The 115,046-nt window shown below is 63.4% G+C and carries 96 protein-coding genes and 9 tRNA genes (2 of these 105 only partly in view); 70 read left to right on the forward strand and 35 right to left on the reverse strand.

What is annotated here, in order from left to right; translation table 11 throughout:
• A protein-coding gene (locus R1T44_RS03060; protein ID WP_317292550.1) for a fatty acid cis/trans isomerase crosses the window boundary here: on the forward strand, positions 1–143 show its 3' end. 2,356 nt of this gene lie to the left of the window's left edge; only the last 143 of its 2,499 coding nucleotides appear in the window; its start codon lies off the left edge, out of view; its stop codon occupies positions 141–143.
• A 174-nt stretch (positions 144–317) separates the two neighbouring features.
• Here the strand turns inward: R1T44_RS03060 and fnr are convergent, their stop codons facing one another.
• The 4 genes from fnr to R1T44_RS03080 form a co-directional block, all read right to left on the reverse strand.
• Positions 318–1,067 carry a fumarate/nitrate reduction transcriptional regulator Fnr gene (gene fnr / locus R1T44_RS03065; RefSeq protein ID WP_043333190.1) on the reverse strand — a complete coding sequence of 250 codons (750 nt, stop codon included), beginning with the start codon at positions 1,065–1,067 and terminating at the stop codon, positions 318–320.
• A 287-nt stretch (positions 1,068–1,354) separates the two neighbouring features.
• On the reverse strand, positions 1,355–1,633 hold the full coding sequence (locus tag R1T44_RS03070; RefSeq protein ID WP_317292551.1) for a hypothetical protein: 279 nt from the start codon (positions 1,631–1,633) through the stop codon (positions 1,355–1,357).
• Between the two features lie 25 nt (positions 1,634–1,658).
• Entirely contained in the window at positions 1,659–2,276 is a 618-nt protein-coding gene (locus R1T44_RS03075; protein WP_317292552.1) for a cbb3-type cytochrome c oxidase subunit II, read from the reverse strand.
• Positions 2,273–3,763 (reverse strand): cbb3-type cytochrome c oxidase subunit I, encoded by a 1,491-nt coding sequence (locus R1T44_RS03080; RefSeq protein ID WP_317292553.1) that lies wholly within the window; start codon positions 3,761–3,763, stop codon positions 2,273–2,275. Before R1T44_RS03080 ends, R1T44_RS03075 begins: the two co-directional genes overlap by 4 nt.
• A gap of 321 nt (positions 3,764–4,084) precedes the next feature.
• Here R1T44_RS03080 and R1T44_RS03085 point away from each other — a divergent pair, with 321 nt between their 5' ends.
• From R1T44_RS03085 to R1T44_RS03140, 12 genes are all read left to right on the forward strand, one after another.
• Positions 4,085–4,951 carry an alpha/beta family hydrolase gene (locus tag R1T44_RS03085; RefSeq protein ID WP_317292554.1) on the forward strand — a complete coding sequence of 289 codons (867 nt, stop codon included), beginning with the start codon at positions 4,085–4,087 and terminating at the stop codon, positions 4,949–4,951.
• Positions 4,952–5,167: 216 nt separating this feature from the next.
• Positions 5,168–5,243, forward strand: a tRNA-Val gene (locus R1T44_RS03090).
• Between the two features lie 78 nt (positions 5,244–5,321).
• Positions 5,322–5,398 (forward strand) — tRNA-Asp (locus tag R1T44_RS03095).
• A gap of 41 nt (positions 5,399–5,439) precedes the next feature.
• A tRNA-Asp gene (locus R1T44_RS03100) sits at positions 5,440–5,516 on the forward strand.
• Positions 5,517–5,565: 49 nt separating this feature from the next.
• Positions 5,566–5,642 (forward strand) — tRNA-Val (locus R1T44_RS03105).
• A 4-nt stretch (positions 5,643–5,646) separates the two neighbouring features.
• Positions 5,647–5,723, forward strand: a tRNA-Asp gene (locus R1T44_RS03110).
• 477 nt (positions 5,724–6,200) lie between these two features.
• Complete coding sequence (locus R1T44_RS03115; RefSeq protein WP_317292555.1) at positions 6,201–8,228, forward strand: NADPH-dependent 2,4-dienoyl-CoA reductase; 2,028 nt, start codon at positions 6,201–6,203, stop codon at positions 8,226–8,228.
• Positions 8,229–8,431: 203 nt separating this feature from the next.
• Complete coding sequence (locus R1T44_RS03120; RefSeq protein ID WP_317292556.1) at positions 8,432–9,505, forward strand: 1-aminocyclopropane-1-carboxylate deaminase/D-cysteine desulfhydrase; 1,074 nt, start codon at positions 8,432–8,434, stop codon at positions 9,503–9,505.
• Positions 9,506–9,704: 199 nt separating this feature from the next.
• Positions 9,705–10,790, forward strand: coding sequence for a threonine aldolase family protein (locus R1T44_RS03125; protein ID WP_317292557.1), 1,086 nt, complete (start codon positions 9,705–9,707; stop codon positions 10,788–10,790).
• 703 nt (positions 10,791–11,493) lie between these two features.
• The gene (locus R1T44_RS03130) at positions 11,494–13,416 is read left to right on the forward strand and encodes a PrkA family serine protein kinase (RefSeq protein WP_043334761.1); all 1,923 of its coding nucleotides are present in this window, start codon (positions 11,494–11,496) and stop codon (positions 13,414–13,416) included.
• Between the two features lie 97 nt (positions 13,417–13,513).
• Positions 13,514–14,797, forward strand: a complete 1,284-nt coding sequence (locus R1T44_RS03135) for a YeaH/YhbH family protein (RefSeq protein WP_043334759.1) — start codon at positions 13,514–13,516, stop codon at positions 14,795–14,797.
• An 83-nt stretch (positions 14,798–14,880) separates the two neighbouring features.
• On the forward strand, positions 14,881–16,446 hold the full coding sequence (locus R1T44_RS03140; RefSeq protein WP_317292914.1) for a SpoVR family protein: 1,566 nt from the start codon (positions 14,881–14,883) through the stop codon (positions 16,444–16,446).
• A gap of 189 nt (positions 16,447–16,635) precedes the next feature.
• Here the strand turns inward: R1T44_RS03140 and R1T44_RS03145 are convergent, their stop codons facing one another.
• Complete coding sequence (locus tag R1T44_RS03145; protein WP_043334757.1) at positions 16,636–16,953, reverse strand: high-potential iron-sulfur protein; 318 nt, start codon at positions 16,951–16,953, stop codon at positions 16,636–16,638.
• Positions 16,954–17,401: 448 nt separating this feature from the next.
• On the opposite strand from R1T44_RS03145, the gene R1T44_RS03150 reads away from it, so the two are divergent.
• The gene (locus R1T44_RS03150) at positions 17,402–18,268 is read left to right on the forward strand and encodes a DNA/RNA non-specific endonuclease (RefSeq protein ID WP_225347493.1); all 867 of its coding nucleotides are present in this window, start codon (positions 17,402–17,404) and stop codon (positions 18,266–18,268) included.
• Positions 18,269–18,555: 287 nt separating this feature from the next.
• On the opposite strand, the gene R1T44_RS03155 is transcribed toward R1T44_RS03150, so the two are convergent.
• From R1T44_RS03155 to R1T44_RS03170, 4 genes are all read right to left on the reverse strand, one after another.
• Positions 18,556–18,642 (reverse strand) — tRNA-Leu (locus R1T44_RS03155).
• A 100-nt stretch (positions 18,643–18,742) separates the two neighbouring features.
• A tRNA-Leu gene (locus R1T44_RS03160) sits at positions 18,743–18,829 on the reverse strand.
• Positions 18,830–18,871: 42 nt separating this feature from the next.
• Positions 18,872–18,958 (reverse strand) — tRNA-Leu (locus R1T44_RS03165).
• Positions 18,959–19,081: 123 nt separating this feature from the next.
• Positions 19,082–19,168, reverse strand: a tRNA-Leu gene (locus tag R1T44_RS03170).
• A 340-nt stretch (positions 19,169–19,508) separates the two neighbouring features.
• Between R1T44_RS03170 and rnr the strand changes: the two genes are divergently transcribed.
• The 10 genes from rnr to R1T44_RS03220 all read left to right on the forward strand — a co-directional run bounded on the left by rnr (position 19,509) and on the right by R1T44_RS03220 (position 30,263).
• Positions 19,509–22,214 (forward strand): ribonuclease R, encoded by a 2,706-nt coding sequence (gene rnr / locus R1T44_RS03175; RefSeq protein ID WP_249330418.1) that lies wholly within the window; start codon positions 19,509–19,511, stop codon positions 22,212–22,214.
• 164 nt (positions 22,215–22,378) lie between these two features.
• Positions 22,379–23,290 (forward strand): 23S rRNA (guanosine(2251)-2'-O)-methyltransferase RlmB, encoded by a 912-nt coding sequence (gene rlmB, locus R1T44_RS03180; RefSeq protein ID WP_213113707.1) that lies wholly within the window; start codon positions 22,379–22,381, stop codon positions 23,288–23,290.
• 303 nt (positions 23,291–23,593) lie between these two features.
• Positions 23,594–23,974 (forward strand): 30S ribosomal protein S6, encoded by a 381-nt coding sequence (gene rpsF, locus R1T44_RS03185; protein ID WP_043334756.1) that lies wholly within the window; start codon positions 23,594–23,596, stop codon positions 23,972–23,974.
• 26 nt (positions 23,975–24,000) lie between these two features.
• Positions 24,001–24,228 carry a 30S ribosomal protein S18 gene (rpsR, locus tag R1T44_RS03190; protein ID WP_024952281.1) on the forward strand — a complete coding sequence of 76 codons (228 nt, stop codon included), beginning with the start codon at positions 24,001–24,003 and terminating at the stop codon, positions 24,226–24,228.
• Positions 24,229–24,240: 12 nt separating this feature from the next.
• Positions 24,241–25,095 carry a hypothetical protein gene (locus R1T44_RS03195; protein ID WP_043334783.1) on the forward strand — a complete coding sequence of 285 codons (855 nt, stop codon included), beginning with the start codon at positions 24,241–24,243 and terminating at the stop codon, positions 25,093–25,095.
• A 12-nt stretch (positions 25,096–25,107) separates the two neighbouring features.
• A complete protein-coding gene (gene rplI, locus R1T44_RS03200; RefSeq protein ID WP_043334754.1) occupies positions 25,108–25,554 on the forward strand; it encodes a 50S ribosomal protein L9 in 447 nt (148 codons plus the stop codon).
• Positions 25,555–25,840: 286 nt separating this feature from the next.
• Positions 25,841–27,229, forward strand: a complete 1,389-nt coding sequence (gene dnaB / locus R1T44_RS03205; protein WP_165873876.1) for a replicative DNA helicase — start codon at positions 25,841–25,843, stop codon at positions 27,227–27,229.
• 86 nt (positions 27,230–27,315) lie between these two features.
• Positions 27,316–27,603, forward strand: coding sequence for a hypothetical protein (locus tag R1T44_RS03210; protein WP_043334752.1), 288 nt, complete (start codon positions 27,316–27,318; stop codon positions 27,601–27,603).
• Between the two features lie 213 nt (positions 27,604–27,816).
• Positions 27,817–29,691 (forward strand): bifunctional diguanylate cyclase/phosphodiesterase, encoded by a 1,875-nt coding sequence (locus R1T44_RS03215; protein WP_317292558.1) that lies wholly within the window; start codon positions 27,817–27,819, stop codon positions 29,689–29,691.
• A gap of 215 nt (positions 29,692–29,906) precedes the next feature.
• Positions 29,907–30,263, forward strand: coding sequence for a DUF6482 family protein (locus R1T44_RS03220; RefSeq protein ID WP_249330419.1), 357 nt, complete (start codon positions 29,907–29,909; stop codon positions 30,261–30,263).
• A 16-nt stretch (positions 30,264–30,279) separates the two neighbouring features.
• Here the strand turns inward: R1T44_RS03220 and R1T44_RS03225 are convergent, their stop codons facing one another.
• Together R1T44_RS03225 and R1T44_RS03230 are read right to left on the reverse strand one after the other, a co-directional pair.
• On the reverse strand, positions 30,280–30,666 hold the full coding sequence (locus R1T44_RS03225) for a thiol-disulfide oxidoreductase DCC family protein (RefSeq protein WP_213113709.1): 387 nt from the start codon (positions 30,664–30,666) through the stop codon (positions 30,280–30,282).
• On the reverse strand, positions 30,663–32,339 hold the full coding sequence (locus R1T44_RS03230) for a cryptochrome/photolyase family protein (RefSeq protein ID WP_317292559.1): 1,677 nt from the start codon (positions 32,337–32,339) through the stop codon (positions 30,663–30,665). Before R1T44_RS03230 ends, R1T44_RS03225 begins: the two co-directional genes overlap by 4 nt.
• Positions 32,340–32,534: 195 nt before the next feature.
• On the opposite strand from R1T44_RS03230, the gene hemH reads away from it, so the two are divergent.
• Positions 32,535–33,524 (forward strand): ferrochelatase, encoded by a 990-nt coding sequence (gene hemH, locus R1T44_RS03235; RefSeq protein ID WP_054555275.1) that lies wholly within the window; start codon positions 32,535–32,537, stop codon positions 33,522–33,524.
• Between the two features lie 187 nt (positions 33,525–33,711).
• Here hemH and R1T44_RS03240 read toward each other — a convergent pair whose 3' ends face one another.
• From R1T44_RS03240 to R1T44_RS03265, 6 genes are read right to left on the reverse strand one after another with little or no spacing between them, the layout of a single operon-like run.
• On the reverse strand, positions 33,712–34,113 hold the full coding sequence (locus R1T44_RS03240) for a Na+/H+ antiporter subunit G (RefSeq protein ID WP_213113710.1): 402 nt from the start codon (positions 34,111–34,113) through the stop codon (positions 33,712–33,714).
• An 18-nt stretch (positions 34,114–34,131) separates the two neighbouring features.
• Positions 34,132–34,401 (reverse strand): K+/H+ antiporter subunit F, encoded by a 270-nt coding sequence (locus R1T44_RS03245; protein ID WP_043334744.1) that lies wholly within the window; start codon positions 34,399–34,401, stop codon positions 34,132–34,134.
• Complete coding sequence (locus R1T44_RS03250; protein ID WP_043334742.1) at positions 34,395–34,895, reverse strand: Na+/H+ antiporter subunit E; 501 nt, start codon at positions 34,893–34,895, stop codon at positions 34,395–34,397. Before R1T44_RS03250 ends, R1T44_RS03245 begins: the two co-directional genes overlap by 7 nt.
• Positions 34,892–36,433, reverse strand: coding sequence for a monovalent cation/H+ antiporter subunit D (locus tag R1T44_RS03255; RefSeq protein WP_317292560.1), 1,542 nt, complete (start codon positions 36,431–36,433; stop codon positions 34,892–34,894). The genes R1T44_RS03250 and R1T44_RS03255 overlap by 4 nt, the downstream gene beginning before the upstream one ends.
• Positions 36,433–36,789, reverse strand: coding sequence for a Na+/H+ antiporter subunit C (locus R1T44_RS03260; RefSeq protein WP_043334740.1), 357 nt, complete (start codon positions 36,787–36,789; stop codon positions 36,433–36,435). Before R1T44_RS03260 ends, R1T44_RS03255 begins: the two co-directional genes overlap by 1 nt.
• Positions 36,789–39,581 (reverse strand): monovalent cation/H+ antiporter subunit A, encoded by a 2,793-nt coding sequence (locus R1T44_RS03265; RefSeq protein ID WP_054555277.1) that lies wholly within the window; start codon positions 39,579–39,581, stop codon positions 36,789–36,791. Before R1T44_RS03265 ends, R1T44_RS03260 begins: the two co-directional genes overlap by 1 nt.
• A 714-nt stretch (positions 39,582–40,295) precedes the next feature.
• Here R1T44_RS03265 and R1T44_RS03270 point away from each other — a divergent pair.
• A complete protein-coding gene (locus tag R1T44_RS03270) occupies positions 40,296–41,984 on the forward strand; it encodes a deoxyribodipyrimidine photo-lyase (RefSeq protein ID WP_317292561.1) in 1,689 nt (562 codons plus the stop codon).
• 109 nt (positions 41,985–42,093) lie between these two features.
• Here R1T44_RS03270 and R1T44_RS03275 read toward each other — a convergent pair whose 3' ends face one another.
• Positions 42,094–42,819, reverse strand: coding sequence for a 16S rRNA (uracil(1498)-N(3))-methyltransferase (locus R1T44_RS03275; protein ID WP_317292562.1), 726 nt, complete (start codon positions 42,817–42,819; stop codon positions 42,094–42,096).
• Positions 42,820–43,016: 197 nt separating this feature from the next.
• Between R1T44_RS03275 and phaR the strand changes: the two genes are divergently transcribed.
• From phaR to R1T44_RS03295, 4 genes are all read left to right on the forward strand, one after another.
• A complete protein-coding gene (gene phaR / locus R1T44_RS03280) occupies positions 43,017–43,535 on the forward strand; it encodes a polyhydroxyalkanoate synthesis repressor PhaR (protein WP_279835260.1) in 519 nt (172 codons plus the stop codon).
• A gap of 165 nt (positions 43,536–43,700) precedes the next feature.
• A complete protein-coding gene (gene purD, locus R1T44_RS03285) occupies positions 43,701–44,993 on the forward strand; it encodes a phosphoribosylamine--glycine ligase (protein ID WP_043334731.1) in 1,293 nt (430 codons plus the stop codon).
• A gap of 259 nt (positions 44,994–45,252) precedes the next feature.
• A complete protein-coding gene (locus tag R1T44_RS03290) occupies positions 45,253–45,708 on the forward strand; it encodes an acyl-CoA thioesterase (RefSeq protein WP_052384717.1) in 456 nt (151 codons plus the stop codon).
• Positions 45,708–46,580: a phosphoribulokinase gene (locus R1T44_RS03295; RefSeq protein ID WP_317292563.1), complete on the forward strand. Its 873-nt coding sequence runs from the start codon at positions 45,708–45,710 to the stop codon at positions 46,578–46,580. The genes R1T44_RS03290 and R1T44_RS03295 overlap by 1 nt, the downstream gene beginning before the upstream one ends.
• Positions 46,581–46,614: 34 nt before the next feature.
• Here R1T44_RS03295 and R1T44_RS03300 read toward each other — a convergent pair whose 3' ends face one another.
• Complete coding sequence (locus R1T44_RS03300) at positions 46,615–47,445, reverse strand: RIO1 family regulatory kinase/ATPase domain-containing protein (RefSeq protein WP_317292564.1); 831 nt, start codon at positions 47,443–47,445, stop codon at positions 46,615–46,617.
• 221 nt (positions 47,446–47,666) lie between these two features.
• On the opposite strand from R1T44_RS03300, the gene R1T44_RS03305 reads away from it, so the two are divergent.
• Both R1T44_RS03305 and coq7 read left to right on the forward strand, forming a co-directional pair.
• Positions 47,667–48,008, forward strand: a complete 342-nt coding sequence (locus tag R1T44_RS03305; RefSeq protein WP_043334727.1) for a histidine triad nucleotide-binding protein — start codon at positions 47,667–47,669, stop codon at positions 48,006–48,008.
• Between the two features lie 242 nt (positions 48,009–48,250).
• The gene (gene coq7, locus R1T44_RS03310; RefSeq protein WP_205700843.1) at positions 48,251–48,916 is read left to right on the forward strand and encodes a 2-polyprenyl-3-methyl-6-methoxy-1,4-benzoquinone monooxygenase; all 666 of its coding nucleotides are present in this window, start codon (positions 48,251–48,253) and stop codon (positions 48,914–48,916) included.
• A gap of 180 nt (positions 48,917–49,096) precedes the next feature.
• On the opposite strand, the gene R1T44_RS03315 is transcribed toward coq7, so the two are convergent.
• On the reverse strand, positions 49,097–49,450 hold the full coding sequence (locus R1T44_RS03315) for a hypothetical protein (RefSeq protein WP_052384715.1): 354 nt from the start codon (positions 49,448–49,450) through the stop codon (positions 49,097–49,099).
• Positions 49,451–49,786: 336 nt separating this feature from the next.
• The gene (locus R1T44_RS03320; protein ID WP_317292565.1) at positions 49,787–50,623 is read right to left on the reverse strand and encodes a hypothetical protein; all 837 of its coding nucleotides are present in this window, start codon (positions 50,621–50,623) and stop codon (positions 49,787–49,789) included.
• 258 nt (positions 50,624–50,881) lie between these two features.
• Between R1T44_RS03320 and R1T44_RS03325 the strand changes: the two genes are divergently transcribed.
• From R1T44_RS03325 to R1T44_RS03350, 6 genes are all read left to right on the forward strand, one after another.
• The gene (locus tag R1T44_RS03325) at positions 50,882–51,379 is read left to right on the forward strand and encodes a PepSY domain-containing protein (protein WP_317292566.1); all 498 of its coding nucleotides are present in this window, start codon (positions 50,882–50,884) and stop codon (positions 51,377–51,379) included.
• A 152-nt stretch (positions 51,380–51,531) separates the two neighbouring features.
• Positions 51,532–52,230, forward strand: coding sequence for a response regulator transcription factor (locus R1T44_RS03330; protein WP_043334723.1), 699 nt, complete (start codon positions 51,532–51,534; stop codon positions 52,228–52,230).
• The gene (locus R1T44_RS03335; RefSeq protein ID WP_317292567.1) at positions 52,227–53,591 is read left to right on the forward strand and encodes a sensor histidine kinase; all 1,365 of its coding nucleotides are present in this window, start codon (positions 52,227–52,229) and stop codon (positions 53,589–53,591) included. Before R1T44_RS03330 ends, R1T44_RS03335 begins: the two co-directional genes overlap by 4 nt.
• Before the next feature lie 342 nt (positions 53,592–53,933).
• Positions 53,934–54,599, forward strand: coding sequence for an ankyrin repeat domain-containing protein (locus R1T44_RS03340; RefSeq protein ID WP_052384714.1), 666 nt, complete (start codon positions 53,934–53,936; stop codon positions 54,597–54,599).
• A gap of 26 nt (positions 54,600–54,625) precedes the next feature.
• The gene (locus tag R1T44_RS03345) at positions 54,626–55,123 is read left to right on the forward strand and encodes a DUF3592 domain-containing protein (protein WP_317292568.1); all 498 of its coding nucleotides are present in this window, start codon (positions 54,626–54,628) and stop codon (positions 55,121–55,123) included.
• A complete protein-coding gene (locus R1T44_RS03350) occupies positions 55,120–55,671 on the forward strand; it encodes a retropepsin-like aspartic protease family protein (protein ID WP_317292569.1) in 552 nt (183 codons plus the stop codon). The genes R1T44_RS03345 and R1T44_RS03350 overlap by 4 nt, the downstream gene beginning before the upstream one ends.
• Before the next feature lie 149 nt (positions 55,672–55,820).
• On the opposite strand, the gene gnd is transcribed toward R1T44_RS03350, so the two are convergent.
• From gnd to R1T44_RS03365, 3 genes are all read right to left on the reverse strand, one after another.
• Positions 55,821–56,804: a phosphogluconate dehydrogenase (NAD(+)-dependent, decarboxylating) gene (gnd, locus tag R1T44_RS03355; protein ID WP_043334711.1), complete on the reverse strand. Its 984-nt coding sequence runs from the start codon at positions 56,802–56,804 to the stop codon at positions 55,821–55,823.
• Between the two features lie 168 nt (positions 56,805–56,972).
• The gene (locus R1T44_RS03360; RefSeq protein WP_043334709.1) at positions 56,973–58,226 is read right to left on the reverse strand and encodes a ribonucleotide-diphosphate reductase subunit beta; all 1,254 of its coding nucleotides are present in this window, start codon (positions 58,224–58,226) and stop codon (positions 56,973–56,975) included.
• A 277-nt stretch (positions 58,227–58,503) separates the two neighbouring features.
• The gene (locus tag R1T44_RS03365) at positions 58,504–61,404 is read right to left on the reverse strand and encodes a ribonucleoside-diphosphate reductase subunit alpha (RefSeq protein ID WP_317292570.1); all 2,901 of its coding nucleotides are present in this window, start codon (positions 61,402–61,404) and stop codon (positions 58,504–58,506) included.
• Between the two features lie 605 nt (positions 61,405–62,009).
• On the opposite strand from R1T44_RS03365, the gene R1T44_RS03370 reads away from it, so the two are divergent.
• The 4 genes from R1T44_RS03370 (at position 62,010) to R1T44_RS03385 (ending at position 65,274) form a co-directional block, all read left to right on the forward strand.
• On the forward strand, positions 62,010–62,714 hold the full coding sequence (locus R1T44_RS03370) for a response regulator (protein ID WP_394805763.1): 705 nt from the start codon (positions 62,010–62,012) through the stop codon (positions 62,712–62,714).
• Positions 62,715–62,717: 3 nt separating this feature from the next.
• The gene (locus R1T44_RS03375) at positions 62,718–64,379 is read left to right on the forward strand and encodes an ATP-binding protein (protein WP_317292571.1); all 1,662 of its coding nucleotides are present in this window, start codon (positions 62,718–62,720) and stop codon (positions 64,377–64,379) included.
• Positions 64,380–64,403: 24 nt separating this feature from the next.
• Positions 64,404–64,853, forward strand: a complete 450-nt coding sequence (locus R1T44_RS03380) for a lipocalin-like domain-containing protein (protein WP_043333697.1) — start codon at positions 64,404–64,406, stop codon at positions 64,851–64,853.
• 214 nt (positions 64,854–65,067) lie between these two features.
• Entirely contained in the window at positions 65,068–65,274 is a 207-nt protein-coding gene (locus tag R1T44_RS03385) for a cold-shock protein (protein ID WP_043333698.1), read from the forward strand.
• A gap of 238 nt (positions 65,275–65,512) precedes the next feature.
• Here R1T44_RS03385 and R1T44_RS03390 read toward each other — a convergent pair whose 3' ends face one another.
• On the reverse strand, positions 65,513–66,424 hold the full coding sequence (locus R1T44_RS03390; protein ID WP_054555293.1) for a LysR family transcriptional regulator: 912 nt from the start codon (positions 66,422–66,424) through the stop codon (positions 65,513–65,515).
• 607 nt (positions 66,425–67,031) lie between these two features.
• Here R1T44_RS03390 and R1T44_RS03395 point away from each other — a divergent pair.
• Both R1T44_RS03395 and R1T44_RS03400 read left to right on the forward strand, forming a co-directional pair.
• Positions 67,032–68,012 carry an MliC family protein gene (locus tag R1T44_RS03395; protein WP_317292572.1) on the forward strand — a complete coding sequence of 327 codons (981 nt, stop codon included), beginning with the start codon at positions 67,032–67,034 and terminating at the stop codon, positions 68,010–68,012.
• Between the two features lie 154 nt (positions 68,013–68,166).
• Positions 68,167–68,796: an FMN-dependent NADH-azoreductase gene (locus R1T44_RS03400; RefSeq protein WP_286987956.1), complete on the forward strand. Its 630-nt coding sequence runs from the start codon at positions 68,167–68,169 to the stop codon at positions 68,794–68,796.
• Between the two features lie 109 nt (positions 68,797–68,905).
• On the opposite strand, the gene R1T44_RS03405 is transcribed toward R1T44_RS03400, so the two are convergent.
• Positions 68,906–69,532: an IMPACT family protein gene (locus R1T44_RS03405; protein WP_317292573.1), complete on the reverse strand. Its 627-nt coding sequence runs from the start codon at positions 69,530–69,532 to the stop codon at positions 68,906–68,908.
• Positions 69,533–69,558: 26 nt separating this feature from the next.
• The gene (locus R1T44_RS03410) at positions 69,559–70,035 is read right to left on the reverse strand and encodes a LexA family protein (RefSeq protein WP_043333703.1); all 477 of its coding nucleotides are present in this window, start codon (positions 70,033–70,035) and stop codon (positions 69,559–69,561) included.
• Between the two features lie 475 nt (positions 70,036–70,510).
• Here R1T44_RS03410 and ccmA point away from each other — a divergent pair, with 475 nt between their 5' ends.
• From ccmA to R1T44_RS03475, 13 genes are all read left to right on the forward strand, one after another.
• Entirely contained in the window at positions 70,511–71,290 is a 780-nt protein-coding gene (gene ccmA, locus R1T44_RS03415) for a cytochrome c biogenesis heme-transporting ATPase CcmA (RefSeq protein ID WP_317292574.1), read from the forward strand.
• Positions 71,287–72,009: a heme exporter protein CcmB gene (ccmB, locus tag R1T44_RS03420; RefSeq protein ID WP_317292575.1), complete on the forward strand. Its 723-nt coding sequence runs from the start codon at positions 71,287–71,289 to the stop codon at positions 72,007–72,009. Before ccmA ends, ccmB begins: the two co-directional genes overlap by 4 nt.
• Before the next feature lie 165 nt (positions 72,010–72,174).
• Positions 72,175–72,936 (forward strand): heme ABC transporter permease, encoded by a 762-nt coding sequence (locus R1T44_RS03425; RefSeq protein ID WP_317292915.1) that lies wholly within the window; start codon positions 72,175–72,177, stop codon positions 72,934–72,936.
• A complete protein-coding gene (gene ccmD / locus R1T44_RS03430; protein ID WP_317292576.1) occupies positions 72,933–73,211 on the forward strand; it encodes a heme exporter protein CcmD in 279 nt (92 codons plus the stop codon). The genes R1T44_RS03425 and ccmD overlap by 4 nt, the downstream gene beginning before the upstream one ends.
• An 81-nt stretch (positions 73,212–73,292) precedes the next feature.
• A complete protein-coding gene (gene ccmE / locus R1T44_RS03435) occupies positions 73,293–73,835 on the forward strand; it encodes a cytochrome c maturation protein CcmE (protein WP_317292577.1) in 543 nt (180 codons plus the stop codon).
• Positions 73,835–75,835 (forward strand): heme lyase CcmF/NrfE family subunit, encoded by a 2,001-nt coding sequence (locus R1T44_RS03440; RefSeq protein ID WP_317292916.1) that lies wholly within the window; start codon positions 73,835–73,837, stop codon positions 75,833–75,835. Before ccmE ends, R1T44_RS03440 begins: the two co-directional genes overlap by 1 nt.
• The gene (locus R1T44_RS03445; protein WP_317292578.1) at positions 75,832–76,410 is read left to right on the forward strand and encodes a DsbE family thiol:disulfide interchange protein; all 579 of its coding nucleotides are present in this window, start codon (positions 75,832–75,834) and stop codon (positions 76,408–76,410) included. Before R1T44_RS03440 ends, R1T44_RS03445 begins: the two co-directional genes overlap by 4 nt.
• On the forward strand, positions 76,407–76,955 hold the full coding sequence (locus R1T44_RS03450; protein WP_054555300.1) for a cytochrome c-type biogenesis protein: 549 nt from the start codon (positions 76,407–76,409) through the stop codon (positions 76,953–76,955). The genes R1T44_RS03445 and R1T44_RS03450 overlap by 4 nt, the downstream gene beginning before the upstream one ends.
• Positions 76,952–78,319, forward strand: coding sequence for a c-type cytochrome biogenesis protein CcmI (ccmI, locus tag R1T44_RS03455; RefSeq protein WP_317292579.1), 1,368 nt, complete (start codon positions 76,952–76,954; stop codon positions 78,317–78,319). The genes R1T44_RS03450 and ccmI overlap by 4 nt, the downstream gene beginning before the upstream one ends.
• A 295-nt stretch (positions 78,320–78,614) precedes the next feature.
• Positions 78,615–82,136 (forward strand): chromosome segregation protein SMC, encoded by a 3,522-nt coding sequence (smc, locus tag R1T44_RS03460; protein ID WP_317292580.1) that lies wholly within the window; start codon positions 78,615–78,617, stop codon positions 82,134–82,136.
• Between the two features lie 260 nt (positions 82,137–82,396).
• Positions 82,397–83,662, forward strand: a complete 1,266-nt coding sequence (locus tag R1T44_RS03465; protein ID WP_317292581.1) for a cell division protein ZipA — start codon at positions 82,397–82,399, stop codon at positions 83,660–83,662.
• A gap of 432 nt (positions 83,663–84,094) precedes the next feature.
• Positions 84,095–86,197, forward strand: coding sequence for an NAD-dependent DNA ligase LigA (gene ligA, locus R1T44_RS03470; protein ID WP_317292917.1), 2,103 nt, complete (start codon positions 84,095–84,097; stop codon positions 86,195–86,197).
• A gap of 92 nt (positions 86,198–86,289) precedes the next feature.
• Complete coding sequence (locus R1T44_RS03475; RefSeq protein ID WP_043333752.1) at positions 86,290–86,568, forward strand: YheU family protein; 279 nt, start codon at positions 86,290–86,292, stop codon at positions 86,566–86,568.
• A 163-nt stretch (positions 86,569–86,731) separates the two neighbouring features.
• Here R1T44_RS03475 and R1T44_RS03480 read toward each other — a convergent pair whose 3' ends face one another.
• Positions 86,732–88,042 carry a 2-hydroxycarboxylate transporter family protein gene (locus R1T44_RS03480; RefSeq protein WP_054555304.1) on the reverse strand — a complete coding sequence of 437 codons (1,311 nt, stop codon included), beginning with the start codon at positions 88,040–88,042 and terminating at the stop codon, positions 86,732–86,734.
• A 192-nt stretch (positions 88,043–88,234) separates the two neighbouring features.
• Between R1T44_RS03480 and R1T44_RS03485 the strand changes: the two genes are divergently transcribed.
• Both R1T44_RS03485 and R1T44_RS03490 read left to right on the forward strand, forming a co-directional pair.
• A complete protein-coding gene (locus tag R1T44_RS03485; protein WP_317292918.1) occupies positions 88,235–90,052 on the forward strand; it encodes a sensor histidine kinase in 1,818 nt (605 codons plus the stop codon).
• Positions 90,053–90,117: 65 nt separating this feature from the next.
• Positions 90,118–90,855: a response regulator gene (locus R1T44_RS03490; RefSeq protein WP_043333708.1), complete on the forward strand. Its 738-nt coding sequence runs from the start codon at positions 90,118–90,120 to the stop codon at positions 90,853–90,855.
• Between the two features lie 14 nt (positions 90,856–90,869).
• Here the strand turns inward: R1T44_RS03490 and mnmC are convergent, their stop codons facing one another.
• The 3 genes from mnmC to R1T44_RS03505 form a co-directional block, all read right to left on the reverse strand.
• Positions 90,870–93,197: a bifunctional tRNA (5-methylaminomethyl-2-thiouridine)(34)-methyltransferase MnmD/FAD-dependent 5-carboxymethylaminomethyl-2-thiouridine(34) oxidoreductase MnmC gene (mnmC, locus tag R1T44_RS03495; RefSeq protein WP_394805764.1), complete on the reverse strand. Its 2,328-nt coding sequence runs from the start codon at positions 93,195–93,197 to the stop codon at positions 90,870–90,872.
• 141 nt (positions 93,198–93,338) lie between these two features.
• On the reverse strand, positions 93,339–93,638 hold the full coding sequence (locus R1T44_RS03500; protein ID WP_043333710.1) for a YciI family protein: 300 nt from the start codon (positions 93,636–93,638) through the stop codon (positions 93,339–93,341).
• On the reverse strand, positions 93,638–94,219 hold the full coding sequence (locus tag R1T44_RS03505; RefSeq protein ID WP_043333711.1) for a septation protein A: 582 nt from the start codon (positions 94,217–94,219) through the stop codon (positions 93,638–93,640). Before R1T44_RS03505 ends, R1T44_RS03500 begins: the two co-directional genes overlap by 1 nt.
• A gap of 368 nt (positions 94,220–94,587) precedes the next feature.
• Between R1T44_RS03505 and R1T44_RS03510 the strand changes: the two genes are divergently transcribed.
• Positions 94,588–95,448 carry a PHP domain-containing protein gene (locus tag R1T44_RS03510; protein ID WP_131432877.1) on the forward strand — a complete coding sequence of 287 codons (861 nt, stop codon included), beginning with the start codon at positions 94,588–94,590 and terminating at the stop codon, positions 95,446–95,448.
• A gap of 65 nt (positions 95,449–95,513) precedes the next feature.
• Positions 95,514–96,137, forward strand: a complete 624-nt coding sequence (locus tag R1T44_RS03515) for an L-threonylcarbamoyladenylate synthase (protein ID WP_054555307.1) — start codon at positions 95,514–95,516, stop codon at positions 96,135–96,137.
• A gap of 144 nt (positions 96,138–96,281) precedes the next feature.
• Here R1T44_RS03515 and R1T44_RS03520 read toward each other — a convergent pair whose 3' ends face one another.
• Both R1T44_RS03520 and R1T44_RS03525 read right to left on the reverse strand, forming a co-directional pair.
• On the reverse strand, positions 96,282–97,340 hold the full coding sequence (locus R1T44_RS03520) for an ion transporter (RefSeq protein WP_213113733.1): 1,059 nt from the start codon (positions 97,338–97,340) through the stop codon (positions 96,282–96,284).
• Positions 97,341–97,489: 149 nt separating this feature from the next.
• A complete protein-coding gene (locus tag R1T44_RS03525) occupies positions 97,490–98,500 on the reverse strand; it encodes a CYTH domain-containing protein (protein WP_213113734.1) in 1,011 nt (336 codons plus the stop codon).
• A gap of 475 nt (positions 98,501–98,975) precedes the next feature.
• Here R1T44_RS03525 and R1T44_RS03530 point away from each other — a divergent pair, with 475 nt between their 5' ends.
• From R1T44_RS03530 to glrR, 6 genes are all read left to right on the forward strand, one after another.
• Positions 98,976–99,656, forward strand: coding sequence for a TIGR00153 family protein (locus R1T44_RS03530; protein ID WP_043333713.1), 681 nt, complete (start codon positions 98,976–98,978; stop codon positions 99,654–99,656).
• 40 nt (positions 99,657–99,696) lie between these two features.
• The gene (locus R1T44_RS03535) at positions 99,697–100,980 is read left to right on the forward strand and encodes an inorganic phosphate transporter (RefSeq protein WP_043333714.1); all 1,284 of its coding nucleotides are present in this window, start codon (positions 99,697–99,699) and stop codon (positions 100,978–100,980) included.
• A 181-nt stretch (positions 100,981–101,161) separates the two neighbouring features.
• Positions 101,162–102,472: an amino-acid N-acetyltransferase gene (gene argA, locus R1T44_RS03540; RefSeq protein WP_317292582.1), complete on the forward strand. Its 1,311-nt coding sequence runs from the start codon at positions 101,162–101,164 to the stop codon at positions 102,470–102,472.
• A 1,089-nt stretch (positions 102,473–103,561) separates the two neighbouring features.
• Entirely contained in the window at positions 103,562–105,118 is a 1,557-nt protein-coding gene (locus R1T44_RS03545; protein WP_054555310.1) for a sensor histidine kinase, read from the forward strand.
• Positions 105,119–105,122: 4 nt separating this feature from the next.
• On the forward strand, positions 105,123–105,689 hold the full coding sequence (locus R1T44_RS03550) for a hypothetical protein (RefSeq protein ID WP_317292583.1): 567 nt from the start codon (positions 105,123–105,125) through the stop codon (positions 105,687–105,689).
• A 120-nt stretch (positions 105,690–105,809) separates the two neighbouring features.
• Entirely contained in the window at positions 105,810–107,177 is a 1,368-nt protein-coding gene (gene glrR, locus R1T44_RS03555) for a two-component system response regulator GlrR (RefSeq protein WP_054555312.1), read from the forward strand.
• A 308-nt stretch (positions 107,178–107,485) separates the two neighbouring features.
• Here glrR and xseA read toward each other — a convergent pair whose 3' ends face one another.
• Positions 107,486–108,856: an exodeoxyribonuclease VII large subunit gene (gene xseA / locus R1T44_RS03560; protein WP_317292584.1), complete on the reverse strand. Its 1,371-nt coding sequence runs from the start codon at positions 108,854–108,856 to the stop codon at positions 107,486–107,488.
• A 409-nt stretch (positions 108,857–109,265) separates the two neighbouring features.
• On the opposite strand from xseA, the gene guaB reads away from it, so the two are divergent.
• Positions 109,266–110,735, forward strand: coding sequence for an IMP dehydrogenase (guaB, locus tag R1T44_RS03565; protein WP_131431234.1), 1,470 nt, complete (start codon positions 109,266–109,268; stop codon positions 110,733–110,735).
• A 165-nt stretch (positions 110,736–110,900) separates the two neighbouring features.
• Positions 110,901–112,475, forward strand: coding sequence for a glutamine-hydrolyzing GMP synthase (gene guaA, locus R1T44_RS03570; RefSeq protein WP_175089919.1), 1,575 nt, complete (start codon positions 110,901–110,903; stop codon positions 112,473–112,475).
• A 174-nt stretch (positions 112,476–112,649) separates the two neighbouring features.
• Here the strand turns inward: guaA and R1T44_RS03575 are convergent, their stop codons facing one another.
• On the reverse strand, positions 112,650–112,823 hold the full coding sequence (locus R1T44_RS03575) for a hypothetical protein (RefSeq protein WP_175089917.1): 174 nt from the start codon (positions 112,821–112,823) through the stop codon (positions 112,650–112,652).
• Between the two features lie 346 nt (positions 112,824–113,169).
• Here R1T44_RS03575 and R1T44_RS03580 point away from each other — a divergent pair, with 346 nt between their 5' ends.
• Positions 113,170–115,046, forward strand: the 5' portion of a protein-coding gene (locus tag R1T44_RS03580) for an SEC-C metal-binding domain-containing protein (protein WP_317292585.1). 331 nt of this gene lie beyond the right edge of the window; only the first 1,877 of its 2,208 coding nucleotides appear in the window; the start codon lies at positions 113,170–113,172; the stop codon falls past the right edge of the window.

The following is a 115,046-nucleotide window of genomic DNA, read 5'->3' on the forward strand; positions in this document are numbered from 1 at the left end:
ATCGCGCCCTGCAGGCCGATATCGGGGTGCGCCGGACTGATCCGCGCTTCTGGGAGTTCTCCGACAGCGTGCTGCGCACCAACTATGCTGATCGCCCTGTCGAAGCGGGCCTGCTGGACTATAACCGCCTCGAGAACCGCTGATCGCCAGCGAAGGCCGAGACAAGCCCTATTGTCATGACTGTCTGGCCTGACAGAAAGAAGAAGCCCGCCACGCAAATTGCGTGGCGGGCTTCTGTCTTGTGTGGTGCCGACATGGCGCCCTGGCGGCGGATCAGCGCAGTGTCGCTCAGCGTGATGTGCTGTCAGCAGGCGTCATCAGCGACCGCCCTGACACTCGCCTTCGGCCAGTTCGATCAGGCCATCCAGATGCAGGATATGCACCTCGCGGGCACGAATGTCGACCAGCCCCTGGGTCTGGAAGCGGGTCAGGATACGACTGATGGTTTCGACGGCCAGCCCCAGATAGTTGCCGATATCGGCGCGTGCCATCGAGAGGCGGAAGCTGTACGGCGAATAGCCACGGCGACGGAAGCGCTGTGACAGGTTGACCAGGAAGCTCGCCAGCCGCTCATCGGCTGTCTTGCGCGACAGCAGCATCATCATGCGGCGATCTTCGTGCAACTCCTTGCTCAGGCTCTTGAACAGCTGGGTTCTCAGCTCCGGCATCTGCTCCGAGAGCGCATTGAGGCGGTCGAAGGGAATCTCGCAGACGGTGGTGGTCTCCAGCGCCACTGCGGTGCCGGGATAGCAATTGCTGTCGATGGCATCCAGCCCGGCCAGCTCGCTGGGCAGGTAGAAGCCGGTCAGCTGCTCCATGCCGCTGTTTTCATTGGTGATCTGCTTGAGACTTCCGGAGCGCACCGTGAAGACGCAATCGAAGGCATCGCCCTGGGTGAAGAGCACTTCCCCTTTTCTGAGTGGCGCGCGACGGCGGATGATGGCGTCAAACTGGTCGATATCTTCCATGTTCAGTGCCAGTGGCAGGCACAGTGAACTCAGCGAACAGGTCTGGCAGCGGGCTTCATGGGCGCGCAAGCGGTGTGATGCCTGTGCATTGGCCGTCATGGTGACTCTCCTGAGGAATGTCACCGCTACCCCTGGGGCAGGGCAGCGGAGGGGTCTTTCGGGCGCAACAACGGTGGGGCGGGGCCTTGTCGCCCGCCGCTACCCTGCTCAGCCGATGTGATTCGAGCGGCCAGAGTCTGAGCGCTTATCGGCTAATGCAGTGCAATTTCGTAGCGCCATAATATTAGATTTTATTAATTCATTATCCTGCCCAACCCATGGGCGTTGCAAGGTGTGTGAACTTTAGGCCTGGTTGGCCCCGCATGACCATACCGCGACGACCTGCCTCAGCCAGCTGCGCCGAGCAGCAGGATCAGTGCGGCGGTCAGCGTCGCCAGTGCCAGTATGCCCCAGGCACGTGGCGCTGGTGTGTCAGGCTGACGTACGCCGTTGATGCGATGTTCCTGCATGGGGCCATCGCCTTCGCGCTCGTCGCTGTCAGCGCTGGCGGCGCGCGAAAGGCTGCCCAGGGCCAGCATGGCGAACAGCACCAGGCTGCCCAGCGTGAGGGCCAGCACCCAGAGATTCCAGAACAGGGGGAGTCCAGTTGTCTCCAGCAGATTCATGTCGTGTCTCCTGAGCGGTGTCCTGTCATGGGTCGCGGCTGGCGATGTCGCTCGCGGGGGCGGCCTGCTGCAGGTAGGCGAGCAGCGCCGTGATTTCGGCAGTGCCACGCACGTCATTGGGGGCGGCGAGAATCTCGTCTTCCGCGTAGGGCACGCCCAGGCCTTGCAGGGCTCGCATGCGGGCCGCGATGCCTTCGCCGCTCAACGCCTGCTCGAACAGCCACGGGTAGGCGGGCATCGCTGAGCCCGGCGCCTGACTGCGCGGGTCATTCAGATGCAGACGCTGCCAGGCATCGTCATGTTGCGCAGGCAGCTGGCTCAAATCCGTCCCCCAGCGCTCGACGCCCCACAGCGAAGGGCGGTCGTAGTAGCGCTCCCGGGCGGTCGTCGCATCGCCGTGTCGCGCCGTGTCGCCCGGTAGATCGCGCACCATGCGTGTATGGCACTGCTGACAGCCCTCGCGTTGGTAGATGCGCTGGCCCTCCAGCGCCAGGGCGCTCAGCGGTTTGAGGTCTTCGGGTGCGCTGGCGAGGCTGGGGTGAGCCCCGAGCGGCACCAGCTGGGCAAGGGCGCCGAGGCTCATGGTGAGCAGGCATAGTGCCGTCATCAGGCCGGCGTGACGTTCGAGCAGGACATGTCTCATGCGTAGTGCCCTCCCGAGGATGTGGCAGGGGGCGTGGTAGAGGGGGACGCAGAGTGCGTGGCAGGCTCTGATGATGCCTTGTGCGAGCCGGAGCTCAGGCGCTGACGCTCGTGAGCGGCTTGGCGTTCGCTCTTTTGATCAGCCAGGGTGCGCGTCACGTTGAGGAGCATCAGCAGCAAGCCGAGCGCCCAGCAGGCGAGCCCGCCCAGCGAGATCATCATCGGCATGCGGGCCACTTCCAGCACCTCGCTCAAGGTGTATAGCGGCCTGCCGTCATCTGCCAGCACATGCCACATGCTGCCTTGAAGCAGCGTGGTCGCCCAGCTGGCGGCAACGCACAGCAGGGTGCCGATGATGACCAGCAGGGCATGAGTCTTGAGCAGCGCGAGGGAGCGCATCGGGGGCAGCAGGTGATAGGCCATCACGATGGCGACTGTCGCGACCACCCCCAGGCTTGCTGCCGGCGACAGACTGTTGGCGGCACTGAAGGTCAGGGCGTTGAGTGTCGGCAATGACAGCAGGCTGTATTCAAGAACCGCAATGGCGAAGCTGATCAGCGCTGCCGCCAGCAGGCAGTTAAGCGGATCCCGGCGCAATGAGTGCCAATCCTCCTTGAGTGTCATCAGGCCATTGAGGCTGAGTGCCAGCCCCGGCGCCAGCAGCAGGAGGCCCATCGCCATGCCCAGCGTCTGGCTCCAGGCCGGCAGGGCGCTCGCGAACAGCAGTGGAGCGCCTCCCCATGTCACCAGCAGCACCAGCATCCAGAAGCTGGTGGCGGCCAGCCGATGCGAGTAGAGCGGCAGCCGCGAGCGGCTCGTCACCATGTGATGGAGCAAGGCAATGACGCCGAATGCGAACATGCCGCCGGGGAGTGGCCCTGCCTGCCAGCGCTGAATCAGTGCCTCGAGGCTGCCCGTGAAGAGCGGTATCGATTCCAGCAGGCCGATCGGCACGCTGAGCGAGATCAGCACATGCTGTATCAACACCAGCATCAGGCCGGCGATGAAGTACCAGCAGGCCACCGGCAGGCGGCGCAGCGTGCGCTGTTCCAGCATTGTGAAGAAGACCCACGCCACGGCCAGCCAGACGAGGGTCATCAGGAGATCGACGAGCCAGGGCGCTTCGGCCATGTATTGGCCCGAGGAGTAGCCTGCGACAATCGCCAGTGCGCCGAGCGCGACCACGGCCTGCCAGCCGAGGAAGGTGAAATGCATCAGCTTGAGCGTGAAGGGAGTCAGTGCGATATCCGGTATCGCCGTCTCGGCGTCCGTGCGTGATTCGCGTTGCAGGACACTGTGCATGGCGATGGAGTAGCCGCCGGCGATCACTGCCGAGCCGCCCAGACCGAAGAGCAGCAGGTGGTGCTGCAAGGGAGCGAGGCGGCCGTAACTCAGCCAGGCCACTTCCGGTCCCAGTGATGGCCATAGCCAGATGAGGTTGAGCCACACCGCCAGACAGAGGCTGAGCAGCCCCCAGATGACGGCCATGCGAGAAAAATCATGGTTCACGTGATGATGATGGTTCACGCGGGGATGGCAGGCCGAAGCCTCAAGAGCTGTACGCATATCACGACCTCGTCGGCAGTGGGCGAAAGCGCAGTGCTGGTGGTGACGGTGCAGGAAGCGGCGCTGCGGGAGCGGTCAGGTCATCGACGCCCCTGTCAGGGCAGCAGGGCTGGCGCTGACCGATATCACGCGCGACCATGACCGACTGACAGGCCATCCCTCGCGCTGGAATGCAGCGTTTACCCCTCATCGGTTCCAGCGTTGTCTGGCGCGAGCCGTACGAGATCAACAGGAGAATTTCGCTTGCCCGCCGTCACTTCATCATCGGACGAAGATGCCAATGCGTCCAATACGGCTGAGGTCCCCAGCCCTTACGCCGAGGAAGGCTTTCGTGTCGCCAGCCTGGCCGATGTCGCCTCGGAGCTTGCTGCTCGCCAGACCATGTCCCACGACGCGCTGGCCGCGCGAGGGCCGTGGCGAGGCTGGTTGGCGGAACTGGGGCCGCTTGAGATCCATGGACGACCGGGGCGTGCCCTGCTGTTGCATGCGCATGGTGCCGGCGCCGGGCGTGAGACCGACTTCCATCAACAGTTCGGCGCTGCCTGCCTGATGCAGGACATGGCGTGGCTGGCATTCGATTTCGGCTATCTCGTCAGGATGCGCTGCGAAAGCCGCCGCCGACCGCCGCCCCGGCTGCCCGGGCTGATCGAGGAGATGGCGCGCTGGTGTCAGGCGCTGATGGCGTGTGTGGCGGCCGTCGACTCCTTGCGATCACTGCCCTGGCTGGTCGGTGGCAAGTCGATGGGCAGTCGTGTGGCCTCCCATCTGCTGGTGGAGTTGACCCGGGCGGCGCATGCGCCGTTGCCGGTCGGGTGGTACGCGCTGGGCTATCCGTTTCATCCCACGGGCAAGCCCGACAAGTTGCGTATCGACCATCTGCCGGATATCCCGATGGCCGGCTTGATCTGTCAGGGCAGCCGCGATCCCTTCGGAACTCGCGAGGAAGTGACGGCATATCCGTTGCCGGAAAGCCTTATATTGCTTTGGCTGAATGATGGCGAACATGATTTCAAGCCACGAAAAGCGAGTGGCGAGACGCGTGAAGGACTGATTTCGCGTGCGGCGCTGGCCTTGGCCAATCACCCGGCGCTGGGCGGAAAACGGCAGTGAATCGCCACCATGCGAGGGGCATTACCCTGGCCTTCGATGGCGACAGCGGCATGTCAGAATGATGACGCAACGCTGATGTTTACTGGCCTGCAGGCGAAATGCAGCGGGAAAGTCCTGTCTTATCAATACTCTGTCGCGGGCGATTGCTGAAATTGCGCGCAAAAAAAGTATTGACTCATGGGCCGGATTCCGTAGAATGCAGCGCCAACGAGACAGGGGTGGTTAGCTCAGTTGGTAGAGCACCAGCCTTACAAGCTGGGGGTCACTGGTTCGAACCCAGTACCACCCACCATTTGAAAAAAGTCATTGCTTTTCAAAGCGTTACTTGATTAAATGGCCTGGTTCGTTAGCAGAAGCAAGCGATTGTCGTGGACCGGTAGTTCAGTTGGTTAGAATGCCGGCCTGTCACGCCGGAGGTCGCGGGTTCGAGTCCCGTCCGGTCCGCCATTCTCGTTTGTCATGCGCCCGATGTTGAGTTGTTCTGAAGTGGACCGGTAGTTCAGTTGGTTAGAATGCCGGCCTGTCACGCCGGAGGTCGCGGGTTCGAGTCCCGTCCGGTCCGCCATCAGAATCGCGAGATATCATCGCTGCTTGCAGCAAAGATCGTTTGTGTTGGGTGATTAGCTCAGTTGGTTAGAGCACAAGCTTCACATGCTTGGGGTCACTGGTTCGAATCCAGTATCACCCACCAATGCGGACCGGTAGTTCAGTTGGTTAGAATGCCGGCCTGTCACGCCGGAGGTCGCGGGTTCGAGTCCCGTCCGGTCCGCCATTCGATCTCATAGAATTCGTGAAACCCGAGCTTTCGAGCTCGGGTTTTTGCGTTTCTGGCTGTCGGAAAGTCTTCAGTACTGGCCCGGCCCGCTTGTCCCCCTGTCCTTTCCTCTTTTCTCTTTTCTCTTCTCTCTTCTCGACCTGGTCATGTTCCAGGCTTGTCGGTCTTCCCTGGGCACATCACGACATTTCGTTCTTGCCCGTTGATGGGTGTCCTGCTCGGTTGCTCACCTTTCTGATGTCATCACTGGCGTCATTCGCAATGTGGCCTTTGGGAGTATTGAGCCCATGGCGCGATGCTCTACACTGGGATCACTCGTTTCATACGACCGTTTGCCATCTATCATCAGTCGTTGATGTCCTGACAACCTGTTACTGACGACCATGACTGAGTGAGTGTTGCTGATGAGAGTGGCGGCGGCGCGATATAACAATGATTGTCCGAGGTGCTCGAGACAGCCAAGGAGAGACCGCAATGACTGCCTATCCGAATATCTTCCGTCCGCTGACGTTGGGCCACATCACGCTCAAGAACCGTGTGCTGATGGGCTCTATGCACACGGGGCTTGAGGAGACTCCCAATGGCTTCGCGCGCCTGGCGGCGTTCTATCGTGAGCGTGCGCGCCATGGGGTGGCGCTGATCGTCACGGGCGGTATCGCGCCGAATGCGGAAGGGGCTGTCATGCAGGGGGCCGCGAAGCTGACCACCCCGGAGGAGGCGAAGCACCATCGTGAGGTCACCGAGGCGGTGCACGCCGAGGATGGGCGTATCTGTCTGCAGATTCTGCATGCGGGGCGTTATGCCTACTCGCCGGATCAGGTCGCGCCCTCGGCGATTCAGGCGCCGATCAACCCCTTCACGCCACGCGCGCTGAGCACGTCAGAGGTCAAGGAGCAGATTGCTGACTACGTGCGCTGCGCCAGCCTGGCCCGCGAGGCCGGCTATGACGGCGTCGAGGTGATGGGCTCGGAAGGCTATTTCATCAACCAGTTCATCTGTCGGCGCACCAATCAGCGCGAGGATGAGTACGGGGGCAGCTTCGAGAATCGCATCCGCCTGGCGGTGGAGATCGTCGCCGGTATCCGTGCCGCGCTGGGCGAGGACTTCCTGATCATCTATCGCCTCTCGATGCTGGATCTGGTCGATGAGGGCAGCACCTGGGAGGAAGTGGTCGCGCTCGGCAAGGCCATCGAGGCGGCAGGGGCGAGCCTGATCAATACCGGCATCGGCTGGCATGAGGCGCGTGTGCCGACCATCGTCACCAGCGTGCCGCGCGCTGTCTTCACGGGGCTGACCCAGCGCATGAAGCAGGAGCTCAGTCTGCCGCTGATCACCACCAATCGCATCAACATGCCCGAGGTTGCCGAGTCGGTGCTGGCCGAGGGCCATGCCGACATGGTGTCGATGGCGCGGCCGTTCCTGGCGGACCCGCAATGGGTCAGCAAGGCCAGGGCGGACGATGCTGCCATCATCAATACCTGCATCGCCTGCAATCAGGCGTGTCTCGATCACACCTTCCAGATGAAGCTGACCTCGTGCCTGGTCAATCCGCGCGCCTGTCATGAAACCGAGATGGTGATCGAGCCTGCGCGACATGAGCGCCGTGTGGCAGTGGTGGGCGCAGGGCCTGCGGGGTTATCTGCCGCCGTGACGGCGGCCGAGCGTGGTCACGACGTGGTGCTGTTCGAGGCGCAGTCCGAGGTAGGTGGCCAGTTCAATTTCGCGCGTCGTATTCCCGGCAAGGAAGAGTTCGACGAGACACTGCGTTACTTCAACGAGAAGCTGGTGCGTTGTGGGGTCGAGGTGCGTCTCAATACTCGCGCCACCGCCGAGATGCTGGCGGAATTCGATGCCGTGATTCTGGCCTCGGGGGTGAAGGCGCGGACGCCGGATATCGAGGGTGTCGAAGCCGGTATCGAGCGGGGGCAGGTGCTCAGCTATGCCGAGGCGATCAGTGCGCCGGAGCGGGTCGGGCGTCGCGTGGCGTTGATCGGGGCTGGCGGGATCGGCTTCGATGTCGCGGAACTGATGACTCACGTCGAGCCGTCGCCCTCGCTGGATGGTGAGCTGTGGTGCGAGGAGTGGGGGGTGGATCTCTCGGTCAGCACGCCTGGCGGCCTCAAGGCACCCGTGGTGCCGCAGGCGCCTCGTGAGGTGTGGCTGCTGCAGCGCAAGACTTCCAAGCCCGGCAAGGGGCTGGGCAAGACCACTGGCTGGGTGCATCGCGCGACCCTCAAGCAGCGTGGCGTCAAAATGGTCGCCGGCTGTGAGTATCGCTCGATCGACAGCGAAGGCCTGATCGTCAGCCTCAATGGCGAAGAGCAGCATCTGGCGCTGGACAGCATCGTGCTGTGCGCCGGGCAGGATTCGGTGCTGGAGCTCAAGGCGCCTCTGGAGGCGGCGGGGGTGGAGCTGCATATCATCGGTGGCGCCGACAAGGCGGCAGAGCTGGATGCCAAGCGCGCGATCGCGCAGGGCACCATGGCGGCCGCTGCGCTTTGAGTTGACCGCGATCACGCATGGGGATATTCAGCGTTGAGCTGAGCCTGACCACTGCCTAGACTGATGGAAGCCACCGCGGACGCCGTGCCTTTGCTGCATGTGCCTTCGTGGTGGCTTTGTCGTCTTCAGAGTTTGCCTCGGGCGCCGCGCCAGCGGCTCGATGCGCTCTGATCTCTGCCTTGCCGCCACGATGGGATCTGCTCATGTCACCGCACGCTGCCGCCTCACGCCATGCCACCGCTGAGGCTCTGATGCCGGACACCGAGGACAGTCCTTTGCCGCCACACAGGGAGGGTGCTCGGGCTTCATCATCGCTGGCCGCCTCCCCACCGGTAGCCGAGACACTGGACAGCCTGCTGGATCTCTTCACGCCGCCAGCGGTCGAGCGCCTGGCGTGGCCGCTGGCCGATGAGGCCGGTGTGATCGTCGAGTGCCTGCGCGCCGACACGCTGGACAGCGAGATTTCCGGCAACAAGGCCTGGAAGTTGCGCCTGCCGCTGGCCAGGGCGTTGAGCGAGAAGCGGGGCATCATCAGCTGTGGGGGTGGTTGGTCGAACCATCTGCATGCGCTGGCGGCGGCGGGGGCCAGATTGGGCATCGAGACGCATGGCCTGGTGCGCGGGCATCCCGAAGCGCCGCTGACGCCCACGCTCGCCGATGCGCGCGACAATGGCATGCGCTTGAGTTTCGTCTCGCGAGCCGAGTACCGGCAGCGCGATCAGCCTGATTTTGCCAGGCGCCATGGCGAGGGAGTATGGATTCCCGAGGGTGGCGGTTGCGTGGAGGGCGTCGCCGGGCTGGCGCCGTTGGCCCAGGCGCTGGCCGAGCCGGTGCCGGGCGAATCTGCGCCGCAGCTGGTGCTGCTGGCCTGTGGCAGCGGCACGACGCTTGCCGGGGTGCTGAGTGCGCTGGGCGAGCGCGATGGGCTGCGGGTCATCGGGGTGCCGACCATGAATCATGGCGATCAGCTCTACCATCGTGTGCGTCGCCTGCTGGCGGAGAGTGGCGGCAGCCAGCAGAAGACGCCGGAGTGGGGCCTGTGGCTGGGAGCGCAGGCCGGCGGCTTTGCCAAGGCGCCTGACTGGTTGATCCAGTTCATTCAGCGCTTCGAGGCCGAGACCGGCGTTGCGGTGGAGCCGGTCTACACCGCCAAGCTGTTCGCGGCGCTGGCGCACCATCTGGCCAATGGTCTGATCGCACGCGGTACGCGCATTCGCGTGCTGCACGGCGGTGGCTTGCAGGGGCGGCGAGGTTATCCGGCGTTGCAGACCATCTGAGGGTGCTGGCGAGGCGAGTGTCGTCTGGCTTGTGACTTCCTGTGAGGCGCCATCCAGCGGCTTGCGTGCAGCCTTCACCTGCCACTGGCGGCGGCGTGCAGCGCTGTTATGATGGAGTTTCTGCAGCGGCTCCTGCCATCCGGGAGCCGTGTCTGTTTCACCGGATAGGGTGATCCCCTGTCCCGCTCTGGAAATCCCCATGACGACTGATGCCATTGCCCCGACCCCCGCTGCGACCTCTGCTGCCGATGAAGCGTGCACTTCACGCTTTCTGGCCAGTGACAACACGTCCGGTATCTGTCCCGAGGCGATGGCGTACATGATGCAGGCCAATCGTGATGACGATCTCGCCTACGGCAATGACCGCTGGACACAGCAGGTCACCGACAGCTTCCGTCAGCTGTTCGAGACCGAGTGCGAGGTGTTTTTCGTCTTCAATGGCACCGCCGCCAACTCCCTGTCGCTGGCCCACCTGTGCCAGTCCTACCACAGTGTCATCTGTCACGAACTGGCCCATATCGAGACCGATGAATGCGGTGGGCCGGAGTTCTTCTCCAACGGTTCCAAGTTGCTCAACGCGCCGGGCCCCGACGGCAAGCTGACGCCGGAAGGCATCGAGCAGCTGGTCACCAAGCGCAGCGATATCCACTATCCGCGTCCGCGCGTGATCTCCCTGACCCAGTGCACCGAGGTCGGCACCGTCTACAGCCTGGAAGAGCTGCAGGCGATTCGTGAAGTGGCGGACCGTCATGATCTGCAGATCCATATGGATGGCGCCCGTTTCGCCAATGCCTGCGCCGCGCTGAATGTCTCACCGGCCGAGCTGACCTGGAAGGCGGGTGTGGACGTGCTGTGCTTCTCCGGCACCAAGAATGGTCTGGCCATGGGGGAGGCGGTGATCTTCTTCGATCGCAAGCTGGCACGCGATTTCGATTACCGCTGCAAGCAGGCCGGTCAGCTGGCCTCCAAGATGCGCTTCATCGCGGCGCCCTGGATGGGGCTGCTGGAAAATGATGTCTGGCTGAACAACGCCCGCCATGCAAACGGCATGGCGCAGTATCTGGCCGAGCGACTCGAGGCGCTGGAGGGCATCGAGCTGCTGTTCCCCAGCGAGGCCAACAGCGTGTTCGCCAGCTTCCCCGAGCATGTGCTGGCGGCACTGCGTGAGCGTGGCTGGACCTTCTATACCTTCATCGGTGCGGGTGGCGCGCGTTTCGTCTGCTCCTGGAATACCACCACCGAGTTGCTCAACGCCTTGCTCAAGGATATTCGCGACGTGCTGTGAGTCTCTTGATTCAGGCAGTCCCGAAGGCGTGAGCGCCGCCCTCGAGATCCCCATCGCCCCGGCGGTGGGGATTTTTTTGTGGCCGGTTGTCCGCTCTTGTCAACGTCATGCGTGGCTGAGGCAAGCGTCTGATCAGGTTGGTAGCCACTTCGTCGCCAGTCGTTGTTTTCATGGTCTTTGTGGTGAGTCAGGAGGCTTTATGAAGCATGGCGGGGGTGGTCGGGAGTGAAGTGTGGCCGCGGCCATTCTTGCTTGGTGAGCTGGTGTGCAGCGTCGTCTGGGCGTGGGAGTGACTGGCGTCAACCGTCAGTCTGTTCCTATGCTCAAGGTGTGCTGCGGTGCAACATGACATGAGTGAATCACCCGCGACAGCAGAAGCATTGGTCGAGTTTTCGCGTCTTTCGAAGCTTTCTTCAACGCGTTGTCAGGGGCGTTCAGGCGCCATCGTAGTGTCTGCTGACCCACTGGCTGCCGTAGATCCTGCGGTGCTTGGCAGAACTGGCTCCGCCGGCGGAAAGTTCGTTGAATGCATTCATTCACTGTATTGGACACCAGCACCCTATATCGACCTATGCTGATAAACACGCCGAGGCAGTCGTCCTGCGTACGCTATCCAGGCTGAGCGGACGAACGAATTTTGCGGTCTTACCTGAGTGGGCCCGGCGATGGTCCCAGCGACTGATGTCGCGACAAGGAGGCTTCCATGAGCATCTTCGATCACGTGCAGAGCCGCTACGAGCGGATTCAGCAAGAAGAGATGAGTCTCCAGGAGTACCTGGAGTTGTGCCGGCAGGACACTACTGCCTACGCCAGCGCTGCCGAGCGCATGCTGGCGGCCATCGGTGAACCGGAGGTCATCGATACCGCCAAGGACCCCAGTCTTTCCCGTATCTTTTCCAACAAGCTGATCCGCCGTTATCCAAGCTTTGCCGAGTTCTATGGCATGGAAGAGGCTATCGAGCAGATCGTTTCCTACTTCCGGCATGCGGCGCAGGGACTGGAGGAGCGCAAGCAGATCCTGTATCTGCTCGGCCCGGTGGGCGGCGGCAAGTCGTCTCTGGCGGAGCGTCTCAAGCTGCTGATGGAGCAGATTCCCTTCTATGCCATCAAGGGCTCGCCGGTCTTCGAGTCTCCGCTGGGGCTGTTCTCGCCGGAGGAAGATGGCGAGCTGATCGAGAAGGAGTACGGCATTCCCCAGCGCTGCATGCGCAGTGCCATGTCACCGTGGGCCGCCAAGCGTCTCAAGGAATATGGCGGTGATATCAGCAAGTTCCGCGTGGTCAAGCTCTATCCCTCGCGCCTCAATCAGATCGGTATCTCCAAGACCGAGCCGGGCGATGACAACAACCAGGACATTTCCGCGCTGGTCGGCAAGGTCGATATCCGTCAGCTGGAGCTCTATGCCCAGGACGACCCGGATGCCTACAGCTTCTCCGGCGGGCTGTGCAAGGCCAACCAGGGACTGATGGAATTCGTCGAGATGTTCAAGGCACCGATCAAGGTGCTGCACCCGCTGCTGACCGCGACCCAGGAGGGCAATTACAACCCGACGGAAGGCATGGGCGCGATTCCCTTCGATGGCGTGGTGCTGGCGCACTCCAACGAAAGCGAGTGGCAGGCATTTCGCAACAACCGCAACAACGAGGCCTTCCTCGATCGCGTCTATATCGTCAAGGTGCCTTACTGCCTGCGCGCTTCCGAGGAGGTCAAGATCTACGCCAAGCTGCTGGAGCATTCGTCGCTGAATCAGGCGCCCTGTGCCCCGGATACGCTGCGCATGTTGTCCCAGTTCATCGTGCTGTCGCGTCTGCGTGAGCCGGAGAATTCCAGCGTCTACTCGAAGATGCGCATCTATGACGGCGAGAACCTCAAGGATACCGATCCGCGCGCCAAGTCGATCCAGGAATACCGCGACAGTGCCGGTGTCGACGAGGGGATGGATGGGCTCTCGACACGCTTTGCCTTCAAGATTCTCTCCAAGGTCTTCAACTTCGATGCCAGTGAGGTTGCGGCCAATCCGGTCCATCTGCTCTACGTGCTGGAGCAGCGCCTCGATCAGGAGCAGCTGCCCAAGGAAACCCATGAGCGCTACCTGCGCTATATCAAGGAATACCTGGCGCCCCGCTACGTCGACTTCATCGGCAAGGAGATCCAGACCGCCTATCTCGAGTCCTATTCCGAGTATGGGCAGAACATCTTCGATCGCTATGTGACCTATGCCGACTTCTGGATCCAGGAGCAGGAGTATCGCGATCCCGAGACCGGCGAGCTGCTGGACCGTCAGTCACTCAACGAGGAACTGGAGAAGATCGAGAAGCCCGCGGGCATCTCCAACCCGAAGGATTTCCGTCACGAGGTGGTCAACTTCGTGCTGCGCGCACGGGCGCAGAACAACGGTACCAACCCGAGCTGGCAGTCCTACGAGAAGCTGCGTGCGGTGATCGAGAAGAAGATGTTCGCCAATACCGAAGAACTGCTGCCGGTCATCTCCTTCAATGCCAAGGCCTCGGCATCCGACCAGCGCAAGCACGAGGACTTCGTGGCGCGCATGGTGGATCGCGGCTACACCGAGAAGCAGGTGCGGCTGTTGTCCGAATGGTACCTGCGCGTACGCAAGTCGCAGTAAGCCCTGCCGACTGACGACAGGCCTGCCGGCGGGCACGATTGCCGCCGGCACTTGCCATCCGGCCATCCGCTGAGGGCGGGGCCGGCAAGGAGGGCGAATGAGTTATTTCATTGATCGACGCAGCAATGCACGCAACAAGAGTGCAGTGAATCGACAGCGCTTCATTCGGCGCTATCGCAGTCATATCAAGCGGGCGGTGGAGGATGCCGTCAATCGGCGCTCCATCACCGACATGGAGCGCGGCGAGGAAGTGTCCATTCCGACGCGTGACATTTCCGAGCCGGTCTTCCAGCACGGGCAGGGCGGCAAGCGGCGTGTGATCAATCCCGGCAACAAGGAATTTGTCGAAGGGGACCGCATGCGCCGTCCCAGCGGCGGTGGTGGGGGAGGCGGCAGTGGCGAGGGCCAGGCCTCCAATCAGGGCGAGGGGGAAGACGACTTTGCCTTCACCCTGTCGCGTGAGGAATTTCTCGAGTTCGTCTTCGACGGGCTGGAGCTGCCGCATCTGGAGCGCAAGCAGATCGCGGACATGGAAGAGGTGCGCCCGGTGCGCGCGGGGATCGCGCGTGACGGCACACCAGCACGTATCAACATCGTGCGCTCGATGCGTTCAGCACAGGCGCGGCGCATCGCGATGCGCTCCCCGATCAAGCGGGCGCTGAAGGAGGCTGTCGAAGCGCTGGAGCAGGAGGAGCGCAAGGACCCGGTGCTGCGCAACAAGGTGCGCATCAGTGAGCTCAAGGCGGAAATCGAGCGGCTCGAGGCGCGCCTCAAGGCGGTGCCGTTCCTCGATACCTATGATCTGCGCTACAACCACCTCATCAATCAGCCGATGCCGTCCAACAAGGCGGTGATGTTCTGCGTGATGGATGTCTCGGGGTCGATGACCCAGGCGCACAAGGACATCGGCAAGCGTTTCTTCCTGTTGCTGTATCTGTTTCTGGAGCGCAACTACGAGAAGGTCGAGCTGGTCTTCATCCGTCACCACACCGCTGCCAAGGAAGTCGACGAGGAGGAGTTCTTCTACTCCCGCGAGACCGGCGGCACCATCGTGTCCAGTGCCCTCACGCTGCTCGATGAGGTGATCGAATCACGCTATCCGGCCGGTGAGTGGAATCTCTACGTGGCGCAGGCCTCGGATGGCGACAACTGGGACGACGATTCCACCAACTGTCGCGAACTGATGATCAAGAAGTTGATGCCGCGCCTGCAGTACTACGCCTATGTGGAGATCACGCCGCATGCCCATCAGGCGCTATGGGAGGAGTACGAGCGGGTCGAGGCGGAATTTCCGGAACGCTTTGCCATGCAGCAGATCGTCGAGGCAGGCGATATCTACCCGGTATTCCGCGAGCTGTTCAAGCGCCGCATCAGCGCCTGATCACATCATGCGACGTGCCCGGCAGTCGCGCCGGGCCAGGAGGCCTCATGAGTCATGGTCTTGATGGCGGTCTTGATGACCGAATGAGCAAGCGCATCGATAGCCGGCTGGAAGATACCCAGCCGGCCAGCGGGTCGGATTGGACCTTCGAATTGCTCGAGTATTTCGAAAGCGAGATCGCGCGCATCGCCGCGCAGTACAAGCTGGAAATCTACCCCAACCAGATCGAGGTGATCACGTCCGAGCAGATGATGGATGCCTACGCCAGCATCGGCATGCCGGTCGGCTATCATCACTGGTCGTTCGGCAAGCAGTTCCTGTCGGTGGAGCAGGCGTATCGGCGAGGGCAGATGGGGCTGGCCTATGAGCTGGTGATCAACTCCGACCCGTGCATCGCCTATCTGATGGAAGAGAACACCCTGATGATGCAGATTCTGGTCATGGCGCATGCCTGCTATGGCCACAACAGCTTCTTCAAGGGCAATTATCTGTTCCGCACCTGGACGGATGCCTCGGCGATCATCGACTACCTCGTCTTCGCGCGGAAATACGTGTCCGAGTGCGAGGAGCGTCATGGCGTGGACGCCGTCGAGCAGCTGCTCGATGCCTGCCATGCGCTGCAGAACTATGGCGTGGATCGCTACAAGCGTCCTTCAGCCATCTCGCCGGAAGAGGAGGTCCAGCGTCAGCAGGAGCGTGAAGCCTACCTGCAGGCCCAGGTGAATGCGCTGTGGACCACGATTCCCCAGGCGGGCGAAGAGGATGAGGTGGTCGATGAGGTCAATGATCCTCTCGGTCTGCATCGTCGCGGCCGCTATCCGCCGGAACCGCAGGAGAACCTGCTCTATTTCATCGAGAAGAATGCCCCGTTGCTGGAGCCCTGGCAGCGCGAGCTGGTGCGTATCGTGCGCAAGCTGGCACAGTACTTCTACCCGCAGCGCCAGACGCAGGTGATGAATGAGGGCTGGGCGTGTTTCTGGCACTACACCATCATGAATCAGCTCTACGATGAGGGGTTGATCGGCGAGGGCGTGATTCTCGAGTTCCTGCAGTCGCATACCTCGGTGGTGCAGCAGCCCGGCTTCGATCACCCGCACTACAACGGCATCAACCCCTATGCGCTGGGCTTCGCGATGTTCACCGATATCAAGCGTATCTGTGAGCACCCCGACGATGAGGATCGTGAGTGGTTCCCGGATATCGCCGGCAGCGACTGGCTGGAAACGGTGCACTTCGCGATGCGCAACTTCAAGGATGAGTCCTTCATCCAGCAATTCCTGTCGCCCAAGGTGATCCGGGATCTCAAGCTGTTCTCGCTGGTCGATGACGACAGCGATGAGCATCTCGTCATCGACGCCATTCACGACAGTCGTGGTTACAAGCGCATTCGTGAGGCGCTGTGCGTGCAATACGCACTGAGCCACCGTGAGCCGAATATCCAGGTGTGGGCCGCCAACATTCGCGGTGATCGCTCGCTGACCCTGCGCCATGTGCAGGATGATCGGCGCCCGCTGGCGCGCAGCGTCTACCCCGTGATGCGCTATCTGCATCAGCTGTGGGGCTTCCCTGTCCATCTGGAGTCGATGGAGAACGATGAGGTGGCAAGGCGCTACCAGTGGCCACTGCCGGAGGACGCCAATCCCGGCTGACAGGGCGTCAGGTGACGCTCATGGCGGATCGAGTAGGTGTCGAAGGATGCCTGACCTGATCGGCGCGCAATCGCCAAAAGGCAGGCATGAAAAAACCGCCGTGAGGATACCCTCGCGGCGGTTTTCTTGTCTCAATCGTCTCTCGTGCTCGTGCTCGTGCTCTCAGCCAGAGGGTTCCAGTTGAGCGTCTCAGGCCGGGCGCTTGGTCCAGGACTGACACCAGCCCTTCGGCTCGACGCTATGGCTTGGGAAAAGCTGGCAGCCTTCGTTCTCGGGCTTGTAGAACATGCAGTTGGCGCAGTCCGAACCCGGCTTGAAGGCGGGGTGGTCCTTGGCTTCACTGGCGACTTCCACGTAGTTGAGCGCCTTGGCTTGCGGATTGGAGGTATCCAGTCGCGGCAGGTCGGCGGCAAGGGCGCGGGGTGAGAGTATGGCGGCGCCCAGCGGCAGGGCAGCGAGCCCCAGCAGGCTATTGCGCATGAAGTTACGGCGGCTCTGATTGGCCATGGTCGGATTCCTTCTCATCAATGGAGCACAACCGTCGGGATGTGCTGCGGTCACGGCTCGCCTGTCAGGAGGCGCTTGCATGTCAGTCGTTGCAGTGTCGCGGGTGCCACCGGCACCTTGATGGGTGCTCTGCGTGACATTGCTGACCGCTTGCTGGCATTCATGGATGCAGGTGGCATGCCAGATACTGAACATGTGGTCAGGTTCTGCGCCATCGGTGTTCGGGCAGATTTGTCAGGAGGTATCTGCTCGCCGATGGTGCATCAAGCGGGTGCTACCTGCTTATTGTGGCTTGAGTTGGGGCAACCGTCAGCCTCGCTGGCAGAACTCTGGCATGATGGAATCGACGCAGGAACGTGAATGACGTCGCTGTGGCCCGCGAGCCATGGCGAAATGATGGATGCATGCCTTGCCGAGGTAACTGCAACGACAAGAAGGAAATGGCGGGATGCTGGATGTGATGGACGATATTCGCTCGGCCGGCCGCAAGCTGTGGCGGGGCTTCGGGGTCAGCGTGGTGTTTGCACTGGTAGGGGGTGGGCTCTGGTGGTGGCAGGAGCGCGACTACCAGCAATTCTACGTCTGGCAGGGCGTGCCGCAGGCGCGTGCACTGGATTGGAAGACGCTGGCGCGCGGCTTGCGCAGCGATGCCTATCTGGTGGGCTGGTCTGATCTGCGCGCCAACCCGCTGTGGGTGACATGGCGGCTCGAGAATACTCAAGGGTCGCGGCTGGGGGAGCGTCCTGACGAGTTCGAGCGCGACTGGCGCTCGCTGTGGCCCGTCACGCCGGATAGCTATCGCAACAGTGGCTACGACCGTGGGCACCTGGCGCCCAACTACGCCATCGGCAAGATCTACGGCGTCAAGGCGCAGCATCAGACCTTTCGCATGACGAATATCTCGCCACAGACACCGGCGCTCAATCGCAAGCTCTGGCAACGTCTGGAAGCCGCCATCATGGACAGCATCCTGCCGCGCGAAGGCGCGCTGTGGATCACGGCAGGGCCGGTCTTCAGCGGCAGTATCGAGCGGCTGCCCAATCTGATCGAGATTCCCGATGCCTTCTACAAGATCATCATCTCGCCCGGCTCGGGTCGGCAGGCACCGCGCGCGCTGGCATTTCTCTTCCCGCAGCAGGTGAGGGGAGATGAGCCGCTGGATCGTTTTCTGGTCAGCATCGATCGCATCGAGTCTCTGACAGGGCTGGACTTCTTCCATGAGCTCCCCGATGACGTCGAGCAGCGCCTCGAGGCGCAAGTCGTGCGCGATGGCTGGCAGGTCGACAGTTTCAGTCGTACGCCATCACGTTATTGAGCGTATAGCCAAGGTCCGACTGACAGGAATGTACTGAAGGAGTTCGGCGGACAGGTGCCGACTGAAGGGGTGCAGCTGAAAAGAGTTATCCACAATGCCAGGCGTAGTAATGGGTGTGGACAAGTTGCGTATGAGGCGAGCGGTATTTTCTTTGAGACATGCGAAAGACAACGCAGGGCGCTGTGGGTCTGGGCAAAACAAGAGGGTAAGTCAGTCAGGATATTGCGAGAGGGAGTATCGCGATGTGAGCAGCAGGCGCTGCGAGGATGCATCGGATATCAACTTGATGGTGCCCAGAAGAGGACTTGAACCTCCACGTCCATACGGACACTAGCACCTGAAGCTAGCGCGTCTACCAATTCCGCCATCTGGGCATCAAGTTGTGTGCTGAAGTCTCAAGAGCTGAGTCTTGCAGCTGAACGAGCATGAAATCCTTGGTAGTGGATGCCATGTTCCCTGTTCGAGTGCGCATCGTGGTGCCCAGAAGAGGACTTGAACCTCCACATCCTTACGGATACTAGCACCTGAAGCTAGCGCGTCTACCAATTCCGCCATCTGGGCGAAGCGCGATACAGGGGTCGTTCGTTGTGAGTCTGACGTCCGTGGTGCCCAGGAGAGGACTTGAACCTCCACATCCTTACGGATACTAGCACCTGAAGCTAGCGCGTCTACCAATTCCGCCACCTGGGCAGACATCAGAACTCGTTTCGGTCCGCAGACCCGGATCAGCAGTCAAGTTGTTGAAACTTAAATGCTTTACCCGTTTTCTGGTATCCATCTTAACGTGTGTTACGCCAACATGAAACCTGAAATTGGTGCCCAGAAGAGGACTTGAACCTCCACGTCCATACGGACACTAGCACCTGAAGCTAGCGCGTCTACCAATTCCGCCATCTGGGCAAGTGGTGCCGAATAATACGGATGTACTGCGGGAATGCAAGCTTTTTCTTTCATGTCTTGCTGAGCTAGCCGCAGAAAGCCTCTCTCGCTTGATGAGGACAGACAGAAGACAGGCAGAGGACAGACAGGTGAAGCTCATCAATTGGCGAGCTTTCAGACTTGAGAGTCTGGCCCCGGGCCGCCATTGAGAGCACTGAATGGCCCCTCCGCCGTGATGAGTGGCGGGGAATGGTTGGGTCGGCCCAAGGGTAGAGGCTATAATGCGCGGATGAGAGACAACCTGTCATTCCGTGCCGCGATCGCTGCCCGTCTCGAATTCATCGTCAAGGAATCCTGATTAATGACCCAATGGACGCTCAGCGACGACCCGCACGCGGAACGCGAAGCCCATAAGTACGACAAGCCCATCCCCAGCCGAGAGTTCTTGCTCGACAAGCTGGAAGAGTATGGCAAGCCCATTACCCACGAGAACATGAGCCGCATGCTCGGTTTCGAGGACGAGGAGCAACAGGAAGCTGTGCGCCGTCGCCTCAATGCCATGGAGCGTGATGGTCAGGTGCTGCGCAATCGTCGCGGTGCCTATGCCCTGATCGACAAGCTGGACCTGATCCGTGGCCGCGTCGTCGGTCACCGCGATGGCTTCGGCTTCCTGGCGCGCGAAGATGGCGTCAAGCCGGACCTCGCCGTGCCGCCGCGCCAGATGCGTCGCGTCTTCCATGGCGATCAGGTGCTGGCTCGCGTCAGCGGCCGTGATCGTCGTGGCCGCGACGAGATCACCATCGTCGAGGTGCTGGCGCGCAATACCCAGACCCTGGTCGGCATCTATCGTCAGTCCGAGCCGGACTTCGGTGTGCTGATTCCCGAGAACTCGCGCATCGCGCAGGAAGTCATCATCCCCAACCGCGTGGCCAATGGTGCCAAGGACGGTCAGGTGGTGTCCGTACGCATCACTCAGCAGCCCGCCACACGCGTGCAGCCGGTGGGTGAAGTGGTCGAGGTGCTCGGTGAGCGCATGGACCCGGGCATGGAAATCGATATCGCGATCCGTTCCCACGATATCCCCAGTGAATTCCCGCCGGAAGTCGAAGACCAGATCTCGACCATTTCCGCCGAGGTGCTGGAAGAAGACAAGAAGGGCCGCATCGACCTGCGCGAGACGCCGCTGGTCACCATCGATGGCGAAGACGCGAAGGACTTCGATGACGCCGTCTGTGCCTGGCAGGACGACAATGGCAACTGGAAGCTGCTGGTCGCCATCGCCGACGTCTCCCACTACGTGCGTGGCGGCAGCCCGCTGGATCAGGAAGGCTATGTGCGCGGCAACTCGGTGTATTTCCCGGGTCAGGTCGTGCCGATGCTGCCGGAGCTGCTCTCCAACGGTCTGTGCTCGCTCAACCCGCATGTCGATCGTCTGACGCTGGTCTGTGAGCTGACCATCTCTGCCAGCAGTGGCGAGATGCTCGACTATCGCTTCTTTGAAGCCGTGATCCGTTCACATGCTCGCCTGACCTACGAGAAGGTCGGCACCATGCTGACCGACCCGGAAAGTGAGGAAGGTCAGGCACTGTGCCAGCAGTACAACGAACTGCTGCCGTCGCTGCACAACCTGCACGCGCTGTACGGCGTGCTGCGCAAGGCGCGTGACAAGCGCGGTGCCATCGACTTCGAGACCACCGAAACGCAGATCCTGTTCAACGATGAGCGCAAGATCGAGCAGATCGTGCCGCGTACCCGCAACGATGCGCACAAGCTGATCGAGGAATGCATGCTGGCGGCCAACGTCGCGACGGCACGCTTCCTGGATGAGCACGATCTCCCGGCCCTCTATCGTGTCCACAAGCAGCCGGCACCGGAGCGTCTGAACAACCTGCGCGCCTTCCTGGGCGAGCTGGGTCTGACGCTGGAAGGTGGCGACGAGCCGGCACCCAAGGACTTCCAGGCACTGCGTGCCTCGATCGCCGAGCGACCGGACCTCGACATCATCCAGACCGTGATGCTGCGCAGCATGACCCAGGCGGTCTACTCGCCGCAGAACGAAGGTCACTTCGGTCTGGCCTACGATGCCTACGCGCACTTCACCTCGCCGATCCGTCGTTATCCGGATCTGCTGGTGCACCGTGCGATTCGCTCCGTCATCCGTGGTCCGCGCAAGACCGACACCGTGCTGCGTGCTGAAGATGCCGTGACCGAACGCCCGACCAAGTGGTGCCCGTACACCTTCGAGCAGATGCTCGAGCTGGGTGAGCACTGCTCGATGACCGAGCGCCGCGCCGATGAGGCGACGCGTGACGTCAACGACTGGCTCAAGTGCGAGTTCATGAAGGACAAGGTCGGGGAAGTGCTGGAAGGCACCGTCGCAGCAGTCACCCAGTTCGGCCTGTTCGTGCGTCTGGATGCCTACTACGTCGAAGGCCTGCTGCACATCTCCTCGCTGCCGTCCGACTACTATCACTACGAGGCCGAGAAGCATCGCCTCAAGGGTGAGCGTGCCGGCGTCAGCTATGGTCTCGGCGATGGCGTCACCGTCCAGGTGGCCCGTGTCGACATGGATGAGCGCAAGATCGACTTCATGCTCAGCGACCCGACGCCGCGTCCCAAGCGCAAGCCGCGCAAGGCACGCAGCAGCGAGGGCGACAAGCCGACAGCCGGCAAGAGCGGTTCCGCCGCCAGCAAGGAAGCCGCTGCCAAGGGGCGTCCCGGCAAGCGTGAGCGCGAACGCCTCAAGTCCCTGACCGAGGAAGTCAGTCAGGAAGGCAATGGCAACGCGGCTGCGGCCGAAAAGCCGGCAGGTGAGCGTCCGCCGCGCAAGCCGCGCGGTGAGCGCAGTGATCGCTCGGGCCGTGGAGAGCGCAAGGCCGCCGCTGGCAATGAGCAGCAGCCCACCGCAGAGGCGCCCGCTGCGGCGCGTCCAGCCGTGCCGAGTGGTCCGGAAGCCGCCGACAGCCCGTTCGCGCCGGTCGCGCCGATGGGTGTCGCAGGCAAGGACGACCCGTCGCGCAAGCGGGGTTCGCGCTCGCGCGGGCGTCGCGGTAACGGCCGTAGCTGATTTCGGCTCTGCTCCTCGCGCGTCACTGCATCAGCCCCGGCTCCGGTCGGGGCTGATGCGTTGGGCAGTCGTCAGGCTGCACGATTTCAAGGCTGTCGCGTCGGCGGCAGCTCAGTTTCCGTCAATGTGACAGGGCCCGTCGGGTCATCAGTCAGGAAGGCACAATGAGTCAGGACAAGGGGCGCAAGCCCGGCCGCGGCAAGCCCGCCGGCGAGCGTGCTAGCCACGCCAGAAGTGAGCAATCCCGAGGCGAGCGCAGCGGCGCTCAGCGTCATGAGCGTGGCGGGGCGCGCAAGGGTGGCGCTCGCGCCGCCGCACCGAAGATTCCCGGTGGCCTGGAAGCCGTCTATGGCGTGCACGCCGTGGAAGCCTTGCTGGCACGTGACCGCGCACCCAGCGAGCTGTGGGTGCAGGCGGGTGAGGCCGAGCTGCGCCTGAGCGAGATCATCGAGCAGGCGCGTGCCGCCGGCTCGCGCGTCACCCTCAAGGGGCGCGAGGAGCTGGATGCACTGGCCGTCGGCGGTGGCGCCCATCAGGGGCTGGTCGCGCTGTGCGCGCCGCTGGCCACCGAGAACGAGACCGGCCTCAAGCTGCGTCTCGATGGCTGGTCCCACGCAGAAGCTCCGCTGTTTCTGGTGCTGGACTCCGTCACGGATCCGCACAACCTCGGTGCCTGCCTGCGCAGTGCCGATGCCGCGGGCGCCCATGGTGTCATCGTGCCCAAGGACAAGTCGGCCTCACTGAACGCGACCGTGCGCAAGGTGGCCTGTGGGGCCGCGGAAGTGGTGCCGGTCTATCAGGTCACCAACCTGGTCCGCACGCTGGACGCCATGAAGGGAGCCGGTGTCTGGGTGCTGGGCACGGCGGGCGAAGCCGAATCCATGGCCTTCGAAGCCGACTTCACCGGCCCGGTCGCCATCGTGATGGGCGCCGAGGGCAAGGGCATGCGCCGTCTGACCCGCGAGCATTGCGACAGCCTGATCAAGCTGCCGATGGCGGGCAGCGTCTCCAGCCTCAATGTCTCGGTTGCCGCGGGCATCTGCCTGTTCGAGGCCGTGCGTCAGCGCCGCGGCTGAGGCAATTGTCGGCAGGGGATAGTCAGGGTAGAGGCAAGAGAGTGGCAAGAGAGAGACGGTCGGCGGAACTGGGCCGGCTGTCTTTCACGGGCCGCTTGCCAAGCCCTTGACTCCTCTCTACAATACTGCGGTTCTGTGAAGTGCAGTCTGCAGTGAATGCGCGGCATGGGGGCACCTGTCCTCGCCCGCGCGCGTCTTTCGTGGCCTTCGGGTCTGAATGGCACAACCGTAGTAATCACTCCACTCCTTGCTTCCCGGCCCGAGACGCGCCGTGGGGGCTGTCAAACCGAAAGGAGCCAAGCCATGCGTCACTACGAGATCGTGTTCATGGTCCACCCGGACCAGAGCGAACAGGTTCCGGCCATGATCGAGCGTTACACCTCCATCGTGACCGAAGCCGGTGGTACTGTGCATCGTCTGGAAGATTGGGGCCGCCGTCACCTGGCCTACCCGATCAACAAGATTCACAAGGCCCACTACGTGCTGATGAACGTCGAAACTACCGGTGAGGTGGTCGAAGAACTCGAAACCATCTTCCGTTTCAACGACGCCGTCATCCGTAACCTGGTTGTGCGTTCAAAGGAAGCGGCCATCGAGCCGTCTCCGATGATGAAGCCGGCTGAAGAGAAGCGTCCGCGTCGCGAAGACAAGCGTGACGAATCCGAAGCTCAAGACGCTAACTGATACCGCACCCCCAGGAGGTCATTGCAATGGCACGTTTTTTCCGTCGTCGCAAGTTCTGCCGCTTCACCGCTGAAGGCGTGAAGCAGATCGACTACAAGGACATCGAAGTCCTGAAGTCTTACATCACCGAGACCGGCAAGATCGTCCCGAGCCGTATCACTGGCACCAAGGCACGCTACCAGCGTCAGCTGGCGACTGCCATCAAGCGTGCTCGCTACCTGGCTCTGCTGCCGTACAGCGACAGCCACCAGTAAGGCGACACCATGATGCTGGCACTGGCACGCTGGGCCATGCGCGGCCCCCTGCAATGCATCGCGATTGCATTGCTGACGGGAATCGTGCCCTGGTTCTTCTGGTTCAGTGCCGCCATCAGTGCGCTGGTCACGCTTCGGCGTGGCCTTGCGCCTGCCGCACCCGTAGTCATCGCCGCCGCCGTTCCGGCCGGTTGGTGGTGGGTACAAGGCGATCCGGTGCCTCTGGCAACCGTATTGCTGGTCACCCTGATGGCAACCCTGTTGCGCGCTCGCGTGCGATGGGGTGAGGCGCTGATAGGCGCCAGCCTGACGGCGGCACTGATGGTGCAGTCCGGGATATTCCTGCCACCAGGCGGAGCCGGTCCACTGCTTGAGAGCATTCGCAAGAATGCCCCTGAGCTTGACGCACGCTTGAACGACTTTGCCGCTCAAGGTGTGCCGACTGAACAGCTCGCAGGGCTGGTCATCGGTGGTATTACCGGGTTGGTGGTCCTGCTGGCCGCCACGGGCTGTCTGGCCCTGGCGCGCAGTTGGCAGTCCGGGCTCTACAATCCGGGTGGGTTTCGCAGTGAATTCCATGCCTTTCGGCTGAGTTTGCCCGAAATCCTGATACTGGCAGCCTGCGGGATCATTGGCGTACTGCTCAATGTGCCTGCAGTGCTCCTGCTGATCTGGATACCGCTGCTGGTGGCGGGCATTGCCCTGGTACATGGTTACATCGGGTTAAAGGGGATGAGCGGGTTATGGCTCGTCGGCGTCTATTTCATGATGCTGACCACCTGGCCCACGATTCTGATTTTGCTGCTGTTGGCGCTTGTGGACGTCTTTGCGGATTTTCGCGCACGTCTCGCCGGCAGTCATCGATAAGAGGTTTACGAGATGCAAGTCATTCTGCTCGACAAGATTGGCAAGCTGGGCAACCTGGGTGACCAGGTTTCCGTCAAGGCTGGCTTCGGTCGCAACTACCTGCTGCCGTACGGCCTGGCAGTTCCGGCCACTGCTGAAAACCAGGCAGCTTTCGAAGCTCAGCGCGCTGAGCTGGAAGCACAGGTTGCAGAGCGCAAGACCGAAGCTGAAGCGCGTGCCGCTCAGCTGAACGAAATCGAACTGTCCCTGGTCGCCAAAGCTGGCGAAGAAGGCAAGCTGTTCGGTTCCATCGGTCCGCGTGATCTGGCCGAAGCTATCGCCCAGTCTGGCATCGACATCGCCAAGAGCGAAGTCCGCATGCCGGAAGGCCCGCTGCGCAACACTGGCGAATACGACATCGTGCTGCAGCTGCACGCTGAAGTGACTGCCACTGTCCGTGTGGTCGTGGTCGGCGAGTAATCGCTGATTTGCAGTGGCTGGCCGGTGATCCGGTGTAGCGACTGCTGCGGTACCCAAGCCGCCTTTGCATCCTCGATGCGAAGGCGGTTTTTTCATGGGCGCGATTTGTCATCGCTGTGGCATTTGCCTGGTCGCCGGCGAGGCGATGACGCACAAAATCCGGTAGAATGCCTGCCCCCGTCAGGAAGAGGCTTCGGCGTGGGCGCGGCGGTTGGCAGGCTTGCGTCAATGCGTGAAACTAGAAGCCCCCGCGGGCATGTCAGTCATCAGCAGGAGTCAGCCAGGCATGAGCGAGATTCAGGATCAGGATCGCGAGACGGCAGCGCTCAAGGTGCCGCCCAATTCGCTGGAGGCCGAGCAGTCGGTGCTTGGCGGCTTGATGCTGGACAACAGCGCCTGGGACACCGTCTCCGAGCGGCTGGTGGCCGACGACTTCTATCGCTATGAGCATCGTCTCATCTACAACGCCATGTCTCAGCTGGTCGGCGGCAGTCGCCCGCTGGATGTGGTGACGCTGTCCGAGCTGCTGGAAAGTCGTGACCAGCTCGAGTCGGTCGGCGGGCTGGCGACCCTCGCCGAGCTGGCGCGCAACACGCCCTCGGCCAGCAACATCAAGGCCTATGCCGACATCGTTCGCGAGCGCGCCACGCTGCGCAAGCTCATCCAGGCGGCCAACCAGATCGCCGAGAGCTCCTTCAGCCCGCAGGGTCGTGATGCCGATGAGCTGGTCAACGAGGCCGAACGCCTGGTGTTCCAGATCAGCGAGTCGCGGCCCAAGAGCGGCGGCCCCAAGGGCATGAGTCAGCTGCTGACCGGCGCGGTGGACCGCATCGATGAGCTGTTCAATCTCAAGGGCCAGATGACGGGCCTGTCGACCGGCTTCCGCGATCTCGATGACATGACCTCCGGTCTGCAGCCGTCGGATCTGGTGATCATTGCCGGCCGTCCCTCGATGGGCAAGACCACCTTCGCCATGAACCTGGTCGAGCATGCCGTGGTCTCCGGCGACAAGCCGGTCGCCGTGTTCTCGATGGAGATGCCCGCCGAATCGCTGATGTTGCGCATGATCTCCTCGCTGGGCCGCATCGACCAGACCAAGGTGCGTACCGGCCAGCTGGAAGACGAGGACTGGCCGCGTCTGACCTCGGCGGTCAACCTGCTCAAGGACAAACAGCTGTTCGTCGATGACACCGCGGCGCTGTCGCCCAACGAGATGCGCTCGCGCTGTCGACGCATGGCGCGTGAGCACGGCGGCATCGGCCTGATCATGATCGATTACCTTCAGCTGATGCAGGTGCCGGGGCTTTCCGAGAACCGTACCGCCGAGATCTCCGAGATCTCGCGCTCGCTGAAGGGCCTGGCCAAGGAGTTCGCCTGCCCGGTCGTGGCGCTCTCGCAGCTGAACCGCTCGCTTGAGCAGCGCCCCAACAAGCGTCCGGTGATGTCGGATCTGCGTGAATCCGGCGCCATCGAGCAGGATGCCGATGTCATCGCCTTCGTCTACCGTGATGAGGTCTACAACAAGGACAATCCCGACAACAAGGGACTGGCCGAGCTGATCATCGGCAAGCAGCGTAACGGCCCCATCGGTACCGTTCACATGGCCTTCATCGGCAAGTACACCCGTTTCGAGGACCTGGCGCCCGACAGTTATGGCCAGGCCTTCGCTGAATAACGTGATGCGTACGCGCGTCAATCATGTACCCGGGCGGCGGCATCGCCGTTGCCTCGCAAGACCCGCACTGACGGGGAGGAGATAGCATGGCAGGTGGATTTGGGCGCGGACGCGCACGTACCCCCAAGCTGCAGGGCCGCGGCACGCTGGAGAGCCTGGAGCGTGAAGGACCCTTCAAGGAATGGCTGGGCATGCCGGACCTCTACCGCTTCACGCTGGTCGTGGAAGGTGAGAGCTACAGCTACCAGACCGAAGACAGCGAAGTGCCGGTGGTGGCCGGTGATATGGTCGTCTTCCGCTACAAGGAGACCAAGGCGGGCAAGTGGATCGACCGCAACTCCCTCGGCAAGGCCATCGACCCCAACTCGCTGTAAGCGTCACCCTGGCGCATGAGGATCACGCCATGCCGGCTGCCAGGCCGACATGGCGTGATCCTGTTTTGATCGAGATAGGCGGTACGTCGAGATAGTCGGCACATCGAGTTAGTCGAACTGGCGTCTGGCATCCCCTCTGCCGGATGAGGCGCCTCATGCGCCGCGCGTCACCTTTGTCATCCCTCTGTCATATCAGCATGTTCAGATTCTGACATGCTCCCATCCCCGTCCCTGCAAGCCGCTCATGGCCAGCCTGTCGTCGAATCCCGTCATGCACTGGAGGCGTTGCTGCGTCTGCGCCAGGTGAGCATGCATTTCCAGCCCATCGTGTCATCCAATGGCCGTGAGGTCTTCGCCTATGAGGCGCTGGCGCGCGGGAGTGCCGCAGGGCCACTGGCCTCACCGCTGACGATGTTCTCGGCGGCGCGCGAACACGGCCGACTGGTGGAGCTCGACAGCCTGTGTCGCGAGCGTGCGCTCGAGCAATGGTCGACGCTGGGCCTGACGGAGCGGCTGTTCATCAACGTGTCACCCGATGTGCTGCTGGATGGCGCCCACTCGCCCGGCCTGCTGCGGCGCTTCGGCCTGCGTCCGCATCAGGTGGTGATCGAGCTCACCGAGCAGACACCGGGGCTGGATTCGGCGCTGATGCGGGAAGCTGTCAGCCATTATCAATCGATGGGCTTCGCCATCGCGCTGGATGACCTCGGGGAGGGCTATGCCAGCCTCAAGCTGTGGTCGTCGGTGCAGCCGGACTTCGTCAAGATCGACCGTCATTTCATCAGTGGTATCCATGCCGACCCGCTCAAGCGGCGCTTCGTGCGCTCGATCATCGATATCGCCCACGGCAGTGGCAGTCAGGTGATCGCCGAGGGAATCGAGCATGAGGCGGAAATGGAATGCGTGCGCCAGCTGGGGGCCGACTATCTGCAAGGCTGGTTGTTCGCGCCGGCCGAGGCCGACCCGCTTGGCCAGCGCGCCGTGCTCGACCGGCATCTGCGCCAGCTGAGTCGCAGGCTGCAACAGCGCCCGCCGCCTGGCCGCAGCATCGGCAGTCTGGCGCGCGCCGTGACGCCGGTGCAGCAGGAGGTCACCGTCAATGAGGTCGCCCAGCGTCTGCATGCCGAGCAGGAGGTGATGTCGCTGGCCGTGGTGGACGAGCAACAACGACCGGTGGGCCTGATCATTCGCCATCGCCTGCTGGGGCTGCTGAGCCAGCGCTTCGGGCCGGAGCTGCATGCGCGTCGTATGATCCATGAGGTCATGCAGAGCAGTCCGCTGCGCGTCGAGGCGGATGAGACGCTGGAGCGCGTATCGGCCAAGGTGACCGGCCGCGAAGGCAGCGATCGCGATGAGGATTTCATCATCACGCGGGGCGGGCGCTATCAGGGGCTGGGGCGCACCCTGGATCTGCTGCGCATCATCACGGAGCTGCAGGTGGCGAGCGCCGAGGAGGCCAACCCACTGACGCGCCTGCCGGGCAACGGGCCGATCGAGCGTCAGTTGCTCGAGTGCGTGGCTGGCGAGGTCGCGTGCATGGGTGAGGGCTTGAGCGAGGACTTGCGAGAGAACAGCAACGCGCGCAGTGCCGAGTGGGCGGCGATCTATCTGGATCTCGACAACTTCAAGCCCTTCAATGACCGCTTCGGCCACGCGCAGGGTGACCGCATGCTGCTGGCGCTGGCGACGGTATTGCGCGATGCGCTGCAGGAGGGTGACTTTCTCGGCCATGTCGGCGGCGATGATTTCGTGATGACGCTGTGCATGACCGAATCTCACCGGGCACTGCGCCTGACAGCGCTCGAGCAACGCCTGGCCGGCCTGCAGTCGGCATTCCAGCATGCGGTCGCCAGCCTGTATCCGGCCGATGTGCTGGCAGCGGGAGGCTTTCAGGGCCACGACCGCTTCGGCACCACGCGCTTCTTCCCGCTGACGCGACTGTCGCTGGTGGCGCTGCATGGCCTTGCCGGGTGCGAGACGACCTGGATCGCCGCGCGCTGGAGCGAGCTCAAGAGCGAGCTCAAGAGCGAGGCCAAGGCGCGGGACTCCGGGCGTGTCATCGAGGCGTGCGCCTCACCAGTGCAGTGATCTCCGCCTGCGAGTCACTCAATCGTCATCCGCCTGCCCCATGACTGTCATCGCTGGCCATCAGTCTGGCGTGAAGCCTTGAAGTTCATCCTGAAGTGTCGGGCTGCTGGGATGTCTGAGTCGCCCAGCCCCTGTTTTCACGGGCTATCCTTGTACCACGTCGTCGTCTTACGGCCTTACCATGCGCAGTCCCCTGGATGCGCAGGAGTCTTTACATGTCCAGAACCGCCAGCATCTTCACGCCGTCCGCCATCTTTACCAGCAATCTGCAATCCTTGATGGCCGATTACCCTGCACTGGAGGCACGCGTGATCAGTCATGCCGCCAGTCGTTTCTATCAGGTCCAGCTGGTGCTGAAAGCCGCCGGCGAGGAAGAGGAGGAGCGCAGTGAGCTGCTGATGAAGCGCGGCAAGCCGATGCTGTTCCGCTCGCTGGAGGATGTCTACAGCGAGCTCAAGCGGGGCGGGATGTCACGGGCGTGGCTGGTCTCGCAGGTCGCCAACGACGAGATGATCGGCCGCCCGCCGCAGTACCATCAACCCTTGAGCTCGCGTATCCCGTTGAGCTTCTAAGTCCGCGCCTCCTGGCTCAGGTGTGCTTTTGAGGCACCCAGCGGCCAATGCGCTCGCGATGGCGGGCGAAGAAGCGGTAACTCAAGTCCATCAGCGGGCGTAGGCCCGGCAGCAGCGACAGGCGCACCAGACGCCGATAGCCGAGTACCGCATAGAGTGCTCGGCTGGCATCCATGCCGACATACCACTCCCCGCGTGCGTCCTGCACATGCAGGCGTCCCATCATCGTCTCGAAGCTCAAGCCCAGCGCCTGAGGCGAGAAATCTGATGCACGGATATCCACCGTTCTGATCCGCTCCCGCCCGGGATGCCTGGCCAGCCAAGCGACCTCGCGCTGGCACAGGGGGCACTTGCCATCGTGATAGAGCGTGACCGGTGCGCTGGCTTGCCAGATGCGACTCATGAGGATTCCTTGTCGGTCGTGAGACTGGAGGGCGCGGCGTAGTAACCGGCGCGATGGGCATCACTGCCATAGTCCGCGGCGCTGTCGAGGCGAGCCAGAAAGGCGTCGGCCTGTTGCAGCAGGGCTTCGCGCTTGTCGTCCTTCATGCGTCGCCAGCTGCCATAGACCAGTGACATGCGCGGATTGCGTGACAATGCCTCGCGATGGCGCTCGATGAAGTGCCAATAGAGGCTTTTGAACGGGCAGGCATGCGTGCCGGTGACCTTCTTCGGCGAGTACTGGCACCTGGCGCAGTGATTGGACATGCGGTCGATGTATTTGCCCGAGGCACAGTAAGGCTTGGAGCCCATCAGGCCGCCATCGGCATGCAGCACCATGCCCAGCGTATTGGGCAGCTCGACCCACTCACAGGCGTCCACATAGACCGCCAGATACCAGTCGCATAGCGCCTCGGGCTTCACGCCGCACAGCAGCGCGAAGTTGCCCGTGACCATCAGGCGACGAATATGGTGGGCGTAGGCATGCTCGCGGGTGCTGGCGATGGCCTGATCCAGACAGCGCATGCCGCTGTCCCCCGTCCAGAAGAATTCCGGCAGGTTGCGGCTGGCTTCCAGCCGGTTCTCGCGCTTGTAGCCGGGCATGCGCGTCCAGTAGATGCCGCGCACATATTCGCGCCAGCCGAGTATCTGACGAATGAACCCCTCCGCCGAGTTGATCGGTACATCGCCACGCCGCCAGGCGGCGTCCACGGCGTTGCAGACTTCCTGCGGGCTCAAGAGCCCCATATTGAGCGCGGCAGACAGGCGTGAATGGAACAGGAAGGGATCGCTGTCCTCGATGGCATCCTGATAGCGGCCGAAGTCTGCCAGGCAATGATCGAGAAAATGCGTAAGGTCAGAGCGGGCCTGGGCGCGGGTGACGGCCCAGTTGAAGTTCTCGAGGCTGCCGAAGTGGCGCTCCTCGTCACTGGCCTGCTCCCCGAAGCGCGCCGCGACCAGCGCCAGCACCTCGCGGGTGGTCGCATCCTCGTGATGGGCATGCACCGGCGGCGGTGGGGCGTGGAAGTCGTCTGGAATCGGTTCGCGGTTGTCGTGGTCGTGGTTGAACTTGCCGCCGGCGGGTTCGCTGCCTTCCATCAGCAGGTCGGTGTCACGGCGTTGCTCACGATAGAAGTATTCCATGCGCAGTTGCTTGCGGCCCTCGGCCCAGCCGGCGAAGGCTGCCGGCGTGGTGAAGAAGCGTGTGTCCTCGAGGACTTCCCAACGCACGCTGCCGGCCTCGCGCCGCGCCAGAAAGTCGTCCAGCAGCCGCCACTCGCCGGGGCGGGTCACCAGCACGCCATCACATTGATACAGGGCGGCCAGACGCTCTGCCTCGCTGGCCAGACGCTGGAGGTTGTCCGGGTCATCCAGTCGGCTTTCATGTACCTGCCAGCCACACTCCCTGAGTTCCTGGGCGTGATGGCGCATCGCGGCCAGCATCATCGCGATCTTGTGCGGGTGGTGCGGCACGTAGCGGCCTTCCTCCTCGGCCTCGCAGAAGGCGATCACGCTGTCGGCGGGTGCCTGCTTGAGACTTGCCAGGTCATGGCTGAGCTGGTCGCCGAGGATCAGCACCAATGGCCGCGCGAAGTCGTGACGAGTGGCAAGTTGCAGAGTGGAGGGTTCGGGCACGAGGACTCCGGGAGGGTTGTGACAATAATTGTCTTAAAGCTATACAAATCGTGATGATAGTATAACTTCATCCCTCACGCACAGGGCAAGCTGGTAATATGGCTGCGCTGTCGGTGAAGGTGGCTGCGCTGCGGTGAAAGTGGCTGCGCTGCCGCTTCACCTCTCTTCTTGCCCCTAGTCAGGAGTCCATCATCCATGAGTACCCCGCGTTTTGGCGTCATGCTGGTCAATCTCGGCACCCCCGATGCCCCGACCCCCAAGGCGGTGCGCCGTTACCTCGCGGAGTTTCTCGGTGATGTGCGCGTGATAGACCTGCCGCGTCTGCTCTGGCTGCCGATTCTGCATGGCCTGGTGTTGACGACGCGTCCCAAGAAGGTGGCCGAGGCCTACGCCTCGGTGTGGACGGAAGACGGCTCACCGCTGATGGCGATCGGCAAGCGTCAGCGCGCCGCGCTGGAAGCACGTCTGGCCGAGTCGCTGGGCGAGGACATTCCCGTCGAACTGGCGATGACCTACGGCAAGCCGACCATGGAAGAGGTGGGGCGCAAGCTCGCCAGCCGCGGTGCCGACCGCATGCTGATCCTGCCGCTCTATCCGCAGTTCTCGCGCACGACCACCGCCGCGGTCTTCGATCGCCTGGCGCGTGCACTCAAGCCGTGCCCGCATCTGCCGGAGCTGCGTTTCGTGCGCGACTATCACGACCACCCGGATTACATCGCGGCGCTGGCCACCAGCGTGCGTGAGCACTGGGAGAAGGAAGGCCGGCGCGGCAAGCGCCTGCTGATGAGCTATCACGGCATTCCCAAGCGCTATGCCACCGCAGGTGACCCCTACCCGACGCAATGCGAGCGCACCAGCCAGTTGCTGGCCGAGGCGCTGGGGCTTGGTGACGATGAGTGGGCGATGACCTATCAGTCGCGCTTCGGCAAGGCCGAGTGGCTCAAGCCGTACACCGATGAAACGCTGAAGGCGTGGGGCGGTGAAGGGCTGGAAAGCGTCGATGTCATCTCGCCGGCCTTCGCGGCTGACTGTCTCGAGACGCTGGAAGAGCTGGAGGAAGAGAACCGGGGCTACTTCACCGAATCCGGTGGTGGCGACTTCCGCTACATCCCGGCGCTCAATGACCGCAGTGACCATATCGATCTGCTCGAGGCGCTGTGTCGCCAGCATACTCAGGGCTGGTAACGAGCAAGCCCGTCATACTGCCATTGCCCGCGAAATGAAAACGCCCCACCAGTCATCACTGGTGGGGCGTTTTCATGTTGCTGGCCTGCTGTTCGTGAATCCGCTCCTGCGAATCAGCGCTCGTGAATCCGCTCTCGTGGCTTGGCCCCGCTTGATGAGGGCCTGCCTGATGAGAGCCGAGTGACGATCACGGCAGGCGGGATTCGCTGGCCTCGGCGTTGACCTCGTCCGGCTCCTCGGCGACTTCGAGTCGCTCCGGCACGTTGCGTGTGCGGTTGTCCGCCACCAGCTTCTGGTGCAGCGCCGCCTTGGACAGCAGGTGAGCGGTCACGGGGGCGGTGATGAACAGGAAGATGGACACCAGCATTTCCTGAAAGCTGAAGTGGCCGGTGGTGGCGCGGAAATAGATCATCGACGCCATCAGCACGCAGCCGACCCCCAGCGTGGTGGTCTTGCTGGGGCCGTGCAGGCGCATGTAGAAGTCCTTGAGGTGCGTCAGTCCCAGAGAGCCGATGAAGGCAAACAGGCCGCCGGCAACCAGGAAGAAGGCGATCACGCCTTCGAGGACAGGATAGAACCAGGTGGGCATGGGGAGTCTCCGCTCAGGTCATTCGATGATGTCGCCGCGCAGCAGGTACTTGCAGACTGCCACGGTGCTGACGAAACCGAGCATGGCGATCAACAGCGCCGCCTCGAAGTAGGACTTGCTGTTGAGCTGGATGCCGAACAGCACGATCAGGGCGATGGAGTTCACGTACATGGTGTCCACCGCCAGAATGCGGTCCGGCAGGTCCGGCCCGATGGCGAGCCGGAAGACGTTGAGCACCAGCGAGGCGGCGAACAGCGCGATGCTGATCCACAGGGCGATGTCTAGCATTCGAAGATCTCCTTGAGCGGACGCTCGTAGCGCTGGCGGATCTCGTCGATCAACTCCTGCTCATCCTCGACATCCAGCGCGTGGATGATCAGATGGCGGCCATCCAGCGTCAGATAGGCCGAGACCGTGCCCGGCGTCAGCGTGATGGTGCTCGACAGCAGGGTGATCGGGAACTTCTCCTCAAGCTCCAGCGGGTAGCGCACGAAGGCCGGACGGAACTTGGCGCGCGGATTGAGGATCAGGTAGGACACCTGCAGGTTGGCGATGATGATGTCCATGATCACGCGCAGGAAGTAGCTGATCAGTCGCCAGGGCTTCTGGAGGTCGGGCTGCGGCTCCCAGAAGCGGTAGGTCAGGATGGGAATCGCGATGGCCAGTACTGCCCCGAGCAGGATCTGACCGGGCGCGACGCTGTTCTGCAGCATCAGCCAGACGATCAGCAGCAGCACCGACAGCATCGGCGTGGGCAAGAGACGGGAACGAGGCTTGATCATGAGACATCTCCCTTCAGCGGCGGCGCGGTTTCGGGTGCCGCGTCCTTGCCGAGCAAGGATTCAAGATAGGGGGCCGGGTTGGACAGCTGCTCGGCGGTGGCCTTGGTCCAGTTCACCAGCGGCCCCGCGAAGATGACCAGCATCAGCGCGGCCGAGATCAGCCCGCCAGTGGCGATGCCACGGGCTACGCCGATGCGCTCGCCGCTGGGCTCGGCCTTGCTGATGCGCCAGAACACGCTGGAACCGGCGCGTGAGCAGGCGACCAGCGAGCATAGACCGGCCAGCAGCAGCAGCGGCCACAGCCAGATCTGCTGCTCCGGCGTCGCCGAGGCGAGAATCAGCGCCTTGCCGATGGCGCCCGAGAACGGCGGCAGCCCGGCGGCAGCGGCGGTACCGATCAGGAAGAGGCCGCCCAGCAGGCCTGCCTGCAGCAGCGGGCGCGAGCGCACGATGCGTGCCCCGGCCTTGCCGCGCTGACCGGCGACCACGTCGACCAGCAGGAAGAGGCCGCCGGTGACCAGCGTCGAGTGGATCAGGTAGAACAGCAGCGCGCTGTCTGCCTCGATCGTGTTCATGCCCAGCGCCGTCAGCAGCGTGCCCACCGATACCATCACCAGATAGGCCACCAGGGTGCGCAGATCACGCGCCGAGAGCACACCCAGCATCGCCACCACCAGGGTGGCGAGTCCCGCCCACCACAGCCAGTCACGACCGAGGTCCGCCAGTGCGCCAGCGTTGTCGGTGAAGATCAGCGAGTAGACGCGCAGGATGGAGTAGATGCCGACCTTGGTCATGATCGCGAAGAGTGCCGCCACCGGCGCCGAGGCCGAGGCATAGGCGCGTGGCAGCCAGAAGTACAGTGGCAGCATCGCCGCCTTGAGGCCGAACACCACCAGCAACAGCAGGCCACCGGCTTCCATCAGGCCGGCACGGCCCGGGTCCAGCGTAGTGACGATGACCGCCATGTCGGCCATGTTCAGGGTGCCGGTCACGCCGTACAGGATACCCAGCGCGATCAGGAAGAATGCCGAGCCCATCAGGTTCAGCACCACATAGTGCAGCGCCGACAGCGTGCGTGCCTTGCTGCCGCCATGCAGCAGCAGGGCATAGGAGGCGATCAACAGCACCTCGAAGAACACGAACAGGTTGAACAGATCGCCGGTCAAGAAGGCGCCGTTGATGCCCATCAGCTGCAGCAGGAACAGGCCATGGAAGTTGGAGCCGGTCTCATCGATGCCCGCCGTGGCGTACAGACAGGCCAGCAGACCCAGCAGCGAGCTGAGCAGCACCATGGTCGCCGACAGGCGATCCAGCACCAGCACGATCCCGAACGGCGGCTGCCAGTCGCCCAGCGCGTAGTAGCGGATGGTGCCATCACCGGCCTGCACCACCAGCGCGATGGCGATGGCCACCATCAATGCCTGGGCCACCAGGCTGACCGTGCGGCGCAGGGTCGGTGAGGTGGCACGACTCAGCAGCAGGCCCGCCCCCACCAGCAGCGGCAGGACAATCGGAAGGACAATCAGGTGTTGCAGCATCACTTGGTGTCCTCTTTCTCTTTCGAATCATCCAGGCGATTGCCGTTGACGTGGTCACTGCCCAGGTCGCCGCGCGCGCGCATCGCCAGAATGACCACGAAGGCCGTCATGGCGAAGCCGATCACGATGGCGGTCAGCACCAGCGCCTGGGGCAGCGGGTCAGCTGCTGGTGAGCCGGCACCGACCACGGCTGGATTGCCGTGCATCGCAAGGCCACCCATGGAGAACAGGAACAGGTTGACGGCGTAGGACAGCAGCGTCAGGCCGACCACGACGGGGAAGGTGCGGCCGCGCAGGGTGAGGTAGACACCGCAGGCGGCCAGCAGGCCGGTGGTAGTGGCGTAGAGGGCTTCCATCACATCTTCTCCTTGGTCGGGCGATGCGGAGTCGTCAGCTTGCCCAGATTGGCGAGAATCATCAGGGTCGCGCCGACCACGGTCAGGTAGACGCCGAGGTCGAACAGCAGCGCGGTGGCCAGCTCGATTTCCCCGATGACGGGCAGGGTGAAGTGGCCGAAGGAGGATGTCAGGAACGGATAGCCGAACACCCAGCTGCCGGCGCCGGTCAGGCCGGCGATCAACACCCCGGCCGCCGCGACGGGCTGATAGGGGAAGCGCAGCCAGCGCTGCGTCCAGTCCACGCCACGCGCGATGTAGAGCAGGATGATGGCCACTGCCGTCACCAGACCGGCGATGAAGCCGCCGCCCGGCGCATTGTGGCCACGCAGGAAGATGTAGACCGAGACCAGCAGAGCCAGCGGCAGCAGCGTCTGGGAGACGGTGGCCAGGATCATCGGATGGCGATCCGGCGACCAGCCACGTCCATCCAGGTCACTGGACGGCATGAACAGGCGCAGACGGTTGAGCAGCTTGAAGATCGCCAGACCCGCGATGCCCAGTACGGTGATCTCACCCAGCGTATCGAAGCCACGGAAGTCGACCAGAATCACGTTGACCACGTTATGGCCACCGCCACCGGAGACCGCATTGGCCATGAAGAAGTCGGAGATCGACTCCACCGGGCGGGTCAGGATGGCGAAGTTGAGGCTCGCCACCACCACACCGAAGGCACTGGCCAGCAGCACGTCGCGCATGATGCGGCGTGCGCTGGATTCCTTGGGCGTGCGCTGGGGCAGGAAGAACAGCGCCAGCATCAGCAGGATCATCGTCACCACCTCGACCGCCAGCTGGGTCAGTGCCAGGTCCGGTGCGGCGAAGCGCGCGAAGGCCAGCGAGGTCATCAGGCCGACCACGGACAGCATCAGCAGCGAGATCAGACGCTTGCGGTGGGTGATCGCGGTGCCGAGGCCGGCCAGGCCGGTGATCACGGCGCCGGTCAGCAGCATGCCATCAAAGGGCTGTTGCTCAAGCTCCCCACCCAGTTGCGGCACGGCCAGCAGGCCGATGCCGACGAACAGCAGCGCGGTCAGCAGCAGCCACAGCATGTAGCGCTGCAGCGAGCCATTCTCGAAGCTGTCCATGCTGCGCTCGGAAAGCTTGACGAGGCGTTGCACGTTGGCCTCGAACACCAGCAGGGCGTTGCGCGCGCGGAACTGGCGCTGGAAGGAATAGAGATGGTGGCGCAGGGCATAGACGGCGACGCCGCCCGCCAGCGCGATACCGCTCATCAACAGCGGCAGATTGAAGCCGTGCCAGATGGCGAGGCTGAAGTCCGGTACCGGCCCGGCCAGCACGCTGGCGGAGGCACTGACCAGCAGGTCCTTGATCACCAGCGACGGCAGGATACCGACCAGCAGACAGATCAGCACCAGCACCTCGATGGGCAGCTTCATGTAGCGCGGCGGCTCATGCGGGGTCTTGGGCAGATCCTTCGGCTCGCCATTGAAGAAGACGTCATGGATGAAGCGCAGCGAGTAGGCCACCGACAGGATGCCACCGAGGGTCGCCAGTGCCGGAATCAGCCACGACAGGCCGCCCAGCAGCTGGGCATCGAGGCTCTCGGCGAAGAACATCTCCTTGGACAGGAAGCCGTTGAGCAGCGGCACACCGGCCATCGAGGCCGAGGCGACCATCGCCAGCACCGTGGTATGCGGCATGTAGCGATACAGGCCGTTGAGCTTGCGGATGTCACGCGTGCCGCACTCGTGATCGACGATGCCGGCGGCCATGAACAGCGAGGCCTTGAAGGTGGCGTGATTGATGATATGCAGCAGGCCCGCGACGGCGGCCATCTGGCTGTTGAAGCCGAACAGCAACGTGATCAGGCCCAGGTGACTGATGGTCGAGAAGGCCAGCACGCCCTTGAGGTCCTGCTTCATCAGCGCGAACCAGGCGCCATACAGCAGGGTGGCCAGGCCGGTCAGGCTGACGATGTAGAACCACAGGTCTGTCCCCGCGAGCACCGGGTGCATGCGCGCCAGCAGGAAGACACCGGCCTTGACCATGGTGGCGGAGTGCAGGAAGGCGGATACCGGCGTCGGCGCCGACATCGCGTGGGGCAGCCAGAACTGGAACGGGAACTGGGCCGACTTGGTGAAGGCGCCCAGCAGCACCAGCACCAGCGCGACCGGATAGAGCTCGTGGGAGCGGATCTGGTCCGCCGCGGCCAGCACGTCATCGAACTGGTAGCTGCCGACGATATGCCCGATGACCAGGATACCGGCCAGCAGTGCCAGGCCCCCGGCGCCGGTGACGGTCAGGGCCATGCGGGCGCCCTTGCGCGCCTCGCTCAGCTGGTACCAGTAACCGATCAGCAGGAAGGAACTCAGGCTGGTCAGCTCCCAGAACACCCACATCAGCAGCAGGTTGTCTGCCATCACGATGCCGAGCATCGCGGTCATGAACAGCATCAGGAAGCTGTAGAGGCGTGCCAGCGAATCCTCGCCCGACAGGTAATAGCGGGAATAGAGAATGATCAGCAGGCCAATGCCGAGAATCAGCAGCACGAACAGCCCCGACAGACCATCGAAGCGCAGCGACAGGTTGAGTCCCAGCTCCGCGATCCAGGGCAGATGGAACTGGGGCACCATGCCCGAGAAGACGTCTCCGAGGTGGAAGACGGCGATACCGAGTGCTATGGCAGGCGCCACCGCGGTCAGCCAGGCAAGGCGTGCACGGGGCAGATTTCTGGCCATCAAGGGCACCAGGGCACCGAGTAACGGCAATAGCACGATCAACAGCAGGGTCATGGAAGACTCGCTCCAGTCGTTGTTGTAGTACGTAGTCCGTCATTCGTGGGCAGCGCAGACACAGGCTCAGGGCCGGACTGCCAGCTTCGAGATCGGGAGGCGGAGTTTCGGCCACTGGGTGCCGACAGAATAGGCGAGCGCACTGCAGGTTGCCGCGATGAAGTGCCGGACACACGAGACTCTGTCAGGAAGACGTTCTCATGGGCCATGCGAGACACGACATGCGTCACGCGGCAGCAAGGGTTGGCAGTGGCTGGCTCAGGCTGCACGGAGGATCTGGCGCGGGTTCAGCGCGTCAATCGCTCCGGGCATGACGTTACCGTCGCAAGGGGCGGATCCGTCAGGAAGGGGAGTCGCACGGCACGGGGTGCCAGCATCCAGGATGGGATGAGGTCCGCAGCGCGTCCCCGGCTGCCCGCAACGGGCAGACGGCGAATATGCCGGGTTGGTGCGGTCATGTCATGTCTTGCGAGCATGGCCGTATTCCTCCTGAAGCCCCTGGATGACAAGTGTGTGTTCGAGTGGAGACACTTGCGCGATCTTGTTGAAAACATTGATGGAACGTGACCTAACCTCTCGAATGTATCACGCACTTGCACCCCTCGCCAGCGCATGCCCGACCCGCCGGAACGCGACATGTACCGTGTGAAGTGTTGTACAAGATGTCGATTTTCTTGTACAAATGTTGCACGCCATACGTTCCACGGAGTCATCATGCACGAGGTCGCCAGCATGAATTCGGGCAACGCACCGGAAACCTCTCTGGTGTGGTTGCGTCACGACCTGCGGCTGGAAGACAACCCGCTGTTCGCGCTGCCCCTGTCACGTCGCCCGCATCAGATGCTGGTGATGTATGTCTTCGACCGTCGCTGGCTGATGCCGAGCGACGGCTTGCCACGCCTGGGGCCAGCGCGTCTGCGCCTGCTGTGGCAGAGCCTGATGAACCTGCGTGGCATGCTGCTGCGTCGCGGCAGTGACCTGCTGGTACGTGTCGGGGACCCCGTCGAGGAAGTGCTGACGCAGGTCGCCCAGCACGATGTCCAGTGCCTGGAAGTCAGCCTCGCCGCCGCGCCGGAAGACAGCCGCGCCCTGCAGCAGCTCTCACGGCGTCTGCCGGCCTCGACCCGGCTCCACTGTCATCCCCCTGACCAGATCGCCTTCGACAGCCCGCTGCTGGATGGCCCGCTGCTTGATCGCCTGCTGCCGGGCAGATTCCCCCGCGAAGAGACGGCTCGCCTGCGCGTGGCGCGTACCGCGTCCCGCGTCGCAGACGAGCGTGCGGCTCCCTCCAGTGATCTCACTCTGCACGACACAGCCTCTGCTGACACAGGTTTTGCTGGCACAGCCTCTGCTGACACAGGCGCATCAGGCGATCACGACGCCCTGGCGACCTGCGCCGCGCTTGCCTCGCAGGTGCTGCGCGCCAGTGGTGGCGATGACGCTGGCGTGGCCGACCTGATGCTGCCGCCTTGTGCTGTGTTGACGCCGACGCCCGGCACCTTGCAGGCACGCCCTCAGCGCGAGGCTTTGCCTACAGGGCTGAACGATGAGCAGTGGCGCGCGCTGTGCGAGGCGCAGTCGCCCTTGCAGGGGCTGCCCTATTCCCTGCCGCCGTGGCCCGATTCTGCCTCGCGTGGCTTTCCGCCGCTGGATGCCATCTGTGGCTCGGCGCAAGCCTGGCAGCCGGCGACTGCCAGGCTTGCGGAGCTGCAGGGCGGCGAGGAACCCGCCCGCGCATACCTGTCGACCTTGCTGTGGGGCAAGCCCTGGGCGAAGGGAGATGCCGGCAATGGCGATGACGACTCGATAGAAGGGGCGTCCTATCAGCGATCGCACTCTGTCGATGGCGAAGGCACCGATGTGCCGACGGGACTGGCACCTCAGCGGGAGGCGGGCAAGACGCTGGACGCTATGCAGCTGATGGCGCGCCCGGCGGATGCATGGCCACTGGCAGCATGGCTGGCGCTGGGTTGCATCAGTCCGCGCCGCATTCTGCAGGTACTGGATGCCCGCCGCCGCGAGGCGGGTGATGAGGCGATCAATCAGCAGCTGCTGACCATCGTGCTGCAGCGCGAGTGCTGGCAGCGCATGCTGCGTGACAAGGATGAGGAGGCTCGCGCGGCCTGGTATGGCGCCGCGTTGCGGGAAGACGCCGCAAATGACGCCGCCTTTGCGCGCTGGAGCGAAGGGCGAACCGGCGATGCCCGGGCCGACAAGGCCATGCAGGTGCTGGTACGTGAAGGCTGGTTGCCGTGGTCCGAGCGCAAGTATCTGGCCGGTGCCTGGCTGGAGGGCGGCGGCGACTGGCGGTTGGGCGCGCGCTGGTTCGAGCGTTGCCTGCTCGATTACGACGCCGCCATCCACTGGGGCGAATGGCGGCATCTGGCGGGCTTCGATGTGTGATCAGACGGTGTCGATATCACGCGAGTCGTCCGAGAAGATCCAGGCCCTGGTGGCACCTCCACTTCAACCTGCTGCTTTTATAACCTGCTCTTGTATGACCTGACGCTCTTCAGCCCAGGCGCGCCAGTAGCGCCGTGACGGCCGTCTCGACGCGCAGGATGCGCTCGCCCAGATGCACCCCTTCAAAGCCTGTCGCCATGAATTTCTCGACCTCATAGTCCACGAAGCCGCCTTCCGGACCGATGGCCAGCATCACCGGCTCGCGGACGGCGCGTGGGCATTCATCCGGCATGCCAGGATGGGCGATGATGCCGCGCAGAGGCGTGCCTGATGCTGGTGTCATCAGTGCCGGCAGGCGGTCTTCCACGAAGGGTTTGAACAGTTTCTCGTGGGTCACCGTCGGCATGATGGTGTCACGCGCCTGCTCCAGTCCCAGCACCAGATGCTGGCGAATCTTGTCTTCCTTCAGTTCCGGCGACTGCCAATAGCTCTTCTCGACCCGCCGCGTATGCAGCAGGGTGATGTGCTTCACACCCAATGCCGTGACGTGTTCCAGCGAGCGTGCCAGCATGCGCGGGCGCGGCAGCGCCAGCAGCAGATGCACGTCGAGTGGCGCCGGCGGCTGACGGTCCAGCGTCAGGCTGAATTCGGCGCTGTCCGCCTCCAGTCGCTCCAGGCGGCCACGGCCGATCAGGCCACCCTCCACCCCCAGCGTCATCTCGTCGCCGACGCTGGCACGATGCACCTCACGCAGATGGCGCAGGCGGCGTGGGTCCGTGACACGTGCATGGTCCTGAGCGGTCAGGTCGTCAGCGCCGAGCAAAATCAGATTCATGGCAATACCGGGGCAGTGGAGGGCGGGATGCATCGCTTACAGACAGCGGCAAGCGGGCGTTATTCTAGCATGTCGTGCATGCTGACCCGACGGGGACAGCGTTGGCATGGCGTCAATGGCTGACGCGTGGAGACGCCTTTTCTTGCAGTCCCCCCCCTTGAGTGCACAATGAAGAAAAATCGACAGGAGCCTGACACGTGCGAGTGATCCGCAAATATGCCAATCGGCGCCTATACGACACCGAGCAGAGCCGCTACGTGACCCTGGAAGACCTGCGCAGCCTGGTGCTGGCGGAAGAGGTCTTCAAGGTCGAGGACGCCAAGAGCGGTGAGGACCTCACGCGCACCATCCTGCTGACCATCATCATCGAGCAGGAGCAGGGCGAGGGCGAGGCCGAGGTCTTCTCCAACGAGCTGCTGGAGCAGTTCATCCGCATCTACGCGATGGCCAAGCCGCTGCCGCTGGCCGGTTATCTGGAGCAGGGCACGCGGCTGATGATGGAGCAGCAGCAGCGCATGCAGGAGCAGTGGTCCCAGGCCATGCGTCACTCGCCGATGGAAATGATGCGCGAGGTCGCCGAAGAGAACCTGCGCTTCTGGCAGCAGGCCATGGGCGCTGGCATGGGTGCTGGCAAGAGCGCCTCACGCTCACAGCCGAGCGATGCGGATGCGGCGCCTGATGAGTCGGACACGCCGCCGGACGATGAGCGACGCTGAGTGTGACGCCGTGTCAGATCCAGCTTTCACATAAATTCATCGTGATGTGAAAAGGGGCGCCCCGAGCAGGGCGCCTTTCTGCCATAATGCGCAGCCTGATATTTCCTCGGTAGCTCGCGCCATGCGGGTAGCCCTGATCCTCACTGGCTCATGAAGGTTGAAAAGATGAAGGTCCTGATCATCGGCGGCGGTGGCCGCGAACATGCGCTGGCCTGGAAGGCCGCCCAGTCATCCCGTGTCGAGGAGGTCTTCGTGGCGCCCGGCAATGCGGGTACGGCGCGCGAGTCCAAGCTGACCAATCTGGCGATTGCCGCTGACGATCTCGATGCGCTGGTCGCCTTCGCGCGTGACAACGCCATCGAGTTGACCATCGTCGGCCCGGAAGCACCGCTGGTGATCGGCGTGGTCGATCGCTTCCGCGAGGCGGGACTCAAGTGCTTCGGCCCGACGGCCGGTGCCGCCCAGCTGGAAGGTTCCAAGGCCTTCACCAAGGACTTCCTGGCGCGTCATGCCATCCCGACCGGCGACTACGCGACCTTCGCGGAGGTCGATGCGGCGCTTGAGTACCTGGCGGCCCATCCGGCGCCCATCGTCATCAAGGCCGATGGCCTGGCGGCAGGCAAGGGTGTCGTGGTCGCGATGAGCGACGAGGAAGCCCGCGCCGCCGTGCGTGACATGCTCGAGGACAACGCCTTCGGCGATGCCGGCGCACGCGTGGTGATCGAGGAATTCCTCGACGGCGAGGAAGCCAGCTTCATCGTGATGGTCGACGGCGAGAACGTGCTGCCGATGGCCACCAGTCAGGATCACAAGCGCGTCGGCGAAGGCGATACCGGCCCCAACACCGGCGGCATGGGGGCCTACTCTCCGGCGCCGGTGGTGACGGCTGACGTTCACCAGCGCGTGATGGACGAGATCATCCTGCCCACCGTGCGTGGCATGGCGGCCGAAGGCCATCCTTACACCGGCTTCCTGTATGCCGGCCTGATGATCGATGCCCAGGGCGCGCCGAAGATCATCGAGTACAACTGCCGCTTCGGTGACCCGGAAACCCAGCCGATCATGGTGCGGCTGAAGTCTGATCTGGTCGCACTGTGTCTGGCCGCCGAAGACGGGCGTCTCGACACCCAGACCTGCGAGTGGGATTCCCGCGCGGCGGTCGGCGTGGTGCTGGCAGCTGGCGGCTACCCGGCCAGCTACCGCAAGGGCGATGTCATCAGCGGCTTCGACGCTGCCGAAGCGACCGGCTGCAAGGTCTTCCATGCCGGCACCGCCGAACAGGACGGCCAGGTAGTCACCAGCGGTGGTCGCGTGCTGTGCGTCACCGCACTGGGCGACAGCGTCGCGGCGGCCACCGAGCGTGCCTATGAAGGCGTCGATGCCATCAGCTGGCAGGACATGCTGGTGCGTCGCGACATCGCCTGGCGCGCCATCGCTCGCGAGCGCGGCGATAGCTGAAAGCGCTGAGTCGCACGGGCCATCACCCCGCGACATGCCTGCTTCACGACAAGACCCGGCCTCAGGCCGGGTCTTGTCGTTGGGGCGTCTCTCGATGCCCTGAGCGCCTACGACCATCGTGTCGGGGTCTGGTCATGTCGGTGTCGGGCATGCGATAACCCTAGTCATCCTATATTCCTTCTTGAGGCTGACCGGCGACGAAAGATGGCGTCGCCGTCCGCCCTGAACCCTTTTCCTGTCTCGCCGACAAGGAGTCTGCATGGACCGTATCCGGCTTGAATTTCCGGTTTCCCGCCTGGTACATCGCCACCCGATGACGATTCGGGTCAGCGACATCAACTATGGCCAGCACCTGGGCCACGACAGCGTAGTCAGCCTGGCACACGAGGCGCGGGGCCAGGCCTGGCAGGCGCTGGGCTTCCCCGAATGGAACATCGATGGGCTGATGAGCATCGTCGCGGATCTCGCCGTGCAGTATCAGGGCGAGGGCCGGCTGGGCGATGCCCTCGTGGTGGAAACGGCCATCGACAGCGTGTCCGGCAAGGGGCTTGGTGTCCATCACCGCCTGCTGCGTGTCAGCGATGACGCGGTACTGGCGACGCTACGCGTCGGGCTGGTGTTCGCTGGCGAGCAGGGGCTGGCGGAGCCGAGCGCGCGCGCCAGTGCCGCCATCGAGCAGGCCGTCTCAGCCATGTCGTCCCGGGTAGCCAACTGATGTCGCGGGAATATCCGATCATCGCCGTGACGGGGTCTTCCGGTGCGGGCACCACCACCGTCATGCGCACCTTCGAGCGCATGTTCTCGCGTGAGGCGATTCATGCCGCCTACGTGGATGGGGATGCCTTTCACCGTTATACCCGTGACGAGCTGGTGCGCATGTTTCAGGAGGCGCCGGAGCGCAAGCGCGAGCTGTCTCACTTCGCGGTCGAGGCCAACCAGCTGGATCGTCTGGAAGCGCTGTTCGTCGAATATGGCGAGCAGGGCTCCGGCACGCATCGTCATTACATCCATGCCGAAGACAAGCGCATGATCGAGGCCGGCTACAAGGTCGGCACCTTCACCGAATGGCAGTCGCTGCCGGATTGTACGGACCTGCTGTTCTACGAGGGGCTGCATGGCGGGCTGGTGACGCCGGAGCATGACATCGCGCGTCATGTCGATCTGCTGATCGGGGTGGCACCGACCATGAATCTGGAGTGGATCCAGAAGATCGATCGGGACACCAAGCTGCGCGGGCACTCCCAGGAAGCGGTGGTGGACACCATCCTGAGCCGCATGGATGACTACGTGCGCTATATCCAGCCGCAATTCTCACGCACGCACATCAACTTCCAGCGCGTACCGACGGTGGATACCTCCAACCCCTTCGAGCCGCAGGATATCCCGACGGACGCCGAGTCGATGGTCGTGATCCACTTCCGCGACCCCGGCAGTGTCAACTTCCCGTTTCTGCTCGCGATGATCCAGGGCTCGTTCATGTCGCGTCCGCATACGCTGGTGGTGCCCGGCGCGCTGATGGCACTGGCCATCGAGCTGATCATCACGCCGCTGGTCAAGAGCCTGCTGGCGCAGCGGCGGTTTCGCTAGCCACAGACACGAAGGGGGCTGGGCTCGGACTGGCTCAGTGCTTGCGGCCCTTGAGGCGTGGCAGGATGCCTTTCTTCCAGACGCGCAGGGTGCGATTCAGGCGGCCACTGCGGATCAGCAGGCGTGCCTCGCGGGTGCTCAGCGGCAGGCCGAGAGTGCGTTGCTTGAGCTTCAGCGAGTGACGCAGGTCGAAGCGGCGCATCATGCGCGCGAGAGTGGCCGTGCCCGGCAGGCGTGGCAGGCGGACGGCAGAGGTGAAGTCGATCAGGACCGGCACGCCATCGCGCAGCACGACGTTGGAGCCACGGATGTCGTTGTGGGCCATCTGACGCTGATGGAGTTGCTGTACGACGAGAATCAGCTGCTGACTGAGGCGGGCATCCGTCACGTCATCCAGGGCGGCATCACTCAGCAACGGCCCGGGGATGTACTCCATCGCCAGCGACAGCGGTGACAGGCGCGCCACGACGCGGGGAGCGTGTGTCCAGTTGCCCAGACGCTCGAGCATCTTCAGCTCATGGCGTACCAACCAGCGTGCCACCAATGCCGCCGGCGTGCCGGCATAGCGGCGGTAATCCTTGCAGACCACCGGCTGGCCATTGAGGTGCGTGATATAGACCTCGGCCTTGAGAAAGCCCTTGGCACGCTGCAGGAACTCGCCCGGGGCCTGCTCGCCGTCAGCACGCGTGACCCTGGGCGCGGCACGCAGTGCCGCCCGTGCCTTCTCGGCGCGCGTGGGCTCAGCGCGATCAACGGCGGGGGCGCCGACAGTGGCCGTTCGTGTCTCGCCGTGAGCGCCAAGGCCGGCCTCCAGTTCGTGGTTGGCCTTGCGCAGGGAGGAATCTTGGCGAGTGAACACGGGCATGACGGATGGCTTCTCGTTAGCGGGGTAACAATGATTATCCTACTGTTTTCCTCATTCGCCCACTGGCAGCGGTGAATCAGTCTGTTTCCCTAAAGGCGACATTGCCCTGTCCGCCAGCCGGTCCGCTTTTTCCTGCGTCTGCCCTTGGCCTGTTGCCCGGCTGGCGCTACGCTGGCAGGCCACGCTGCCGTGGGCAGCCCCACTTCAAGGGAGAAGGTGTCATGGACTGTCTGTTCTGCAAGATCATCAACCGCGAGATTCCCGCCGATATCGTCTATGAGGATGATGAGGTGCTGGCCTTCAATGACATCAATCCGCAGGCGCCGACCCATGTGTTGATCATCCCCAAGCAGCACATCGCCACGCTCAACGATATCGAGGAGCATCAGCTGGCTACGGTAGGGCGCCTGCAGTACACCGCCGCCAGACTGGCGAAGGACTACGGTTTTGCCGAGGGCGGTTATCGCGTGGTGATGAACTGCAATGAAGATGGCGGCCAGACGGTCTATCATATTCATATGCACCTGATGGGTGGTCGCCGCTTCACATGGCCGGCTGGCTGAGCCGGCATAGAGCAGGCGCCTGTACCGGCGGTTCGCGGGCAGGTAGCGGCTAGCGATAACAAGCGCGCGGCACACAGGCGCATACCGGCAATGTCGTGAAAACGGCATTGCCGGTTTTTCATTGGGGAAGCCACGGCGCAAGGGAGCCGGTCAGGCCTCGCCCGGCGACACTCTGCCCCTTACCGTCGCGGGCTGGCTTGCGTAAGATGGCCTCATTGCTCACGCCGTGCAGGAGTCTTCCCATGCCGCATTCCGATGCCATTTCGGCGCAACGTCATCACAGCCGCGCCGATCAGTTGATCCATCAGTTCGACACCGTACTGCGTACCCTGGTGCCGCATGCCGCCCAGCCGTCGCGTCCCTCTCCGGCGGGCGACATCCATGACGAAGCGATCAGCGATGAAGAGCGTCAGCACGCCGCTGGCCTGATGCGCATCAATCACACCGGTGAGGTGTGTGCCCAGGCGCTCTATCAGGGTCAGGGGTTCACGGCGCGTCTGCCCGAAACGCGCACGCAGATGGAGCTGGCCGCCCAGGAAGAGATCGACCACCTGGCCTGGTGCGATGCACGACTCGTCGAGCTGGATGCCAATACCAGCCTGCTCAATCCGTTGTTCTACATGACGAGCTTCGCGCTCGGGGCAGCAGCGGGCGCCATCAATGACAAGGTCAGCCTCGGGTTCGTGGCCGCGACTGAAGAGCTGGTCGGCGAGCACCTGTCGAAGCACCAGCAGACGCTGCCCGAGGGCGATCAGCGCTCACGTGCCGTGTTGCGCCAGATGGAAATCGACGAAGCCCATCATGAGCAGTGGGCGCTGGAAGCCGGTGGTCATCGCTTCCCGGGGCCGCTGAAGAGCGCCATGCGCCTGATGTCCAAGGTGATGACGGCCAGCGTCTATCGGGTGTGATGGTCAGGTGCCTGAGCCTGCCTTGGCAGCTTCAGGGCGCTGCAACGCAAAAGGCCGCCCCATGGGGCGGCCTTTTGCGTTTTTGGCGAACGTCGTGATGATCAATACGAGACGATCATTGCGAATCGGCCAGTGCGAGTCGGCCAATGTGAGACGCTCAGCGGTCTCTGGCGTCAGGGCTTATTCCTTGACCTGATACTCACCGTCCAGCGTCTCGGTGCTGCTGCCGTCTTCACGCGTGGCATCACGCGAGTAGTTCTGGCGGCCACTGGCCTTGTCCTGGGCCTCCTGCATGCGCTGCTGCATCTCGCTCATGCGCTTTTTCATGCGACGGCGGATGAAGGGCAGCATGATGATGCCGAGTACCATCATCACCAGCGCCGCGAACAGGCTGAAGATCATGACCACGCCACCGATCAGCCAGGCGGCGACCAGCTTGAGGCCGGACAGGCCATTGGAGGGGCGTTGGTTGCCTGCATTGGCCTGCCATTGGCGAGCCTGGTTCCACAGAGTGTTGTGCTGTTGGCCTTGCATGTGTCTTCTCCACGATAGAGCCGGGCCGTCAGGCCGGGCGAGGATGACCCGATAGGTGAAAGTGGGTGGTCGGGGATATCGGGTCAGGAAACAGGGGTATTGCCCTCCCGGCGCAACGGGCATTCGTGCTCTGGGCCGGGGGATGGGTAAGTGGGGCTCGATGCGACGCACTTTTGCATGAGGCGCTTGATGGCATCGGGCGGCCGGTTGACTCGTTCAGCATCGAAGTTGGCATCGTTGCCGTCAAGCGGCTTCGGCGTTGATCCAGCGCTGGATGTCAGGTTCAGTCCCTGAACCACTTCAAGGCACGGTGGCTGGTCAAGCGGGTCGATCAGTTCACGGCCGGTAATCCGGATTCATGGACACGCTGGCGGCGAGGTTGAATGCATTGCCCGGCAGCGGCATGTTCAATGTCATCCGTTGCGGCCTGCCTTGCGCATCGCGCCCGTGAATCTGGATGGCGTGCGCAGCGACTTCGACGCTCTGTACACTCTTGATGCCGTCGACAGCGGCAAAATTCAAGGTCTGGCGCATGCTGTCGCCATCGATGGCCTTGTCGCCGGGCGCGGAATCACTCTGGCGCAACGCTTCGCTGATGAATTCTCCATCGGCGAGATTGATGGCCAGTTCCATCTGCCACCCATTATGCCCCCAGCCCGTGAACTGAACATGATCGTCGCGGATATCCATCGTACTGAATTCCATCATGCCCTTGCGACTGGCGTGGATCATCATCTGCGTGAGCAGCTCTGGCGCGAGCCCTTGAGTAGTCGAGGCCTCAGAGTTATCTGTCGCAGGCTTACCGGCTGTGCGGGTGGCGGCCGTGTCCAGCGCGCTATCCTCCGTATCATTTCCGGGCGTGGCGTGCGCCTTGCCGTCATCTGAGTGCTCGCTGGTCGAGGGCCCATTTGCAGAGAGCCCTGCGGTCGAGAGTTCTGCCGCCGACAGCTGATGGCGCACCGGCAGGTCCTCGATGCCATTGGCATAGGCGGGAGCCGAACCCAGCATCAGGCCGAGTGCGCTGACGCCCAGGCCGTGTCGCCAGTGCTGGACTGCGCGGCTGGCGAGCCAGAAGCGCGACGGGGCGACACCTGCGGCCGAGGATGGCGGCTGCCGGGATGCGGAGTCTGATTCACGAGCGGGAGCAATACGGGACGCGGCTGATGGGGACATGACACCCTCCTCAAGGATGGCTGGGCATGGCGCTCACTGTGGGCCAGGCGACCTTGCGCGACGCTGAGACGTGAATTCATCTGAGGTTCATTGCCTCCTGTCAGTCTCTGCGTCACAGGGTCAGTGGTTGCTCTCGAGTTGGTCCGCGTTGTTCCAACGCAGGTTTGATTGCACATTCCGTTGCTAGATTGAGCGCCACGCGCAAGCGCCCGCCTTGGGCGCATACCAGCCCCGCCGTCATTCACGAGGTTCCTCTTCATGCAGACTCCCCACAAGGCTCAGCCAGACGCCCGTGCAGCGCGTGGCAGTCAATGGCGGCAACGCTATGTCTGGCTGTGCCTCGGGCTCGGGAGCCTGCTGGTCGGAGCACTGGCACTGCCGCCGTATGCGCTGTGTGACAGCGAGCGCTGGCGTAGCCTGCACGACGAAGTCGCCGCCGGACGTGTCATTTCGTTGTCCGAGCTGCTCGATAGCCTCGAGCGCGACTGGCTGGGTCAGGTAGTCGAGGTGGAACTCGAAGAGACGCATGGCGAGCTGATCTACGAGGTCGAGATGCTCGGGCCGCAGGGCCAGATGGCCAGATTCACCGTGCGTGCCTCGGATGGCAGTCTGCGTGAGGTGCGCGGCGTCAATCTGGATGCCATGCGTCGCGCTGGCAGCGGTTCCTTGTCCGAGCCCCTGACCAGGCCCCTGCCCGAGACGGACGACACGCCGCTCGTGACTGACGGCGCCAATGCCGAGGTCGAGAGCCAATAGGGTGAGGCAGGCAGTGGCCAGGCCAGGCAGTGTCAGCGCAGGCTGTGACAAGGGCGCCGAGGGTGCCGGGCGGCCCTGAGGAACGGTATGCTAGTGCCATTGTCCATTGCGCCACCGGTAGAACGCCGCTTGCGTCAGGAGCCCGAGAATCGATGAAGATATTGCTGGTTGAAGATGACATGCCGTTGGCCGAAGCGCTGATGGCGCGCCTGGGGGAAGCCGATGTACTGGTCGAGCATGCCACCACCGGGGGAGACGCCGACTTTTTGATCCAGACCGAGAGCTACGATGCCGTAGTGCTGGATCTCGGCCTGCCGGACGGTGATGGCACGCGCTGGTTGGCCCAGTGGCGGGAAGCCGGCATCGAGGTGCCGGTGCTGGTGCTGACCGCGCGCGAGCGCTGGTCTGACAAGGCCGCCGGCTTCTCTGCCGGCGCCGATGATTACGTCACCAAGCCCTTCGAGACCGCCGAGGTCATCTTCCGTCTGCGCGCCCTGGTACGGCGCTCACGCGGCCATGCCCACCCCGTGCTCAAGCTGGGCGATCTGGCCTGTGACACCCACGGCGGTACCGTCAGCCTGGCGGGGCGCCCCGTGTCGCTGACCGCCCAGGAAACGCGCCTGCTGATGCACCTGATGCACGCCGTGCCCGGTGTGGTCAGCCGTTCTGAACTGGTCGAGCATGTCTATGACCGCGACCACGAACCCGATTCCAACGTCATCGATGTGCAGATCAGCCGTCTGCGCCGCAAGTTGGGTGCCGAGCGCATCGAGACGCTGCGCGGGCGTGGCTATCGTCTGCGTGATCCGGACGCCGAGACACAGACGCCGGCGGATGGCAGCGACGCATGAAGCCATTGTCCGTCGGCCGCCGCTTGCTGGGCGGCTCGCTGGTCATTGCCTTGATCGTCATGCCGCTGACCGGGCTCGGTCTGGCCTGGAGCTTCCGTGACGCCGTGACTACCGCCTTCGACCAGCGCCTGCTGTCGCTGTCGAAGGTGCTGATCGCCGCTATCCAGTTCGACCGCGAGAAGGGCCGCCCCGGCCTGACACGCTCGCTGGGCGACCCACGCTTCGATCAGGCCTATTCGGGCTGGTACTGGCAGATTTCCGATCGCAACGGCAATGTGCTGACGTCGCGCTCGCTGTGGGACCAACGCCTGCCGCCGCTGGAAGACATGGGCAAGGGCGTCATCATCAGCCGTGACCTCAAGGGCCCGCGCCATCAGGTGTTACGCTCCCTCGAGCGCGATATCCGCCTGCCCGGTCGCAACCAGCCACTGCACGTGATGGTGGCGGCCAGTCGTAGCGAGGTCGACGCCGAGGTCGCGCGCTTCGAGTGGCTGCTGGCGGGTGCGCTGGTCGCGCTGGCATCGCTTTTGGTGTGCGGCTCTGCCGCGCAGATCAGCTGGGGGTTGGCGCCTCTGCGGCGCCTGCGGGCTCGCCTCAAGAAGGTCGCCGATGGCGAGGCGGAGCGGCTGGAAGAGACCCGTCTGCCGCCGGAGCTGACCGAGCTGACCCGCGCCATCAATGCCGTGCTCGAGCGTGATCAGCGCTTGATCGAGCGCGGTCGCGCGGCGGCCGGCAATCTGGCGCATGCCCTCAAGACGCCGGTCAGCGTGCTCAAGGCGCAGTCCGAGCGCTTCGATGGCGAGGACCGTGCGCGGATCGACGCCGAGCTCAAACGCATCGATGAAGCCGTGCGCCACCACCTGGCGCGTGCCAGTGCCGCGGGTGGCGCGCATCTCAGCGGGCGCATCAGCCTGCGTGAGGCGGCGGGGCCGGTCTTCGAGGGGCTCGGGCGCTTGGCGAGTCGGCGTGGCATCACGCTCAGTCTGGCGCTGGAGGACGACGCCAGCGTGCGGGTCGACCCGCAGGATCTGCAGGAAATGGTCGGCAACCTGCTCGAGAACGCCTTGCAGTGGGCTCGTCAGCAGGTGCGCGTCAGCAGCGAGACCCGCGATGGCGGCGTGCTGTTGATCATCGAGGACGACGGCCCCGGCATGAATGAAGAAGAGGGCGCCGCCGCGCTGGGGCGTGGGGCGCGTCTTGATGAGGGGCGCTCCGGTTCCGGTCTGGGACTGGCGATCGTCGATGATCTGATGGCGCTCTACGGGGGCGAGCTGGCACTGGAGCGCTCCAGTCTGGGCGGCCTGGCGGCACGCGTCTGGCTGCCGAGCTCCCCGCTGGTCGGGGCACAGCCGACGGAGTGACAGGGCGCCGCCTCGTTTATCGGCGCTCTTGTCTTGATAGCCAGGCACTATCGCAGCCATCCCGAGAGATGATTGGGCGCGGCCAGGACGACACCGTATTCTGACGGTGTCCGGCTGGCAGCCGGACGGGCTTCGTTTCTGAGTCTCGTCTGCCGCGCCCTGCGGTGATGACGAACTGGCGCTCCTTCGGGAGCGCTTTTTTTTTGCCTGTCATTCGTCACGCCATGCCTGATCGGCGATGCTCAAGGCGCCGATTGAACGCTGGCGGGGCTAACGGTCACGCTCAGGATCGCATAGGCTGTCAGAGAGTAAGCATCCGTTGCCGGGCGTCAGGAGGTGGTGATGAAGGACATGACAATGTGTGCTCAGCATGGCGATCTGGAGGGCCTGGCACAGGCATTGGCCGCTCCCGATGCGCACGAGCGAGTCAATGACGTGGATTATCGCGGGCGCTCGCCATTGCTGGTCGCGGTGCAGGCCAATCAGCCGGAGGCGGTGGAGGCCCTGCTGGCCGCCGGCGCCGACTGCGAGCAGACCGATGCCCTGCACGACACGCCCCTGCTGGCCGCGGCCGCACTCGGCTATGGCCGCTGCCTGAGCCGGCTGCTGGCGCATGGCGCCTCGGCGACGGTGCTCAATCGCTTCTCTTCCACTGCGCTGATGTCGGCCAGTGAGCGTGGCCATGCCGATATCTGTCGTCAGCTGCTCGAGGAGACCGATGTCGACGTCAACCACCAGAATACGCTCGGCTGGACGGCGCTGATCGAGGCCGTGTTGCTGGGGGATGGCGGCGTTGACTATCAACGGGTCGTCGAGCAGCTGCTGGCCCACGGTGCCGACGTCAATCTGGCGGACGCCGAAGGTGTCACGCCGCTGGCGCATGCGCGCTGGCGCCAGTTCGAGGCGCTGAGCGAGAGGCTGGAAGCGGCCGGCGGACACGAGCAGGGCGTGGCCCATGACGTGAGCGACGACGTCCAGGCCCGTACCTCGACACCGCGTCGTGCATGATGGCACCGACCACAAGGAGGCATCGCATGGCGTTGACCTGGGGAGTGATCATCATCGGCATCGCCTTGCTGCTGCTCGGCGGCTATCGCTGGCAGAAGGCACAGTCCTTCGCCCGCAACAGCGCACAGGTGGTGGGCGAGGTCATCAACCATGACCGCACGCTGCACGTCGAAGGGCGTGGCCCGATCCATCTGCCCAAGGGCGGCAGGCTCAGCGAGGATGAGGCCCTGGCGATGGCGGGGCTGCCGCCGGGCGGGCGCTTCAATATCGAGTCGATCCAGTATGCGCCCGTGGTGCGCTATCAGGATCAGCGTGATGGCTGGCACGAGATCATCTCGCCGCTGGCGGTGCCCTCGCCGACACCCGCCGTGGGGGAGAGCGTGGCGCTGGTCTATCGCCTCGACGCCCCGCATGAGGCCAGCCTGCCGGGGACGCGCGGCTGGCTGATCGGGGTGCCGTTGATTCTCGGCTTCGCACTGTGCGCCGTCGGTCTGCGCCTGCTGTTGCGGGGTGGTGGTGCATGAGTGATTCAGGGGGCGGGGCCGGCGGCGCGACCCGCCGTTATGGTGTCGGCATGCTGGTGCTGTGCTGGGCGCTGATTCTCGCCATGCTGGTGTGGTGGTTTCAGGGCCAGCTTGATGAGCGCACTCGGCCCAATGCCTCGCTGGCTGGCCAGTCGCTGTCATCCGGCGAGCCACTGACGCTGTCGCGCAATCGCTCAGGGCACTTCGTGGCCCCCGGTACGATCAATGATCAGCCGGTCACCTTCCTGCTCGATACCGGCGCCACCTACGTCTCGGTGTCCGACGCGCTGGCCGAGCGCCTGCAGCTGCCACGCGGGCGGGATGCGCGCTTCACCACCGCCAATGGCGTCAGCCACGGTGCCCTGACCACACTGGATACCGTCAGTCTGGCGGGACTCAGCCAGCGCGAGGTGCGCGGGGCCATCGTGCCGGGCATGCACGATGAGGTGGTGCTGCTGGGAATGAGTTTCCTGGGGGAGTTCGATATCAACATGCGCGGTCAGCAGATGACGCTGACGCCGGTGGATGGCGCTGGCGGCGGCCGATAACGCCAGTGACTGACACAGATGGCTGACAGGGCTGGCAAGAAGCGCAGCTGACACTCCACCGCTCTGCCAGCAGGCCCCGCAAACGACAACGCCCCGCTCATGGTCTCCATGAGCGGGGCGTTTCACGTCTGGCGTGTCAGAGCAGGCGCTCAGTCTTTTCTGGGCGGCTCGACATGGCCACCGAAGCCGAAGCGCATCGCCGACAGCAGGCGGTTGGCGTAGGTGTTTTCCTTGCGCGAGCTGAAGCGCGAGAACAGCGCATTGGCCAGCACCGGCACGGCGACACCCTGCTCGACGGCGGCATCGACGGTCCAGCGGCCTTCGCCACTGTCGGAGACAGCACCACTGTAGTGGTCCAGACGCTCATCACCGGCCAGTGCCTGGGCGGTCAGGTCGAGCAGCCAGGAAGACACCACGCTGCCACGACGCCATACCTCGGCGATATCGGCCAGATTGAGGTCGAAGCGCTGATCTTCCGGCAGGGCGTCGGAGCCCTTGCTCTGCATCAGCTCGAAGCCTTCGGCATAAGCCTGCATCAGGCCGTACTCGATGCCGTTGTGGACCATCTTCACGTAGTGACCGGCACCGACCGGACCGGCATGGATGTAGCCGCGCTCGGCGCGCTCATCCGGGGCGTTGCGGCCCTTGGTGCGCTCGAGATCGCCATAGCCCGGGGCGAGGGTATCGAACAGCGGCTCGAGATGCTCGAACACGGCCTTCTCGGCACCGATCATCATGCAGTAGCCGCGCTCCAGGCCCCACACGCCGCCGGAAGTGCCCACATCGACGTAGTTCAGGCCCTTCAGCTTGAGGGCCGTGGCACGGCGGATGTCGTCCTTGTAGAAGGTATTGCCGCCATCGATGATGGTGTCGCCGGCTTCCATCAGCTCGGCCAGCGTGGCGATGGTCTGCTCGGTGATCTCGCCAGCCGGCAGCATGACCCAGACGGCGCGCGGCGCCTCGAGCTGCTGAACCAGCTCCACGAGGCTATCGACGTGCGTCGCACCGTCGGCGACCAGTGACTGGGCGATTGCCGCGTCACGATCATGGGCGACCACTTCGTGGCCATTGCGCATCAAGCGACGAGCGATATTGCCGCCCATGCGGCCGAGTCCGATGATACCGAGTTGCATGTTCGTTCCTTTCACGTGAAGCCGGGGAGAGTCGGGACGGCGCGAAGCCTACCCTGTGCGGGCGCTGGACGCAAAAACGGGCCATATCAATGACATGGCCCGTTGGGGTGCTCAGCAGAGGCAGGCGTCAGTCGCGTGCCTGTCTCTGGGAGAGGGAGTGATCAGCGATCAATCCCAGCTCAGGGCACCGCCGACCTGATATTCGGTGACGCGCGTCTCGAAGAAGTTCTTCTCCTTGCGCAGGTCGATGATCTCGGACATCCACGGGAACGGGTTCTTGGCGCCCGGGAACTGCTCCTTGAGGCCCAGCTGCGCGAGGCGACGGTTGCAGATGAAGTGGAGGTATTCCTCCATGATGGCCGCGTTCATGCCCAGCACGCCGCGCGGCATGGTGTCACGCGCGTATTCGATCTCGAGCTGGGTGCCTTCCAGAATCATCTGGGTGACTTCGTCCTGGAATTCGGCGGTCCACAGATGCGGGTTCTCGACCTTGATCTGGTTGATCACGTCGATGCCGAAGTTCAGGTGCATGGACTCGTCACGCAGGATGTACTGGAACTGCTCGGCGACGCCGGTCATCTTGTTGCGACGGCCCATGGACAGGATCTGGGAGAAGCCGCAGTAGAAGAAGATGCCTTCGGTGACGGCGTAGAAGCCGATCAGGTTGCGCAGGAATTCCTGGTCCGCTTCCGGTGTACCGGTGTGGAAGTCGGCACGCGCCAGCGCCTGGGTGTGCTTGAGGCTCCAGGCGGACTTGCGCGCCACGGAGTCCACTTCACGGTACATGTTGAAGACTTCGCCTTCGTCCATGCCCAGTGACTCGATGCAGTACTGGTAGGCGTGGGTGTGGATCGCCTCTTCGAAGGCCTGACGCAGCAGGTACTGGCGGCACTCCGGGTTGGTGATGTTCTTGTAGACGGCCAGCACCAGGTTGTTGGCGACCAGCGAATCGGCAGTGGAGAAGTAACCCAGCGAGCGCATCACGATCAGGCGTTCGTCTTCGGTCAGGCCGTCCTGGCTCTTCCACAACGCGATGTCCGCGTTCATGTTCACTTCCTGCGGCATCCAGTGGTTCGCGGAGCCGTCGAGGTACTTCTGCCATGCCCAGTCGTACTTGAAGGGCACCAGCTGGTTGACGTCGGCGCGCGCATTGATCATGCGCTTCTCGTCGACCTGAATGCGCTGGGCACCCATTTCCAGTTCTTCCAGACCCTTGGCCACGTCGAGATCGTCCAGCGCCTGCTGGGCGCGGGCGATGCGCTCGGCATCGCTGATCGCGTAGCCTTCGCTGTTCTCGCTCGCGACGACAGCGTCAGCCGCCGGGGCAGCGGCGGGAGCTTCGGCCTGCGGCGCCGGTTTGGCCGTCGCCGGCTTCTCGGCAGCGGGGGCTTCGTCTTCGTGAAAATCGTCCCAGTTCAACATGTTGCGTTCCTCGTATTCGGTGATGATCACGCGGGCAGTCAGCGTGACGAAAAGGCAGGGGCGGTGCGTTCTACGACGCGAGCGCCATCGAGTGGCGTGGCTCCCACAGGGAGTCAGGCCCGGGCTTGTTTCGAGGGAATGTCAGGAGGCAGTGATTGTGGGTGGCGGCACAAGACCGAGCGGGGCTCGGTCTTGTGGATTTGCCGCAGTCCGCCTGCAAGGTGTGTCCTGGCAGGCGGTGAGTCAGCGTCAGCGGACTCGGGTCTGGCGCAATCGCTTACTGACAGGCCTCACAGCCCAACTCGTCGATGTTGCTGGCGGAGGGGGCGCGCTGGCCGCTCTTGCCCTGCAGGAAGTCTTCGATGCCGCGCGGTTCCGGCTTGGCTTCCGGTGCCGGGGTCGGCGCGGGAGCCGGTGCCGGAGTCGGTGCATTGCCGACGGCGTTGTGCTTGCTGCGATCGACGGTGGATTTCTCCACGGCGGTCGCACCCAGAGCACGGAGGTAATAGGTGGTCTTGAGGCCACGGAACCATGCCATGCGGTAGGTCACGTCCAGCTTCTTGCCGGACACGCCCTGGATGTACAGGTTCAGGGACTGGGCCTGATCGATCCACTTCTGACGACGCGAGGCGGCTTCGACGATCCACTTCGGCTCGACTTCGAAGGCGTTGGCGTACAGCGCCTTGAGGTCTTCCGGGATGCGCTCGATCGGCTGCACGCTGCCGTCGTAGTACTTGAGGTCGTTGATCATGACTTCGTCCCACAGGCCGCGCGCCTTGAGGTCGTTGACCATGTAGGCGTTGACCACGGTGAACTCGCCAGACAGGTTCGATTTGACGAACAGGTTCTGGTAGGTCGGTTCGATGGACTGCGAGACACCACAGATGTTGGAGATCGTCGCGGTCGGCGCGATCGCCATCACGTTGGAGTTGCGCATGCCCTGGGTGCGGACCTTCTCGCGGATGTAGTCCCAGTCCTGAGTCTGGCTTTCGTCCATCTCGATGTAGTCGGCGCCACGCTCGGTCTTGAGCTTCTCGATGGAATCGATCGGCAGGATGCCCTGACTCCACAGCGAACCGTCGAAGCTTTCGTAACGACCACGCTCGGCGGCCAGATCACTGGAAGCTTCGATGGCGTGATAGCTGACGAGTTCCATGGATTCGTCGGCGAAGGTCACGGCTTCTTCGGAGGCATAGGCGATGGACTGCGCGTAGAGCGCATCCTGGAAGCCCATGATACCGAGGCCGACCGGGCGGTGACGCATGTTGGAGCGACGCGCTTGCGGTACGGCGTAGTAGTTGATGTCGATGACGTTATCGAGCATGCGCACGGCGGTACGCACCGACTTCTTGAGCTTGTCGCCATCCAGCTTGCCGTCGATGACGTGCTGCGCCAAGTTGATCGAGCCCAGGTTGCAGACCGCGATCTCGTCCTCGGAGGTGTTGAGGGTGATCTCGGTGCACAGGTTGGACGAGTGCACGACACCGGCGTGCTGCTGCGGGCTGCGCAGGTTGCACGGGTCCTTGAAGGTGATCCACGGGTGGCCGGTCTCGAACAGCATGGAGAGCATCTTGCGCCACAGATCACGCGCCTTGACGCGCTTGAACAGCTTCAGCTGTCCCTGACGGGTCATCTCCTCGTACTGCTCGTAACGCGCCTGGAAGGCCGCGCCGTACAGGTCGTGGAGGTCCGGGCAGTCGGACGGCGAGAACAGGGTCCACTCGGTGTCATCGAAGACACGCTTCATGAAGAGATCCGGCACCCAGTTGGCGGTGTTCATGTCGTGGGTACGACGACGGTCATCACCGGTGTTCTTGCGCAGGTCGAGGAATTCCTCGACGTCCATGTGCCAGGTTTCCAGATAGGCACAGACGGCGCCCTTGCGCTTGCCACCCTGATTGACGGCAACGGCGGTGTCGTTGACGACCTTCAGGAAGGGCACGACGCCCTGGGACTTGCCGTTGGTGCCCTTGATGTAGGAGCCCAGCGCACGCACCGGCGTCCAGTCATTGCCGAGACCACCCGCCCACTTGGAGAGCATGGCGTTGTCGCGGATGGCGCCGTAGATGCCGTCGAGGGCGTCCGGCACGGTGGTCAGGTAGCAGCTGGACAGCTGGCTGCGACGGGTACCGGCGTTGAACAGCGTCGGCGTGGAAGCCATGTAGTCGAAGCTGGACAGCAGCTCGTAGAACTCGATGGCACGGCCTTCGCGGTCTTCCTCGTTCAGGGACAGGCCCATGGCGACACGCATGAACATGACCTGCGGCAGCTCATAGCGCACGTCGTTCTGGTGCAGGAAGTAGCGGTCGTACAGGGTCTGCAGGCCGAGATAGGTGAACTGGTTGTCACGCGTGTGATCGATGGCCGCGCCGAGACGGTCCAGATCGAAGGTGGCCAGTTGCTCGTCCAGCTGCTCGAAGGCGATACCGCTCTCGATGTAGGCCTTGAAGGCGACCGGGTAGTGGTCCTTCATCTCGCCGAAGGTGGCCTCGTCAGCGACCTTGAGGAAGCTCAGGGCTTCGCGGCGCAGGTTGTCCTGCAGCAGGCGAGCGGTGACGTAGGTGTAGTTCGGGTCCTTCTCGACCAGCGTACGCGCGGTCATCATCAGCGCGGTGGACACGCCATCGACCGGCACGCCGTCGTACAGATTCTTCAGGGAGTCATCGACGATCTTCTGGGCATCGACGTTGGAAAGCTCTGCGCAGGCATCGAAGACGAGGGTCTCGATACGGCCCAGATCCAGCGGACGCACGCTGCCGTCGAGGTGCGTGACGTTGATGGTCGGGTGCGGCTTGGCGATGCCGTCGCTCTGGGCGCTGCGGGCACGAGCGTGCTCATCGCGGTACAGCACATAGGCACGGGCGACCTTGTGCTCGCCGGAACGCATCAGCGCCAGCTCGACCTGATCCTGGATGTCTTCGATGTGCAGGGTGCCACCGTCAGGCATGCGACGCTGGAAGGCGTCGGTGATCTGGCTGGTCAGCTGCTGAACCAGGTCGCGGATGCGCGAGCTGGACTCGACCTGATCGCCTTCCACGGCGATGAACGCCTTGGAGAGAGCGACGGAGATCTTGCTGGCGTCGAAGGCCGCAACATCGCCATTGCGCTTGATGACGCGCAGGCGCTGGGGGGCAGTCACGTCGACTGTCGCCTGATCGGTGCTGAAAGTGGAATCCATGACGCCTTCCTGAATCGTCTGAAGGTGAATCGTTGCCCGTTAGGGCTCGAGGGCAATTCGTATCGGGGCGCAGGCTGGAAATTCCTGCCTGCGCCCGGGGATATTCTGTCGTCGTCAGCCTTGTCGTCGAGAAACTCGATCAGGCTCAGGCGGGGCAATCGGCGCCCGGGCTGAGCCTGATAGCGTTCATGAGACACGGTTCCAGCAGCCTTGCGTGACTGCCTTCCCATACGCTGATTCATGCTTTCGGGGCTTGACAATCGTCGCCATGATCTATGGGTCTCGACGTCGCCAAAACCCTACATATGGGGTGTGAGCTGATTTTGGACACAAGATAGTGTTGTTTGGTGGGGCGTGCAAGTGGATAACTTGTGGGTAAGGTGTGGTTGAAAATCCGGCCTTGCCGCTGGGGGATGTCAAGAGTTCAGGTGTTAAATTTTCTGCGCTCCGTCAATGCAGATGGTGCCTGCGCTGCTGGCGCGTAAACGCCCAAATTGGCGTATCATTCGTGACAAATCACCCTGAAAAGGTTACGACGTGGCACAGGAAAGTAACTGCTTGTGAGCTGCTGGCCACGTTGACCCAACGATGCGGATGGAATGCCCTTGGATACCAATGCGCAAGAACATGTATTGATTGTTGAGGATGACGAGCGTCTGGCGACACTGACGCGCGAATACCTCGAAGCCAACAACTTCCGCGTGAGCGTCGAGAATGACGGCGCGCGGGCGGTGGACCTGATCATCAGTCTGCGCCCCGACATCGTGATTCTGGACCTGATGCTGCCGGGCGAGGATGGCCTGTCCATCTGTCGCCGCGTGCGGCCTCAGTTCGCCGGGCCGATCCTGATGCTGACGGCGCGTACCGATGACATGGATCAGGTGCTGGGTCTGGAGATGGGCGCCGACGATTACGTGCCCAAGCCGGTGCAGCCGCGTGTCCTGCTGGCACGCATGCGGGCCTTGCTGCGTCGCGCCGATGGCCCCGAAGTGGCCGCCGGTGAGACGCGCCTGGTGTTCAATGATCTCGAGATCGACAACGCCACCCGTGAGGCATGGTTGGCGCGCGAGCGCATCGAACTGACCAGTGCCGAGTTCGACCTGCTGTGGCTGCTGTCCTCGAATGCGGGACGCGTGCTGACGCGCGAGGAGATCTTCTCTGCGCTGCGCGGCATCAAGTACGACGGCCAGGACCGCTCCATCGACGTGCGTGTCTCGCGCATCCGCCCCAAGATTGGCGATGACCCCAATCATCCTGAGCGGATCAAGACGGTGCGCAGCAAGGGATACCTGTTCGTCAAGGACCTCTAGACGATGCGCCGGGCTCTCTCCGACAGCATCTTCCTGCGTGTCTATGTCGCCTTGCTGGTGGCATTGGTGCTCACGCTGGGCATCGCGCTGGGCGGCTTTCAGCTGACCAACATGGTCCGGCTTGAGGCCTACCAGACGCGTCTGGGCGCGGCGCCGATGCGCCTGCTGGTGAGCCAGATCGCGGCCACGCCGGAGGCTGAGCGCGGGGCCTTCCTCAATCGGACCGCCCGGCTGCTGGATGGGCGGTTGTTGCTGGCGCCGGCGGCGGTCTTTGACCTCAGCTGGTGGGAGCAGCGCCGCCTTGAGGCCGGGCGGCCGCTGGTGCGGCCCCATGATGATGCCGGCTGGCAGCTGCTGATGGCGGTGCCGGGCGAAGAGAGAGTGCTGGAATTCCGGCTGCTGCATCTCGCGGAGCGGCAGTTGCGCGGGTTGATGGTGTCGCTGCATGACACCCTGCAACCCATGAATGCCGAGCAGCGCAGCGACTTGCTGGCCCAGCTGCAGCAGGCCTCCGGTCTGTCCTTCGCGCTGCTGCCGGACATTCCGCAGAATCTCGATGCGCAGCAGGCCAGTCGCCTGGAGGCCGGTCGAGTGGTGCTCAACGTGGCCAGTCACGGTCAGGCGATGGCGCTCTATACTCGACTGGGTGACCGCGCCATGCTCAAGGTCGGGCCCATCCGCGGCTTCGAGACGACACCGCCGGCCTTGATCATCGCCATGATACTGGCGGTCATCAGTCTGCTGGGCGGCGTCATCTATCTGGTGGTGCGTTCACTGGAGGCGCGCCTGACGCGTCTGGAAAAGGCCGCGACCCGCATCGCGGGCGGCTATCTCGATACGCGGGTGCGCGTCGAGTCCAATGACTTTCTCGGGCGTCTCGGTATGGCCTTCAATGGCATGGCCGAGCGGGTGCAGGGGTTGCTGGGCGCGCAGCAGGACATGATTCGGGCGGTCTCGCATGAATTGCGCACGCCGGTGGCACGTATACGCTTCGCGCTGCAGATGATCGAGGACATGGTCGATGATGATTTCGTCCAGCGTCAGATAAAGGGCGCAGACGGCGACATCGAGGAACTCGACAAGCTGATCGACGAGATCCTGACCTACGCACGCCTCAACAATGCCGCCGGTATCCAGCTGGACCTCGGCATGGTGGATTGCCGCGAGATCGCGGAGCAGGTCTGCGAGACGCTGGCGCCGCTGCATCCTGAATTGCTGCTGAGCATCGAGGGCGAGGCGCTGGAGGTCGAGGCCGAGGCACGCTATCTGCAGCGGGCGCTGCAGAATCTGGTCTCCAATGCCTGCCGGCACGCGGATTCCCGTGTACTGGTGCGCATCACCAGTGACCCGCAGGTGGTCAGGCTTGATGTCGAGGACGATGGCCCCGGCATCAACGAGGAAGATCGCAAGAAGGTCTTCAAGCCCTTCGCGCGCCTGGATGATTCGCGTACGCGTGCCTCCGGCGGCTACGGGCTGGGGCTCTCCATCGTGCAGAAGATCCTGCATTCCCACGGCGGCAGCGTGGTGGTTGACAAGGGCAGGTCGCTCAAGGGCGCGCGCTTCAGCCTGTTGCTGCCACTGACCTCCAGCCAGCTGGAACGCAAGGCGCCTGTGCCCTTGCCGCCGGTCAAGCCGCCGTCACTCCAGGACGAGCACGCCACCTGATCACGACCGTTTGAGGAATCGGCCATGCGGGAATCTTCCTTGTCACTGCATCCTGACTTGATCGGCGCGTGGCGGCTCGAGCGTTTCTGGTATGCCTGGCCGGATGGACGCGAGCTGGAGCCGCTGGGGGAGTGCAAGGGCCAGCTGCATTACATGGCCAATGGCTATATGAGCGTGCAGCTGGTGTCCTGTGAGCGTCAGCCTCTGGGGATGGCGCCGACGGATGATCAGCTGGTCGCCGCCTTTCGTGAGGGCTTTGCCTACTGTGGGCGCTGGCAGTGGGACAGTGAGCGGGAGGAGGTCTGCCATCATCTGTCGCTGGCCACGATCGCCGATTGGGATGAGGTGACGCTTGTGCGGCGCGTCACGCTCGAGGGAGACCGCCTGCTGCTGGGGACCGATGCGCCGAATCTGCAGCTGCCCGAAGGGGGATTTCTGACCTGGCTGGAGTGGCATCGATTGGCGACTGTGTGAAGTGATTGTCGAAAAGGCTTGACGTGATCATGGGTTAGCGTGCAATGTAGCTCCTGTTGGATAGCAAGACGCACCACTCAGTCGCCTGTGCTGCTCGGTAAATCGCCTTGAGCGCCCCGAGAAGCCTCGCTGATTTGATGCATGGTTTTGCTTTGCCCACGCTCTTCGGGTAATGCCCGTTATTTCAAACATGCTAATCAGAGAGGAATTTCTCATGGCTACAGGTACAGTTAAGTGGTTCAACGACGCTAAAGGTTTTGGTTTCATCGCTCCGGCTGACGGTGGTGACGATCTGTTCGTTCACTTCTCCGAAGTCCAGGCTGATGGCTTCAAGACCCTGCAGGACGGCCAGCAGGTCTCCTTCGACGTGACCCAGGGCCAGAAAGGTCTGCAGGCAGCCAACGTCAAGGCTATCGACTGATCATCACTCATTGCGGAAAGCTTTCCGCTTGAGATGATAGATGTCAAGAACCGCCCCAGCTCATGCTGGGGCGGTTCTGTTTGTGCTGAAGAAAAAGTCTTGCGCGCAAGCCGTAGTGATATGGCGTGAACAAGCATTGAACAGTACTAACAAGAAGCCCCACCACTCGATAGGCCGCAAGGCATCGAGTAGTGGGGCTTTCGTGTATCTATCCCTCGTAAGCACTGAGGCCCGGGTGTCAGGCAGGCTTCACGCCACTCAGCACCTCGAATGATGTCTCACGGGCGGTACGCAGGAAGTCGTCCATCCACGGCGTGCCGAGCAGATCTTCTCTGACGGCGGCGTAAAGCGTCGCCCAGACACCGTCGCCCAGCGACAGGCCACGCACGTAATCGCGCGTCAGATACTCGGCCAGTGCCCAGTTGGGGAGTGCCGTGACGCCGCGGCCGCTGGCGACCAGCTGCATCATCATCACCGTCATCTCGGCACTGCGGATCTCGCGTGGGCTCACGTTGGCCGGTTCGAGGAACTGGGTGAAGACGTCCAGGCGATCATGCTCGACCGGATAGATGATCAAGGTCTCGTCGCACAGGTCCTGCGGCTCCACATGGCCCTTGATGGCCAGCGCATGCTGGCGTGCCACGGCCAGCATGACCTCATAGCGGAACAGCGGAATGTACTGGATACCGGTCATCTCCACCGGGTTGGCGGTGATGACCAGGTCCAGCTGCTCGCGGCCCAATGCCTGCAGGGGAGCGAAGCTGTGGCCCGAGGGGATATCGACTTCGATCTCCGGCCAGTGATCGCGGAAGCGATCCACCGTCGGCATCAGCCACTGAAAGCAGCTATGGCACTCGATGGCCATGTGCAGCCGGCCCTGCTCGCTACCCGCCATGCGAGCAATGTCGCGCTCAGCCATGCGGAACTGCGGCAGTACCTGCTCTGCCAACGACAACAGGCGCTGTCCGGCGCGGGTGAACTCCACAGGGCGCGTCTTGCGGATGAACAGCGGCGCGCCCAGGCGCTCCTCGAGGTCCTTCAGCTGATGGGACAGGGCGGACTGGGTAAGGTGGACACGCTCCGCGGCTTCGACCAGCGAGCCAGCATCACGCAGGGCCAGCAGGGTACGCAGATGGCGCAATTCAAGCATGATGAATGGTGCTCATGTTGAGAGGTTGAGTGAAATAAGGTGCGTTGTGAACGGCAGGTTGAGACAGGCAAGCCGAGAACGATAAGTTGAAAGTCCTGGTGCAAGCCGCGCGCGGGTCAATCACTCCCGCGAGACTGGAACAGTGGGAGAGTGGCAGCGGGATCTTCTTCCCGCCAGGCCAAGGCCACCATCGTGACGCGCGGCTGCCCGAGAGTGCTCATGACACTGTCTCATATTCATGGCGATTCGCGTATCACTGAGATAGTGGAGCACGAAGGGCGCCGGAGTCAGCTGTGCAGAGGGTGTCATGCAAGGCCGGCAGGGCAAGCGCCTTGTACCCTTAGTGCATTCCCATCCCCACAAGCCCCACTGCGCTTGATAGACTTTGGCAGGGTGCGCCAGGAAGGCCGCCGTCTCCGCCTTGAAGTCCAGCCATGCCGCAGTGTCTCGTCGCGAGAGTCCTGCGCTGCATCTTGTCGTCCGACATGCCCAGGGAGGGTTCATCATGTCACGTCATTGCTGTCGTCTTTTTGCCATTTCCCGTGCGTTGCCCCATAGGTGGGCCGCGAGTCTCACGCCAGGGATGATCGCTGCCGGTCGAGCGGGCTTGCGCCTGTCGCCTCTGGCGGTGCCCCTGCTGCTGGCCGGATGTACCTCCCTGCCGTGGAGTCAGGATGCCGCGTCAGGGACGGATGCTGGCCAGCCGCCGCTCAAGGTGCCGGCCCCCGCGCAGGACCCGGGCCCCGTGGTGCATGAGGTGGCGAAGAAGCCTGCGCCGCCCAGTGCGGAATCGCTGGGCAAGGCTGCTGCCGTGACCTTGCCCTCCGGCTTTCTGCCACCGCCCCGGGCGAGTGAGTATCAGGTGTGGCGCTGTACTCCGGCGCAGGATCTGTTGATGGCCTTCAGTGAAGGCGACGCCGAGGCGTCGCATGACTGGTTGCGACTGTGGTCACGCCGGCATGCCTATACCCTGGAGCGGGTCGTCAGTGCCTCGGGCGAGCGCTATCAGGCCAATGCCGGTGCATCGCCGGCCGAGAAGGCGTCTGGTGATGTGGAGGCGTTGCCCGGTGAAGAGGGACTGGAGGTGTGGTTCAAGGGTTCCGAGGCGATGCTGCAGAATGCCCGTGGCAATCTGGAATGTGTGCAGGATGATCGGCGCGTGATTCATCCGACGACGCAGAAGCCGCTGTTGGTGGCGCAGGGCAATGAGCCCGGCTGGCAGGTCAGTCTCGACAGCCAGCACAACCTGCTGACGCTGACGGCCATGCAGGGCTTGCTCGAGTCGCCGCACGAGGCGCAGGCATCCGAGCGCACTGCAGAGGCGGAGGCTGGCGCTCGCTCGTCAGGTGTCCAGGTGGTCAAGCTGCCTTATCGGGTCGCCCGCGAGGAAAATGATAGTCGTGTGCTCAAGGCGCAACTCCCGGCTGACGGCAAGCAGGGCGAGCCATTGCAGCTGGTGGTCGCGCCGGGCGCCTGCTTCGATTCCATGCAGGGCGCGCCCTATCCGCTGACGGCGACCTTGACGATTGCGGGGCAGGAATTGAAGGGCTGTGGCGAGGCGTTCCGTTATCAGTCGGCGGTCGAATAAGAGGGCTGACTGGATTTAATATTCGCTTTTTTCGAATGATATGGGCGATTTAAGTCGCTTTTCGTGTGGAATGGTTCATTTATCATGCTGTGCATGCGGATCGGGTCGAATACCGTCGACAGGATCGCGCCTCACTTTCATGGAGACCCTCCACATGTCAAAAGCTTCGCTCAATGTCCTGCTGGTGTCTGCTTCCCTGTTCGCCGACAAGGGCAATTCACGTGCGCTGGCCTCATCCTTCGTCAGTGCGCTCGAGGCCTCCGGGCAGCCATTTCAGCTGACGCATCATGATCTGGTCGAGCGTGACCTGCCGCATCTCGATGGCGCGGAAATGCAGGCCTGGATGACGCCGGCGGATGAGCGTAGCGCCGAGCAACGCAAGCTCGCCGCACTGTCCGATGGTTTTCTGGCCGAGCTGAGAGCGGCAGACCTGCTGGTCGTTGCGGCACCGCTCTACAATCTGGGCCTGCCGACGCAGATGAAGGCGTGGTTCGACCGGGTGCTGCGTGCCGGAGAGACCTTCCGCTATACCGAGAAAGGGCCGGTGGGCCTGCTGGAAGGCAAGCAGGCGCTGGTACTGGCGGCGCGTGGCGGCATGTACGCGGGCACTGAAATGGACTCCCAGACACCACACCTGAAATCCATGCTCGGGCTGATGGGCATCACGGATCAGCACTTCGTGTATGCCGAAGGCCTCAGTATGGGCGATGAGTCCAGGGCCGCCTCGCTGGCCGAGGCCAAGGCTGCCATCGCCAATCAGGTGGAAGCCCTGCAGTTCAGCTGAGAGAAGTGAAAACACGAACGCCATCGCCGCCCTGACAAGGGTGGCGATGGCGTTCGTGTTTGTGGAGAGCCAAAGGGAGGTGCTGGCGCCAGTCAGTCGCTGGTGCAGATCAGTCGCGGGAATCGAGCACTTCCAGCGCTCCCTTGAGGCGCGCATGCAGTTCTTCCAGCGGCGGCTGGGCGCCACCTTGCGGCCAGCCCGCCGTCAACACCACGCCATCGGCGCCATAGTCGCTGGCATCCACCGGCACATCGTAGCCGCTCAACCAGTGACGAACATCGGCTTCATGGGCGAAGCCGACCTTCAGGCGCCTGGGCGTGCGCGGCGTGAAGGTCGTGGTGGGCAGGTGCTCGAGCCCCTCGAGCACCGCGCGGCTGTATGCGCGTGCCAGGCCACCGGTACCCAGCTTGATGCCGCCGAAGTAGCGGATCACCACACAGGCCACCTGGCCGACGCCACTGCCTTCGAGCACCTGATACATCGGCCTGCCAGCAGTGCCGCCCGGCTCGCCATCATCGGAGAAGCCGATGGCGTTCTGCTCATTGGGCGCCCCGGCGATGAACGCCGTGCAGTGATGGCGTGCGTTGGGGTGGGCGAGATGCGCCTGAGCCAGCAGCCGCGTCATGCCTTCTGGCGTCGGGGCATGGGCCAGCCAGGCGATGAAGCGGCTCTTCTCGATCTCGATGCTGTGTTCATGGTGCGCCTCGGGCGCCAGTGCCGGTATCAGATAGGTCATGGCACCATCTTACCAAAGCGTCGCCCTCAGTGAGTGACGGCGTTGCCGCGCACCACGCCCATCACCATGCCCAGTACTTCGATATCGGCATTCTTGAGATAGATGGGGGCCATGCTGTCGTTGGCCGGTTGCAGGCGCACGCCGGTCTTCTCGATATACAGCTTCTTCAGTGTCACTTCCTGCTGGTTGATCATCACCACGGCAGTCTCGCCATTCTCGGCGCTTTCGCTGCGTTCGATGATGATGATGTCGCCATCATGGATATTGCAGTTGATCATCGAATGGCCGCGCACGCGCAGGGCGTAGGTATTGCGGCGCACCATGCGCGTCGGCACGGCAACCGTACCGCAGTCGGCGATGGCCTCGATGGGCATGCCGGCGGTGATGTTGCCGAGCAGCGGGATATCCATCATGTCGCTGGCGGTGATTTCCTGCCAGGCCTGGTCATTGAGCGGCAGGTTGTGAAGACGCTGAAGGTAATGCGGAGCGTGAAGACGTGACATGAGCTATCCCCTGATGCCGTGCGGTCGGCGCGGATGGTGCGTCGGCCTGCGGTGCAGCGTGGAGGGTCGTCAGGCTGAGTTCATCTGTCGCCTGCTAGGCTCCGCGAACATGCTGACAACGCGTTGAGCCGACCCGATCAGTCTGTGCCTGCACTCGGCAGGCGTGTGATGAAGGTACTGTATGGATACTGTTTTTGTATACAGTGTCTGCATCATAGCAAGCTCTCGCGAAGTGGCAAGAGGTGAGCGGATCGACCAGCGCCAATCCAGCGAAAGTGTGTCGTATGAATGTGCACCACATGTCGCTGATATATTTCTCGAGTGCTTGACTGCCCGTCATGGCGGGGCTGCGAGGTCAGGCGATCGGCTGCTCGGTGGTCAGTGTCGACCTCAGCTCGTAGAATGGCTCGCAGTGACCCCACGGGGTCTGCTTTTGATGTCGCACTCCGCGACGGCTCAGCCGCGAGAATCCGGGATGCCCAGCCTGCCTGCCAGCGATGAAGTCTGTAGCGCGCCGCCTCTGTTGGCGGTCGTGGCGCTCGGCTGTGAGCGTGATGAGCGCTGGCTGTTCGAGGGGCTGGATCTTTCGCTGCATGCGGGAGAGATCCTGCAGGTCGTGGGCCCCAATGGCAGTGGCAAGACGACCCTGCTCAAGATTCTGTCCGGTCAGTTCCATGACTACGAGGGCGAGGTGCTGTGGCGCGGCCAGCCCACCTCGCGGGTGCGTGACGACTTTCTGGGCTCACTGCTCTATCTGGGTCACCAGCCCGGCATCAAGGGCACCCTGACCGCATTGGAAAACCTTGCCTGGTATCAGGCGCTGGGCGGTCAACCGCAGGCGAAGTCAGAGGCCCGCCGCGAGCTCGCCTGGGCAGCGCTGGACGCCGTGGGGCTGGCTGGTTTCGAGGATGTGCCTGCCCAGCAGCTGTCCGCCGGTCAGCAGCGACGTATCGCGCTGGCGCGGCTGCATCTGACGCCACGCCGGCTGTGGGTGCTCGATGAGCCCTTCACCGCCATCGATCGCGACGGCGTTCAGGCGCTGGAGGCATTGCTGCTGGCTCACGCCCAGCGTGGGGGCAGTGTGGTGATGACGACCCATCATCGCTTCTCGCAGGCCTCGCGCCTGCGCCGCCTATGCCTGGGCGCGAAGGAAGGGGAGAAGGCCGAACAGGGATCAGAGCAGGGGCTAGAACAGGGTTCAGAGCAGGGCGTGGGCGGGAAAGACACAGCCTCTACACAAGGCGCCTCGGCATGAACCATGAGCTGCTGACGGCACTGCCCGAGGCCCCGCCCACCAGCTCGCTGGCCGGTGCCTTCAAGGCGACCCTCGCGCGCGACCTGCGTCAGGCGCTGCGCCGGCGCAGTGAGCTGATCAATCCGCTGGTGTTCTTCGCCCTGGTGGTCACGCTGTTTCCGTTGGGCATCTCCCCGGACAAGGCGCTGCTGGCGACGCTGGCGCCGGGCCTGCTGTGGGTGGCGGCGTTGCTGGCGACGCTGCTGTCACTGGATGGTTTGTTCCGGCAGGATCTGGAGGACGGCAGTCTCGAGCAACTGCTGCTGACGCCGCAGCCATTGCCGTTGCTGGTGCTGGCCAAGGTGGCAGGCCACTGGCTGCTGACCGGCCTGCCACTGGCGCTGATGGCGCCCTTGCTGGGCGTGATGCTGGGGCTGCCGAGCGGCGCCTTTGGCGTGTTGATCGCCTCGCTGGCGTTGGGCAGCATGAGCCTGTCATTGATCGGCGCGATCGGTGCGGCGCTCACGGTGGGGCTGCGGCGCGGCGGAGTGCTGCTCTCGCTGATCATCCTGCCGCTGTACATTCCGGTGCTGATCTTCGGTGCCGGCGCCGTACAGAGCGCCGTCAATGGCATGCCCAGCCTGGCCCATCTGGCCATTCTGGGCGCGATGCTGGCGCTGGCCCTGCTGCTGGCGCCGCTTGCCATCGCCGCCGGACTCAGGCTGAGCATCAATGGCTAGCCCGATCAAGAACTGCATGACGCTGCCCGAGCATTCTCGGGCATTCGCAAGGCTCTTCATTGCCCCTGACAAGAGGCCCGTGTGACCGCCGACTCCGACTCTCCTCAAGCGCCTGCCCGCAAGGTTCGCCCCCGCAAGGGCGGGCTATGGCCGTGGCTGCATCGCATGGGCGCACCGGCGACCTTCTTCGCGGCCAGCCAGCGCTGGCTGCCATGGCTCTGGGCCCTGGCCATCATCGCGCTGGTGGCCGGCAGTGTCTGGGGGCTGGTCTTCGCGCCCGCCGACTACCAGCAGGGCAACAGCTTCCGCATCATCTATGTGCATGTGCCGGCGGCGATTCTCGCCCAGTCGTGCTTCATGCTGCTGGCGGTATGCGCGCTGCTCTTCCTGGTGTGGAAGATCAAGCTGGCGGACATGGTCGCCACGGCCGCCGCGCCCGTCGGTGCCCTGATGACGGCGCTGGCACTGTTTTCCGGCTCGGTGTGGGGCATTCCCACCTGGGGCACCTGGTGGATCTGGGATGCCCGGCTGACCTCGATGCTGATCCAGCTGTTCCTGTATCTGGGCGTGATCGTGCTGCGTGGCTCCTTCGCCAGCCGTGACAGCGGTTCGCGCGCGGCCTCGATCCTGGCGCTGGTCGGCATGGTCAACATCCCGATCATCAAGTATTCGGTGGACTGGTGGAGCACGCTGCATCAACCGGCCACCTTCACGCTCAGCGAAGCGCCGCCGATGCCGGCCAGCATGTGGATTCCCTTGCTGATGATGGTGATCGGCTTCTACGCCCTGTTCGGCGCGCTGGTGCTGATGCGCACGCGGCTCGAGGTGCTGAGACGCGAGAGTCGCAAGCAGTGGGTGCGTGATCTGCTGAGTCCGTCTTCGCGCCCCGACGCTGCGGTAGTCGCGACAGAAGGGGACAAGTCATGAACCTACCGGGCATCGCCTTCTCGAGTGTCAGCGAGTTCTTCGCCATGGGCGGCCATGCGCTGTATGTGTGGTCGGCCTGGGGGCTGACGGCGACGTGTCTGGTGGGGCTGGTGATCGCCACGCGGCTGTCGCGTCGCGCGCTGGAGGCGGATATCCGTCGCCGGCTGCGCCGTGACGCTTCCCGTCATTCTTCGCACCCTGCTTCAAACCCTGCTTCACACCGCGCTTCGCATCGTTCGTCACATCAGGTTTCGCGCCACACCTCTCGTGATTGAACCTGTTTTCTGCCTCCCGCGGCGGTTGTCCCGCCGGCCGCGAGAGGCTTGACCGTCCCTTGCCCTGATCGAGCCCTGACCATGACTCCCAAACGCAAGCAGCGCCTGTATATCGTCACGGCCATCGTGCTGCTGGCCGCCCTCGCGGTGGGCCTGACCCTCTATGCCCTGCGCGCCAACATCAACGCCTTCTATACCCCGACGCAGATCGCCAGTGGCGAAGCGCCTCAGGGGCGGCAGATCCGTGCGGGCGGCATGGTGCGTGATGGCAGTGTCAGACGCGACAACGAGACGCTGGATGCCATCTTCACCGTCACGGATTTCGATCATGACGTGACGGTGCATTATCAGGGCATCCTGCCGGACCTGTTCCGTGAAGGGCAGGGCGTGGTGGTGATGGGCACCTTCGATGGTAAGCATCTCGAGGCGAGCGAGGTGCTGGCCAAGCATGACGAGAAGTACATGCCGCCGGAGGTGACCGATGCACTCAAGGCCTCCGGGCGTGATGTGTCTGGTAACAGGACCGGGAACAAGACGGGCAACGAGACCGGCAATGCGGCTGACAACAAGACCAGCGACAGCAGCGCTGCCAAGGCCGCGCTCGATCCGCAGGAGACCCCGTGATGGTGACGCAACTGTTGCCGGAAATCGGCCACTTCGCGCTGATTCTGGGTGCCTGTCTGGCCTGTGTGCAGGCGGTCGTGCCGCTGGCGGGGGCCAGTACGCGCCGTCCGCTGTGGATGAGCTTCGCCCAGCCGATGGCCTGGGGGCAGTTCCTGTTCGTGCTGATCGCCTATGCCTGCCTGACCGCAAGCTTCCTGCTGGATGATTTCAGCGTCGCCTACATCGCCAACAACTCCAACAGCCAGCTGCCGTGGTACTTCAAGTTCAGCGCCGTGTGGGGCAGCCATGAGGGCTCGGTGCTGCTGTGGAGCCTGATACTGGCCGGCTGGGGCTTTGCCGTCTCGCTGGGCGCGCGCCATCTGCCGCGCGACATGCTGGCACGGGTGCTGGGCATCATGGGGCTGATCTCCACCGGCTTCATGGCCTTCGTGCTGCTGACCTCCAATCCCTTCGCGCGACTGCTGCCGGACATGCCGGCTGACGGCGCGGACCTCAATCCGCTGCTGCAGGACATCGGTCTGATCATCCATCCGCCGATGCTCTACATGGGCTACGTGGGCTTCTCGGTGGCGTTCGCGTTCGCGATGGCGGCACTGATGGGCGGGCGTCTCGATGCCGCCTGGGCACGCTGGGCGCGCCCCTGGACCAACATCGCCTGGGCCTTCCTCACCGTCGGCATCGCGCTGGGCAGCTGGTGGGCCTACTACGAGCTCGGCTGGGGCGGCTGGTGGTTCTGGGACCCGGTCGAGAACGCCTCCTTGATGCCGTGGCTGGCCGGTACCGCCCTGATCCACTCGCTGGCGGTCACCGAGAAGCGCGGTGCCTTCAAGAGCTGGACGGTACTGCTGTCGATCTTTGCCTTCTCGCTATCACTGCTGGGCACCTTCCTGGTGCGCTCCGGCGTGCTGACCTCGGTGCACGCCTTCGCCAGTGACCCCGACCGCGGACTGTTCATCCTTGTGCTGCTCGGCATCACCGTCGGTGGCTCGTTGCTGCTGTTCGCGCTGCGCGCACCGCGCGTGCGTTCGACGCTGGGCTTTCACTGGCTGTCGCGGGATGCCTTCCTGCTGGTCAACAATCTCGTACTGCTGGTGATGATGGTCACCGTGCTGCTGGGCACCCTCTATCCGCTGGTGCTGGATTCGCTGGGGCTGGGCAAGATCTCGGTGGGCCCGCCGTACTTCAATGCGCTGTTCGTGCCGCTGACCACGCTGCTGTGTGCCTTCATGGGCCTCGGGCCGGCCTCGCGCTGGAAGCAGATGCCGGGCCGCGAGCTTACGCGTCGCTTGGCGCTGGCCGGCAGCGCGGCACTCGTCATCGGCGGCCTGCTGCCGCTGACGCTGGATATCGAGTGGAGCTTCTCGGTGGCGCTCGGATTGGTCATCGCGCTGTGGGTGGTGCTGCCGCTGCTGCGCGACCTGTGGGACAAGAGTGCCTCGAAGGCGGGTCGCTGGGCGGGGCTCAAGCGCCTCACGCCCAGCTACTGGGGCATGCAGCTGGCGCATCTGGGGCTGGCGGTGACCATCGTCGGCGTGACGCTGGTCTCCAATACCGAGGTCGCCGAGAACGTGCGCATGGTACAGGGCAAGGAAGTCAGCGTGGGCGGCTATCAGTTCCGCATGACCGAACTTGATGAATATCGCGGCCCCAACTACCTGTCGGACCGCGCCACGGTGGAAGTCAGTCGAGGTGGTGACCCCGTGACGACACTGCATCCCGAGAAGCGTCTGTTCCTGGCCAGCGGCATGCCGATGACCGAGACCGCGCTCGATGCCGGCTTCACCCGTGACCTTTACGTCGCCATGGGCGAGAAGCTGGATGACGACAGCTGGGCGGTACGCATCCAGGTCAAACCCTTCGTGCGCTGGCTGTGGCTGGGCGCCTTGCTGATGGGGGCGGGCGGTGTGATCGCCGTGCTGGATCGCCGTTATCGCCGCCGTGTCGAGGCCAGCATGGCGTCTGACGCCCGCTCCCTCGCCACGCAGGAGGCTCGCCCATGAATGTTCGTCGTCTGGTGCTGTTCGTGCCGCTGGTGGTCGTGGTGGGGCTGGGCGCCTTCCTCTACCAGCGCCTCGATGATGACCCCTATGCACGGGACTCCGCGCTGCTGTCGCGGCCGTTCCCCGAATTCTCGCTCAGTACCTTGAGTGATCCGCAGGCGCGCCTCGATGCTTCGCTGCTCAAGGGGCAGGTCAGCCTCGTCAATGTCTGGGGCGAGTGGTGCCCGACCTGCAAGCACGAGATGCCGCAGCTGCTGGATCTCGCCAGCCGCGGCGTGCATATGGTCGGCGTCGACTACAAGGACACCCGCGCCAAGGGCCGCCAGTTCCTGGAGGAATTCGGCACCCCGTTCAGCGTCAATCTGTTCGACCCCGACGGCACGCTGGGCTTTGATCTTGGCGTCTATGGGGCACCGGAAACCTTCCTGGTCGATGCCGAGGGCGTGATCCGCTATCACCACACCGGCTACATCCGCCCTGAAGATGTCCGCGACGTCATCCTGCCGACGCTGGAGCGCATCGCGGAGCCCGCGACTGATGCTGCCAGCATGCCCGATGAGGAGGCCAGCTCATGAAATCCGTGCTCAGGAGTTTCGCCATCCCGCTGGTGCAGGCGCTGGTGGTGCTGATGTTTCTCGCCTGGCTGTCAGCCGGCAAGGCGCATGCCGCCATCGAGATGCATCAGTTCGACAATCCGGTGCTGCAGAAGCGCTACGACAGCCTGACCGCCGCGCTGCGCTGCCCCAAGTGTCAGAACCAGGCGATCGGCGACTCGGACTCCCCCATCGCCGGTGACATGCGTCAGAACGTGGCGGACCTGCTCAAGGACGGCCGCAGTGACAGCGAGATCCAGAATTTCATGGTCGCGCGCTTCGGCGAGTACGTGCTCTACAACCCGCGCCTCGATGGGCGCACCTGGCTACTGTGGGGCGGCCCGGCCGCCCTGATTCTGCTCGGCTTGCTGGTCGTGACCCTGATCGTGCGCGCCCGGCGACGTGCGCGAGTGCGTGCGCTGGATGATGATGAGCAGGCGCGCCTGTCGGCATTGCTGGCCACGCACCGCCAGTCCGGCGATGAGCAGCCCGGCGCTGGGCAACACACTGCCAAGGAGCGCTCATGATCCTGTTATGGCTGGCGATTGCCGTGCTGTTGATCCCCGCCGGCTGGCTGCTGTTGCTGCCGTTGCGGCGGGCGCGTCGCGTGCATGCCGATCAGCAGGCGTTCGAGGACAACGACAGCCTCGGCGCCGAGAACGTGCGTGTCTATCGGCGTCGACTGGCCTCGCTGGAGCGCGGCCATGCGCGCGGCGAGCTGGATGACACGGCGCTGGCGGAAGGGCGGGTCGAGCTGGAACGCAGCCTGCTGGAAGATGCCGAATCCCTGAAGCGCTCCCCGCTCAAGGCGGCCAGCAGCGGGCGCGTGCTGGTGCCCGTGTTGCTGGTGGCGATGGTGGCGGGCTCGCTCTACTGGTATCAGCGCGAAGGCGCGAGCGGGGACCTGGCGCTGGCGCAGGCGATTGCCGCCACGCCGATCCACGATGCTGCCAGCTTCGAGGCGCGCATCGCCCGACTGCGCGCCGAGGCCGAGGCCCAGCCCGACAACGCCAAGGTGTGGATGGCACTGTTCCCGCTCTACCGCGATGCCGGACGTCTCGATGAGGCCATGCAGTCGCTCGAGGCCTTGATCGCGCTCGAAGGCCGCGTGCCCGCACTGATCGCGCAGCTGGCGCAGCTCAAGTTCTTCGCGGCCCAACGCACCCTGACTGATGAGGTCCAGGCACTGGTCGATGAAGTGCTGGCGGCCGATCCGCGTCAGCCGACGGTACTCGGCCTGCTCGGGATCGAGGCTTTCGATCATGCCCGCTATCCCGAGGCCATCGATTACTGGCGCAAGGCGATTGCCGGCTTCGAGAATCCCGATGCCGCCAAGGCGCTGCGCGAAGGCATCAAGGCCGCTCGCCAGCGCATGGCCAGTGCCGGTGACGTCGATGCCTCGGTCGCCCTGGCCAACTCGGTCGCGCCAGATCAAGGCTCGGTGGCTCAGAGCACTGCGGCTGATCAGGACAGCAAGGAGGGCGCTGCACGTCTGACGCTCAAGGTGTCACTGGACCCGGCGCTCGAGGCGCAGCTGGCGGCGCTGCCGGTCAGTGCCGAAGCGACGACCCTGTTCATCGTGGCGCGTGACACCGAAGGCAAGCTGCCGCCGCTGGCAGTGGTGCGCACCACCGCGGACAAGCTGCCGCTGACGCTTACTCTGTCGGACGACAACGCCATGGCCCCGATGGCGCGGCTCTCGATGGCCGAGCGCGTCACGCTCGTGGCGCGCATCTCCGCTTCCGGGCAGCCGACGGCCCAGCCGGGGGATCTCGAAGGCAAGCTCGAGAATGTCATCGTCACGCGCAGTGCCGATGCCGATGACGAGAAGGGCACTGATGCATCACAGGCGCCGCTGGCACTGCGCATCGATCACCGCATCACTCAGTAAGCCGCGATTGGCCCCTGGCCCGCGCGATGACGGCTTCGTTTGTCATTGCGCCGGTTGGGGCCATCGCCGCTTTTGGGTAGACTGCGCGCTGGTTTTTCGAAAATACCCTCGATGACCGGCTGTCTCGTCGTAAGGACATGTTTACCTTGTGGCGGTGCGGGCTCCTATCGAAAGGCCTGCGACGCCGCGGTATTTCAGGTTTTCCTGCGTCAGAGCTTCTTTTTCCAGAACTTATTTCTTCAGAACTTATTTCTTCAGACCTTCTTTCTCCAGACTCAAGGACGCGCCAGGCGCAATGCGGCTCAAATCGATCAAGCTGGTCGGCTTCAAATCCTTCGTCGATCCGGTCACCGTGCCCTTCGACAGCAACATGACGGCGATTCTCGGCCCCAACGGCTGCGGGAAATCGAACGTCATCGATGCTGTGCGCTGGGTGATGGGCGAGTCCAGCGCCAAGAATCTGCGTGGCGAGTCGATGACGGATGTCATCTTCAATGGCTCCACCGGGCGCAAGCCGGTGGGGCAGGCCTCCATCGAGCTGACCTTCGACAATGCCGATGGCAGCCTCGGGGGCGCCTGGTCCGAGTACGCCGAGATCGCCGTCAAGCGTCTGGTGACGCGCGATGGCCAGTCCGGCTACTTCCTCAATGGCCAGAAATGTCGCCGGCGTGATATCGCTGACGTCTTCCTCGGTACCGGCCTCGGGCCGCGCTCCTACTCCATCATCGGTCAGGGCATGATCTCGCAGCTGATCGAGGCGCGCCCGGATGACCTGCGCAGCACCCTCGAGGAAGCCGCGGGCATCTCCAAGTACAAGGAGCGCCGCCGCGAGACCGAGAACCGCATGAAGCGCACCCAGGAGAACATGGAGCGCCTGGATGACCTGCGTGAGGAGCTCGACAAGCAGCTCGAGCGCCTCAAGCGTCAGGCCGAGGCCGCCAAGCGCTATCAGACCCTCAAGCAGGACGAATACCGCCTCAAGGGCGAGCTGGCCGTGCTGCGTCGGCGGGGCCTGCGTGCGCAGCAGCGCGAGCAGCAGTCACGCGTCGCGGAGCTGGAAACCGGCGTCGAGCGCGAGGTTCTCGGTCAGCGTCAGTGCGAGAGCCAACTGGAAGAGCAGCGCTATCAGCACGACGAGCTGGCCGGTGAGCTGGAAACCCATCAGGCCGCCTTCTATGAGACCGGCGCCCAGATCGCGCGCCTCGAGCAGAGTCTCGAGCACGCTCGCACCCGTGAGCAGCAGCTGGCGGCGGACCTCGAGATGGCCCGCCGCGAGCTGAGCGACATCCAGCGCGTCGAGGGTGAGGACGGTGAGCGCCTCGAGATGATCGATGCGCGCCTGGAAGACATCGCCCCGGAACTCGAGCTGGCCCGCGAGACCCTCGAAGGGCTCGAGCTGTCATTGGAGGAGGCCGAAGAGCGCCGCCAGGACAGCCAGAGCGAGTGGGAGCGCTTCAGTCAGGCCGACAACGAATCCCAGCGTGGCGCCGAGCGGGCCCAGAGCGAGATCCAGCAGCTCGAGAATGCCATCGCCGACGCCGAGCGCCAGCGCGAGCGCCGTCGCCAGCAGCTGGCGGAGCTGCCGGATGTCGCCGAGCTGCGTGAAGCCCGCGAGGAGCTGCGCGAGCAGCTCGATGAATTGTCGCTCAGCGGCGAATCACTGGAGTCGCGCCGCGAGCAGGCCAGTGAAGCCCGTGAGCAGGCCCAGGCCGATCGTCTGGCGCTGGATGGAGAGCGCGATCAGCTGCGCCAGCGTCGCAATGTCCTGCAGGGCGAGAAGGCCTCGCTTGAGGCACTGATCGACGCGGCGCTGCGTGACGACGATGACAGCCTGGCGAGCCATCTGGAGCAGCATGGGCTCGCCGAGACCCCGGCGCTGGCCGAGGGGCTCGAGGTCGCCGAGGGCTGGGAATCGGCCAGTGCCTGGGTGCTGGGCCCCTTCCTCAAGGCGCGCCTGGCGGCGAGCGATCCGTCGCGGCTGGCCACGCTGATGGATGAGCTGCCCGGCGGCGAGCTGTTGCTGGTCGATGGCACGCCGGCGTCCAGCGCGGCAGCCCGCCCCGCCGGCACCCTGGCGGCGCAGGTGAGCGGCGCGGATGCCTTGGCCGGTTGGCTGGCCAGCATCCACTGTGTCGAGTCGCAGGCAGCCGCCTGGGCCAGGCGTGAGTCGCTGGCCGCGCACGAGAGCGTGCTGACGCCGGATGGTCTGTGGTTGGGGCAGGGCTGGAGCCGCCGTCAGGTGGCCGGTGAACGTGCCGATAGCGTCATCGCCCAGCGGGCGCGCCTCGAGCAGGTCGTGCTGGAACTCGAGTCACTGGATGAGCGTCTCGAGGAGATCGAGGCGCGTCTGGCCGCAGCCGCCGAACAGATTGCCGGCGCCGAGCAGCAGCTCGAGCATCTGCGCGTCGAAGAGCGCGAGCTGGGCGAGCGCCAGCGTGAACTCAGTCTCAAGGAGGCCGGCATCGCCAGCCGCCTGGAGCATGTCGATGGTCGCGCTCGTGAGCTGGATGAGGAGCTCGAGCAGCTGGCGGAAACGCGCGAGACTCAGGCCCTGACGCTGGAGGAGGCGCGCGAGCGCTGGCAGCAGGCATTGGAGGCGGTCGAGAACAACGCCCAGTCGCGTGAGTCGCTGGAGCGTTCACGGCGCGAACATCAGGAGGCGCTGGCCGGGTTGCGTGCCCAGCTGGCGCCCGCGCGCGAGCAGGTCAACCGTCTCGACATGGAGCGTCAGCGCCTGACCACCGAGCGTGATGGCATGCAGGGCCAGCGCATGCGAGCCGTCGAGCAGCGCGAGAAGCTCGCCGAGCGCATCGAGATGCTCGAGGCCAGCCGCGAAGAGGCCTCGCTGCCGCAGGAAGAAGAGCGCGAAAAGCTCGAGATGCTGCTCGAGACACGTCTGTATCAGGAAACCAAGCTCAACGCCTGTCGTGACAAGACTCATGAATTGGTCGAACAGATGCGTCAGGCAGAACAGGCGCGCCAGACTCATGAGCGCAATCTCGAGGGGATTCGCCAGCGCCTCGAGGAAGGCCGTATGCAGGTGCAGGCGCTGACCCTCAAGGGCGATGCGCAGGACGAGCAGCTGGTGGAACTGGGCTATGACGAAGCGGCGATCACGCAGCTCGAGGACGAGCTGGACCCCAATGCCACCGAATCGGCCTGGAGCCACAACCTCGAGCAGATCGGCGAACGCATCAAGCGGCTGGGGGCCATCAACCTGGCGGCCATCGAGGAATACGACCAGCAGGCCGAGCGTCGCAACTATCTGGAAGCCCAGCATGCCGAGCTGAGCGAAGCGCTGGAGACCCTCGAGCGCGCCATCCGCAAGATTGACCAGGAAACACGGGTGCGCTTCAAGGACACCTTCGACAAGGTCAATGCAGGAATCCAGGCGCTTTTCCCCAAGATCTTCGGGGGCGGAACCGCATGGTTGACGCTGACTGGTGATGATTTGCTGGAGACGGGAGTCGCGATCATGGCGCGGCCACCGGGCAAGAAAAACTCCACCATTCACCTGCTGTCAGGCGGCGAGAAGGCACTGACGGCACTGGCGCTGGTCTTCGCCATCTTCCAGCTCAATCCGGCCCCGTTCTGCATGCTCGATGAGGTGGATGCACCACTGGATGATGCCAACGTCGGACGCTATGCGAGGCTGGTGAAGGAGATGTCGGAAAGCGTACAGTTCATCTATATCACCCATAACAAGATCGCCATGGAAGCGGCAGATCGGCTGATGGGTGTCACCATGCAGGAACCCGGCGTCTCGCGCCTTGTCTCTGTAGGGATAGAAGAAGCTGCCGTGCTTGCCGAAGCGTGAGGGAAAAGCCGTTCAGGAGGGCAAGGTCATCCTCCGGCGCGGTAGCCAGTGGCCGCCTTGGCGGCCTAGTTGGCAAGATCGTGTTGCATCTAGAGATCGAAAGCACTACGAGTTTGCGTCATAGTGTCAGTCAGGGATAATTGAAGGGCGATTGCGCAGGTCACCACCACAGGATTGACATTCGAAAAAATGTCCCCTTTTTCTGCAATCGCGCTATGCTGTTCACGTGCATGGTGCCCAAGCAAACAGGCTAATGACCCATGGAATTGAGAGAGTGGCTCATCTTGTTGGGGTTGGTGCTGGTCGCAATCATCGTCGTTGACGGTGTGCGCAGGCTCCAACGTCAACGTCGAGTACCCCGACTGGATCGAGCGGGTACCGAGGATTCCACCGACGATGCGGGCAATCCCGCGGTGGAAGAAGAGGAAGAACGTGACAACTGGGAGCTGCCGAACGGCGGCTACCGGGTGGTTGGCGATTCCGAGACGCATGCCGAGGACGAGGAAGATGTCGTGCTCGACAATGCGCACGGCATCAAGGCCTCGCGGGTGACTCAACCGAGTCGTCCGGCGCAGCCCATGGAGCGTCGTGAAGCGCCGGAGCGCAAGGGCTTCGGCGAGCGTGCGGCTGCCTTCGGTGCACGTGCCAGCCAGTCAATGCGCGACGTGACGGCCAGTCTGGGCGCACGGCGTGATGATGAGCATGAGTACGACGATGCGCATCGTGAGCCCGTGCTCGGCAGTGCCTCCAGCGAGCAGGCCGAGACGGCGCGCGAAGACGACTTCCATGAGAAGCCGGTGATCACCGCCGAGGACGACAGCATCAGCGTCTCCTCCACCCAGGCCGATGATCTCGAGCCGATGGCCGAGATCGAGGAAGGTCAGGATGCCAGAACTGAGGCGTCCTCCGCTGGCAAGCCGGCCGAGGTCGCCGACAGTGCTTCCCAGCGCCAGGAACCTTCACTGGAAGCGGCCACAGCGCCTGCTGCCGATGCGACAGCCCCCGAGGATGATCGTCATCCGCTGGTTCTGCGTGCCGAACGCAATCAGGTCGATGACCAGCTCGCACGTGACACCCTGGCCGATGCCAGTGAAGTCATCATCATCTCGGTGATGGCGCGCGGCGATGAAGGCTTCAGTGGTGAAGACGTGCTGGGCATCTCGCTGGCCTGTGGTCTGCGTCATTCCGAGATGGGGCTGTTCCTGCGCCACGAGGAAGATGACGACGACAGCCCGCTGCAGTTCGCGATGGCCAACGTGGTCAAGCCGGGCATCTTCAAGCCGGCCGAGATGGTGGACAGCCAGCTGGATGGCGTCACCTTCCTGATGCCGCTGCCGGGCGCGGACGACACCTCCGCCGCCTTCGAGACCATGGTCGAGATCGCCATGCTGCTGGTGCGTCGTCTGGGTGGTGAGCTGAAAGACGAGAACCACAGCGTGATGACGGCCCAGACCATCGAGTTCAAGCGCCAGCAGGTGCACGAGTTCGAGCGTCGCAATCGTCTGCATCGCTACCAGGCCAACTGATCGACTCCCCAGCCATTCTCTGAGTCGATCAGTCATGCCAGAACGCCAACGGCGACCTTCGGGTCGCCGTTGGCGTTTTCATGTCCTGCCGACCTCTTGCAGCCTCTGACGGCCCCTGCCAGCCCCTGCCAGTCGCCAGAAGTGCTTGAATGTGTGGCCTGTCGATCACATTGAGTACAATGGCAGCATCAAGGCGACCCCTCTGCCTGCAAGTCTTTGCAAGCTCTTGCAAGTGCGTCAGGTCGGAGGGGGCGCCACCCGTTTTCAGGTCGCTCAGCGCTGCCTTCTGGCAGTGCTGGCGAGCCACTGTTTCGAGTGAGTGTCATGTCAGCCCAGGATGATCTGTTTTCGGCGCCCGCCGATGAACCCAACGCCTCGAGCGCTTCTCGCTCCGCTGCTCCGGCCGCGGTGGAAGGCGTGCCAGCCAAGCTGATGGAGGAGGTCGCGCAGCTGCATCGCGAGCTGCTCGAAGCCAGCCATCGCTATTATGTGCTGGATGATCCGACGCTGACCGATGCCGACTACGACACGCGCCTGCGCCGTCTCGAGGCGCTGGAAGCCGAATATCCCCAGCTGATCAGCTCGGAATCGCCCACCCAGCGCGTCGGAGCCGCACCGGCCAGCGGCTTCGAGGAAGTGCAGCATGCGGTGCCGATGCTGTCGCTCAACAACGCCTTCGATGACGACGAGCTGCGTGCCTTCGTGCAACGTGCGGCGAAAACGCTGGAGCTGGGAGACGCTCAGGACGCGGGTGACGAGCTGAGCTTCTGCTGCGAGCCCAAGCTCGATGGCCTGGCCGTGTCGCTCATCTACGAGAATGGCGTGCTGGTGCAAGGCGTGACGCGCGGCGATGGCCGCACCGGCGAAGGCATCACCACCAATCTGCGCACCATCCGCTCGATTCCGCTCAAGCTGCGGGGCGATGATCTGCCGGAGCTGCTGGAAGTGCGCGGCGAGGTCTACATGAGCCACGCTGGCTTCGAGGCGCTGAACGCGCGCGGCCGCGACGAGGATGGCAAGGTGTTCGCCAACCCGCGCAATGCCGCCGCCGGCAGCCTGCGCCAGCTGGATTCCAATATCGCCGCCTCGCGTCCGCTGGAATTCTGCGCCTATCAGGTCGCGCGGGTGGATGATGCGCTGCTCGCCAGCGAGGCCGGCCAGAATCATTCCGGTCTGATGGCGCTGCTCAACGACTATGGCTTCCGCACCAGCCCGCAGCTTGAGGTGGTGCGCGGCGCTCAGGGCATCATCGACTACACCCGCCGCCTCGGCGAGCAGCGGGATGGCCTCGATCACGACATCGATGGCGCGGTCATCAAGCTCGATGCACTGCGTCTGCAGCGTGAACTGGGCTTCGTGGCGCGCGCCCCGCGCTGGGCCATCGCCTACAAGTACCCGGCGCAGGAGCAGGAAACCACCCTGGAGGGCGTCGATTTTCAGGTCGGACGCACTGGCGCGCTGACACCGGTCGCCCGGCTGGCACCGGTGCAGGTCGCCGGTGTGGTGGTCTCCAATGCCACACTGCACAACATGGACGAGGTGGAACGCCTCGGCGTGCAGATCGGTGACAGTGTCATCATTCGGCGCGCCGGCGACGTCATCCCGCAGGTGGTGCGGGTCGCCAGTGAAGGTGCCAGCCGTGAAGCCATCGTGCTGCCGGACGGCTGCCCGGTATGCGGCTCCGAGATCGAGCGCCTCGAAGGCGAGGTGGTGGCACGCTGCGCGGGCGGACTGATCTGCGCCGCGCAGCGCAAGGAAGCCCTCAAGCACTTCTCCAGCCGCAAGGCGCTGGATGTCGATGGCCTCGGTGAGAAGCTGATCGAGCAGCTGATCGAGCGTGAGCTGGTCAAGACGCCGGCAGACCTGTTCCACCTGGAAGCTGCCACCCTGGCCGAGCTGCCGCGCATGGGCGAGAAGTCCGCCGCCAATCTGGTCGCCTCGCTGGACAAGAGCCGCAACACCACCCTGGCACGTTTCATCTACGCCCTCGGCATTCGGGAAGTCGGTGAAGCCACCGCCGCGAATCTGGCCACGCACTTCGGCACCCTGGAAGCGCTGCGTGCAGCGGATCAGGCCGCGCTGGAAGCGGTGGAAGATGTCGGCCCCATCGTCGCCGCGCATATCCATACCTTCTTCCAGCAGCCGACCAACAACGAGACGCTGGATGCGTTGCTCGCCTGCGGCCTGAGCTGGGAAGAGGTCGAGATCGGTGAGCGCCCCCAGCCGCTGGCAGGCCAGACCTGGGTGCTGACCGGCAGCCTCGACAGCATGACGCGTGATGAAGGCAAGGCACGTCTGCAGGCGCTGGGCGCCAAGGTGGCGGGCAGTGTCTCGAAGAAGACCGCCGGTGTGGTCGCCGGCGAGGCAGCGGGCAGCAAGCTCGAGAAAGCCATGCAGCTGGGCCTCACGGTGCTGGACGAAGAGACCTTCGTGAAGCGCCTGGCCGAATGGGAATCCGGTGCTGATGCACAGCAGGACAATCCGCAAGCCAATGTGCAGGACAGCGCGCAAGACAGCGCGGGAGAGGATGCATGAGTACGGATACGCTGAACGATGCACCGCAGGCGGCGCCACGCCACCCTGATGATGGACAGGAGCTACCCATGAGCCAGATGCCACTTGATCAGATGGACCCGCGGGACCGCTTCATCGAGGTGCCGCAGACCATGCTGCCCGCCGATACACGGCGCGCCCTGCTGGAAGCCTTCGTCACCCGCCAGGGCTACGACACCACCGATGTCGGTGAAGGCATGGCCGGCTGGGTCGCGGAACTGGAAGGCCAGCTGTCACGCGGCAAGCTGTTGATCGTCCACGACATCGGCACCGAATCCACCGAGGTGATGACGCTGGAGCAATGGCAGTCCTTCGGTCGCCAGCTGGCGGACGATGAGGAAGAGGGCGACTGAGCCCGGCCAGCGGTCATGCTGTGTTGAGCATGCCCTGACCCTGCCCTTGACCCCAGGGCTGAAAACGACAACGCCCCTGGCACAGGCCAGGGGCGTTGTCGTTCATGAAGCGCCTGTTGTTGCACCCTTTGGTGCGCCTATTGGCGTCTGGCGCTGCGCCGGATCATGCGAACCACATCGGCACGACCAGGCTCGAGATCAGCAGAATCAAGGCCCCGCCCAGGCGCGAGGAAATCTGCGCGAAGGGCATCAGCTGCATGCGATTGGCCGCCGAGAGTACGGCGACGTCACCCGTGCCGCCCATGTTGGCCATGCACAGGCCAGCGGTGATGGCCGACTCGATGGGATAGAAGCCGACCAGCTTGCCCACCAGACCCGCACCGAAGGCGGCGCCCGCGACGACACCGAACACGATCACCACGTAGGTGATGGTGATGGCATCGATCACCTGGCCCAGATCGGTATAGGCCACGCCGATGCCGAACAGCAGCGCGAAGGTCCAGTTGCCTGCCACGAACCGGAACCATTGAGCGGCGGCCTGATTGATGTTCTCCGGTACCAGGTTGGCGCACTTGAGCACGGCGACCGCGATGATCATCAGCGCGTAGGGGTGCAGCGGAATGACCTTTCCGAGAATCTGGCTGGCCACGAAGAAGCTCAGGGCAATCACCATGCCGATGCCCAGCTGGGACAGGTCAGGCGTGCTCTTCTCTTCGCGGACATTGACGCCCGGCATCATCTGGCCGCCACCGGTCAGCGACGGGAAGCGCTTGCCAAGCCCGTTGAGCAGCCCGGCAATGATGATGGCGAAGACATTGCCCAGGGCCAGTGCCGGCACCAGGATCGAGATATAGTAGCTGGCCGGTTGCCCCAGCAGCTGCTCGTAGATCTGGCTCATCGGTACGGCGCCGGCCCCCATGCCGCCGCCCATGATGGGCAGCGCGATGACCATGACGGCATCCTTGGGCGAGAAGCCCATGACCCAGCCGACCAGCATCGCGAAGAGCGCCGCGAACAGCACCGAGCACAGCAGCGGCAGCGCGAAGCGGGCCCCGACCTTGACCAGCACGCGGGAGTCCATGCCGAGAATGCTGCCGGTGATCAGCGCCGCGATGTAGAAGTTCAGAAAGCCACCGGCCTTCATGAACTCACTGACATTCGCCGTGACCTCCTGCGGCAGCCAGCCGCTGTAGACCAGCGCTGCGGCACCGAAGATGGCGAGAATGGCGCCGCCACCCAGATAGCTGTTGATGATCGGCAGGCGGTCACCTAGAAAGCCCAGCAGCTCCCCGAGAATCATCATGACCAGCAGCGCGCCGATCATGCCGGCAGGCAGGGTGTCGGTGGCGATGGCGGCAATCAGGACCAGGAAGGACAGGGCGAAGATCGGCAGTGACATGCCGAAGATGCGCGTCTTCTGCCAGGGGGACTCTGCGGCAGGCGTGGCCGTGGCGGTCTGCGAGGAATGTGTCATGCATGCTCCTTGTCCTGCACTCTGTCGTTGCAGGACCTGTTGTCATGCCCGGACGCGTTGGCGTGGCATCGCGGGATCGTTTGGGACGGGGAAGGGACATCATGTTCGCGCACTGGATGCGCGTCACAGGGAGCTTACGGTGTGGCTCCCGAGGGCCAAGTTTTGCGAATTAAAGAAAGCCTTTTGAAACTTATGAAAGCGCCGGCTGCCGCTCGCCCATGCGCCGGGCCGAATGGCCATGCCACCAAGGGGGCACATGGCTTGTCCGGCGTGTTGCGGCATTCCCAACCCGGACTGAGCGCGCTGACCTCATTGCTCGCCGCCGGCATGGTGATCGTCAGCCTGCTGGTCGCGGCCTGGCTCTTCAGTGCCCAGCTGGAGCGGACCCAGCGCGAGATTCAGGGCCAGCGCATTGCCGCTCTTGCCCAGCGTATCGCGCGTCTGCCCGAGGTGCGTTCTGCCCTGAGCGAGGCCAGCTCACCGCAGGCTGCGCCTCCTGTCGCGGACAGCCGCCTGGCGGCACGCATCGAGCGACTGCGTCAGGAGAATGCCGTCGACTTCATCGTGGTGATGCGCCCGGATGGCCTGCGGCTCAGTCACCCGGACCCCGCACGCATCGGGCAGCCCTTCCAGGGTGGCGACGAACAGCGTGCGCTTGCCGGTGCCTCCTACCTCTCCGAATCCCGCGGCACGCTCGGCGAAAGCCTGCGCAGCTTCGTTCCGGTCATGGCGAATGCGTCCAGGGGCGGTGAGCGCGCCGTCGTCGGTGCGGTGGCCATCGGTATCACGCTGGATTCCCTGGGGCGGCGTCTGGCCGATGAGAAGCGCCAGCTGCTGCTCGGACTGGGTGTGTTGATGCTGTTCGGCACGCTGGGCGCACTGGGACTTGCGCGCTATCTGCGCAGACAGCTCAAGGGACTGGAGCCGGCGGCCATCGCGCGCCTGGTGGAAGAGCATCAGGCGGTGCTGGCCAGCCTGGAAGAGGGCATCATCGTGGTCGACCCCGAGGGGCGAATCACGCTGGTGAATGCCGCGGCGCGCGAGTTGTTGGGGGCCTTGCCGACGCTGGGCGAGCGCCTTGATGACTGGTTGCCCGACACCGGCATGCGTGAGTGCCTTGTTGCGCGCCAGCGAGTGAGCGAGCAGGAGGAGACCCGCTTGCGCCAGGTGACTCACGGCGGGCGGCGATTGCTGGTGCGTTGCCAGCGAGTGCATGATGGCGAGCTGCTGATGGGCGGCGTGCTGGTACTGCGCGAGCACGACCGCATGCAGCGCCTCGCCGAGGAGCTGACCGGCGTCCGCCGTCAGGCGGAGTCACTGCGTGCCGCGCGTCATGAGTTCCGCAATCGGCTGCATGTGTTGTCGGGCCTGACACAGATGCAGGACCTCGCCGGTCTGCGCGATTATCTTGCGTTGCTGGTGGAGCGGGAGTTGCCGGCGGATGCCGCGGCCGCCGAGCGCATCGCGGACCCTCTGCTGGCAGGTCTTCTGATCGGCAAGCACAGCGAGGCGCGCGAGCGTGGCATCGCGCTGGCGGTCGAGCTGGAGATCGAGTGCCATCATGGCCGCTGCGCTGAGTGGGGAATGTCACAGGACGAGGGCGCTCAGGCCGAGTTTCCGGTACTGGAGCGTAGCTTGAGTCATGATCTGGTCAGCGTGATCGGCAATCTGCTCGACAATGCCTTCGAAGCGCTGGAGGAGGTGGGCGCTGACGCTCACGCCCCGTCTGTGACCCTGGGGTTGATGCTGGAATCACTGGACGCGTCGGCAGAGGCGCAGTTGTCGATCAGCGTGGCGGACAACGGCCCCGGCATGCCGACGGAGCTGAGGCAGACGGCACGCATGGCGGGGGTGAGCAGTCATGGGGAAGGCCGCGGGCTGGGCCTGTCGCTGGTACAGGAAATCGTGACCGCGCGCGAGGGAGAATGGCACCTCTATGCGCCCTCGGGCGGCGGTACCCTGGTCGAGCTGACCCTGCCTTGCCGACTGCTGACTGGCGCGGCGCCCTGATAGGGGGCCGCGCATCACGGGATGGCGCTGCGGCCGGAATTTGCACAATGAAGGAGCCAGAGCGCATGCGTGTGCTGATAGTCGAAGACGACCCCATGGTCATGCGTCTCAATGTCGAATACCTCAGTCGCATCGACGGCATGCGCCTGGTGGCCCAGTGCGAGGATGTCGCGACGGCACTCGACGTGCTGGCGCAGGAAGCGGTGGACCTGGTGCTGCTGGATGTCTATCTGCGCAGCCGCAGCGGGCTGGAAGTGTTGCGATGGCTGAGGCGCCACGCCGCCCCCGATATCCAGGTGATCCTGATCACCGCCGCCAGTGAGGCGGACACGGTGCGCAGCGCACATGCGCTCGGGGTGTGCGATTACCTGGTCAAACCCTTCAGCTTCGCCCGTTTTCAGCAGGCGTTGGCACTGGCGCGTCGCGGGCGCCAGCAGCTGGAGAGCCTAGAGGGTGAAGTCAGCCAGCAACAACTGGACCAGCTCTTCGGCGTGCAAGGGCTGGTCAGCGGCGCTGCGGGCGCGGTACCCGAGGGGCGCCTGCCCAAGGGCGTGACGGCGGCGTCACTTGCCTTGGTGGCCAGTGCCATCATGGCGCTGCCGCGCGAGGAAGGCAGCTTCACCAGTGAGGCGTTGCTGCCTGCCACCGGCATGTCGCGAGTGACCATCCGCAAGTACCTGCGCCATCTCGCGGCCTGCGGCATGCTCAGCGAGGCCTTCCACTACGGTCAGATCGGCCGGCCATCCTTCACCTATCAGGTCATCGACCGTCAGGCCCTGTCCAGACAGTGCCGTCAGGCCTGAGTGATACCGACCTCTCAACGCCGCTGGACGATATCGCGGATCAGGCGACGCCCCGGGTGCAGGTGCTCGGCCAGTTCGCGTTCCAGCGGCAGCGGCTCGCCACACAGTTGCGAGGCGATCAGTTCGGCGCACAGCGGGGCGGTGGTGAAGCCGCGTGAGCCGTGTGCGGTGGAGAGCCACAGGCCGGGCAGGTGGGCGCCGCTCGACTGCGGCACGCGCTTTTTCGCATCGAAAGCCATGGCGGCGTAGTCCCCACGCCATTGCGCGGCATCCGGTGCCGGGCCGGCCAGCGGGCTCTTGTCCGGGCTGGCGGCGCGCCAGGCGACACGTCCCTGCCAGTCATCGTCTTCCAGCCTGACGCCACGCGCCTGCTCCCAGGCGGCGACGAAGGCGGGCAGGGCACTGCGCAGCTCCGCGACATTGGCGGCGTGGTCCGCCTCGCGGACCGCATCATCCTCATCGCGCGGGGCGAAGGTCGCGCCGAAGCTGAGCGTCACGCTGCCATCGGCGTGGCGCTGATAGGGCGAGACATAGCCACCGGCGCAGACCACGCTGTCGAGCGCGGGCAGGTGCGCGGCGTGTTCCGGCGCTACCGTGATCTCGCTGACCTGGCCGCGAATCGGCTGCAGCGGCAGGTGTGCGAGCGGCTCGGGCAGATTAGTCTGCTCCCCCAGCGCGACAATCAGTTGATCGACTTCCATGCAGCTGCCGTCGCTGATCTGCAGCTGCCAGCGTGGCTCGCCGTTGCCAGTAGCCCCGCTTTCCTTGGCCTCCAGCGACTGAATGGCCTCGATGCGCGCCTGCAGGAAGCGGATGCCCGGGGTGGCGGCAAGATGCTGGCAGAGTGCGCTGGGGCGCACCCAGCCGGCGACCGGATAGAAGAGGCCGTCGAAGGCGATCTCGCTGCCGGCGATTCGGCTGGCCTCACTGGCGCTGACCGGCTTGAGCAGCGCCTCGGGCAGCGGGTGATTGTCGAGGAAGCGCTGCTGGCGCTTGCGCTCACGTTCACTGGTGGCCAGCTGCAGCACGCCGCTGGCGGACCACAGGGTCTGCTTAGGGTCGAGGCTTGCCAGCCAGCGCCGGCTGTACTGCAGCGCGGCCAGCTGGAAGCGACTGGCGGGATTGGTCTCGGCGGCCAGCTTGACGTAGAGCGCACCCTGGCGATTGCCGGAGGCGCGTGCGCCGGGGGCTTCGGCATCGATCAGCGTGACCTGCACGCCGCGCCGCGCCAGCGCCTCGGCGCAGCTGGTGCCGGCGATACCGGCGCCGAGTACCGCGACATGCGTCTCGCGAGCGATCGGCGCGGGCTGCGGGGGCTGGGTCCAGGGCTGCTCACGACGCAGCGGATGAAGGGCGCCACGCACCGCGTGCTCCTGCATGGGGGCATGGCCGGATGCGGGTGAGGCATCAAGCCCCATCAGTTCGGCGCGCGCGGCGGCGGTCGGTTCGTCCAGCTCGCCGCAGATCATCTCGCGCTTCATGCCGTGGCCGGGCACCTTGCGCCACACGAAGCCTGCCGCGCGCAGGCCACGCCGCACGAAGCCCGCGGCGGTGAAGGTGGCGAAGGTCGCCGTGGGGCGCGAGACACCCGCCATGGCCGCGAACAGCTCGGGTGACCACATCTGCGGATTCTTCGACGGCGAGAAGCCATCGAGGAACCAGGCATCCACGCCACCTTCCAGGCGCGACAGGCGCTCCACCGCATCGCCGAAGTGCAGGTCCAGGGTGATGCGCTCATCCAGCCACAGGCGGTGCACGCCGAGGACGGCAGCGGGCCATTGAGCGACCAGCGGCTTCGCCAGTGAGGCGAGATCCGGCCAGGCGGACAGCGCCCGCTCGAGATCCGCGGCACGCATCGGGTGCTTTTCCACCGAGACGACATGCAGGCGCGCCTCGGCGGGCGCCGTTGCCAGAAAGCGCTGGGCGGCGCACAGGATGTTGAGGCCGGTGCCGAAGCCGGTCTCGCCGATCACGAAGGGGCGCGCTTCCCGCCAGTCACGGAAGCGCTCGCTCAGCCGGTTGCTGTCGAGGAAGACGTGCACGGTCTCGGCGCGGCCATCGTGGATCGAGAAGTACACATCGCCGTAATCGGTGGCCTGTGGCGCGGTGTCGTCCCACTCGAGCTGTGCCTCCTCCAATGCCGCCAGTGGTGCCAGTGGCACGTCCGGCACTACGCCGGGCGCCGTGACCGGCTCGATCGCGCTCGGTGGCGTTGTGGCAGGCTTGCGTGCCGCGGTGGCCGGGGCTTGCTGCGGCGAAGTCTTCCGGGCTGACGAGGCGGCCTGATCAGGAGCTGACTGGCCGGGAGCGGGCTGGCGGGGGGAGGAAGGGTGGTCGTTCACGGGCATTCCTGGCAGGAGGTCGAGCGGGAGAGCAGCACAGCGAGACAGCGGCAGAGCAAGGCCTGCAACGCAGACGACGGACAGCCAGGCTGTCCGTCGTCTGTGAGAAACCGCCGGTCAGATGACCGGTCGGGCGCCGGGCTAGGGCAGGGTCTGCTTGAAGGGCTTCACTTCGGCGCTTTCATAGACACCGGCGATGACGAAGGGATCGGCATCGGCCCACTTCTGGGCGTCTTCGAGGGAATCGAACTCGGCGATGATGACGCTGCCGCTGAAGCCGGCTTCGCCCGGAGCTTCGCTGTCGATGGCCGGGTTGGGGCCGGCGATGACCAGACGACCGGCGGCGTGCAGCGCCTCCAGACGTGCCAGATGCGGCGGACGCGCCGCCATGCGTGCTTCGAGGCTACCTTCGACGTCCTGACAGACAATGGAGTAGAGCATCACGAATCATCCTTTTGAGAATTGGTCGAGGAAGCGTTCTCTTCCTGAGGGGCCTGCACCATGTGACGGGACAGGTAGACGCCCTGAACGATGACGAACAGCAGTGTCAGACCGAGCATGCCGAACAGCTTGAAGTCGACCCAGATGTCTTCCGAATAGTGACTGAAGACGTAGATGTTGAGGCCGCCCATGGCGAGGAAGAATACCACCCAGGCCAGATTGAGGCGGTGCCAGATGGGGCGCGGCAGCTGAATCGCCTTTTCCATCATGCGCTCCACCAGCGGCTTGCCACCGAACAGCGGCGACAGCAGGAAGGCGACGGCGAACAGCCAGTTGACCACGGTGGGCTTCCACTGGATGAAGGAGCTGTTGCCGAACAGCACGGTCGCGCCACCCAGCACGACGACCAGCGCCAGGGTGACCAGCTGCATCTTCTCGACGCGCTTGTGGCGCCAGTAGATGTACAGCACCTGCGCAAGGGTCGCGGGAATCAACACGGCGGTAGCCATGATCATGTCGCCAGTCATCTTGTAGACGGCGAAGAAGATCACGATCGGCAGAAAGTCGAGCAACATCTTCATGGGTAATGCGCACTCCTGAACACGACGACGCAGCCGTCGGGAAGGCAAGGGCCTGTGCGAGTGGTATCCTGTCTGACACCAGCGGCGCACCCCTGCCTGCATGTGCTCATTCTGCCGCCATTGCTGCCTGCTGACAAAGCCCCTGTGTGTCCGGGCGCGCATCGCAGCCAATACTGCCCGACGTCTGGCCCGCTGGATCGCCTGCATCTCAGGCATCGCGTGGCACAGACGTTCATCCCGAGAGGTTCCCCGTGTCCGACGTCCCGTCCGACTCTTCGCCGATTTCCGCAACCCGCAAGCCGATCGAGTTTCGCCCGCTGCCGGAGCGCTTCGATTCCGATATCGAGGTGCCGGACATCGACCTGCACATGCATTCCACCGCCTCCGATGGCGGCATGGCACCGACAGAGCTGGTGGCGCTGGCCGCGCGGCGCGGTCTGTCACGCATGTCTCTGACCGATCACGACAGCATGGAAGGCATCTTTGAGGCCCAGCAGGCCGCCCGCGCCGAGGGGATCTCGTTGCTGCCCGGCTGTGAGCTGTCGGTCCGCTGGCGCAACCAGACCATCCACATCGTGGCGTTGATGCCCGAGGGCGCCGGCGATGCGCTGAGTGCCGGTCTCAAGCAGCAGCACGAGGCGCGTGAACGCCGCAGCCACGAGATCGCCACGCGCATGGAAAAGCTCGGGCTCGAGAATGCCTTCGAGCGCGCCCGTGAGCAGGCCACGCTGAGTGGCTCAGGCGACCGCCCGCTGTCACGCCCGGATTTCGCCCGCGCGCTGGTCGAGGCCGGGATTGCACGCAACCTGCAGGACGCCTTCAAGCGGCACCTTGGCGCGGGTCAGAAAGGCGACGTCAAGGCGCACTGGCCGGAGATGGAAGAGGCGGTAGGCTGGGTGCGTGCCGATGGCGGTATCGCCGTGATGGCGCACCCGATGCGCTACAAGCTGACGCGCACCAAGCGTGGCGAGCTGCTGCGTGACTTCATTGCCGCCGGTGGCGAAGGCGCGGAACTGGTCAGCGGCTTCCAGAATATCGATCGCGCGCGTGACCTGGCGCGTCAGCTCGATGAGCTGGGCCTCTACGCCTCCGTCGGCAGTGACTTCCACTTCCCCGGCGGCCCGCTGGCGCCCGGCAGCATGAGTCCGCCGCCCCGCACCAAGGTGCCGCCCGTGTGGTGTCATCCACGCATCGCGCCCTTTTTTGCGGCCGACGCTGCCTCCATGTGATATCAAGAGATCACCGTGACGCCAGTCCGCCTGCCGGGCTGGCGCCCAGACGCAAGGAGCACCGCATGGGACAGTTCTTCCAGATTCATCCCGAAAATCCCCAGAAACGCCTCATCGATCAGGCCGTTGCCATCATCCAGCAGGGTGGCGTGATTGCCTATCCGACCGACTCCGGCTACGCGCTGGGTTGCCATCTGGGCGAGAAGAAGGCCATCGAGCGCATCAAGCGCCTGCGTCAGCTGGACGACAAGCACAACTTCACCCTGGTGTGTTCTGACCTCTCGGAAATCGGCACCTACGCCAAGGTCGACAACGCCATCTTCCGTCTGCTCAAGAGTCACACCCCGGGCGCCTATACCTTCATCCTGCAGGCGACTTCCGAGGTGCCGCGCCTGCTGCTGCACCCCAAGCGTCGCTCCATCGGCGTGCGCGTGCCGGACCACGCCATCACCCACGCCCTGCTGGAAACCCATCGCGAACCGCTGATGAGCGTGACGCTGATTCCGCCGGGCGAGGAACTGCCGATGACGGACGCCGAAGAGATTCGCGAGCGCTTCGGACACGCGCTGGATCTGGTCATCGACGGCGGCGCCTGCAGCTTCGAGACCACCAGTGTGGTGGACCTGCGCGAGCTGCCGCCGGTGATCGTGCGCGAAGGGCGCGGCGATATCTCGAGCTTCACGGAGTGATCGCGACAGCGTAGCGCTTCACGGCGCTGACATCGTCTTGCCATACGAAGACGCCCCCGGACCTTGCGGTCGCGGGGGCGTTGTCATTTCTGAGGCGTAGTCATTTCCGAGGCGTTGTCGTGTGCTGAGTGATTCTCGGCTTCGTCAGCTGCGGTCGCGGTCGGGAGGCCCGCTCTCGGGAGGCCCGCTATCGGGAGATTCTGGCTGATCGTCCGATGGCGTCTCTGCGTCAGGCGCAGATTCGGGCTCCGGTTCTGTCTCAGGTTCAGGCTCCGGTTCCGGTTCGCGCGGGTCGCGGGTATCCTCGTCCAGCCAGGTGCCGCAGAACTTGCAGTACTTGGCGTTGCGATCATGGCCTTCACGACCACAGCCCGGGCAGGCTTCGTCGCTGGTCTGCTGCATGCGCAGGCCGTTGAGAACCTCGGCCGAGAATACCCCGGTGGGCACGGCGAGAATCGAGTAGCCGAGAATCATCATCAGCGCCGAGATGAACTGCCCCAGTGGCGTGATGGGCGCGATGTCGCCATAGCCCACCGTCGTCAGCGTCACCACGCCCCAGTAGAGCGCCTTGGGGATGGAGGTGAAGCCGGCCTCGGGCGGCTCGATCAGATAGATCAGGGCGCCGAACACCGTGACGATGCTGAGCACGGTGATGAAGAACAGCAGGATCTTGCGCCGGCTGCGCGTCATGGCCTCGACCAGCATGCGGCCCTCGCCGACGAAGGCCATCAGGCGCAGCACGCGGAACAGACGCAGCACACGCAGTACGCGCACCACCAGCAGGGCCTGGGCGCCCGGTATCAGCAGCGACAGCCAGGTTGGGGCAATCGACAGCAGGTCGAGCACGCCGTAGAAGCCCTTGGCCCAGGTGCCGGGATGCTTCAGGCAGTAGAGGCGGACGGCGTATTCCAGCGTGAAGATGATCGTGAAGCCCCATTCCATGATGCGGAACAGCTCGCCGTATTGCGCATTCAGCGAGGGCACGCTGTCGAGCATCACCACGGCGACACTGGCGAAGATCATCAGGATCAGGCCGATATCGAAGGCCTTGGCCGCCTTGGTATCGGATTCGAAGATCCAGTGGAACAGCCGCGCGCGCAGGCGGCCTGTCGCGGGCTCGTAGTCGCTGGGGTGCGAGGGTGTCGCTGGGGGGCTTTGCGGCGTGCTGCCATATTCATTGGCAGGGCCCTGGCGTTCAGGCATGCAGGCTTCCTTGACGGGCGTGACGACGCCGGATGAATGTCAGGGCGTATCGGGGATGTCTCAGTATGACCTTCAGTGACTGCCCGGCCGTTGTCCATCAGCCAGTGGTCTAGCGCCTGGCGGCTGGGCAGTCAGTGTCGTTTTGAGGTTCAGCCGCGCAGCGTCGCGAGCAGTGACAGGCTGTGCTGGCCGAAGTCGCGAGTCGCCCAGTCCTGTGAGGCGTCGCCGTCGCTGCTTTCCAGCGCCTCGACCAGCGCCACCGCGTGGATATGGCCGGGATGCTGGCTGGCGGCCAGCCGTGATGCGAGGGCCGACAGGGCGGCCAGCGCATGCGCGTGCCACTTGAGGTCGTCTTTCGCCTGGCGGTCGGCGTGCGCATCGAGCGCATCGATGGCGGCGGACAGCAGCGCGCCGGGGTCAGCGGTATCCAGCGTCTTCTCATGCCATTCGCCATCCCGCAGCGCCGCGCCGCGCTTGGCCTTGCTGGCATCCGCCGGGCGCAGTGCCAGGCGGCTGGCCAGTGAATCCGCCAGCTGCCAGAGCACGCCTTCTCTCACCTCGGGGGCGAGTGCTTCGCCGCCGGTCAGCTCGAGCTCGATCTCCTGGATGGCCACTTCGCGACCACTGGCCTTCACCGCGCCCAGGTCCAGCGCCATCTCAACGCCGACGGTGACCTGTTCACCGCTCACATTCTTGTCGCTGCGTGTCGCCTTGACGTCGATCTGCCAGGCATGACGCTCGAAATCGGTGCTGAAGCTGGGCGCGAGCGCACTCAGCAGCTGCTCGCGGGCGCCGTCTTCCAGCGCCTGCAAGGGCGGCAGGCCACGCAGGCCGTCGAGGTCGAGGCCGGTCTGGCCCTCGGGCAGCTCCCACTCCCATTCGCCGCGAGAATGCAGTCCGCCATGGCTCTCGCCGCTGGTCTTGAGCGTCTGGCGCAGGGCGCCCGTGCTGTCGGCATCCTCACCGCTCTGGCGCAGACGCAGCGCCATGCGCGCGCGCTCCAGCGCATGCTCGGGGGTGTCGAAGTAGGTGTTGGCCAGCCAGCGCCGCCTGGGGACGACCGTTGCCAGTTCTGCAATGCTCGCCAGTGTCTCCAGGATGGCATCGCGATCAATGACGGGTTGAGACAGTGCCAGTTTGAGTTCGATTTCCTGCGCCATGATGGGCACTCCCTGTACGGATGAAAGAAGACAGATGCTGACGGATGAGGATGACAGCGGCGCCAGGACCGCAGAGCCTTCGGCAAGCGTGGTGCATGGTGACGAAGGCTCGTGTGTCTCATGCTCGCGCCTGGCCCGCGGCAAGGCAAGCACGGGGAGGGCGGAAGGGCATGCGGGATATCGGCCTGTCGGCAGAATCACACTTATATGACAGCATGATGACATTGAAGTGACAGCAATTGCCTGTCGTCACGTCCTTGGTTATATTAAGAACAGTGGATAAAGCCAGCGACCACGGGTCCTGCCGCTACATGACAATCTCTCTTCTGGAATCCTTCGTGTTCCCCCGAACTGCCGCTGTTGTTGCGTAAATGACAACAGCATGGCGGTATCATGACGTTACGATGAAAGTTATGTGATCGTCACAAAGGCTTTGCTACACTCCGCGCGTCAATCCTTAACGCCGACGGCCACTATGGTAACGACCAACCCTTTCTCTTCGATGTTCGGGCGCTCGCCTTTCAAGGCGCTGCACACCCACATCATCAAGACCGACGAGTGCGCCCAGCACTTGCTGACCTTCTTCGACGCCTGCGAGCAGGGTGATTGGGAGCAGGCAGCCAGCATTCGCAAGACCATCAGCGGGCTGGAGCGTGAAGCGGACGAGTTGAAGACGCAGCTGCGTCTCAACCTGCCCAACTCGCTGTTCCTGCCGGTCTCGCGCTCCGACCTTCTCGAGCTGATCCATGTCCAGGATTCCATCGCGAATGTCACCAAGGACATCGCCGGGATCATGCTGGGTCGTCATATGCAGATACCCACCGCACTGGTGCCCGCCATGCGTGAGTATCTCAAGACTGCGGTCGAATCGGTCTGCCAGGCGCGTCGTGCGTTGGGTGAACTGGAAGACCTCGTCGAGTCCGGTTTCGGGCGCAACATGAGCGAGCTGGTCGACAAGCTGATCAACGAGCTGCATGAGCTCGAGAAGCAGTCCGACGAACAGCAGATCGCCATCCGCCAGACCCTGTTCTCGCTGGAAGCTAGCCTCCCGCCCGTCGATGTGATCTTCCTCTACAAGATCATCGATTGGGTCGGCGATGTGGCTGACCAAGCGGAAAAGGTCGGTACCCGACTGCAGATCCTGATGGCGCGCTGAGCGCCATCAGGACGTCCTGCCATCTGTCCAAGAGTCTTCTATGTCCATCATTGCTCAATACGGCGATGTGCTCGTCATTCTTGCCTGTCTGTTCGGTTTCTTCATGGCATGGGGTGTGGGTGCGAATGACGTCGCCAATGCCATGGGAACCTCGGTAGGTTCCAAGGCGATCACCATCAAGCAGGCGATCATCATCGCCGTGATCTTCGAATTCCTCGGTGCCTGGCTTGCCGGTGGTGAGGTGACTGACACCATCCGCAAGGGCATCATCGACCCGTCACTGCTGATCGAGAATCCACAGTTCCTGGTCTACGGCATGCTGGCCTCGCTGCTGGCCGCCGGTATCTGGCTGCTGATCGCTTCCATGAAGGGCTGGCCGGTCTCGACCACCCACTCCATCGTCGGCGCCATTGTCGGCTTCTCCGCTGCGGGTCTGGGCGTGGATGCCGTCGAATGGACCAAGGTCGGTCAGATCGCGGCCTCCTGGCTGGTCTCGCCGCTGCTGGCGGGCTCCATCGCCTTCGTGCTGTTCAAGTCCGTGCAGACGCTGATCTTCGACAACGAAGACCCGTTCGCGGCCGCCAAGCGCTACGTGCCGATGTACATGTTCCTGGTCGGCTTCATCATCTCGATGGTGACCATGGTCAAGGGCCTCAAGCATGTCGGCCTGCACCTGAGCTTCGAATCCAGCCTGCTGCTGGCCGTCGTCATCGGCGCCATCGTGATGGGTATCGGCGTGCTGATGGAGCGCAAGGTCGCGCGTTCACGCCTCAAGGAGAAGAATCGCGCCACCGGTGACGACTTCGACTTCAGCGGCGTCGAGAAGGTATTCGGCCTGCTGATGATGTTCACCGCCTGTGCGATGGCCTTCGCCCACGGCTCCAACGACGTGGCTAATGCGGTCGGTCCGCTGGCGGCCATCATCAGCGTCGTCGACTCTGCCGGTCAGATCGGCGCCAAGGCGAGCATGCCGTGGTGGGTCCTCGTGCTGGGTGGCGGCGGTATCGTCGTCGGCCTGGTCACCTATGGTCGTCGCGTCATTGCCACTGTCGGCACCGGCATTACCGAGCTGACGCCGTCACGCGGCTTCGCGGCCACGCTGGCCGCCGCCTCGACCGTCGTGCTGGCCTCCGGCACCGGCCTGCCGATCTCCACCACCCACACCCTCGTCGGTGCGGTGCTGGGGGTGGGCCTGGCACGCGGCATGGCAGCGCTCAACCTGCGCGTGATCGGCACCATCGTGATGTCCTGGCTGATCACTCTGCCGGCCGGCGCGATCCTGTCGATCCTGTTCTTCTTCATGTTCAAGGGCATGTTCGGCTAAGCCGACGCATGATCCAGAGCTGAATTGGAAAAACGAGAAAGGCGACCTTCGGGTCGCCTTTCTCGTATCTGACACATGGATGTCAGGGGCACCGCTCGCCGTGCAGGCTGCGGCGCTGATATGATGATTCATGGGCATGCCTGACATGCCATTTTCCCTCTCTCCTGCCCGGAGCTGGCTCTTGAACACGCGTTTCCCCTTCGCGGACTGGTTTCGCAACTCCTCTCCCTATATCAATGCCCATCGCGGCCGCACCTTCGTCATTCTGATCGAGGGCGATGCCCTGTCCTCATCACGACGAACGCAGTTGATACAGGATCTGGCGTTGCTGCATACCCTCGGCGTGAAGCTGGTGGTGGTGTTCGGGGTGCGTCCGCAGGTGGCCGAGGCGTTGCAGGCTGCCGGCATCGAGGCGGACCGCCATCAGGGCCGCTGGGTGGTGACGCGCGAGATTCTCGGCCATCTGGAGCAGCAGGTCGCCACGCTGCGTCTGCGCCTTGAGGCGAGTCTGTCCCAGGGGCTGCCCAATACGCCGCTGCATGGCGTGGAGCTCTCCGCCGTCTCCGGCAATCTGGTGATGGCCAAGCCGCTGGGGGTGCGTCATGGCGTCGACTTCCTGCATGATGGCGAGGTGCGCCGCGTGCGCAGCGAGGCGATCCAGGGGCTGCTCTCGCAGCAGGCCATCGTCGTGCTGCCGCCGCTGGGCTACTCCAGCACCGGCGAGGTGTTCGATCTGGACGCCGCTGAGGTCGCCGAACACGCCGCCGTGGCGCTGGCCGCTGACAAGCTGATCCTGCTTGGCGAAGGGGAGGGCCTGTTCGGCGAAGACGGCGAGCTGCTGCGTCAGCTCAATCCGGAGGAAGCCGCGGTGATGGCGCCGCCCCGCGATGACGACAGCGAGCTGTCGCGCCACCTGGCCGCTGCCTGTGGCGCCGCACGTCGCGGCGTCGGGCGCACTCACCTGTTGAGCTGGCGCGACCGTGACGCCCTGCTGGGCGAGCTGTTCACCCGTGACGGCATCGGCACCATGATCACGCGTCAGGGCTATGAGCAGCTGCGCAAGGCGCGGCTCGAGGATGTCGGTGGCCTGCTGGCGCTGCTGGGGCCGCTGGAGCAGCGTGGCATCCTGGTGGCCCGCTCGCGGGAGCGTCTCGAACATGAGATCGACGACTATGTGGTGCTGGAACGCGATGGCATGATCATCGGGTGTGCGGCACTGCATCTCAGCCGTGACGCCGCCATGGGCGAGCTGGCCTGCGTGGCCGTGCATGATGACTATCGCCGCGGACAGCGCGGCGAGCAGCTGCTGGCCGAGATCGAGCTGCGCGCGCGTCGCGCCGGCGTCGAGCGTCTGTATGCGCTGACGACCCATACCGTCCACTGGTTCATCGAGCACGGTTTCGTGTCGGCCGGTCTGCAAGACCTGCCGCCCATGCGTCGCGAGGCCTACAACTCGGCGCGCAACTCCAAGGTATTGCTCAAGTCGCTCTAGTCACACCTCGCTTGCCTGCCAGTGTGAATCGCCCAGAGAACACCCGCTGATGACCCCCTGAATGAGGGCTGATCAGCGGGTGTTCTTGCGTAGGTGTCGCAGTTTTCCCCCACCCCTTGCGGGATTGTCTTGCAAAGGAGACGTTTCAAGGTATTGATTCAAAAGGGAAAAATAGCATGCCCCGTATATGTGTTGGCAAATCGCGACGAATCGGCCAGTAAAACACGACTCTGTGTGCCGTCCTGGGCAACATTGGCATGCCTGTCGTCGTAATATCCATTTCAAGTCATTGTTTTGTAATGTGTTTTCGCGTTTATGGCACGCCTTTGGCAATAGGTACCGTGAGCAAGAGATATGAGGTGCATCACCGGCCCTTTCTCTGGCCTTCCAGCGATGACGGTACTCACTACCCTGTGCGCTCCGTGATCGCTGACAGGCCAAGCGTCTGCTCCACGCGATGTGTGACTTCAGGTTGCGATGAGACAGGTACGGCCCCTGGTGGGCATGGACAGTATCTTGAGGGCAAGGATGCCCGGGCAAGGATGCCCGAAACCGATGCGGTAGCCGGAGAGATTGGCTGCCGTCATCCCCGAATTGACGATCGAGGCGGGCAAGTCGGCAAGCCATCCGACTCGATCATCCACATTGCGATGTGTTGCCCCCTGCTTCACATCCGATAGGGAGCGCGGACGCTGTCCGGCGTGAACGTCAACTGACCTGGAACGACCACCAGGTGACGTTCTTTTCTCCCGGGACTGACAGGCAGACCACCTGTCAGACCCGCCAATCACGTAGTGCCTCTGGTCTCCAGGTACCAGAGGCACCACGTGATGACTGACCCTTCAGTTCCCTGCGTACTTGGGGCCGGCTATGCCGGCCCTCTTTTTTTTGTGCGTCTAGCGCTGAATGGCCAACAATTTCATGCGAAACGTTGCCAATGGGGCGGTTTGTCTCGTGGCGGCGTAATGATTTGAATAAGAGTCATATTTATTAACGAACTGGCAACCGCGATGGACGCTGGTGAACTCTGGTATTCTAGGAAGACGTGATTCGATGATGACCACCCCTTTCTTGCATAGAGTTCTTTCCATGGCCTCCACAGTGTCACGACGCTGGCGTCCCCGCTCGCTGCCGCAGCTGGTTCTGATGGCATTTCTGGTGGTGATGCTGCCGATTGCCGTGCTCATGTTTCAAGCAGGGCAGGCGCTGTCGGAGTTGTCGGAACTGGCGGATGTCAGTGCCCGCCAGGCCGTCGACCAGACCCGCCGCGCCCGCACGCTGACCAATCTTGCCGTCGAGATGGAGCGTAGCGCCCGCCAGTACGCCGTGCTGGAAAATCCCGATCTGATGAAGATCTACGCCGACAAGGCCAACAGCTTCCGCACCTTGCTGGATGAGCAGGCGCGCCTGTTGGGCGAGGGCGACCCTCGCGTCAGCGAGTTGAAGGCGACGCTGTCACAGCTCGAGCGCATGCCCGAGATGAGCGTCGACCAGGTCAGTCGCCATCTGGAAGACTTCGGGCCCTTCTCGATCCAGGCCAGCGGCCTGCTCAACTCCACGCGTGAACTCGTCGATGCGCGTATCGAAGGCATTCGCGCCCGCGCTTCCCAGGTCAAGAATCAGCTGTGGTGGCAGACCGCCGCGCTGGTCTCCATCAGTCTGCTGTTGATGCTGTTCTTCACCTGGCTGATCATCCGTCCCATCCGGCAGCTGGAGCGCCGCATCAATGGCCTGGGCAGCGGTACCGACAGCGAGCGACCCATCGTCATCAAGGGCCCGGCGGAGCTGGTGCAGCTGGGTGAGCGTCTCAACTGGCTGTCGACGCGCCTGGATGAGCTCGAGGAGCAGAAGCAGCAGTTCCTGCGTCACATGTCGCATGAGCTCAAGACCCCGCTGGCCAGCATCCGTGAAGGCACCGGCCTGCTGATCGACGAGGTCGCCGGGCCGCTGAGTCCGCACCAGACCGAGATTCTTGGCCTGCTGGATGACTCCAGCAAGGAATTGCAGAAGCTGATCGAGCAACTCCTCGACTACAATCTGCTGCAGCACAATCAGGGCCTCGAACAGAGTCGTTTCGATGTGCATGAAGTGTTCAAGGAAGTGCTGGCAAAACATCGCCTGGCACTGGAAAAGAAAGGCATGCGCGTGCATCTTCCGCCTGCCAGCCTCAGTTGGGAGGCGGACAGGCCGCGTACCGGGCGTATTCTCGACAACCTGATCTCCAACGCCATCGCCTACGGCGAAGACAGCGGTGACCTGTGGTTGAGAGCCCGCAAGGAGCGTCGCAAGCTGATCATCGAAGTCGCCAACAGCGGTGAACCCATCGCCGCCCAGGACCGTGACCACCTGTTCAAGCCCTTCTATCAGGGCGCGGTGAAGCGCAAGGGTCCGCTCAAGGGCTCCGGCATCGGTCTCTCGGTCGCCGCTGACAGCGCCCGCGCCCAATTTGGTCAATTGGCGCTGGTGGATGACCCCAAGGCGGATGTCTGCTTCCGGCTGACATTGCCGACACCGAGTCGCTCGCTGACGTCAGGGGAAGGCAGCGAGCATGAACCGCAGGCAGACAGGGATGCCGCCGGAGCGGATCAGCAGTCCACACCACATGAAATGGCGTCATTGAACGCCATCAAGCACGCAAGGAACTGAAGTGATGAAGGGTCAACGACTACTGATGCGCCTGGCTGCAGGCGTGTTGCTCAGTACGCTTAGCGCCTGTGGCGCCCTGACCAATATCACCATGCCGGGCAGCGAGCCGGAAGTGGTCAGCCCGAGTGTGCGAGAGAGCTGCTACGGCGCCGGCGACCTGCCGGACTTCACCGGCGAGGACTGCCTGCTGGATGAATGGGTCGCCTTCGCGCTGCAGGCCCAGCGTGGCAACAGCGGCTGGCGCGAAAGCACCCTGTTGCAGCTGGAAGGCAACCGCCACGACCGTCGCCTCGCGCGTGCCATCGTGCTCAGCTGGGGCGATGAATCGAACTGGGAGCTGGCCTCCGACCTCTACAAGGCGGACCTGCCCACCGCCCCGAGCCGCCTGCAGCCGCTGCTTCGTCAGTGGCTCAATGGCCTCGAGGAGCGTCGCGGTCTGATCGCCGAGCGTGACAAGAATGACGGTGCCCGTCGCAAGCTCAGCGCCGAGAACGCCCAGCTGACCAAGAAGCTGGAAGCCTTGACGGCCATCGAAGAATCGATCAATTCGCGCCGCCAGAGCACGCCCTGAACCCTCAGCGGCAGACTCTGGCCACGACCCTGTCACTCAATCCCCGCGATTGCATGACGCAAGACTGTGCGGCCCCGACGTCGATGTCCCAGGCCCTCGGGTGTCGCAAGGAGAGTTAGTGTGAAATACGCACAAGCGCATATTCTGCTCGTCGATGATGATGCGAGCCTGCTCAAGCTGCTCGGCATGCGTCTCGAAAGCCGTGGCTTCAAGGTCACGACGGCCAGCAGTGGCCGCGAGGCGCTCAGCCGTCTCGAAGCCGCACGTCCAGACCTGGTCCTGTCCGACCTGCGCATGGATGAAATGGATGGCATGGCCCTGTTCGGTGAGCTGCAGAAGCGTCAGCCGGGCATGCCCGTCATCCTGCTGACCGCACACGGCTCCATCCCTGATGCCGTCAGTGCCACCCGTCAGGGCGTGTTCAGCTTCCTGACCAAGCCGGTCGACAAGGACGAGCTGTTCGCCGCCATCGATGAGGCGCTGGCCCAAGCGCCGCCCGTAAAGGAGGGTGACGATGCCTGGCGCGCTGGCATCATCACTCGCTCCCCGCAGATGGAGCAGATTCTCGAGCAGGCGCGCATGGTAGCGGCATCCGATGTCAGCGTGCTGGTCACCGGTCCGTCCGGTTCGGGCAAGGAGCTGATGGCCAAGGCCATCCACAACGCCAGCCCGCGCGCCTCGCGTCCCTTCGTCGCCATCAACTGTGGCGCGCTGCCGGAGCAGCTGCTGGAAAGCGAGCTGTTCGGTCACGCCAAGGGCTCGTTCACCGGCGCGGTCAGTGCCCACCAGGGCCTGTTCCAGGCGGCGGACGGCGGCACCCTGTTCCTCGACGAGATCGGCGACATGCCGCTGGCGCTGCAGGTCAAGCTGCTGCGTGCCCTGCAGGAGCGTCAGATCCGTCCGCTGGGCTCCACCACCTCGGTGCCCATCGACGTGCGCATCATCTCCGCCACGCACCGCAATCTCGACAAGGCGATGCATGACGGTGACTTCCGCGAAGATCTCTACTACCGCCTCAACGTGGTCAATCTGAAGCTGCCCGCCCTGCGCGAGCGTGCCGAGGATGTGCCGCTGCTGGCCAAGTACCTGATCAGCCAGGCCGCCGCGCGCCACAAGCCGTTCGTGAAGGGCTTCTCGCCGGAAGCACTCAACCTGCTGGCCTCCAGTGCCTGGCCGGGCAACGTGCGTCAGCTGGTCAACGTGGTAGAGCAGTGCGTCGCCCTGACCAGCTCCTCGATGATTCCGGAAGCGCTGGTCTCCCAGGCGCTGGCCGCGGAAGAGAACGCCTTGCCGTCCTTCTCCGAGGCGCGTGCCGGCTTCGAGCGCAGCTACCTGATCAAGGTGCTGAAGATCACCGAAGGCAACGTGACCCAGGCGGCGCGTATCGCCGGGCGTAACCGCACCGACTTCTACAAGCTGCTGGGGCGTCATGATCTGGAGCCGGGCGTGTTCAAGCCGGGCGCCGAGCAGGGCCCGCCTGATTTCTAGGTTTATCGCGTCCGAAGCCACGCGAAGGGCATAAGGTCAAAAGCGGTTCAGCGCGCCCGGAGCTGCGCGAAGGGCACAAGGTCAAAAGCGGCCCGGCTCCACGCGAAGGGAATAAGGTCAAAAGCGGCCCGGTGAAGTGCAGAAGACCAGGGTCAAAAGCGATCCAACGCGCCGCTTCTTGCAAGCCCACGCGCGTAACGCGTGAGATCGAAAGCGGCCTGATGTGTCTGACGCAAAGCCCATGAAAAAGCCCCGTTACCGGTTCCGGTAGCGGGGCTTTTTTCGGTCTGTCAGCGTGACAGCGTCGATCAGGGCTTTGGTCTGTAGCGGCGTTTGACCTCGACGGCGAGGCGGCCTTCGCCGAGGCGGATCGAGAGCATCTCGCCGGGCTGGGTCTGGTGGGCGGCGCGAATCACCTTGCTGTCGCCGGGTGACTGCGTCTGGCTGCTGCCGACGCGTTCGACGATGGCGTAGCCACGGTTGAGCACATTGAGCGGGCTGACCGCATTCAGCGCGCGCATCGCGCCTTCCAGGCGCTCACGGTCAGCGGCCAGACGACGTGGCAGGGCGTTGTTGAGGCGCGGGGTCAGCATCGCCAGTTGCTGACGATGGCGCTGGATATCGCGCGCGGGGCTGGCCTGCTGCAGGCGGCGGGTCAGCTGGTCGGCCTTCTGCTGTTCACTGGTCATGCGCATGCGCACAGCGGTGTGCAGGCGGCGCTCCAGCTCGCGGGCACGCTGGCGCTGGGTTTCCAGCTCACGGGCCGGATGACGCAGGCGCGAGCGAGCATGATCTAGACGCTGCGCCGCCTGATCGAGGCGGGCACGCTGCGCGCGCCACAGACGCTGCTTGAGGGCGGTCAGTTGCTGCACCTGGGCGCGTTGGTCCGGGTACAGCGCCTCGGCGGCGGCGGAGGGCGTCGGCGCGCGCAGGTCGGCGGCCAGCTCCGCCAGGGTGGTATCGGTCTCGTGGCCGATGGCGGCGACCACCGGCAGGCGCGAGTGGAAGATGGCGCGCGCCAGGTGCTGATCATTGAAGGCCCACAGGTCTTCCAGGCTGCCGCCGCCACGCGTGATCAGCAGCGCATCACAGTCGCTGTCGCGATTGGCCATTGCCACCGCGCGAATCAGTTGCGGCACCGCCTGCGGCCCCTGCACGGCGACTGGCAACACGCTCAGATGCGCCTGCGGCCAACGCTTGCGCGTCACCGCGATCACATCCTGCAGCGCAGCGCCGGTCGCGGAGGTGATCACGCCCAGATGGCGCGGAGGATGGGGCAGGGCGCGCTGATTGGCGAACACGCCCTCGGCCGCCAGTTGCTCCCTCAGGCGTGCCAGTCGCGCCAGCCACTCCCCCAGCCCCGCCTGCTGCAACGCCTCGACGATCAGCTGATAGTCGCCACGCGCCTCGAACAGCGACACCTTGGCACGTACCCGCACCCGATCACCGTCCCTGGGCTTCTCGCGCAGAAACTGGGCGCGGCTCTTGAACAGCGCACAGCGCACCTGGGCGTTGTCATCCTTGAGCGTGAAGTAGCAGTGGCCGGAACGCGGCTGCGAAAAGCCCGAGATCTCCCCCTCGATCCAGAGCTCCCCCAGGCCTCGCTCCAGCAGGCCCTTGGCCTCGCGGTTGAGCTGGGTCACGCTGATGGCGTTGGCGGCAGACGAGGTTTCGAACACGCGACATTCCTTGTGTGGAGCTGGCGGGGAGCTCGTGTCAGGGCGACTATTGAAGCTGGTGAAGAGAACAAGACAATGATGCCACAGGCGAGAAGCGAGAGACGATCCAAAGCGTCCCATGCGCTGCGCTGGGCGGCACCCAGTGAGGCTCGGCTCTGGCAAGGTGACTCACCGCCCGCCAGCCCGCAGGCCGCGCCATCCGTGGCTTTAGTTGACCAGATGGTTAGTGTCGCCGGGACGTGAAGTTGCGAGTTTGATAGCCTGCGACGTTTGTCTCGGGCGGGGCGAATGGGTTATCATGGGTGATTACCTCGCAGCAACCGCTAGAACCGTAGTCATGGCGCCTGTCCATCGGGCCCTGCACTGCGGCTTTCGCGCATCCCTCATAAACTGCTACTGGGCGTTCGACATGCTACGTATAGCGCAAGAAGCTCTGACGTTTGATGACGTTCTTCTCGTCCCCGGCTACTCCGAGGTCCTCCCCAAGGACGTCAGCCTGAGATCACGTCTCACACGCGACATCAGCGTCAATATCCCGCTTATCTCCTCTGCGATGGATACCGTCACCGAAGCTCGCCTGGCCATCGCCATGGCGCAGGAAGGTGGTGTCGGCATCATCCACAAGAGCATGAGCATCGCCCAGCAGGCCGCGGAAGTCCGCAAGGTCAAGAAGCACGAAAGCGTCATCGTGCGTGACCCGGTCACTGTCAGCCCGAAGGCCAAGATCCAGGATCTGCTGGCAATGTCCGAGGAGCATGGCTACTCCGGCTTCCCGGTGGTCGAGGGTGAATACCTGGTCGGCATCGTGACCGGTCGCGACATGCGCTTCCAGCCTGACTTCAGCGATACCGTCGCCGGCATCATGACCGGCCGCGAGAAGCTGGTCACCGTGCTGGAAGGCACGCCGCTGGACCAGATCAAGGCCAAGCTGCAGGAAAGCCGCATCGAGAAGATGCCGATCGTCGATGACGAATTCCGCCTGCGCGGCCTCGTCACCGTTCGCGACATCGAGAAGGTCAAGACCTACCCGAACGCGGCGAAGGACAGCAACGGCAGCCTGCTGGTCGGCGCCGCCGTCGGCACCGGCCCGGAAACCCCGGACCGCGTCGCTGCACTGGCCGAAGCCGGCGTTGACGTCATCGTCGTCGACACCGCTCACGGTCACTCCAAGGGCGTGATCGACCGCGTCGCCTGGGTCAAGGAGCACCACCCGAAGATTCAGGTCATCGGTGGCAACATCGCGACCGCTGAAGCCGCCATCGCCCTGGCAGAAGCCGGCGCAGACGGCGTCAAGGTCGGCATCGGCCCGGGTTCCATCTGCACCACGCGTATCGTCGCCGGTGTCGGTGTGCCGCAGATGAGCGCCGTCGCCAACGTCGCGGCCGCCATGGCCAAGTACGACGTGCCGGTCATCGCCGATGGCGGTATCCGTTTCTCCGGTGACATCGCCAAGGCCATCGCCGCAGGCGCCAGCATCGTCATGATCGGCGGTCTGCTCGCCGGGACGGAAGAAGCCCCGGGCGAAGTCGAGCTGTTCCAGGGTCGTACCTACAAGGCGTATCGCGGCATGGGTTCCATGGGCGCCATGTCCCAGACCCAGGGTTCCAGCGACCGTTACTTCCAGGACAAGAATGCCGGCGTCGAGAAGCTGGTACCGGAAGGCATCGAAGGCCGCGTGCCCTACAAGGGCATGATGAGCGCCATCGTGCACCAGCTGATGGGCGGCCTGCGTGCCTCCATGGGCTACACCGGTAGCCAGACCATCGAAGAGATGCGCACCGTGCCGCAATTCGTGCAGATCACCGGTGCCGGCTTCGCCGAATCCCACGTCCACGACGTGCAGATCACCAAGGAAGCGCCCAACTATCGGCGCGACTGATACATAGCGAAGCGCGACGCAAAGCGGGAGCCCAACACGGGTTCCCGCTTTGCTTGGGTCGAACGAACTTTCGGTATCGGCTACCCTCGACGCCAGATTGTTTCGGCCCTGCGCTCCCTCGCAGCTCCGAAGCGGGTCTCACGACTCCCCAATGAGAGACTGAAGATGCAAGACATCCATTCCCACAAGATCCTGATCCTCGATTTCGGTTCCCAGTACACACAGCTGATCGCGCGTCGCGTGCGTGAGCTGGGCGTGTTCTCCGAGGTGCGTGCCTTCGACATCACCGAAGAAGAGATCCGCGAGTACAACCCCAACGGCATCATCCTGGCCGGTGGCCCGGAATCCGTCACCGAGCTGGACTCGCCGCGTGCGCCTGAGTGCGTGTTCGAGATGGGTCTGCCGGTGTTCGGCATCTGTTACGGCATGCAGACCATGGCCGAGCAGCTCGGCGGCAAGGTCGAAGGCTCCAACGTGCGCGAATTTGGCTATGCCCAGATTCGTGTCGATGGTGAGTCCGCGCTGTTCAAGGACATCAAGGACCACCTGGACGACGAAGGCCGCCCGCTGCTCGACGTCTGGATGAGTCACGGTGACAAGGTCGCGAAAGTCCCGGAGACCTTCACCGTCACCGCCTCCACCCCGAGCTGCCCGATCGCCGCCATGGCGTGGGAAGAGAAGCAGTTCTATGGCGTGCAGTTCCACCCGGAAGTCACCCACACCCTGCAGGGCCAGCGCATCCTCGAGCACTTCGTGATCGAGATCTGCCAGTCCGAGCGTCTGTGGACTCCGGCCAAGATCATCGAAGACCTCACGGATCGCGTTCGCGCTCAGGTCGGTGACCGCAAGGTGCTGCTCGGCCTGTCCGGTGGTGTCGACTCCTCCGTGGTCGCGGCGCTGCTGCACAAGGCCATCGGCGACCAGCTGACCTGCGTCTTCGTCGACAACGGCCTGCTGCGCAAGAATGAAGGCGACCAGGTCATGGAAACCTTCTCTCGCCACATGGGCGTGAAGGTCATCCGTGTTGACGCTGAAGACCTCTTCCTCGGCAAGCTGGCTGGCGTCAGCGATCCGGAAGCCAAGCGCAAGGCCATCGGCAACACCTTCATCGAAGTGTTCGATGCCGAAGCCGCCAAGCTCAAGGATGTCGACTTCCTCGCCCAGGGCACCATCTACCCGGACGTGATCGAATCCGCCGCCAGCAAGACCGGCAAGTCCCACGTCATCAAGTCCCACCACAATGTCGGCGGCCTGCCGGACGACATGAAGATGGAACTGGTCGAGCCGCTGCGCGAACTGTTCAAGGACGAAGTCCGCAAGGTCGGCCTCGAACTCGGCCTGCCCTACGACATGGTCTACCGTCACCCCTTCCCGGGGCCGGGTCTGGGCGTGCGTATCCTCGGTGAAGTGAAGAAGGAATACGCGGATATCCTGCGTGAAGCCGACGCCATCTTCATCGAAGAACTGCACAACTTCGACTGGTACCACAAGACCAGCCAGGCGTTCGCCGTCTTCCTGCCGGTCAAGTCCGTCGGCGTCGTCGGCGATGGCCGCCGTTACGAGTGGGTCATCGGCATCCGTGCCGTCGAGACCGTCGACTTCATGACGGCCCGCTGGGCGCACCTGCCGTATGAGCTGCTGGAGAAGGTCTCCAACCGCATCATCAACGAGCTGGAGCACGTCTCGCGCGTCACCTATGACGTCAGCAGCAAGCCGCCGGCCACCATCGAGTGGGAATGATCGTCTGACGATCCCCCCTCGCTGAGCTGACGCAGCGTTCTGTCGAGACGGTCTCTTGAATTGATCGAGACGAGAACGCAGCAAGCAAAAAGCCCTTCTGGCCATTGGCCGGAAGGGCTTTTTTTGTGGGCACGATTCAGGAAACGCTTACCGCCTCGTTTACTCCAGCTCGGCTCACTCCTGCTTGGCTGGCGCCTGCCTGGCCTTGCGCAGATCGAGCCGTATGCCGTGGGCGGAGTGGAAGTAGCCGAAGTTCGCCATCCTGCGTGCTTCGCCGTCCGGTGTCTGCCATTCGACTTCGGCGTGGTGGTTGCACAGCTCTGGACACTGCCCGAAGATGGAAGCCATCGCCGACAGAATGGAGGTATTCCAAAACAGGTTGGCCGGGCGTGCTATAAGGACATGACGAAATCAGTCGATCAAATCGACAAAATGAGACGCTGGCCGTTTGGCCGACGTAAGTAGTTAGAAAGCATACAGGACGGTGATGGTGCACCGGCCCGCATTTTCACATACATCAAACCGATTATGGTGAAGCTGTAAATTGTTTCTAAATAGAAACTGGTTTGTATTATTTCTGTAACCCCGCGGCTATTAATTAAAATAGTTAATGAAAAGCAAGGCCTTCTTCGAATTGATATTCTTCAGTATGTGTTAAATTGAGTATAATTAATCACGCAAATCACGGGCCACTATGAGAACTGAGCAAGAAATTTTTAATGAACTAGAGGTAATTGCTGCCCAAGAAGGTTTCTGGGAAGTTATAGCCTTTTTCTGTTGGAAAGACACTTTTATTCATTTGTCTGGTGAAAAGTTGGACGCTGAAGCCTTCGCACAGACATTTGATAGAACTCGTTTATCCAGAACTGAGATTTCAACACTCTTTGGTTTAGCGTGTAAGAGAGGATTCAGCGATAATCAACTGAGCTCAGATGAATTAAAAGAAAGAGCAGAACATGTCTGGCGTCTTCTCGATGAATTACATCATAGTTTTTATCCACCACTAGACTTTGTTACCTTGTCTGAAAAAATTGGTTCCAATGATGGTAATGATATCCCTGATTTTGGTGAGTTCATGCGTGAACTAGACCCAAACAGAGATAAAAATCACTTTATGCGAGAAGCTATTTTTTACGGAGGGGATGGGGTTTTTAAGCATCAATATAGAGATTTAGCCAAGCGTAGATATTCTCTTGATGAGGATTGGATTGAGGCAAATAAAGGGTTCAAAATCTCTCAAGCAGTTGATGTTATTTCGGCTATAGAACAAATTCAACTAGAAAAATACAATCAGTTAGCCTCTTCAGCAAAAAGCTGGCCATTGCCATACCACTTGCCTATATTCATTTTTACTACCTCTGAAGTTGTAACACGAAGTGATTTAGGCGAAGAGGTTGTCGAGGCTGTGATCGCAGCTTTATCAGCCAAGCCTGAAGAAGGAATGAAGTGCTTTAAATCTGTGGATGATTTTAATCATAGGAATGCGTTTCCTATAATAAAAATTGGTGAAGACACCTTCGTCAGTTTTCAAGCCTACAGTTTATGGGAAGCTCTTTATGAAAGCCCATTCTTTTGGTTTAACGAAGACAAAGCTTACAAGTCTATTGCAAGCAAACACAGAGGTGCTTTTACTGAGGATTTTACCGCTGAACGCCTAGCTTTAGTATTTGGCAAAGAGAATGTATTAACCAATATCGATATCTTTGATGGTAAAGGCAAAGCTGGCGAAATTGACGTTTTAGTCACATTTGGTCGTTTCGCGATAGTAGTGCAAGCCAAGTCCAAGAAGCTCACTATTGAAGCTCGTAAAGGTAAAAGTCAGCAACTTGAAGATGATTTTAAGAAAGCGATACAAGACGCCTATGACCAAGCTAACTTGTGTAGTCAACTATTGCAAAAAGAAGGCTATATTTTTAAAGACGAATTTGGCAAAGAAGTTAATATTCAATCAGATTTCAAGACGATATTTCCTGTTTGTATCGTATCAGATCACTTCCCAGCTCTTGCTGCCCAAGCTCGGCACTTTCTGAAATATAAAACAACCAATGCAATAAAACACCCTTATGTGATGGATGTGTTTTTAATAGATATGATTACAGAAATGTTGCCATCTCCTCTTTGGGTTATCGACTATCTTAATAAACGGAGTGACTATGGTGATTCAATTCTTTCTAATCATGAACTAGTAATTCTTTCAACTTACATTAAGCAAAACTTATACTTTGAGGAAGGTCCAGCGCTAGTTATGCTTGACGATGATATTTCCACAGATCTTGAATTAGCCATGCTAGCCAGAAGAGATGGTCATGATGGACCAAAAACCCCTGAAGGTTTTCTCACATTTCATAGAAAGTCTCATGTTGGAAAGATTATCAATGATATTGAGTTTTCGGCAGATTATTATCTTCAGAAGCTAGGGTTACACCTCCTATCTATGAGTGGTGATAGTATCGATCTACTCAATATAGCAATTTCAAAGATGATTGCTCAATTTAAAAAAGATCATCATCACCATGATATATCTCTTCCCTTGTTAGAGGAGAAAACTGGTTTAACTGTCCATTGCAATGA

The sequence above is a fragment of the Cobetia amphilecti genome, assembly GCF_032923285.1.
In the GTDB taxonomy this organism is placed as follows: domain Bacteria; phylum Pseudomonadota; class Gammaproteobacteria; order Pseudomonadales; family Halomonadaceae; genus Cobetia; species Cobetia amphilecti.

Excerpts from the sequence above, each read along its gene's own strand:
- fnr (WP_043333190.1), bottom strand. The coding sequence starts at position 1,067 with ATGACGGCCAATGCACAGGCATCACACCGCTTGCGCGCCCATGAAGCC.
- R1T44_RS03070 (WP_317292551.1), bottom strand. The coding sequence starts at position 1,633 with ATGAATCTGCTGGAGACAACTGGACTCCCCCTGTTCTGGAATCTCTGG.
- R1T44_RS03075 (WP_317292552.1), bottom strand. The coding sequence starts at position 2,276 with ATGAGACATGTCCTGCTCGAACGTCACGCCGGCCTGATGACGGCACTA.
- R1T44_RS03080 (WP_317292553.1), bottom strand. The coding sequence starts at position 3,763 with ATGGCCGTCATCTGGGGGCTGCTCAGCCTCTGTCTGGCGGTGTGGCTC.
- R1T44_RS03115 (WP_317292555.1), top strand. The coding sequence starts at position 6,201 with ATGACTGCCTATCCGAATATCTTCCGTCCGCTGACGTTGGGCCACATC.
- R1T44_RS03120 (WP_317292556.1), top strand. The coding sequence starts at position 8,432 with ATGTCACCGCACGCTGCCGCCTCACGCCATGCCACCGCTGAGGCTCTG.
- R1T44_RS03125 (WP_317292557.1), top strand. The coding sequence starts at position 9,705 with ATGACGACTGATGCCATTGCCCCGACCCCCGCTGCGACCTCTGCTGCC.
- R1T44_RS03130 (WP_043334761.1), top strand. The coding sequence starts at position 11,494 with ATGAGCATCTTCGATCACGTGCAGAGCCGCTACGAGCGGATTCAGCAA.
- R1T44_RS03135 (WP_043334759.1), top strand. The coding sequence starts at position 13,514 with ATGAGTTATTTCATTGATCGACGCAGCAATGCACGCAACAAGAGTGCA.
- R1T44_RS03140 (WP_317292914.1), top strand. The coding sequence starts at position 14,881 with ATGAGCAAGCGCATCGATAGCCGGCTGGAAGATACCCAGCCGGCCAGC.
- R1T44_RS03145 (WP_043334757.1), bottom strand. The coding sequence starts at position 16,953 with ATGGCCAATCAGAGCCGCCGTAACTTCATGCGCAATAGCCTGCTGGGG.
- R1T44_RS03150 (WP_225347493.1), top strand. The coding sequence starts at position 17,402 with ATGCTGGATGTGATGGACGATATTCGCTCGGCCGGCCGCAAGCTGTGG.
- rnr (WP_249330418.1), top strand. The coding sequence starts at position 19,509 with ATGACCCAATGGACGCTCAGCGACGACCCGCACGCGGAACGCGAAGCC.
- rlmB (WP_213113707.1), top strand. The coding sequence starts at position 22,379 with ATGAGTCAGGACAAGGGGCGCAAGCCCGGCCGCGGCAAGCCCGCCGGC.
- rpsF (WP_043334756.1), top strand. The coding sequence starts at position 23,594 with ATGCGTCACTACGAGATCGTGTTCATGGTCCACCCGGACCAGAGCGAA.
- rpsR (WP_024952281.1), top strand. The coding sequence starts at position 24,001 with ATGGCACGTTTTTTCCGTCGTCGCAAGTTCTGCCGCTTCACCGCTGAA.
- R1T44_RS03195 (WP_043334783.1), top strand. The coding sequence starts at position 24,241 with ATGCTGGCACTGGCACGCTGGGCCATGCGCGGCCCCCTGCAATGCATC.
- rplI (WP_043334754.1), top strand. The coding sequence starts at position 25,108 with ATGCAAGTCATTCTGCTCGACAAGATTGGCAAGCTGGGCAACCTGGGT.
- dnaB (WP_165873876.1), top strand. The coding sequence starts at position 25,841 with ATGAGCGAGATTCAGGATCAGGATCGCGAGACGGCAGCGCTCAAGGTG.
- R1T44_RS03210 (WP_043334752.1), top strand. The coding sequence starts at position 27,316 with ATGGCAGGTGGATTTGGGCGCGGACGCGCACGTACCCCCAAGCTGCAG.
- R1T44_RS03215 (WP_317292558.1), top strand. The coding sequence starts at position 27,817 with ATGCTCCCATCCCCGTCCCTGCAAGCCGCTCATGGCCAGCCTGTCGTC.
- R1T44_RS03220 (WP_249330419.1), top strand. The coding sequence starts at position 29,907 with ATGTCCAGAACCGCCAGCATCTTCACGCCGTCCGCCATCTTTACCAGC.
- R1T44_RS03225 (WP_213113709.1), bottom strand. The coding sequence starts at position 30,666 with ATGAGTCGCATCTGGCAAGCCAGCGCACCGGTCACGCTCTATCACGAT.
- hemH (WP_054555275.1), top strand. The coding sequence starts at position 32,535 with ATGAGTACCCCGCGTTTTGGCGTCATGCTGGTCAATCTCGGCACCCCC.
- R1T44_RS03240 (WP_213113710.1), bottom strand. The coding sequence starts at position 34,113 with ATGCCCACCTGGTTCTATCCTGTCCTCGAAGGCGTGATCGCCTTCTTC.
- R1T44_RS03245 (WP_043334744.1), bottom strand. The coding sequence starts at position 34,401 with ATGCTAGACATCGCCCTGTGGATCAGCATCGCGCTGTTCGCCGCCTCG.
- R1T44_RS03250 (WP_043334742.1), bottom strand. The coding sequence starts at position 34,895 with ATGATCAAGCCTCGTTCCCGTCTCTTGCCCACGCCGATGCTGTCGGTG.
- R1T44_RS03255 (WP_317292560.1), bottom strand. The coding sequence starts at position 36,433 with ATGCTGCAACACCTGATTGTCCTTCCGATTGTCCTGCCGCTGCTGGTG.
- R1T44_RS03260 (WP_043334740.1), bottom strand. The coding sequence starts at position 36,789 with ATGGAAGCCCTCTACGCCACTACCACCGGCCTGCTGGCCGCCTGCGGT.
- R1T44_RS03265 (WP_054555277.1), bottom strand. The coding sequence starts at position 39,581 with ATGACCCTGCTGTTGATCGTGCTATTGCCGTTACTCGGTGCCCTGGTG.
- R1T44_RS03270 (WP_317292561.1), top strand. The coding sequence starts at position 40,296 with ATGCACGAGGTCGCCAGCATGAATTCGGGCAACGCACCGGAAACCTCT.
- R1T44_RS03275 (WP_317292562.1), bottom strand. The coding sequence starts at position 42,819 with ATGAATCTGATTTTGCTCGGCGCTGACGACCTGACCGCTCAGGACCAT.
- purD (WP_043334731.1), top strand. The coding sequence starts at position 43,701 with ATGAAGGTCCTGATCATCGGCGGCGGTGGCCGCGAACATGCGCTGGCC.
- R1T44_RS03290 (WP_052384717.1), top strand. The coding sequence starts at position 45,253 with ATGGACCGTATCCGGCTTGAATTTCCGGTTTCCCGCCTGGTACATCGC.
- R1T44_RS03295 (WP_317292563.1), top strand. The coding sequence starts at position 45,708 with ATGTCGCGGGAATATCCGATCATCGCCGTGACGGGGTCTTCCGGTGCG.
- R1T44_RS03300 (WP_317292564.1), bottom strand. The coding sequence starts at position 47,445 with ATGCCCGTGTTCACTCGCCAAGATTCCTCCCTGCGCAAGGCCAACCAC.
- R1T44_RS03305 (WP_043334727.1), top strand. The coding sequence starts at position 47,667 with ATGGACTGTCTGTTCTGCAAGATCATCAACCGCGAGATTCCCGCCGAT.
- coq7 (WP_205700843.1), top strand. The coding sequence starts at position 48,251 with ATGCCGCATTCCGATGCCATTTCGGCGCAACGTCATCACAGCCGCGCC.
- R1T44_RS03315 (WP_052384715.1), bottom strand. The coding sequence starts at position 49,450 with ATGCAAGGCCAACAGCACAACACTCTGTGGAACCAGGCTCGCCAATGG.
- R1T44_RS03320 (WP_317292565.1), bottom strand. The coding sequence starts at position 50,623 with ATGTCCCCATCAGCCGCGTCCCGTATTGCTCCCGCTCGTGAATCAGAC.
- R1T44_RS03325 (WP_317292566.1), top strand. The coding sequence starts at position 50,882 with ATGCAGACTCCCCACAAGGCTCAGCCAGACGCCCGTGCAGCGCGTGGC.
- R1T44_RS03330 (WP_043334723.1), top strand. The coding sequence starts at position 51,532 with ATGAAGATATTGCTGGTTGAAGATGACATGCCGTTGGCCGAAGCGCTG.
- R1T44_RS03335 (WP_317292567.1), top strand. The coding sequence starts at position 52,227 with ATGAAGCCATTGTCCGTCGGCCGCCGCTTGCTGGGCGGCTCGCTGGTC.
- R1T44_RS03340 (WP_052384714.1), top strand. The coding sequence starts at position 53,934 with ATGAAGGACATGACAATGTGTGCTCAGCATGGCGATCTGGAGGGCCTG.
- R1T44_RS03345 (WP_317292568.1), top strand. The coding sequence starts at position 54,626 with ATGGCGTTGACCTGGGGAGTGATCATCATCGGCATCGCCTTGCTGCTG.
- R1T44_RS03350 (WP_317292569.1), top strand. The coding sequence starts at position 55,120 with ATGAGTGATTCAGGGGGCGGGGCCGGCGGCGCGACCCGCCGTTATGGT.
- gnd (WP_043334711.1), bottom strand. The coding sequence starts at position 56,804 with ATGCAACTCGGTATCATCGGACTCGGCCGCATGGGCGGCAATATCGCT.
- R1T44_RS03360 (WP_043334709.1), bottom strand. The coding sequence starts at position 58,226 with ATGTTGAACTGGGACGATTTTCACGAAGACGAAGCCCCCGCTGCCGAG.
- R1T44_RS03365 (WP_317292570.1), bottom strand. The coding sequence starts at position 61,404 with ATGGATTCCACTTTCAGCACCGATCAGGCGACAGTCGACGTGACTGCC.
- R1T44_RS03375 (WP_317292571.1), top strand. The coding sequence starts at position 62,718 with ATGCGCCGGGCTCTCTCCGACAGCATCTTCCTGCGTGTCTATGTCGCC.
- R1T44_RS03380 (WP_043333697.1), top strand. The coding sequence starts at position 64,404 with ATGCGGGAATCTTCCTTGTCACTGCATCCTGACTTGATCGGCGCGTGG.
- R1T44_RS03385 (WP_043333698.1), top strand. The coding sequence starts at position 65,068 with ATGGCTACAGGTACAGTTAAGTGGTTCAACGACGCTAAAGGTTTTGGT.
- R1T44_RS03390 (WP_054555293.1), bottom strand. The coding sequence starts at position 66,424 with ATGCTTGAATTGCGCCATCTGCGTACCCTGCTGGCCCTGCGTGATGCT.
- R1T44_RS03400 (WP_286987956.1), top strand. The coding sequence starts at position 68,167 with ATGTCAAAAGCTTCGCTCAATGTCCTGCTGGTGTCTGCTTCCCTGTTC.
- R1T44_RS03405 (WP_317292573.1), bottom strand. The coding sequence starts at position 69,532 with ATGACCTATCTGATACCGGCACTGGCGCCCGAGGCGCACCATGAACAC.
- R1T44_RS03410 (WP_043333703.1), bottom strand. The coding sequence starts at position 70,035 with ATGTCACGTCTTCACGCTCCGCATTACCTTCAGCGTCTTCACAACCTG.
- ccmA (WP_317292574.1), top strand. The coding sequence starts at position 70,511 with ATGCCCAGCCTGCCTGCCAGCGATGAAGTCTGTAGCGCGCCGCCTCTG.
- ccmB (WP_317292575.1), top strand. The coding sequence starts at position 71,287 with ATGAACCATGAGCTGCTGACGGCACTGCCCGAGGCCCCGCCCACCAGC.
- R1T44_RS03425 (WP_317292915.1), top strand. The coding sequence starts at position 72,175 with ATGGGCGCACCGGCGACCTTCTTCGCGGCCAGCCAGCGCTGGCTGCCA.
- ccmD (WP_317292576.1), top strand. The coding sequence starts at position 72,933 with ATGAACCTACCGGGCATCGCCTTCTCGAGTGTCAGCGAGTTCTTCGCC.
- ccmE (WP_317292577.1), top strand. The coding sequence starts at position 73,293 with ATGACTCCCAAACGCAAGCAGCGCCTGTATATCGTCACGGCCATCGTG.
- R1T44_RS03440 (WP_317292916.1), top strand. The coding sequence starts at position 73,835 with ATGGTGACGCAACTGTTGCCGGAAATCGGCCACTTCGCGCTGATTCTG.
- R1T44_RS03445 (WP_317292578.1), top strand. The coding sequence starts at position 75,832 with ATGAATGTTCGTCGTCTGGTGCTGTTCGTGCCGCTGGTGGTCGTGGTG.
- R1T44_RS03450 (WP_054555300.1), top strand. The coding sequence starts at position 76,407 with ATGAAATCCGTGCTCAGGAGTTTCGCCATCCCGCTGGTGCAGGCGCTG.
- ccmI (WP_317292579.1), top strand. The coding sequence starts at position 76,952 with ATGATCCTGTTATGGCTGGCGATTGCCGTGCTGTTGATCCCCGCCGGC.
- smc (WP_317292580.1), top strand. The coding sequence starts at position 78,615 with ATGCGGCTCAAATCGATCAAGCTGGTCGGCTTCAAATCCTTCGTCGAT.
- R1T44_RS03465 (WP_317292581.1), top strand. The coding sequence starts at position 82,397 with ATGGAATTGAGAGAGTGGCTCATCTTGTTGGGGTTGGTGCTGGTCGCA.
- ligA (WP_317292917.1), top strand. The coding sequence starts at position 84,095 with ATGGAGGAGGTCGCGCAGCTGCATCGCGAGCTGCTCGAAGCCAGCCAT.
- R1T44_RS03475 (WP_043333752.1), top strand. The coding sequence starts at position 86,290 with ATGGACCCGCGGGACCGCTTCATCGAGGTGCCGCAGACCATGCTGCCC.
- R1T44_RS03480 (WP_054555304.1), bottom strand. The coding sequence starts at position 88,042 with ATGACACATTCCTCGCAGACCGCCACGGCCACGCCTGCCGCAGAGTCC.
- R1T44_RS03485 (WP_317292918.1), top strand. The coding sequence starts at position 88,235 with ATGAAAGCGCCGGCTGCCGCTCGCCCATGCGCCGGGCCGAATGGCCAT.
- R1T44_RS03490 (WP_043333708.1), top strand. The coding sequence starts at position 90,118 with ATGCGTGTGCTGATAGTCGAAGACGACCCCATGGTCATGCGTCTCAAT.
- R1T44_RS03500 (WP_043333710.1), bottom strand. The coding sequence starts at position 93,638 with ATGCTCTACTCCATTGTCTGTCAGGACGTCGAAGGTAGCCTCGAAGCA.
- R1T44_RS03505 (WP_043333711.1), bottom strand. The coding sequence starts at position 94,219 with ATGAAGATGTTGCTCGACTTTCTGCCGATCGTGATCTTCTTCGCCGTC.
- R1T44_RS03510 (WP_131432877.1), top strand. The coding sequence starts at position 94,588 with ATGCATTCCACCGCCTCCGATGGCGGCATGGCACCGACAGAGCTGGTG.
- R1T44_RS03515 (WP_054555307.1), top strand. The coding sequence starts at position 95,514 with ATGGGACAGTTCTTCCAGATTCATCCCGAAAATCCCCAGAAACGCCTC.
- R1T44_RS03520 (WP_213113733.1), bottom strand. The coding sequence starts at position 97,340 with ATGCCTGAACGCCAGGGCCCTGCCAATGAATATGGCAGCACGCCGCAA.
- R1T44_RS03525 (WP_213113734.1), bottom strand. The coding sequence starts at position 98,500 with ATGGCGCAGGAAATCGAACTCAAACTGGCACTGTCTCAACCCGTCATT.
- R1T44_RS03530 (WP_043333713.1), top strand. The coding sequence starts at position 98,976 with ATGGTAACGACCAACCCTTTCTCTTCGATGTTCGGGCGCTCGCCTTTC.
- R1T44_RS03535 (WP_043333714.1), top strand. The coding sequence starts at position 99,697 with ATGTCCATCATTGCTCAATACGGCGATGTGCTCGTCATTCTTGCCTGT.
- R1T44_RS03545 (WP_054555310.1), top strand. The coding sequence starts at position 103,562 with ATGGCCTCCACAGTGTCACGACGCTGGCGTCCCCGCTCGCTGCCGCAG.
- R1T44_RS03550 (WP_317292583.1), top strand. The coding sequence starts at position 105,123 with ATGAAGGGTCAACGACTACTGATGCGCCTGGCTGCAGGCGTGTTGCTC.
- guaB (WP_131431234.1), top strand. The coding sequence starts at position 109,266 with ATGCTACGTATAGCGCAAGAAGCTCTGACGTTTGATGACGTTCTTCTC.
- guaA (WP_175089919.1), top strand. The coding sequence starts at position 110,901 with ATGCAAGACATCCATTCCCACAAGATCCTGATCCTCGATTTCGGTTCC.
- R1T44_RS03575 (WP_175089917.1), bottom strand. The coding sequence starts at position 112,823 with ATGGCTTCCATCTTCGGGCAGTGTCCAGAGCTGTGCAACCACCACGCC.